Source organism: Oceanobacillus sp. FSL W7-1293, assembly GCF_037969815.1.
Lineage (GTDB): Bacteria > Bacillota > Bacilli > Bacillales > Amphibacillaceae > Oceanobacillus > Oceanobacillus oncorhynchi.
This window is the reverse complement of the sequence record NZ_CP150212.1, coordinates 2,353,504-2,468,846: the sequence shown is the minus strand read 5'-3', so window position 1 is coordinate 2,468,846 and position 115,343 is coordinate 2,353,504. Positions and strand designations below refer to the sequence as shown.

112 protein-coding genes, 4 pseudogenes and 4 riboswitches (1 of these 120 running past the window's edge) are annotated in these 115,343 nt (G+C 38.3%); of the genes and pseudogenes, 30 read left to right on the top strand and 86 right to left on the bottom strand.

Translation table 11 applies throughout. The features are described from left to right. Nucleotides 1-333 precede the first annotated feature (333 nt). The 8 genes from MKY65_RS12110 to MKY65_RS12075 all read right to left on the bottom strand — a co-directional run bounded on the left by MKY65_RS12110 (nt 334) and on the right by MKY65_RS12075 (nt 5,627). Nucleotides 334-732, bottom strand: coding sequence for a hypothetical protein (locus MKY65_RS12110; RefSeq protein ID WP_339177152.1), 399 nt, complete (start codon nt 730-732; stop codon nt 334-336). A 167-nt stretch (nt 733-899) separates the two neighbouring features. Beyond that, nucleotides 900-3,026 (bottom strand): heavy metal translocating P-type ATPase, encoded by a 2,127-nt coding sequence (locus tag MKY65_RS12105; protein ID WP_339177149.1) that lies wholly within the window; start codon nt 3,024-3,026, stop codon nt 900-902. Then, nucleotides 3,019-3,387, bottom strand: a complete 369-nt coding sequence (locus MKY65_RS12100; protein ID WP_339177147.1) for a metalloregulator ArsR/SmtB family transcription factor — start codon at nt 3,385-3,387, stop codon at nt 3,019-3,021. Before MKY65_RS12100 ends, MKY65_RS12105 begins: the two co-directional genes overlap by 8 nt. 249 nt (nt 3,388-3,636) lie before the next feature. Continuing rightward, nucleotides 3,637-3,804: a hypothetical protein gene (locus MKY65_RS12095; RefSeq protein WP_339177146.1), complete on the bottom strand. Its 168-nt coding sequence runs from the start codon at nt 3,802-3,804 to the stop codon at nt 3,637-3,639. 194 nt (nt 3,805-3,998) lie between these two features. Beyond that, on the bottom strand, nt 3,999-4,487 hold the full coding sequence (locus tag MKY65_RS12090) for a DMT family transporter (protein WP_339177145.1): 489 nt from the start codon (nt 4,485-4,487) through the stop codon (nt 3,999-4,001). 10 nt (nt 4,488-4,497) lie between these two features. After that, complete coding sequence (locus tag MKY65_RS12085) at nt 4,498-4,926, bottom strand: DMT family transporter (protein WP_339177143.1); 429 nt, start codon at nt 4,924-4,926, stop codon at nt 4,498-4,500. Nucleotides 4,927-5,069: 143 nt separating this feature from the next. After that, a complete protein-coding gene (locus tag MKY65_RS12080; RefSeq protein ID WP_339177141.1) occupies nt 5,070-5,387 on the bottom strand; it encodes a metalloregulator ArsR/SmtB family transcription factor in 318 nt (105 codons plus the stop codon). A gap of 75 nt (nt 5,388-5,462) precedes the next feature. After that, nucleotides 5,463-5,627, bottom strand: a complete 165-nt coding sequence (locus tag MKY65_RS12075) for a DUF2197 domain-containing protein (RefSeq protein ID WP_339177139.1) — start codon at nt 5,625-5,627, stop codon at nt 5,463-5,465. A gap of 228 nt (nt 5,628-5,855) precedes the next feature. Here MKY65_RS12075 and MKY65_RS12070 point away from each other — a divergent pair, with 228 nt between their 5' ends. Next, entirely contained in the window at nt 5,856-6,605 is a 750-nt protein-coding gene (locus MKY65_RS12070) for an MFS transporter (RefSeq protein ID WP_339185228.1), read from the top strand. Between the two features lie 201 nt (nt 6,606-6,806). On the opposite strand, the gene MKY65_RS12065 is transcribed toward MKY65_RS12070, so the two are convergent. Beyond that, nucleotides 6,807-7,835: a zinc-binding alcohol dehydrogenase family protein gene (locus MKY65_RS12065; RefSeq protein ID WP_339177136.1), complete on the bottom strand. Its 1,029-nt coding sequence runs from the start codon at nt 7,833-7,835 to the stop codon at nt 6,807-6,809. A 118-nt stretch (nt 7,836-7,953) separates the two neighbouring features. Between MKY65_RS12065 and MKY65_RS12060 the strand changes: the two genes are divergently transcribed. Further along, nucleotides 7,954-8,289: a helix-turn-helix domain-containing protein gene (locus tag MKY65_RS12060; RefSeq protein WP_339177133.1), complete on the top strand. Its 336-nt coding sequence runs from the start codon at nt 7,954-7,956 to the stop codon at nt 8,287-8,289. Nucleotides 8,290-8,324: 35 nt separating this feature from the next. Continuing rightward, a complete protein-coding gene (locus MKY65_RS12055) occupies nt 8,325-8,993 on the top strand; it encodes a DNA alkylation repair protein (RefSeq protein WP_339177132.1) in 669 nt (222 codons plus the stop codon). Nucleotides 8,994-9,193: 200 nt separating this feature from the next. Here MKY65_RS12055 and MKY65_RS12050 read toward each other — a convergent pair whose 3' ends face one another. Together MKY65_RS12050 and MKY65_RS12045 are read right to left on the bottom strand one after the other, a co-directional pair. Beyond that, on the bottom strand, nt 9,194-9,442 hold the full coding sequence (locus MKY65_RS12050; protein ID WP_339177130.1) for a hypothetical protein: 249 nt from the start codon (nt 9,440-9,442) through the stop codon (nt 9,194-9,196). Nucleotides 9,443-9,640: 198 nt separating this feature from the next. Continuing rightward, nucleotides 9,641-10,198: a cysteine hydrolase family protein gene (locus tag MKY65_RS12045; protein ID WP_339177129.1), complete on the bottom strand. Its 558-nt coding sequence runs from the start codon at nt 10,196-10,198 to the stop codon at nt 9,641-9,643. A 164-nt stretch (nt 10,199-10,362) separates the two neighbouring features. Here MKY65_RS12045 and MKY65_RS12040 point away from each other — a divergent pair, with 164 nt between their 5' ends. Beyond that, complete coding sequence (locus tag MKY65_RS12040) at nt 10,363-10,809, top strand: Lrp/AsnC family transcriptional regulator (protein WP_339177127.1); 447 nt, start codon at nt 10,363-10,365, stop codon at nt 10,807-10,809. Between the two features lie 548 nt (nt 10,810-11,357). Here the strand turns inward: MKY65_RS12040 and MKY65_RS12035 are convergent. Further along, nucleotides 11,358-12,794: a polysaccharide deacetylase family protein gene (locus tag MKY65_RS12035; protein ID WP_339177125.1), complete on the bottom strand. Its 1,437-nt coding sequence runs from the start codon at nt 12,792-12,794 to the stop codon at nt 11,358-11,360. Between the two features lie 365 nt (nt 12,795-13,159). Here MKY65_RS12035 and MKY65_RS12030 point away from each other — a divergent pair. Further along, nucleotides 13,160-13,455, top strand: a pseudogene (locus tag MKY65_RS12030) (transposase); the annotation flags it as partial. A 192-nt stretch (nt 13,456-13,647) separates the two neighbouring features. On the opposite strand, the gene MKY65_RS12025 reads toward MKY65_RS12030, so the two are convergent. The 8 genes from MKY65_RS12025 to MKY65_RS11990 form a co-directional block, all read right to left on the bottom strand. Continuing rightward, on the bottom strand, nt 13,648-14,160 hold the full coding sequence (locus MKY65_RS12025) for a DUF402 domain-containing protein (RefSeq protein WP_339177122.1): 513 nt from the start codon (nt 14,158-14,160) through the stop codon (nt 13,648-13,650). 319 nt (nt 14,161-14,479) lie between these two features. Beyond that, nucleotides 14,480-14,833 carry a bifunctional hydroxymethylpyrimidine kinase/phosphomethylpyrimidine kinase gene (locus tag MKY65_RS12020; RefSeq protein ID WP_339177120.1) on the bottom strand — a complete coding sequence of 118 codons (354 nt, stop codon included), beginning with the start codon at nt 14,831-14,833 and terminating at the stop codon, nt 14,480-14,482. Between the two features lie 141 nt (nt 14,834-14,974). Next, nucleotides 14,975-15,739: an SDR family oxidoreductase gene (locus MKY65_RS12015; protein WP_339177119.1), complete on the bottom strand. Its 765-nt coding sequence runs from the start codon at nt 15,737-15,739 to the stop codon at nt 14,975-14,977. A 6-nt stretch (nt 15,740-15,745) separates the two neighbouring features. Then, entirely contained in the window at nt 15,746-16,726 is a 981-nt protein-coding gene (locus MKY65_RS12010) for an ABC transporter substrate-binding protein (protein ID WP_339177118.1), read from the bottom strand. After that, on the bottom strand, nt 16,723-17,481 hold the full coding sequence (locus MKY65_RS12005) for an ABC transporter permease (RefSeq protein ID WP_339177117.1): 759 nt from the start codon (nt 17,479-17,481) through the stop codon (nt 16,723-16,725). The genes MKY65_RS12010 and MKY65_RS12005 overlap by 4 nt, the downstream gene beginning before the upstream one ends. Then, complete coding sequence (locus tag MKY65_RS12000; protein WP_339177115.1) at nt 17,474-18,223, bottom strand: ATP-binding cassette domain-containing protein; 750 nt, start codon at nt 18,221-18,223, stop codon at nt 17,474-17,476. The genes MKY65_RS12005 and MKY65_RS12000 overlap by 8 nt, the downstream gene beginning before the upstream one ends. Nucleotides 18,224-18,237: 14 nt before the next feature. Then, nucleotides 18,238-19,674, bottom strand: coding sequence for an acyl-CoA reductase (locus MKY65_RS11995; protein ID WP_339177113.1), 1,437 nt, complete (start codon nt 19,672-19,674; stop codon nt 18,238-18,240). Next, a complete protein-coding gene (locus MKY65_RS11990; RefSeq protein WP_339177112.1) occupies nt 19,661-20,719 on the bottom strand; it encodes a long-chain fatty acid--CoA ligase in 1,059 nt (352 codons plus the stop codon). Before MKY65_RS11990 ends, MKY65_RS11995 begins: the two co-directional genes overlap by 14 nt. 93 nt (nt 20,720-20,812) lie before the next feature. Beyond that, a riboswitch (TPP riboswitch) is annotated at nt 20,813-20,922 on the bottom strand. An 87-nt stretch (nt 20,923-21,009) separates the two neighbouring features. Then, nucleotides 21,010-21,110, bottom strand: a riboswitch (TPP riboswitch). Between the two features lie 540 nt (nt 21,111-21,650). On the opposite strand from MKY65_RS11990, the gene MKY65_RS11985 reads away from it, so the two are divergent. Then, nucleotides 21,651-21,959: a hypothetical protein gene (locus tag MKY65_RS11985; protein ID WP_339177111.1), complete on the top strand. Its 309-nt coding sequence runs from the start codon at nt 21,651-21,653 to the stop codon at nt 21,957-21,959. Between the two features lie 173 nt (nt 21,960-22,132). On the opposite strand, the gene MKY65_RS11980 is transcribed toward MKY65_RS11985, so the two are convergent. The 6 genes and pseudogenes from MKY65_RS11980 to MKY65_RS11955 all read right to left on the bottom strand — a co-directional run bounded on the left by MKY65_RS11980 (nt 22,133) and on the right by MKY65_RS11955 (nt 28,950). Then, nucleotides 22,133-23,332, bottom strand: a complete 1,200-nt coding sequence (locus MKY65_RS11980; RefSeq protein ID WP_339177110.1) for an alpha/beta hydrolase — start codon at nt 23,330-23,332, stop codon at nt 22,133-22,135. A gap of 648 nt (nt 23,333-23,980) precedes the next feature. Continuing rightward, nucleotides 23,981-24,283, bottom strand: a pseudogene (locus MKY65_RS11975) (PTS sugar transporter subunit IIA); the annotation flags it as partial. A gap of 358 nt (nt 24,284-24,641) precedes the next feature. After that, a complete protein-coding gene (locus MKY65_RS11970) occupies nt 24,642-25,997 on the bottom strand; it encodes a hypothetical protein (RefSeq protein WP_339177106.1) in 1,356 nt (451 codons plus the stop codon). A 93-nt stretch (nt 25,998-26,090) separates the two neighbouring features. After that, nucleotides 26,091-26,801, bottom strand: coding sequence for a GntR family transcriptional regulator (locus MKY65_RS11965; RefSeq protein WP_339177105.1), 711 nt, complete (start codon nt 26,799-26,801; stop codon nt 26,091-26,093). Nucleotides 26,802-26,874: 73 nt separating this feature from the next. Beyond that, a complete protein-coding gene (locus MKY65_RS11960) occupies nt 26,875-27,615 on the bottom strand; it encodes an SIS domain-containing protein (RefSeq protein ID WP_339177103.1) in 741 nt (246 codons plus the stop codon). 36 nt (nt 27,616-27,651) lie between these two features. Next, entirely contained in the window at nt 27,652-28,950 is a 1,299-nt protein-coding gene (locus MKY65_RS11955; RefSeq protein WP_339177101.1) for a neutral/alkaline non-lysosomal ceramidase N-terminal domain-containing protein, read from the bottom strand. Nucleotides 28,951-29,036: 86 nt separating this feature from the next. Between MKY65_RS11955 and MKY65_RS11950 the strand changes: the two are divergent. Continuing rightward, nucleotides 29,037-29,363: pseudogene (locus MKY65_RS11950) on the top strand (integrase core domain-containing protein); the annotation flags it as partial. 458 nt (nt 29,364-29,821) lie between these two features. Here MKY65_RS11950 and MKY65_RS11945 read toward each other — a convergent pair. The 11 genes from MKY65_RS11945 to MKY65_RS11895 all read right to left on the bottom strand — a co-directional run bounded on the left by MKY65_RS11945 (nt 29,822) and on the right by MKY65_RS11895 (nt 43,589). Further along, nucleotides 29,822-30,853 (bottom strand): NAD-dependent formate dehydrogenase, encoded by a 1,032-nt coding sequence (locus MKY65_RS11945; RefSeq protein ID WP_339177098.1) that lies wholly within the window; start codon nt 30,851-30,853, stop codon nt 29,822-29,824. A 364-nt stretch (nt 30,854-31,217) separates the two neighbouring features. Next, on the bottom strand, nt 31,218-31,580 hold the full coding sequence (locus MKY65_RS11940; RefSeq protein WP_339177095.1) for a DUF2294 domain-containing protein: 363 nt from the start codon (nt 31,578-31,580) through the stop codon (nt 31,218-31,220). Between the two features lie 326 nt (nt 31,581-31,906). Further along, entirely contained in the window at nt 31,907-34,522 is a 2,616-nt protein-coding gene (locus MKY65_RS11935) for a DEAD/DEAH box helicase family protein (protein WP_339177093.1), read from the bottom strand. Between the two features lie 393 nt (nt 34,523-34,915). Further along, nucleotides 34,916-35,398: a LysM peptidoglycan-binding domain-containing protein gene (locus MKY65_RS11930; RefSeq protein ID WP_339177091.1), complete on the bottom strand. Its 483-nt coding sequence runs from the start codon at nt 35,396-35,398 to the stop codon at nt 34,916-34,918. A gap of 757 nt (nt 35,399-36,155) precedes the next feature. After that, nucleotides 36,156-36,608, bottom strand: a complete 453-nt coding sequence (locus tag MKY65_RS11925; RefSeq protein ID WP_339177089.1) for a hypothetical protein — start codon at nt 36,606-36,608, stop codon at nt 36,156-36,158. 298 nt (nt 36,609-36,906) lie between these two features. Beyond that, complete coding sequence (gene tenA, locus MKY65_RS11920) at nt 36,907-37,593, bottom strand: thiaminase II (RefSeq protein WP_339177087.1); 687 nt, start codon at nt 37,591-37,593, stop codon at nt 36,907-36,909. Between the two features lie 91 nt (nt 37,594-37,684). After that, a riboswitch (TPP riboswitch) is annotated at nt 37,685-37,787 on the bottom strand. 146 nt (nt 37,788-37,933) lie between these two features. After that, nucleotides 37,934-38,977: an NAD(P)-dependent alcohol dehydrogenase gene (locus MKY65_RS11915; protein WP_339177084.1), complete on the bottom strand. Its 1,044-nt coding sequence runs from the start codon at nt 38,975-38,977 to the stop codon at nt 37,934-37,936. Nucleotides 38,978-39,297: 320 nt separating this feature from the next. Beyond that, complete coding sequence (locus MKY65_RS11910) at nt 39,298-40,344, bottom strand: NAD(P)/FAD-dependent oxidoreductase (protein WP_339177082.1); 1,047 nt, start codon at nt 40,342-40,344, stop codon at nt 39,298-39,300. Between the two features lie 503 nt (nt 40,345-40,847). Next, on the bottom strand, nt 40,848-41,051 hold the full coding sequence (locus MKY65_RS11905) for a twin-arginine translocase TatA/TatE family subunit (protein WP_042534043.1): 204 nt from the start codon (nt 41,049-41,051) through the stop codon (nt 40,848-40,850). A gap of 27 nt (nt 41,052-41,078) precedes the next feature. Continuing rightward, nucleotides 41,079-42,818, bottom strand: coding sequence for a GMC family oxidoreductase (locus tag MKY65_RS11900; RefSeq protein WP_193062145.1), 1,740 nt, complete (start codon nt 42,816-42,818; stop codon nt 41,079-41,081). A gap of 21 nt (nt 42,819-42,839) precedes the next feature. After that, nucleotides 42,840-43,589, bottom strand: coding sequence for a gluconate 2-dehydrogenase subunit 3 family protein (locus tag MKY65_RS11895; RefSeq protein WP_193062144.1), 750 nt, complete (start codon nt 43,587-43,589; stop codon nt 42,840-42,842). A gap of 1,232 nt (nt 43,590-44,821) precedes the next feature. Here MKY65_RS11895 and MKY65_RS11890 point away from each other — a divergent pair. Continuing rightward, nucleotides 44,822-46,213, top strand: coding sequence for a PLP-dependent aminotransferase family protein (locus MKY65_RS11890; protein WP_339185060.1), 1,392 nt, complete (start codon nt 44,822-44,824; stop codon nt 46,211-46,213). 108 nt (nt 46,214-46,321) lie between these two features. Here the strand turns inward: MKY65_RS11890 and MKY65_RS11885 are convergent, their stop codons facing one another. Beyond that, nucleotides 46,322-47,629 (bottom strand): MFS transporter, encoded by a 1,308-nt coding sequence (locus tag MKY65_RS11885; RefSeq protein ID WP_193062142.1) that lies wholly within the window; start codon nt 47,627-47,629, stop codon nt 46,322-46,324. Between the two features lie 521 nt (nt 47,630-48,150). Here MKY65_RS11885 and ahpC point away from each other — a divergent pair. Both ahpC and ahpF read left to right on the top strand, forming a co-directional pair. Continuing rightward, nucleotides 48,151-48,714, top strand: coding sequence for an alkyl hydroperoxide reductase subunit C (gene ahpC / locus MKY65_RS11880; RefSeq protein WP_042534036.1), 564 nt, complete (start codon nt 48,151-48,153; stop codon nt 48,712-48,714). Between the two features lie 190 nt (nt 48,715-48,904). Beyond that, nucleotides 48,905-50,434, top strand: a complete 1,530-nt coding sequence (gene ahpF / locus MKY65_RS11875) for an alkyl hydroperoxide reductase subunit F (RefSeq protein ID WP_332093682.1) — start codon at nt 48,905-48,907, stop codon at nt 50,432-50,434. A 59-nt stretch (nt 50,435-50,493) separates the two neighbouring features. Here the strand turns inward: ahpF and MKY65_RS11870 are convergent, their stop codons facing one another. The 4 genes from MKY65_RS11870 to MKY65_RS11855 form a co-directional block, all read right to left on the bottom strand. Continuing rightward, nucleotides 50,494-51,129, bottom strand: a complete 636-nt coding sequence (locus MKY65_RS11870; RefSeq protein WP_339185058.1) for an NAD(P)H-binding protein — start codon at nt 51,127-51,129, stop codon at nt 50,494-50,496. 121 nt (nt 51,130-51,250) lie between these two features. Then, complete coding sequence (locus MKY65_RS11865; protein ID WP_339185055.1) at nt 51,251-51,496, bottom strand: DUF6220 domain-containing protein; 246 nt, start codon at nt 51,494-51,496, stop codon at nt 51,251-51,253. Nucleotides 51,497-51,587: 91 nt separating this feature from the next. After that, a complete protein-coding gene (locus MKY65_RS11860; protein ID WP_339185054.1) occupies nt 51,588-52,178 on the bottom strand; it encodes a TetR/AcrR family transcriptional regulator in 591 nt (196 codons plus the stop codon). A gap of 1,011 nt (nt 52,179-53,189) precedes the next feature. After that, complete coding sequence (locus tag MKY65_RS11855; protein ID WP_339185052.1) at nt 53,190-53,669, bottom strand: PaaI family thioesterase; 480 nt, start codon at nt 53,667-53,669, stop codon at nt 53,190-53,192. 264 nt (nt 53,670-53,933) lie between these two features. Between MKY65_RS11855 and MKY65_RS11850 the strand changes: the two genes are divergently transcribed. Then, the gene (locus MKY65_RS11850; RefSeq protein ID WP_339185051.1) at nt 53,934-54,263 is read left to right on the top strand and encodes a PH domain-containing protein; all 330 of its coding nucleotides are present in this window, start codon (nt 53,934-53,936) and stop codon (nt 54,261-54,263) included. A gap of 57 nt (nt 54,264-54,320) precedes the next feature. Here MKY65_RS11850 and MKY65_RS11845 read toward each other — a convergent pair whose 3' ends face one another. After that, the gene (locus MKY65_RS11845; RefSeq protein ID WP_339185049.1) at nt 54,321-55,505 is read right to left on the bottom strand and encodes an MFS transporter; all 1,185 of its coding nucleotides are present in this window, start codon (nt 55,503-55,505) and stop codon (nt 54,321-54,323) included. 99 nt (nt 55,506-55,604) lie between these two features. On the opposite strand from MKY65_RS11845, the gene MKY65_RS11840 reads away from it, so the two are divergent. Further along, nucleotides 55,605-56,474, top strand: a complete 870-nt coding sequence (locus MKY65_RS11840; protein ID WP_339185047.1) for a LysR family transcriptional regulator — start codon at nt 55,605-55,607, stop codon at nt 56,472-56,474. A gap of 124 nt (nt 56,475-56,598) precedes the next feature. On the opposite strand, the gene MKY65_RS11835 is transcribed toward MKY65_RS11840, so the two are convergent. Continuing rightward, entirely contained in the window at nt 56,599-57,015 is a 417-nt protein-coding gene (locus MKY65_RS11835; protein WP_175297061.1) for an Lrp/AsnC family transcriptional regulator, read from the bottom strand. 116 nt (nt 57,016-57,131) lie between these two features. On the opposite strand from MKY65_RS11835, the gene MKY65_RS11830 reads away from it, so the two are divergent. Continuing rightward, nucleotides 57,132-58,184 carry an alkene reductase gene (locus MKY65_RS11830; RefSeq protein WP_339185045.1) on the top strand — a complete coding sequence of 351 codons (1,053 nt, stop codon included), beginning with the start codon at nt 57,132-57,134 and terminating at the stop codon, nt 58,182-58,184. A 159-nt stretch (nt 58,185-58,343) separates the two neighbouring features. On the opposite strand, the gene MKY65_RS11825 is transcribed toward MKY65_RS11830, so the two are convergent. From MKY65_RS11825 to MKY65_RS11805, 5 genes are all read right to left on the bottom strand, one after another. After that, entirely contained in the window at nt 58,344-59,135 is a 792-nt protein-coding gene (locus MKY65_RS11825; RefSeq protein ID WP_339185042.1) for a uroporphyrinogen-III synthase, read from the bottom strand. 101 nt (nt 59,136-59,236) lie between these two features. After that, nucleotides 59,237-59,641, bottom strand: a complete 405-nt coding sequence (locus MKY65_RS11820; RefSeq protein WP_339185040.1) for a hypothetical protein — start codon at nt 59,639-59,641, stop codon at nt 59,237-59,239. Nucleotides 59,642-59,643: 2 nt separating this feature from the next. After that, complete coding sequence (locus MKY65_RS11815; protein WP_339185226.1) at nt 59,644-60,930, bottom strand: Y-family DNA polymerase; 1,287 nt, start codon at nt 60,928-60,930, stop codon at nt 59,644-59,646. A gap of 289 nt (nt 60,931-61,219) precedes the next feature. Next, the gene (locus tag MKY65_RS11810; RefSeq protein ID WP_339185037.1) at nt 61,220-61,615 is read right to left on the bottom strand and encodes a nucleoside deaminase; all 396 of its coding nucleotides are present in this window, start codon (nt 61,613-61,615) and stop codon (nt 61,220-61,222) included. 36 nt (nt 61,616-61,651) lie between these two features. Continuing rightward, on the bottom strand, nt 61,652-62,242 hold the full coding sequence (locus MKY65_RS11805) for an ankyrin repeat domain-containing protein (RefSeq protein WP_339185035.1): 591 nt from the start codon (nt 62,240-62,242) through the stop codon (nt 61,652-61,654). Between the two features lie 233 nt (nt 62,243-62,475). On the opposite strand from MKY65_RS11805, the gene MKY65_RS11800 reads away from it, so the two are divergent. Then, a complete protein-coding gene (locus MKY65_RS11800) occupies nt 62,476-63,351 on the top strand; it encodes a LysR family transcriptional regulator (protein ID WP_339185033.1) in 876 nt (291 codons plus the stop codon). Nucleotides 63,352-63,638: 287 nt separating this feature from the next. On the opposite strand, the gene MKY65_RS11795 is transcribed toward MKY65_RS11800, so the two are convergent. Then, entirely contained in the window at nt 63,639-65,180 is a 1,542-nt protein-coding gene (locus MKY65_RS11795) for a multicopper oxidase (protein ID WP_339185031.1), read from the bottom strand. Nucleotides 65,181-65,650: 470 nt separating this feature from the next. On the opposite strand from MKY65_RS11795, the gene MKY65_RS11790 reads away from it, so the two are divergent. After that, nucleotides 65,651-66,421, top strand: coding sequence for a hypothetical protein (locus MKY65_RS11790; RefSeq protein WP_339185029.1), 771 nt, complete (start codon nt 65,651-65,653; stop codon nt 66,419-66,421). Between the two features lie 2 nt (nt 66,422-66,423). Continuing rightward, the gene (locus tag MKY65_RS11785; RefSeq protein ID WP_339185028.1) at nt 66,424-67,296 is read left to right on the top strand and encodes a DUF3307 domain-containing protein; all 873 of its coding nucleotides are present in this window, start codon (nt 66,424-66,426) and stop codon (nt 67,294-67,296) included. Between the two features lie 97 nt (nt 67,297-67,393). Here the strand turns inward: MKY65_RS11785 and MKY65_RS11780 are convergent, their stop codons facing one another. Then, nucleotides 67,394-68,332 (bottom strand): NADP-dependent oxidoreductase, encoded by a 939-nt coding sequence (locus MKY65_RS11780; RefSeq protein ID WP_339185026.1) that lies wholly within the window; start codon nt 68,330-68,332, stop codon nt 67,394-67,396. Between the two features lie 282 nt (nt 68,333-68,614). On the opposite strand from MKY65_RS11780, the gene MKY65_RS11775 reads away from it, so the two are divergent. Both MKY65_RS11775 and MKY65_RS11770 read left to right on the top strand, forming a co-directional pair. Further along, on the top strand, nt 68,615-68,995 hold the full coding sequence (locus tag MKY65_RS11775) for a hypothetical protein (RefSeq protein ID WP_339185025.1): 381 nt from the start codon (nt 68,615-68,617) through the stop codon (nt 68,993-68,995). Nucleotides 68,996-69,011: 16 nt separating this feature from the next. After that, nucleotides 69,012-69,626, top strand: a complete 615-nt coding sequence (locus MKY65_RS11770) for a PadR family transcriptional regulator (protein ID WP_339185024.1) — start codon at nt 69,012-69,014, stop codon at nt 69,624-69,626. Nucleotides 69,627-69,806: 180 nt separating this feature from the next. Here MKY65_RS11770 and MKY65_RS11765 read toward each other — a convergent pair. The 6 genes and pseudogenes from MKY65_RS11765 to MKY65_RS11740 all read right to left on the bottom strand — a co-directional run bounded on the left by MKY65_RS11765 (nt 69,807) and on the right by MKY65_RS11740 (nt 74,179). Next, nucleotides 69,807-71,208 (bottom strand): annotated as a pseudogene (locus MKY65_RS11765) (catalase). Nucleotides 71,209-71,461: 253 nt separating this feature from the next. Next, a complete protein-coding gene (locus tag MKY65_RS11760; RefSeq protein WP_339185224.1) occupies nt 71,462-71,866 on the bottom strand; it encodes a GNAT family N-acetyltransferase in 405 nt (134 codons plus the stop codon). A 49-nt stretch (nt 71,867-71,915) separates the two neighbouring features. Next, nucleotides 71,916-72,395, bottom strand: coding sequence for a metal-dependent hydrolase (locus tag MKY65_RS11755; protein ID WP_339185022.1), 480 nt, complete (start codon nt 72,393-72,395; stop codon nt 71,916-71,918). Nucleotides 72,396-72,536: 141 nt separating this feature from the next. Beyond that, nucleotides 72,537-72,890 carry an MmcQ/YjbR family DNA-binding protein gene (locus tag MKY65_RS11750; RefSeq protein ID WP_339185020.1) on the bottom strand — a complete coding sequence of 118 codons (354 nt, stop codon included), beginning with the start codon at nt 72,888-72,890 and terminating at the stop codon, nt 72,537-72,539. A gap of 126 nt (nt 72,891-73,016) precedes the next feature. Continuing rightward, the gene (locus MKY65_RS11745) at nt 73,017-73,262 is read right to left on the bottom strand and encodes a nitroreductase family protein (RefSeq protein ID WP_339185019.1); all 246 of its coding nucleotides are present in this window, start codon (nt 73,260-73,262) and stop codon (nt 73,017-73,019) included. Nucleotides 73,263-73,315: 53 nt separating this feature from the next. Continuing rightward, nucleotides 73,316-74,179: a LysR family transcriptional regulator gene (locus MKY65_RS11740; RefSeq protein ID WP_339185018.1), complete on the bottom strand. Its 864-nt coding sequence runs from the start codon at nt 74,177-74,179 to the stop codon at nt 73,316-73,318. 175 nt (nt 74,180-74,354) lie between these two features. On the opposite strand from MKY65_RS11740, the gene MKY65_RS11735 reads away from it, so the two are divergent. Beyond that, nucleotides 74,355-75,335 carry a zinc-binding dehydrogenase gene (locus MKY65_RS11735; RefSeq protein ID WP_339185016.1) on the top strand — a complete coding sequence of 327 codons (981 nt, stop codon included), beginning with the start codon at nt 74,355-74,357 and terminating at the stop codon, nt 75,333-75,335. Between the two features lie 143 nt (nt 75,336-75,478). Next, nucleotides 75,479-76,717, top strand: coding sequence for an aminopeptidase (locus tag MKY65_RS11730; RefSeq protein WP_339185014.1), 1,239 nt, complete (start codon nt 75,479-75,481; stop codon nt 76,715-76,717). A gap of 79 nt (nt 76,718-76,796) precedes the next feature. On the opposite strand, the gene MKY65_RS11725 is transcribed toward MKY65_RS11730, so the two are convergent. The 4 genes from MKY65_RS11725 to MKY65_RS11710 all read right to left on the bottom strand — a co-directional run bounded on the left by MKY65_RS11725 (nt 76,797) and on the right by MKY65_RS11710 (nt 80,820). Further along, on the bottom strand, nt 76,797-77,918 hold the full coding sequence (locus tag MKY65_RS11725; protein ID WP_339185012.1) for a DUF418 domain-containing protein: 1,122 nt from the start codon (nt 77,916-77,918) through the stop codon (nt 76,797-76,799). A gap of 65 nt (nt 77,919-77,983) precedes the next feature. Further along, a complete protein-coding gene (locus MKY65_RS11720) occupies nt 77,984-79,672 on the bottom strand; it encodes a gamma-glutamyltransferase (protein WP_339185010.1) in 1,689 nt (562 codons plus the stop codon). Between the two features lie 121 nt (nt 79,673-79,793). Next, complete coding sequence (locus tag MKY65_RS11715) at nt 79,794-80,591, bottom strand: hypothetical protein (protein ID WP_339185008.1); 798 nt, start codon at nt 80,589-80,591, stop codon at nt 79,794-79,796. A gap of 52 nt (nt 80,592-80,643) precedes the next feature. Continuing rightward, nucleotides 80,644-80,820: a hypothetical protein gene (locus MKY65_RS11710; RefSeq protein WP_339185007.1), complete on the bottom strand. Its 177-nt coding sequence runs from the start codon at nt 80,818-80,820 to the stop codon at nt 80,644-80,646. 1,020 nt (nt 80,821-81,840) lie between these two features. On the opposite strand from MKY65_RS11710, the gene MKY65_RS11705 reads away from it, so the two are divergent. Then, the gene (locus tag MKY65_RS11705; protein ID WP_339185006.1) at nt 81,841-82,515 is read left to right on the top strand and encodes a GNAT family N-acetyltransferase; all 675 of its coding nucleotides are present in this window, start codon (nt 81,841-81,843) and stop codon (nt 82,513-82,515) included. Nucleotides 82,516-82,740: 225 nt separating this feature from the next. Here the strand turns inward: MKY65_RS11705 and MKY65_RS11700 are convergent, their stop codons facing one another. Further along, complete coding sequence (locus MKY65_RS11700; protein ID WP_339185222.1) at nt 82,741-83,904, bottom strand: MFS transporter; 1,164 nt, start codon at nt 83,902-83,904, stop codon at nt 82,741-82,743. A 175-nt stretch (nt 83,905-84,079) separates the two neighbouring features. Next, entirely contained in the window at nt 84,080-84,229 is a 150-nt protein-coding gene (locus tag MKY65_RS11695; protein WP_339185005.1) for a hypothetical protein, read from the bottom strand. Nucleotides 84,230-84,343: 114 nt separating this feature from the next. Between MKY65_RS11695 and MKY65_RS11690 the strand changes: the two genes are divergently transcribed. After that, nucleotides 84,344-85,633 carry an N-acetylmuramoyl-L-alanine amidase gene (locus MKY65_RS11690; protein WP_339185003.1) on the top strand — a complete coding sequence of 430 codons (1,290 nt, stop codon included), beginning with the start codon at nt 84,344-84,346 and terminating at the stop codon, nt 85,631-85,633. Between the two features lie 195 nt (nt 85,634-85,828). On the opposite strand, the gene MKY65_RS11685 is transcribed toward MKY65_RS11690, so the two are convergent. After that, nucleotides 85,829-86,599: a TatD family hydrolase gene (locus MKY65_RS11685; protein ID WP_339185002.1), complete on the bottom strand. Its 771-nt coding sequence runs from the start codon at nt 86,597-86,599 to the stop codon at nt 85,829-85,831. A 22-nt stretch (nt 86,600-86,621) separates the two neighbouring features. Further along, nucleotides 86,622-87,572: a threo-3-hydroxy-L-aspartate ammonia-lyase gene (locus tag MKY65_RS11680; RefSeq protein ID WP_339185000.1), complete on the bottom strand. Its 951-nt coding sequence runs from the start codon at nt 87,570-87,572 to the stop codon at nt 86,622-86,624. A gap of 378 nt (nt 87,573-87,950) precedes the next feature. On the opposite strand from MKY65_RS11680, the gene MKY65_RS11675 reads away from it, so the two are divergent. Then, nucleotides 87,951-89,324 carry a transposase gene (locus MKY65_RS11675; protein ID WP_339181899.1) on the top strand — a complete coding sequence of 458 codons (1,374 nt, stop codon included), beginning with the start codon at nt 87,951-87,953 and terminating at the stop codon, nt 89,322-89,324. Nucleotides 89,325-89,465: 141 nt separating this feature from the next. Next, a complete protein-coding gene (locus tag MKY65_RS11670) occupies nt 89,466-89,933 on the top strand; it encodes a hypothetical protein (RefSeq protein ID WP_339184998.1) in 468 nt (155 codons plus the stop codon). A 16-nt stretch (nt 89,934-89,949) separates the two neighbouring features. Here MKY65_RS11670 and MKY65_RS11665 read toward each other — a convergent pair whose 3' ends face one another. Together MKY65_RS11665 and MKY65_RS11660 are read right to left on the bottom strand one after the other, a co-directional pair. Further along, nucleotides 89,950-90,867, bottom strand: a complete 918-nt coding sequence (locus MKY65_RS11665; protein ID WP_339184995.1) for a DNA-3-methyladenine glycosylase — start codon at nt 90,865-90,867, stop codon at nt 89,950-89,952. 168 nt (nt 90,868-91,035) lie between these two features. Further along, a complete protein-coding gene (locus MKY65_RS11660) occupies nt 91,036-92,010 on the bottom strand; it encodes a D-cysteine desulfhydrase family protein (RefSeq protein WP_339184993.1) in 975 nt (324 codons plus the stop codon). 244 nt (nt 92,011-92,254) lie between these two features. Here MKY65_RS11660 and MKY65_RS11655 point away from each other — a divergent pair, with 244 nt between their 5' ends. After that, nucleotides 92,255-92,461: a hypothetical protein gene (locus tag MKY65_RS11655; protein ID WP_339184991.1), complete on the top strand. Its 207-nt coding sequence runs from the start codon at nt 92,255-92,257 to the stop codon at nt 92,459-92,461. A gap of 515 nt (nt 92,462-92,976) precedes the next feature. Here the strand turns inward: MKY65_RS11655 and MKY65_RS11650 are convergent. The 5 genes from MKY65_RS11650 to MKY65_RS11630 all read right to left on the bottom strand — a co-directional run bounded on the left by MKY65_RS11650 (nt 92,977) and on the right by MKY65_RS11630 (nt 98,004). After that, entirely contained in the window at nt 92,977-93,426 is a 450-nt protein-coding gene (locus MKY65_RS11650) for a YfmQ family protein (RefSeq protein WP_339184988.1), read from the bottom strand. 179 nt (nt 93,427-93,605) lie between these two features. Next, nucleotides 93,606-95,045, bottom strand: a complete 1,440-nt coding sequence (locus MKY65_RS11645; RefSeq protein WP_339184986.1) for a PLP-dependent aminotransferase family protein — start codon at nt 95,043-95,045, stop codon at nt 93,606-93,608. 291 nt (nt 95,046-95,336) lie between these two features. After that, nucleotides 95,337-96,452, bottom strand: a complete 1,116-nt coding sequence (gene rpoD / locus MKY65_RS11640; RefSeq protein WP_339184984.1) for an RNA polymerase sigma factor RpoD — start codon at nt 96,450-96,452, stop codon at nt 95,337-95,339. Nucleotides 96,453-96,604: 152 nt separating this feature from the next. Next, nucleotides 96,605-97,309, bottom strand: coding sequence for a hypothetical protein (locus MKY65_RS11635; protein ID WP_339184982.1), 705 nt, complete (start codon nt 97,307-97,309; stop codon nt 96,605-96,607). Between the two features lie 482 nt (nt 97,310-97,791). Continuing rightward, on the bottom strand, nt 97,792-98,004 hold the full coding sequence (locus tag MKY65_RS11630; protein WP_339184980.1) for a hypothetical protein: 213 nt from the start codon (nt 98,002-98,004) through the stop codon (nt 97,792-97,794). A gap of 244 nt (nt 98,005-98,248) precedes the next feature. Between MKY65_RS11630 and MKY65_RS11625 the strand changes: the two genes are divergently transcribed. Beyond that, nucleotides 98,249-98,866 carry a TetR/AcrR family transcriptional regulator gene (locus tag MKY65_RS11625; RefSeq protein WP_339184978.1) on the top strand — a complete coding sequence of 206 codons (618 nt, stop codon included), beginning with the start codon at nt 98,249-98,251 and terminating at the stop codon, nt 98,864-98,866. A 76-nt stretch (nt 98,867-98,942) separates the two neighbouring features. Then, complete coding sequence (locus MKY65_RS11620) at nt 98,943-99,938, top strand: DMT family transporter (protein WP_339184976.1); 996 nt, start codon at nt 98,943-98,945, stop codon at nt 99,936-99,938. Between the two features lie 169 nt (nt 99,939-100,107). On the opposite strand, the gene MKY65_RS11615 is transcribed toward MKY65_RS11620, so the two are convergent. The 7 genes from MKY65_RS11615 to MKY65_RS11585 form a co-directional block, all read right to left on the bottom strand. After that, nucleotides 100,108-100,407, bottom strand: a complete 300-nt coding sequence (locus MKY65_RS11615) for a hypothetical protein (RefSeq protein WP_339184975.1) — start codon at nt 100,405-100,407, stop codon at nt 100,108-100,110. Nucleotides 100,408-100,421: 14 nt separating this feature from the next. Then, nucleotides 100,422-101,618 (bottom strand): MFS transporter, encoded by a 1,197-nt coding sequence (locus MKY65_RS11610; protein WP_339184973.1) that lies wholly within the window; start codon nt 101,616-101,618, stop codon nt 100,422-100,424. 521 nt (nt 101,619-102,139) lie between these two features. Further along, nucleotides 102,140-103,276 carry a tetratricopeptide repeat protein gene (locus tag MKY65_RS11605; RefSeq protein WP_339184971.1) on the bottom strand — a complete coding sequence of 379 codons (1,137 nt, stop codon included), beginning with the start codon at nt 103,274-103,276 and terminating at the stop codon, nt 102,140-102,142. Nucleotides 103,277-103,462: 186 nt separating this feature from the next. Then, nucleotides 103,463-104,020 carry an isochorismatase family protein gene (locus MKY65_RS11600; RefSeq protein WP_339184969.1) on the bottom strand — a complete coding sequence of 186 codons (558 nt, stop codon included), beginning with the start codon at nt 104,018-104,020 and terminating at the stop codon, nt 103,463-103,465. A 220-nt stretch (nt 104,021-104,240) separates the two neighbouring features. After that, complete coding sequence (locus tag MKY65_RS11595) at nt 104,241-104,735, bottom strand: GNAT family N-acetyltransferase (protein WP_339184967.1); 495 nt, start codon at nt 104,733-104,735, stop codon at nt 104,241-104,243. A 17-nt stretch (nt 104,736-104,752) separates the two neighbouring features. After that, nucleotides 104,753-105,133 carry a VOC family protein gene (locus tag MKY65_RS11590; RefSeq protein WP_339184966.1) on the bottom strand — a complete coding sequence of 127 codons (381 nt, stop codon included), beginning with the start codon at nt 105,131-105,133 and terminating at the stop codon, nt 104,753-104,755. 17 nt (nt 105,134-105,150) lie between these two features. Continuing rightward, nucleotides 105,151-106,284, bottom strand: coding sequence for a metalloregulator ArsR/SmtB family transcription factor (locus MKY65_RS11585; protein ID WP_339184964.1), 1,134 nt, complete (start codon nt 106,282-106,284; stop codon nt 105,151-105,153). A gap of 264 nt (nt 106,285-106,548) precedes the next feature. Here MKY65_RS11585 and MKY65_RS11580 point away from each other — a divergent pair, with 264 nt between their 5' ends. Both MKY65_RS11580 and MKY65_RS11575 read left to right on the top strand, forming a co-directional pair. Beyond that, nucleotides 106,549-108,003 (top strand): DASS family sodium-coupled anion symporter, encoded by a 1,455-nt coding sequence (locus MKY65_RS11580; protein WP_339184962.1) that lies wholly within the window; start codon nt 106,549-106,551, stop codon nt 108,001-108,003. A gap of 175 nt (nt 108,004-108,178) precedes the next feature. Next, a complete protein-coding gene (locus tag MKY65_RS11575) occupies nt 108,179-108,937 on the top strand; it encodes a sulfite exporter TauE/SafE family protein (RefSeq protein ID WP_339184961.1) in 759 nt (252 codons plus the stop codon). A 112-nt stretch (nt 108,938-109,049) separates the two neighbouring features. On the opposite strand, the gene queE is transcribed toward MKY65_RS11575, so the two are convergent. The 7 genes from queE to MKY65_RS11540 all read right to left on the bottom strand — a co-directional run bounded on the left by queE (nt 109,050) and on the right by MKY65_RS11540 (nt 114,187). Then, a complete protein-coding gene (queE, locus tag MKY65_RS11570) occupies nt 109,050-109,778 on the bottom strand; it encodes a 7-carboxy-7-deazaguanine synthase QueE (protein ID WP_339184959.1) in 729 nt (242 codons plus the stop codon). After that, entirely contained in the window at nt 109,771-110,238 is a 468-nt protein-coding gene (gene queD, locus MKY65_RS11565; protein WP_339184957.1) for a 6-carboxytetrahydropterin synthase QueD, read from the bottom strand. The genes queE and queD overlap by 8 nt, the downstream gene beginning before the upstream one ends. After that, the gene (gene queC / locus MKY65_RS11560; RefSeq protein WP_339184955.1) at nt 110,238-110,906 is read right to left on the bottom strand and encodes a 7-cyano-7-deazaguanine synthase QueC; all 669 of its coding nucleotides are present in this window, start codon (nt 110,904-110,906) and stop codon (nt 110,238-110,240) included. Before queC ends, queD begins: the two co-directional genes overlap by 1 nt. A gap of 82 nt (nt 110,907-110,988) precedes the next feature. Beyond that, nucleotides 110,989-111,034, bottom strand: a riboswitch (PreQ1 riboswitch). Between the two features lie 249 nt (nt 111,035-111,283). Then, the gene (locus MKY65_RS11555; protein WP_339184953.1) at nt 111,284-111,757 is read right to left on the bottom strand and encodes a thioesterase family protein; all 474 of its coding nucleotides are present in this window, start codon (nt 111,755-111,757) and stop codon (nt 111,284-111,286) included. Further along, the gene (locus MKY65_RS11550; RefSeq protein WP_339184951.1) at nt 111,744-112,712 is read right to left on the bottom strand and encodes a 3-hydroxyacyl-CoA dehydrogenase NAD-binding domain-containing protein; all 969 of its coding nucleotides are present in this window, start codon (nt 112,710-112,712) and stop codon (nt 111,744-111,746) included. The genes MKY65_RS11555 and MKY65_RS11550 overlap by 14 nt, the downstream gene beginning before the upstream one ends. 10 nt (nt 112,713-112,722) lie before the next feature. Then, complete coding sequence (locus tag MKY65_RS11545; protein ID WP_042533939.1) at nt 112,723-113,607, bottom strand: 3-keto-5-aminohexanoate cleavage protein; 885 nt, start codon at nt 113,605-113,607, stop codon at nt 112,723-112,725. Further along, the gene (locus MKY65_RS11540) at nt 113,597-114,187 is read right to left on the bottom strand and encodes a GbsR/MarR family transcriptional regulator (protein WP_339184948.1); all 591 of its coding nucleotides are present in this window, start codon (nt 114,185-114,187) and stop codon (nt 113,597-113,599) included. Before MKY65_RS11540 ends, MKY65_RS11545 begins: the two co-directional genes overlap by 11 nt. A gap of 258 nt (nt 114,188-114,445) precedes the next feature. Here MKY65_RS11540 and MKY65_RS11535 point away from each other — a divergent pair, with 258 nt between their 5' ends. Next, nucleotides 114,446-115,343: the 5' portion of a betaine/proline/choline family ABC transporter ATP-binding protein gene (locus MKY65_RS11535; protein ID WP_339184946.1), read on the top strand. 251 nt of this gene lie beyond the right edge of the window; 898 of the gene's 1,149 nt are visible here — the first part of the coding sequence; its start codon is at nt 114,446-114,448; the stop codon falls past the right edge of the window.

The window sequence follows — 115,343 nt, the reverse complement described above, 5'->3', positions numbered from 1 at the left end:
AGCTTGTTTTGGTCCGTCTGTCCCCTATTTGTTCATGTTGACATTCTTTTAAAATAAAGAACAGTATTTCTTCAAAGTAATAATTCAAAAAATAAATCCAACTGAAAAATAATCGCCAGTTGGATTGAATAGAGTTATTTATATATTATAGATCTAATTGAATAATTCACTTACTATCTGGTTTTTATTTTAAATCATTTTTGAGAATTGTCCCATATGGTTTTTATATGCTTATTTTAACTTCTATCTTTCACTCACTTGTTTTAAGCACACTAAAACTTTTCAACTTCATAAAGCAATAGCTATCACACCAATAGCATGTTCATTCCATACCTATTGCTTCATCCACATCGGTTCTAACATATTTCCATCAATATCAGACACCTCTAAGCCATACATTTGTTCTTCCGGCATGCCCATGTCGACATGATAAGCATCGCCGCCATTTGCTTTCGCTAATCGACCAAATTCTTTGACTGCTTCAGCACTTTCTAAACTAAAGCAGATTAGGGCAGCATTTTCTTTTTGAGTATCGGCAATCTTTTTACCTTTGAGAAACTGTTGATAAAAAGCATGCTCTAAAAGCATAATATAAAAGTTTTCATCCCATACCATACTGCTTGCATGGGTATCAGAGAAGTCATCGTTCTTCGTAAATCCTAGTTTTTCGTAAAAAGCAGTGGCATCAGCAACATTCTTGACTGGAAAGTTAACAAAAATCATTGTACTCATGAAAAACGCCTCCTTTTCATCAGTTTACTACAAACGGATTATAAAAGCTTCTTCTCGATTGCTTAAATTTCTTTCTCTAAGTACCATAAATGTAAAGAAACGCTATCTGTCAGGAAGTACCGTCCAAATAACGTTTTACATATCAATAGATATATTTAACTTAAAGCTCATTTTTCTTTTATCCTCAATAATCGTAAACTGTTTAATGTCACAAGTAATGTTGCCCCCATATCTGCAAATATAGCTATCCATAATGTTAACCAGCCGGGTACAACTAACCATAATGCGAGAGCTTTAATTCCCAGAGAAAAAGTAATGTTCTGCTTGATAATTGTCAAGGCTTTCCGGCTTAATTGAATGGTGTATGGCAGCTTATTTAAATCATCAGACATCAGAGCAACATCCGCTGTTTCTAACGCCGTGTCGGTTCCTGCTCCGCCCATCGCAATCCCCACTGTGGAAGCTGCAAGGGCTGGAGCGTCATTTATACCATCCCCTACCATGGCTACATGTTGATGTTTTCCTTGAAGTTCTTTGATAAAAGTCAACTTATCTTCTGGCAGTAAATCAGCTTTGACATCTGCAACACCAATTTGTTGACCAATTGCATTCGCGGTTTGTCGATTATCACCTGTTAGCATAACCGTGTCGACTCCAAGATGATTCAATTTGCTGATAACTGTTTTAGATGATGCTCTTATTTCATCTGCGACAGCAATGAATGCAAGGATTTCTGTTTCTGTTCCTAGAATCATGACTGTTTTACCAGCTGTCTGTAATTGACTAAGTTTTTCTTTTTGATTGCTTTTTATTTGACCATGCAGTTCTCGAAAAAGACTTAGACTCCCTACGTAATATATTTTATTATTTATCTTTGCTTTGACACCCTTTCCTGTAATGGATTGAAATTCATCCATAAAAACATCATTGAAAAGTAATCCTTTTTCTTCTGCTAATCTTATAATAGCGGAAGAAAGAGGGTGTTGTGATCCCTTTTCGATTGCTGCTGTGATGGTCATTAATTCATCTTCGTTTCCACTATACGTTACAATATCTGTAACAGCAGGAATCCCTTTTGTTATGGTTCCTGTTTTATCAAAAGCAATGGATTTAAGATTTCCAGTCTCCTCTAAATAGATACCGCCCTTGATTAACACGCCATTTTTGGCAGCGTTCCCTATGGCAGTCACTACGGCAACTGGAGTAGAAACAACGAGCGCGCAGGGACAGCCAACTACGAGAACAGCTAATCCTTGATAAACCCATGAACTCCAATCTCCACCAATGAATAATGGCGGGATAACAGCAATGAACATAGCTAAAATAACAATAGCTGGAGTATAATATTTAGCAAATTTATCAACAAATGCTTGAGAAGGTGCCCGTTCTGCCTGCGCTTCTTCTACAAGATGAATGATCTTTGAAAGTGTAGTATCTTCCGCTCGTTTGGTTACGCTGACTTCAAGCAAACCTTCTTCATTTAATGTTCCAGCAAAAACTTCATCATTAACTGTTTTTATAACAGGAATACTTTCCCCTGTAATAGCAGCCTGATTTAATGTAGATGTTCCTTTCAAAACCGTACCATCCATTGCTAATTTCTGTCCGGGCTTTACAATCATTAAATCTCCAATTTGAATATCATCTACATGGATACTTACTTCTTGGTTTCCTCGACGGATTAATGCTTGTTTAGGTGCAATGTCCATTAAGGATTCAATTGATTGGCGTGCTTTATCCATGGAGTAACGTTCTAAAGCTTCACTAATAGCAAAAAGGATAACAACCGTCGCTCCTTCTAACCACTCGCCGATGATGGCTGCACCGATAATCGCAATAGTCATAAGCGTATTCATATCGAATTGTAATCTACTTAGATTTCTAAGCCCTTTAATAAATAGTGTGTAACCACCAATTAAAATAGACGTTGCATACCCAATAGTCGGAAGAAAATGTTCTTCTCCTAATTGCTTTCCTAAAAACCAGCTAACCAAAAGTAACAATGCTGAAATATAGACCTTTATATTTTCTTTCTGTTTCCAAAAAGGTTCATGAGCAACTTTTTGATCTTTTTCATCTCGCACCTTTAAATTTTCAAAGGATCCAGCTTTTTCAAGCTCTTCAATAGTGATTTTCCCCTTTACATAAACTTTTGACGCTCCAAAATTTACTTCAGCCTCTTCCACACCATGTAATTTCTTGACGTTATTTTCAAAAGTTTTTGCACACCCTGCACAACTGAATCCTTGGACACGATAAGCTTTCATTTCTTCTTTTGTGAGTAATTCAGACATTTGCTTTCTCCTCTTTTAGATGAACTAATGTAATGAAAATTAATTGTTTCATATGGTCATCATCCAATGAGTAAAAAGCAAGTTTCCCTTCTTTCCGGTACTTCACAATATTTTGTTTATGAAGTGTTCGCAGGTGGTGAGAAGCTGTTGCTACAGAGGAACCAATGATATTCGCAATGTCACATACACACAACTCATTATCAATACATAATGCATAAGAAATTTTTGTTCTGTTTTCATCTGCAAGTACTTTAAACAATTGAGAAACACGAGAAAAATCTTCTTTTTGTAATTCGCCTTGAATTCGGTTAACTTTCTCCGCATCATAACAATAAACTTCACACATATCTTTTTTTACCAATTTTACCATCCTCGTTTTCATTCAAGTATTGATTTGAATATATAATATACTATTTCTAAACTTCATTCAAGTGAATATTTGAATAATGGGCAGTTAGCGTCTATATATCTGCTGTCAATTTATTTAGACAGCTATGTGGCTCATGGAATAAACTTACCCAACTTAAAAATGGTTCCAACCATCAAAAAAGATGATCAGAACCATTTTAAAGTTAACTTTGGCTAGTTATGTTCAAGCCTTAGTAAAAGTTTATCTGCTCTTATTATTAAAATGGTGAATTCCCCGATTGTTTTCTAATTGATCCTCAACCACTCCGCTTTGATAACTTTCGTTCAATTGATTTTGCACAGCTTGAACGCCTTTGTTATCTTCAAATAATTGGTTTTTCTTATTCTTATTTTTATTCTTTTTACTCATTGCTGCCACCTCCTTATCTTTTAGTATGTACAAAACATAGTAATAGCATGGCGATAATTACTTCCAAATAGTGGTTGTAGAACGATTTTGAATAACTGCTCCTAATCTTCATCTTGAAGAATTAAATGGAGAAATCGGTATTTTTATCTAAAGAATCTTCACTCCCAATAAAGATAACTCTGCCGTCATTGCGTTCAATCATTTGCTTTAAGTACCGATATCTGACCTCTCTCTTTACGCTCTTTTATATTCGCCTGATAAATCAACCGAAGCGCTATAAACATTAATAGAAGTGCCAACAATCGTTGCCAGTCAAGTGGTACCAGCATGCCGCCGAACCAGCCGAAATGGTCAATCAGCATTCCCATTGACAGCTGCCCAATAATTGCAGCTAGATTTGTTGCGATAACACCAATTTTCGGCACAGCAAGTATTGTTAAAAATAAATAACCTACGCCGAACCAAACAGCTGCCAGCTGCCATTTGGGTGCTTCTAAAAAGGATAAGAAATTTCCGGTTCCGAAAAATAAAACAACGATAAACAGCATCATCCCACCAGTAATAAAGGTTAGAAAAGCACTTTCCAATGTGCCTGCTTTACTGCTGAAAGAACCATTTACGGATGATTGTGCACTTAACAGGACACCGCCAATGAGTGAAGCAATTAAAATAAAAATCGACATTCTTAACCTCCTAGTAAATAAGAAATAATGAAGTAATCATAAGTATTGCTGCAATAATTTTTTCTGGTCTCACTTTTATTTTTGGACTGCCCAGCCAGCCTTTATGTTCGATAACCATACTCATAACCAATTGCCCGACAACAACACTGCTCATAGCCAGGCCTACACCTATCAGCGGAATGCCAATAACTAGAATGGTCAAATATATAATTCCTAACAAACCTCCTGTCAGTTGCCATTTCGGTGCTTTCACTGTGTAAGCTAATGATCCTTTTCCCCAAAAGAGTAAAGCAACGCCAAGAATAATCGTTCCCACAGCAAAGTTATAAAGACTGCTTTCTAATTTTCCAATCGATTCTCCAAGTACTGCATATATTGCTCCTTCCACGCTTAATGTGACTCCTGCTAATAGTGCCACACCATAAAATAAAATCTTCAAAAAATTCAACTCCCACAAATATCTATTTTATATTTCGAGAAATAACGAAATAAAAGGTAAAAAATAAAACACCTGACCTCGAAAAAGAGCATCATTTATATATTTCGAGAAATAACGAATTTATAATAGAGGTAAAAAAAGATCTACAGATCTTTTTTTATAAGAGAAACTATTTCCTCTATTTTTTCTTCATTTCGACGATAGTAAGTCCATTGCCCATGGCGCTCAGATTCCAAAAGACCTGCCTGCTGCATCATCTTTAAATAATGCGATACAGTGGATGGTGACATTTGTGCTTTCTCTTGGATGTCACCTACACAGACGCCCCCTTTTTCACTGATATTTTTGGAAAGGTGTGCAGTCGACTTTTCAAAGTGGTCCATTGGATCTTTTAACCATCGCAACATATCGAGTCTTTTTTCATTTCCCAACACTTTAAAAATCTCACTTAAATTTGTCATAGACTTATCTTATTCGAAGATTCTCGAAATGTCAAACAGATTAAATCGTACTAATAATAAATAATCCAAAACATCCTATCTAAAAAAGTTTTTTATTGCTTCCATACGTATTTTATGATCACAATCTTCACAACAAAAATACTTTGTCTTTTTTTCCTTAACTAGTTTATATTTTGGACTTCCTTCGTATACCTTGAATACCTTTTTACAATTATAACAAAGCGCCTCATAACAAAACATATTAGCCTCCTCAGATGATAATGAATTTCAGGCCATTTCAATGTAAATATAAATATAACTCTACGTTTACCTTATCATATAATAAAAATCTTCACTTTATTTTTTCGCTAAAACAACTAAAAAACCCAACTGCAAATGAACAGCTGGTTTAGATAAATGAAATACTTTATTTTGATAAGGATAATCTTATTCGCTTATTGAGCTGTAACAGAAGGAACTTTTCCTCGTATAAAGCCTATTCTTTCGACGGTTTTAGGTGTTCCGCTTGGTACATTTATTGGTCATGCTTGGGGATGGCAGACAACTTTTTGGATAGTAACCTGTCTTGGTATAGTAGCAGTAATCATATTGGTTATACATATTCCAAGTCAAATCAAATTTCAGTATCAATCTTTGAAATCGGAATTGGAAGCTTTTAAAAATCCGCAAATTATTCTCGTTCTATTGATAACTATCTTCGGATATGGCGGTATTTTTGCTTCCATACGTATATTGCACCACAGCTTGAAACGTTTGCCGGTTTTTCAGCTGAAGCATATTACCACACTTCTATTTATATTTGGAATAGGTTCCTTCTTAGGCACAGTAACAGCAGGAAAACTTGCTAATCGATGGTTGATGCCGACGCTTAGTATTACACTCGTGCTGTTAACTGCCATTTTAGTATTGTTCACCTGGACTGTTCATAATCAGATACTTGCTTCAATAACTGTTTTTGTCTTTGGGTTTACAGCTTTTGCGACCGTACCGTTATTGCAGACGAAAATTGTACAGTCTGCCAAAGAAGCTCCTACCTTGGCAGCAGCAGTCAATATCTCCGCTTTTAACTTAGCCAACGCCATCGGTGCTTATCTGGGCGGAGAAACTATACGAGCTGGCTTTGGGATGGATTCTGTTAATCTTGCAGGTGCTGCGATTACAGGCATAGGAGTAATCTTTTCCTTTATTTTATTGATTTACGTGAAAAAAGGCTTTTAGAAAAAAGTTAAAAAAAGGGTAATTTATTATTTTTCAGTTATTAGTATAATTCTAAAACCAATTAAAATCATTGTTTTAGTATAAAAAAAGGGAGTGCTACTTTTATAAAAACAAGCACTCCCTTTTTTAAATAGAAAGTCATTGTATACCGGTATTGCTAAACTTTATATTCAATAGTAGTAAATATTACATTGAGTTTTATTAAAAATCTTTCAAAACAACTTTTCCAATTGCTTGTCCTGTTTCCAACCAGGTATGAGCTTCCTTTAAATTTTCCGCATTAATCGGCGATAATTGTTTATTAACAGTCGCGTGAATTACATTGTTATCCACCAGTTCAGCCACATGGTTTAATAGATGATGCTGGCAGATCATATCTTTTGTCTGGTACATTGATTTCGTAAACATCGTTTCCCAAGCAAATGTGACACTCTTGTTTTTGAGTAGTGTTAAGTTAAGAGTCTCGTCTGTCTCCACAATGGAGCAAATCTTGCCTTGAGCTGAAATACTTTCCGCCATGTTTTCCCAATGTTTTTCTGTAGAGTGCAGGCATAGAATATAGTTTAGCTTGTTTATACCTAGATCTTCTAATTGTGGTACAAAATCCTCATAGTGGTTGATAATAAAATCTGCGCCCTTCTCTTTTGTCCATTCAGCTGTTTCCGGTCTGGAAGCAGTACTGATTACCGTTAAGCCGGCAATTTTAGCCAGTTGGACAGATATTGATCCAACACCCCCACCTGCACCAATAATTAAAATGGATTTTCCTTTATTATCTTCATTGTCCTGACTGATTGCTAAGCGTTCAAAAAGCGCTTCATAAGCTGTGATAGAAGTTAACGGTAAGGAAGCGGCTTCTGCAAAATCCAAAGAGTTCGGCTTTTTACCTGCAATTCTTTCATCCACGAGATGAAACTGACTATTTCCCCCTGGCCTGGTCAAATCCCCCGCATAATAAACTTTATCACCTGGTTGAAATAGTTTACAATCCTCTCCAACTTCTTCTACTATACCGGAAACATCCCATCCTAAGATTCTTGGTTGTTCTTCAACTTTGTCTTTTGGTGAGCGGACTTTATAATCAACCGGATTCACAGCGATAGCTTTTACCTGAACAAGTACATCTCTTCCTGTTGGTTTAGGTTTTTCCACTTCTAAATCTAAAAGACTTTCTTCATGATCAATGGGTAAATAACGATAAAGACCAATTGCTTTCATTGTTCGATTCATTCTATTCCCTCCTTCTGTATCTTTCTAGACCGATTCTAACATTATGAAATTGCTTTTCAATCGTGTAATATATGTGACATAGTAACCGTTTTGTAACCAGCAGAGAGGGGATATTGAAATGGAACGAAAAATCCATGATTGTATGGATGGCTGCCCGGTAGAAAGTACATTACAGATTATATCTGGGAAATGGAAATGTGTGATTTTATATCGCTTAATCAAGCATAAGGTCTGCCGTTTTAGTGAATTGCAACGCTATATGCCAGGCTGTTCACGAAGAATGCTGGCTCTTCAGTTAAATGAACTGGAAGCAGACAATATTATTTCCAAGAAAGTCTATCCGGTGATTCCGCCGAAAACAGAGTACAGTTTAACGGAATTAGGAGAAACATTAATACCTTTGATAACAGAAATGAATAAGTGGGGAGAAATGTATAATCAGATTCATAAATAAATTCACGAAAATAAATAATCAGGGAGATGTACAAAATGGATGAAAAAATAACTGCAGAAATAAAACACTTTTTAAAAGCAGAAGACATTCTAGCTCAAATTAATAGTAAAACGAAACTGGGAGATTTACGAAAAATCGCAAAGGAGATAAAAAAAGATCATGAACTAGCTCTGGAGCTTTGGTCGACCCAAGAGTTTTTACCCAGACTATTAGCAATCTTAATTATGGATAAAAAGCTTCTTTCACAAGATGTGCTTAATAAGCTTGATAAGGATATGCAGATTCACACTTTTGATGAGCGAAATAACTTAATGGACTGGTTAATGGCTAATCAGCTTACCAAGGACAAAAAGAGAATTGCATTGATCCAGTCATGGGAAAATAGCCCCCGTGCTCTCCAAAGGCGAACTTTTTGGTATTATCAAGCGCGCTTGAGATGGACCGGACAAGCACCGCCTGATAATACTGCAGAGTTGCTATCTGCATTAGAAGCTAATATTACGCAGGAAGAACCGGAAGTTCAATGGGCTATGAATTTCACAGCAGGCTGGATAGGCATTTATGATGAAAAGAATCGTTCACGCTGTATTAAACTTGGTGAGAAAACGGGTCTTTACAAGGGTGAAATAGTAGCAAAAGGATGTACCCCTAGCTATTTGCCGGAGTTTATTACGATTGAAGTTAACAAACGGAATAATAAATAACTGCCTCTGAAAAATTTATTTAGGTGAGACTGGAAAATAAAGAAAACAACTCTTTATAGCAGCTGGTTAGTGAAATATGCAAGAAAGGTGTAAGAGATTATTCCACTATCACTTATTGAGCTACAGGGGGCTTACCTTTAATAAGTACTACCTTCCAGCTGCCATAGTACGGAAATAGTATTTAATAGAATGGATACACGTTATTTGATGCGTATATTATTTTCTATTTTTTCTATCTGAAGCTTAGGGCAATTGATGACAGACAATAACTCATCTAAAGTAGTTATTTCAAAAGGACAAACAATGCCTTCCACTTCTTTTTCCAGTGTCAATTTTGTCAAAGCTGCTGTCATCATGGCTGTTGTTGTATGATAATCTGAAAAAGTAGATAAATGCCCTCTAGGATATTTTCCCATCGCATACTTTGTTACTTTTTTTACGTTTAACAACGCAACACCCCTTATCTCTGCATTTGAAAATTAGTATATATCTATTTATAGGATAAGAGCTATCGCTGTGCCTAACAATCACCTTACAGCGTAGTAAGGTTTTGTGCTTAGATTACATCCAGGTATTCTAAACGAATTAGAACACCTGCTGTACGTGTAATCGGATATTATTTTTGATTAGAGATATTGTTGCCAACTCTATGCTAATACTGATTGAATAAACTGCTGTGTAGTTAACACATTAGCAAATTCATCATGAATCGTAGCCAACGACAAATGATGGATTGTATCAGCATCTATGAACTCACCATGATGATCTTTCATTCCAAACGCAGCAGTGGCATCTGAAAGCAGATACGTTTTATATCCTAAGTTCCCGCTCATTCTTGTCGTTGTAGATACGCAATGCGGTGTGGTTAACCCAACAATTGCTATTGTTTCAATATGACACGCTTGCAAGTATTCGTCTAAATCTGTTCCAATAAAAGCACTGTTCACTCTTTTCGTTATTACTTTTTCTTGTTCAAAAGGAGCGACCATTTGTTTAATAGGAAATCCCTCTCCTTTATAATAAAATACAGACTCGGGATTATCGGAAGTATGCTGAATATGAATAATCTCCCATTGATGTTCATGACATCGTTCTAGTACCTTCTCTATATTTTCTTCTGCATCAAGATTATTCCGCTCTCCCCACTTTTTGTCATCAAACGCCTTTTGAACATCTATTATGATTAAAGCTTTATTTCGTTCCATAACGTCACCCCTTCATTCTTTTTATGGCTTTCTCCTTCTAATATCTTATTTTATATAATAATAAAAAGCTTTTACATAGTCTCAAAAAGGAAATTAGAGTATTTATCTTTTCATAATTAGGAATTTAAGTTATTCTGTTTTATAAAAAAAGGTTGGGATATTTTATGGATCAAATTGATAGAAACATTTTGAGGATATTACAGGAGAATGCGAAAATGTCAATGAAGGAGTTAGCAAAAGCCGTTCATTTAACCTCCCCATCTGTCATTGAAAGAGTACGAAGATTAGAAGAACAGCAAATTATCGAAGGTTATCATGCGCAGGTCTCTTTGAAAAAGCTACATCGTCCCATTACTGCACTTGTCATGTTTAAATCAACTGATTGTAAAGCGTTATCGAACTTTTGTAATAATCATCCGGATGTGCTTGAGTGTTATCGAGTTGCCGGAGAAGTGAGTTATATTGCCAAATTAGCCACACAATCTGTGGAGAGCTTAGAACAATTTATTGATGATACCATGGAATATGGAACGCCATCAACGAATATTGTACTGTCTTCACATGAAAAGAAAGTTATTGATCCGTTTGATAGGAAAGAAGAATTAAAATAAATGAGAAGGGTGTATACACCCCTTCCTCACTTATCTTTTGTCACTGGTTTGTAGCTTCCAGGAATAAGGCCAGCTGCAATAGCTAATCGATTCCAACCATTGATCGTAAGGTTTATAAATGTTAATTGCAGCGATTAACGTATAAAACAAGCATAATAGCCCTAGTAGAGTCTCTTTACGAAAATTTTACTCCTTTTAGGGCTATTTGTCGTGGCGTCATATTATTTCCCGCTTACAAAGATACTCGACAAAGATCGAATAAGTTCCCGTTTACTGTGTACCCGCAGTGGATTTTCATCGCTTAGATAGTCGCATGACTAGCGCTCCCCAAAAAAAGAGTTGCCTTTATGGCAACTCCTCAACAAGTTCATTAGATTATTTAACAGTCGTATCTGATTAAAAAAATATACTAAACTATATTCCAGTAGTTTCTTTACTTTTATAACAAATCCCGAAAGTTCCGGTATGAAAAAGAAACTAACAGACTATAAATCATACAGAATGAAGAAAAAAGTAATTTGCTCTTTTACTGTTTACACCGCCTTCTTCTATTTACCGTAATGCGGACCGACATCTTTTTCATCCCACAACTCAAGAAGCTGTGAAACAGTTACCATCTGATAGCCTTGTTCCTCTAGTGAGGTCAATAGCTGCGGCAATGCATCCGCTGTTGAAGGATGAATATCGTGCATTAACACAATTGATCCTGGCGAAACATTAGACATTACTTCTTCATTTACTGCTGCCGCATTACGACTTTTCCAATCCAGTGAATCGACTGACCACATAATAAGAGAATTGTCCATGCCTGATGCTGCCTGCTCTACATCACTGTTTGAAGCACCATAAGGCGGACGTAATAAATTTATAGTCCTGCCGGTAGCTTTTTCAATAATATCATTAGATTGTTGCATCTCTACTATAATTTGATTTAATTCTAAGGCAGTTAAATCATAGTGATTCATAGTATGACTTCCTATTTCATGCCCTGCTTCCATCACTTTTTTGGACAGCTCTGGATAATATTCTACCTGGGTTCCAAGCATGAAAAACGTCGCTTTAGCATCATGTTTTTTCAATGTATCCAGAATTCTAGGTGTCACTTCTGGATGTGGACCATCATCGAAGGTTAAAGCAACATATTTCCCATCCGGATCAAGCTGCGGATAGTCCTCTGTAGACTTTTTTTCTTTTTCGGTCTCTTCTTCGGTAAGTTCGATATTTAACTTTTTCGCAAATGTTTCGTTCAAGTAAGGCTTGATTTCCTTGATTGGAATTTCCACTTTTATAGAACCTGCCGCACCCGCAGCAATTTCATACTCATCAAAATAAAATATCACATTGTCCGGAGTGACTGACCACTTCCAGTTGTTTGAATCATTTAATGCCTTCTCTGCCTCTTCATCCAATATATAGGGCTTGATTTCTTCATTACTGTGCAGTTTGTTCATAATCAGTTCTTGAATATCCTGTATGGAAGATTTATTTAGCTGAAAGACATCATCAATCTGCAGCAATTTATTTTCATTCAAATCCATGACGAATGACTTTATTTTTGTTATGCCATTTGCTCCACCTGTTATCTGATATGCTTGGAATTCAATCGTATAGAGTTTATCAGCTATTTTTTCTGTGTCTACTTGAATATTTAAATGCGCACGAAAATCATTTTCCTCAAGCATGTTTTTCGATTCTTCTATGCCTGATGTGAATGCTTCTTCCTGTTCGTCTATCCATTCATTCATGAGTTTATTAATCTGTTCATTATCTGTATACGGTTTACTCACTGATGATGTATAAAGGTCTGTTTCTCTTGTTTTTGTTTCGATGTTCAAGCCTGGATAAACACTGGAATCTACAATTTTTTCATTTGGTTCAAGTGATTCTCCAAAAACCTTAACAAAGACTTTATCTATTCCAAAAACAATTCCAGCAAGTAACAAGAAAATAACAATCCAACCAGGTAATTTTATACGTCTAATCATGTTGTACACTCATTTCCTTTAAGTATTAGTTTAATAGAATGCTATGTTATCATTAAAAAAATTTCCTATCTAATTTTAAACAAAAAAACACTTTCTGTGCAAGGCTTTTGGTTTATTTTAAATTTGTATTCTATTACTTTGGTAGGTAAGAACTACACTAAATAAATGAAAAAAGAACCCATTTCTGATAAAGGTAAACTCCGAAGAAATAACTAATATAAAGGGTTCTTATCATGGCTGCTTTACCGCAAATCACACTTGATTTCAATCGCAAAGCGAATTATCCTCCGAGACCGGTGAAATAATTTTTTAAGAATTTGATGGAAAAAGTGCTCCTGCTTCCCAAAAGAAGCGGCAAATTGATTTTTGGTTTGGATTGCATGAGTAACCACTCTTTTCAGGCAAATAAAGCTCGGATGATGCTGAGTTTATTGGCATATAATCTGACTAATTGGCTGCGCACTCTTTGTTTCTCGGAAGGACAAAGACAGAACCAGACGATCCGAACATGTATTATCAAAGTTGCCAGTAAATTAGTGAAATCAAGGCGTTCTTTCTATTTCAACTGGCTTCAAGTTTTGTCTATGCATCTTTCTTCTGCAAAGTGTTACGAAATGTTTCAAGTGCTTCAATTAGAGTGAATGGAAAAGGAAACACCTAGAAATTTTTAAACCTTTGAAAAACCAAGGGAGAAGTCTGCCCAAAAATAGTTATTTTTCTTATGAATACCATATACTTTCATCTTCTTATAATATTTCAGCTTTTGAAAAAATTATTTTGAAAGAAAATAAAAAACAACTTGTCGATAATAAAACATATAACTGCAATAAAAATACAAGTTCTTTTTGATTTATTAGCACCTTTTATTCCATTTTTTAAGGATTTCTTCAGATTCAGTGATAATATAATTTGTTATGGGTGTTAAAGAATACAATAATTTTTTTAATACTACATTTACATTGCCGCCCTCAAATATATCTAAGGCTTCTGGCAGTTCATCTTCATCTAGAACAGAATATTTGCCGCTTGGCGTTATAACAATATCTATAATTAAATCATTAAATGTTACAGCCTTTTGATTAATTTCGGTGTGCTTGACTATATTAATATATAAGCCAATTATTTGGTTATTCCCATCCCTGAATACATAAACATTATAGGGTTTATCACACCAATAAAAAGCCAAGGTATAACTACCTTTTGGCACTTTAAGTATAGAGTTGTCTACTGGCATTTCAAAAGAACGCTTAACTTTGTGATATAAGACTGCTTCTTTATTGTTTAGAACCTTCACTGGAAGGCATTGATATTCCACAATAGAAGAATCATATCTAATTTTCTTTTCTATTATTAATTTATTTTTCATATTGTAAAGCACACCTCTTAACCTAAAAGGTAATCATTTTTTACTTGTATAAATCCGTTGTGAGTTTAAAAAGGAGTATTATTCCAAATAATCAATGTAAAAGTTACCCATTTGTTTATTTTTCCTATAGTCCATATTTGTATAAATTATAAAAATAATTCGTTGGACCATGCCCATTTCCTAATGGTAAGGCATGTCTGATTGCAGCTGTTACATATTCTTTTGCACCTTAACAGATTCTTCGAGAGATTCACCTAGTGCTAAATGAGAAGCAACAGCAGAAGAATAGGTGCGCCTGTACTATGTGTATTTTTAGTATCTATTCTTTCCTTGAAAATTCATGATATAAGTTTCCGTCATAGAGAATACCAGTCGCATTATCCATTCTGTGTCCTCCTTTAATAAGAGTTAAAACGCCTGTTAATTGGTAAATTTGCTTTGCAGTATTTTTCAGATTGTTAAGCGATTTGATTTCCAATTTAGCGATTTTCTCAGCTTCAGGAATATTTGGAGTGATTACTTGATACGAAATGACTCTTGCTTTATTTTCAGCAATTACAGAAGTAATCACGGACATCCCAAATACACCGTGTGCGGAAAAAGTTTTCATACCCGCCTGAATACCTGCACTACCAGTACAAACTGATCCTGCAATGGTTAATGCTTTTTTCAAAAATCATCTCTCCTAAAAAAATAAAATGACATACTTCGATTAGAAGCGTGCCATTTTTAGCAACTGCAAATGACTTGCTCCCTATGCTGGTCTTACTAAATACCATATACAGCCACCAGTACGATTTTTCCAACCTTTCTCTTATTTCATCACCAGCCCACCATCTACATAAATTGTTTGCCCTGTTACAAACCTGCTCCAATCAGAAGCAAGAAATAAAACCGGCCCCACAATATCATCTGGCTCTGCAATCCTCCCAAGTGGGGTTGCATCTGACAGTTTATCTTTTAATACTTCTTTAGAATGCTTTGTTGCTTCTGTCGGGTACACCAATCCTGGAGCAACCGCATTCATGCGTATTCCCACTGTACCGAGATCCTTTGCCATGCTTCTTGTATAGCCGATAATTGCTGCTTTTGCAGTCGTATAATCCTGATAAGGAACAATTGGATGAGCAACGAGATTAGATGTAATATTGATAATACTTCCCGTTCCAAACTGCCGCATTGATGGTAAAACCCCCTGTACAAGTAAATGCGCTGCTTTCAAACTGCCATCAAGCTGTGATTTATAATCCTGCCATTCCATTTCCCATGCTTTTTTTCGATTTTCTGGATCAAAAATATACGGAGCAAAAACATTATTTACGAGAATATCAATTCGTCCAAAAGAGAGCATGGTTTCCTCCACAATCATATGAGCACCTTCTTCTGTCGCAGCATCTGCACCGACAGCAATAGCTTGTCCCCCAACTTTTTCACATGCCTTTACTACTTCTTTGGCAGCTTCTTCACTATGACGATAATTCACAATCACGGAAGCTCCTGAAGCCGCAAATCCTTTCGCAATTGCTGCGCCGATTCCTCTGCTTGACCCGCTCACAATTACTACCTTTTGGTTTAACATAGGACATCACTGCTCCTTTATATTTTCAATATAGTCTTCCATCTCCAGTTGTTCAGAAATCAAACCAAGTTCATAATAGGCATCTGCTCCCTTTTGGATGATATCCATATTCATCTCACCAAGCTCGCCATTCTCATCAAGACTGGCAGCATTCCGCAGTTCAATAATTCCTTTGTTTAAATCTTGTTCTCTTCCATCAATTGCATAATCACTTGCTAATTGTGCAGCTTCATCCGCCTCCTCTATCATCCATGCAGCACTTTCCTCGTATGCTTCCACAAAAGCCTGTAGGGTTTCTTTATTTTCCTCAAAGGTCGAACGTGTAACAACAAAAAAATCACTTGGAATGTTTAAATAATCGCGAACTTCGAAAATATCTGCATTCGTCAGACCTTCTCTTTCAGCTGGAACCAGTGCGGTGTCTGTAGCAGCAGTTGCATCCACTTCTTTCTGCAATAATGGAGCAAAATTCGCAATTCCCGTTTCAATCAGATCAACATCTTCTTCTGATAAACCTGCTTCATGCAGCAGAACAAGCAGGTTGTGATATGTACCACTTGCGCGACTGTAAATACCAATGCGCTTTCCTTTCAAATCGTCTATCGAAGAAATAGACGAGGCATCATTTGTCACCACATTAAAGACATTTTGGGGATATACCGTGTAAATAATAACAAGATCTTCTCCCTGCGCTAATGCACTATAAACAGCCCCAGGATCTGTAAATGCAATATCCGCATGACCAGAGAGCATGGTTTTTAATGCATCCTGTCCACCGTTCCCAGGAATAAGGGTCAGGTCTATCCCTTCCTTTTCAAAAAATCCCTTTTCTTCCTCGACAAGTAAATTGGTCTGTTCCACAATGGGCTGACTCCAGTTAGCAAGCGTAATAGATGTCCGTTCTTCCGCCGAGCCTTGATTGGAATCGTTACAGGCTGTCAGGAAGCCTGCTAAAATAATTAAGATACCTAGTTTGATAATTTTCAATGCTTTTCTTCTCCTTTTTTTAAATGTAGCAGCTTCCACTCTAATAAATTGACCAAGCCGTATAACAGGAAGCCAATCAAAGCCAAAATAATGAGTACAGCAAACATTAACGTCGTATCCATCATGCTTTGCGATGCAGTAATCAGCGCTCCCAAGCCTTGATTCGCACCAATAAATTCCCCTACAATAGCTCCTACAAGTGCTAAAATCACAGCCACGCGTAACCCTTGAAGGATAGATGGAAGGCCTCCAGGAATCTTCAAATGCCATAATATTTGTAAACGACTGGCATGCATCAGTTTAAATAGAGCGAGCTGCTCGTTATTCACTTGTCGCATTGCACTCGCTGTCGCCTCTAATAATGGAAAGAAGCAAACTAATGCTGTAATAACTACTTTAGAAGTTATACCATAGCCAAACCACAGCATAAATAAAGGCGCAAGTGCAATTTTAGGTATTGCCTGAGAAATGACAATATACGGAGAAAATACATTTCGTAAAAAGGCATTCTCACCGATAATAATGCCAGCCCCAATACCAAGCGCTGTACCAATCAGTAAGCCGATGAAAATTTCAGTTAATGTTGTCATTATATGTGGATAAAAATAACCGTTTGTGAATCCTCTCATCAGCACTGTAAAAACATCTGCCGGCTGAGGTAAAATCAAATCTGATACCCTGCGAGCACTATATTCCCATACAACAAACAATAACAATCCAACCATAATAGATGTTATTGCAGCTTTTTTACGCATGAGCTGTCTCCTCTAAAGATTGCCGGATCTCCAGACAATAATCACGAAATAATGGCGTATCCCGGCGATGAGAATTCACCTTACTCCAGTCCGGTGCCTGTTGACGATAAATAAATGCTCCTTTTTCCATCACACCGATTTGATCAGCTAAAAACGCAGCTTCCGATACATCATGTGTTACAAAGAGCATGGCAATATTTTTACTTTGATTTAAATAAAGCAACTCGTTTTGCAGCTCTTCTTTCGTCATCAGATCCAACGCAGCAAAAGGCTCGTCACAAAAAAGAAGTGTCGGCTTTGTAATCAATGCCCGGGCAATCGCAACCCGGCTTTTCTGGCCGCCAGAAAGCGTAGAAGGATACCGGTCAAAAAGGTGCTGAATTTGAAGCATTTTTAGAAGGGCTTTGGCATAAGCAATATCTTCTTCTGTTATTTTTCGTTTCAACTGGATTGGTAATAATATATTATCGATGACTTTTTTCCATTGCAGTAGTGTGGCATCCTGGAAAACAAAACCAATATCCGAAAGAGGTTCTTCCACTGGAACATCCTGATGCAGGACTTTTCCACTCGTCGGCCGCTTCAACCCTGCTGCCAATTGCAGTAATGTTGTTTTTCCACTGCCGCTTCTGCCAAGCCAGCAGTGAATCTCGCCACTACGCAGCTTCCAATTCACTTTTTGCACAGAGAATGTGTCCTTTTCGTACTGGTAAGAAACATTTCTTAATTCTAATTCCATCATATTACTGCTCCTCTCTAATCTGTATAGCTATTAAATGCATCAGCCCCCGACACGGCAGAAGGATCTATATCAACCAACTGAACAAGCTCTCTCATTAATGATCTGCCATCCTGATGCCACCCTGCATGCAGTTTTGTCATCTTGCCAATGCTGGTAATTCTAGTTATTCCCAATGCACCCATCCTTGTTGAAATTTTAAATAATTCTTCCACAGGCGCGGCAATCCCCATTGTCTGTACAACGGTCCTTTTATCTTGAACAAACCTTTCCATATCCTTCCAACTGTCAATAGCAATTACATGAACTACGCGTGATAACGGAGAAGGCTCTAAGAATGCTTCTTTTCCATAAGCTACAATCCATGAACCTTTGGAAGAAGAAAACAATTGCCATGATTCTTGCCACTCTTTCTTATTCCTCCATTCTGCTCTTTCCCCGGCCTCTTCTATGGACAATTTTCTAAGAGGATGTCGTTCTTCATATACTTGTAATTTCCTTGCAAGCAACGCTGCCCACTGTTTTGGTGACGTTTTTCCACCCTTCTCCACAAAAAAAGTATGCGGGGAAAAACACCCCTGCTGATCATAACGAATAACATCTAAAGCCGCTTGCTTGGCAAGTGCTTCATCCTTTTGGCGATCCAGCACTTGATGATGCAATAAACCAAAGCTTAATTTATTCCCAAACGAAATAAAACGGGAAGGTGGAGTGACTTGCTGCTGCAGCATAGTTATGGTTTTATTTGTTCCATAACCTACAACAACATCCGCTTTTGTAAATAATACAGGTTCACGCTCACGATCCCCTCCTTGCCACGATACAATTGCCATCGCATTGGCCAATCTCGGCTCCACTTCTGCTAAAATTTCACAAAATAAACCAATGAAAAAAGGTTCCGTGCTGGAAACTTTTCCAATAACATTCCCTTTCACCAATAAGCTTGCAATCAGGCTCCAAAGCGGCAACCCCGGTACATTCCCCGCCCATACATGCGCGGTTAATTGCGGGCCAATTGCTTTTGTATACCCGCCATGCTGAAAAGGCTCAAACCTGTCCAATATAGATAGCGAGTGAAAATTAACAGCCAGCCAACGATGCAGCTCATGCTCACGAAAGGTTTGTAATGATTGAGTCAGACTCAAACGGATAATTTCTGCATCATATCCTGTAATAATAGGCAACAGCTTTTCTGCCTTTATACGAGCCGGGTGATTCCGATCTAACAACAAGTGGATTGCCTTTGAGACAGCCTGTATGATTTCGGTCGTATCCATGGTTTGAACAGCAGATGTTTTCATAATGCTTCCAAGCTGTTGTATCTGTTCTGGAGCAGGATAAGGCATATGTATATGCACTTTCTCTTCTCCCTTTTTAAAGGAAAGCACACGCTCCTCTATCTTCATCTTCTTTGCTTCAGGCGGCAGATAGCCGCCATACTCAACCGTTGACATGGTTATGTTCCTCCAGCCATTGCTTCGCAGATAATGAACATCCTTTAGGCTCCGCGCTTGCCTGCCGTCCCAGTAATTCAAACCCTGTTTCATGCTCCACCGCCAGGTCACTAGTCTGCACTGCCGGCACTGAATTGATATTCGCCAGATCAACATGAATAAGCAAACCCGCTTCGCCTTTTGGCATTTCTTCCCCGCTTACAGGGTCAACTACTTTAAAACGAATCCAGTGCGGATTTTTCTTTATATGCTTTTGTCCTTTACCAATCGCTGTATAATACTGTGTAGATAATTCTGTCATGCCATACATGTTCACCATATTCTCACGCTTCACATGAAAAATTTGTTCTAACTTTTCATAAAACTCCTCTTCTTCTAAGGATCTGGAAATATTCTTAAATCCACCCGTGTCAAATATAAGACTATCCTTATGTAAAGGCAGCGTTTGATCTATCTCCTCCAACGCATCAAATAAATGAACAAAGCTGTAGCTTGCACCGAGGACAATCACTGACGTATCCTTATATTCTTTCGTCCATTGAATGAATGACTGTACCTCCAATCCGCTACGTGTTACAAAATGCCTTGAATCCTTCGTCCCCTGATACTCCCGCAACATGGTCAAGTAATGGGCAAGCGATGAATTTGGCATCTCCTCTTCATCCGGGAATAGAATAGCTATTGGACGCTGCTCCTCACTAACAAACTGTTGAAAGCTGTTTCGTGCAGAAAAATCGTAAATATCTAAATTCTCATGATAATGCTTTCCTTGTTTCCTGCTAGTTGTCCCGCTGGTCATAAAAATACGCTCACAATCCTCCTCCGGAACCGTGCTTAAGAAAGTATTTTTAAAAGCTTCCGTAGATACAGCAGGAATATCCTTCCACGTACGGACTTGTCTGCTACCTATTCCATTTCGTCTACAAAATTGCTGATATGCTTCATTCTCTCTATACAAATATCCAAATAGTTGCACAGCAAGCTCATTAAACGTATATTTACTTTCTTCTGGTCTTTCGATAAACATCTGGATATCTTGTTTCAACACATTCTCCTCCATTAAACTAATTTTGATAACAAAAACAAAAACACCCTAGGCATTACGAGCCCAGGGTGCATACAATACTTCTTAAATAGAATGTAAATCTCGTATGTTCCCTACGCTGGCATCAACCAGATCAGGTTCAAAGGGTCTATATCTTACGGATCCTATCTCAACCAGCAACACTGGTCCCCCTACACTTTTATTAAATTTTTATAGCTATTATAATTAAAGCATTTCATAATTCACTCAACGAATTCAGAAGAATGGAAAGTGTATACAGCTTATTATTACTAAGCAAGCCATCACTTCCCTAGGCTAGAATTAACTAGATCAGATTCCAAGGGTAGAGTTCCCTCTCTTAGCAATAAAAATTGCTCCCCAAGTGAAAATTAAGATATTATATTTTCAATTAAAACATACCTGGTTTTGTCATTCAAGTTGTTTTTCCTTTCGAACTCATCATATGCCCTAATCTTCACTCCCACGCTGAGCATTGCTACCTATTTATTTTAACTTTTTCTTCGTTAATTATTTTTTTATTACGAAGCTGTATTACCTTACTCATAGTTAACACTCTGATTACAGCACTGTCATTGCTACTTTTGAAAAAAGCAAACTATCATTTAAGCAAATGAGTGATAGAAAATGAATCGGCTCAAAAACAGATTGGATTCCTATAAAAATAAATAACTAGCTAAGAAATCCAGCAATTTTATTATGTGATTTGTGAAAAAAACCTTTATACAAGTTCACCTATTTTATTGATGAAGCATGTTTTATCACCGGAGATGAGGGATACAAATGAAAATTATTTTTATAAAGGTAGTGACAAATTCAAAAAAATCAGTACATATGCGAAAATAAAATACCAGCTTCTTATCATGATGATGTTATTACAGCTGGCTTAGAAAGGAAACGAGATGCTCTTTTAATGACAAATAATAAATGGGATGAACTATATAATGATCAGGAATATAGATATGGAAAGGAGCCGAATGTCTTTGTTCAATCTATGCTGCCTGATCATCCTCCATCAGATGTACTGAGCCTGTCGGAAGGAGAAGGACGTAATGCAGTCTACGCAGCTGAATTGGGACATCGTGTTACTGCCTGGGATTATTCATCCGTAGCTTTAGATAAATTACGGCAGCTTGCTGATGAAAGAAACGTGAACCAACTTTTCCGATTGCCTGTTCTGTTTCCAGCCAAGAATGAGCTTCTTGCAAGTTTTCCGTGTTAATCGGGGATAACTTTTTCTCTGCTTTTATTCATGCTACAAAAATCAAGCACTAAATCATAATGGTTTAAGTGGTGTATTCAAATACACTACTGATGGTGAATAAGATATCTCTATTCATTTCAAGATTTAATATATATTTAAATTTGTAAGATCTTCTCCTGACACAATAAATCCTAGTTGTATTCACTTAAAAATTCTTCTATTTTTTGTCTGGTTGTTTGATTAGCTATACTTTCCCAGTTAGTGTCATAACTATGATCAGAAAACGGAAAATAGTAAGCTTGGTTGTCTATATTATTTTCTTCGAGTTTTTCATGCAGTATTTCTATTTGCTCTTCAGGTATTACTTTATCTTTTAGACCGACAAATGAAATCGTGGGTGCAGAAGATTCATTTACATACTGAATAGGAGACATTTGACGATAACGATGTTTGATTTCTTTTGTTTTGGGTTGACTATCCATGAGTTGTTCAAGCAGTGGCTGAATAAATTCTTTACTATTAGTATCATCATAGAGTTGTAATAAATCCGATGGCCCATATAGATTAATAATAGAATTTATTTCCACGGTGGAATCGGAATCCGTTTCTCTGGGAACAAGGCTGTTTTCCTTTAAATCCGTATACCCAGTTAACAATGCTAAATGACCCCCGGCAGAAGATCCTATTAAATTAATTCTGTTTATATCTAAATGATATTCATCCGCATGTTCAACAATCCAGTTTAACGCAGCATGTGTATCTGAAATTTGTTTTTGCCACATGTCGGGTCCATTTTGACTGTATTCCACATTAAATACAACATATCCTTTCAAATTAAACCATTTACTCCATGAGGTAACCTCACTTTTATCCCCGCTGCTCCATCCTCCGCCATGAATATTTACGATAACAGGACGATTTTCATCATTCACTTTTGTATCCCATACATCCAGTAATAAATCTTCATCTTCCGCAGTTTTATAAACAATATCTTCTTCTAAATTGGAATACGTATCTGTGCCAGAAAAAGAAAATGTATAGTTATCCATCAAGGCTGTTTCTGCGTCAATACGATCTGCATAGTATTGGTTTTGAATCCCGGATAGGAGCGCGATTCCTAAAAAAGAAATACAGATGAATGCCCAAATCATTTTTAAAAATAATGCCGATTCTTTCCAAATAAGAAGGAGTAAAATAATTAAAGCTGCTACAGCTAAAATGAATAATGCTACAGGAAATGTGAGCAGGTAAAATGAAATTTGGCCTGAATAGGCATCATATCCACTAGCCAAAAATGAGCGCCAAAGCAACACACACACGCCTGTTAGCGCTAGTAAACTAGCAATAATACCAATTTTGTTGAAAATAGATTTAAATTTTGTAAATGTCATTTCGTTTCTCTCTTTCATTAGTTTATCTGGATAGCGATACCCCGAAAAGAGATTTTTGAAACTAAAGCCAGTTCGTCACACTACTTTAAATACGCTAATGTTCACTTGATTTATAACTTTCCTTAATTGTTCGCCGTTATTATTTTTATCTATAACATTTTACTCTTATTATTTTTATTTACCACTGAACCATTATTTGGAGTGCACTGGAAGAAAGATTGATATCACATCTTCTGTAGACATAATCAGTATTTTATTCTGAGTGTATTTGTTACCATTTTCCCCTTTTTTCTGGTAAGATTCTCTTCCTCTTTGCATTCATATGACAGGAGAGCATGTTTTACAGATAAAACAAAAAAGATCAAAAACGCTTCATGTTATTTAATCTGGATAAAGAAAGCATTATGTAGTTAGATTGGGGTGTAGAAATTCTAAAATAGTATATTTTTACACTCCCTTTTTTAAACGAACGTACCTCTTACTAAATCATAGAGGGTTTTATCCCTCCTCTTAAAATAACTAACAAAGTTTTTGTTTATTCTCTATCCCCTTTTAAAAAACTCATCATTTCTTTTAAATCAGCGATGGAAACATTCGCATTACGTAAGCAGGAAATCACTTCTATCCAAGATAAATCTTCGTCATTGTAGATTCGATAACCATTGCTAAGTTCAACCCAGCAACGATAGCCCATGTATCTTCATGTCCCTCCATCAAGCTGCTTGCCTGATTGAAAGGCGTGCCGCCCCAAAGATCGACTAAGAATAATACTTCATCCTGATTGTCGAAAGAAGCAATCGCCTCTTCCATTTTTGCTCTTACGTCATCCGGTCCTTCACTCGGCATCAACGTAACAGCCTTGACATTCTCTTGCTCTCCAAAGATCATCGCTCCAGACTGCAAGATACCTGTCGCAAATTCACCATGGCTGGCAATGATAATTCCTACCATCTTTTTAACCTCCTTTTTTTGATTGTTAAGGATTAAACTAATATGAGCCGATTCTTAATAATGCTTTTTTAACATCTAAAGCGCTTTCGTAAAAAAAAGAGAGAAGAGTAGTTTAATGAAGTTAAGGATACGAAATGCCCTTATTCTTCATTCACTACCATTCACTCCTCCCTAATTGAATTAGTAATATCAAAAATATTAAATGATTATTCTACTAGCTTTCAATGAGTAATCTTTTAATAGTACCAAACAAAGGTGCTAGAAAATCTAAATAACCGGTATTAAGCTAATTAAACATTTCAAATTAATTACTTCTTTATTCTATACTTTATATAACCACTTTATATTTAATTCTCTCCTACCATCCGTATTTTTTATATCCCCATTCTTTTTCAATATGCTCTTCTTTTTTTATGACGAGTGTTTCGTGAGGTATATCTTTTTCCACATTTAAACCAGGGTATAGTGCACATTCACTTCCTACTTTTACACCTGGGAAGAATATATTATTAATACCTGTCCTAGTATAGTCACCAATAAAAATCGCATTAGAATAGGTATCTGAATAAGTTCTTCCATTTATTTTGTGTATTTGAGGAGTGTCATTAAATCTTACAATTCCACATACACAGGCTGCAGCAATATCTACATATTGACCAATCACACCATACATTTCACTATAATGAATAGCAGAAATACCTTTCATTGTAACACCCTCAACTTCCGCATTATGTCCTATCCTATTCTCACAACCAATTACAGTATTTGGTTCAAGTTTTGCATAATCTTTAACATACGAGTTATTTCCTATTAAAACAGGGCCATTTATAATAGCTCCAGTATCAACATTTACATTATCTCCAATAATGACATTGCCATTAATGGTTACATTCTTACCTATAATTGAATTATTACCTATCTGAATATTACCGTTTATAGTTGATTCTTCAGAAACAGATGAATTGTCCCCAATAGAATATCCATTTATTTCCTTAGTAAATGAATTAAGATAATATGCATTCACATTTAATATATCCCATGGGAATTGTAAACTGTGCACTTTATCCTGAGCAAATACCGGTTGAATCTTGTTTCCCTCTTTTAAATAATCATTCAATCCATTTTCAATAAATAACTGGTTAGGAATCATAGCCCCTGTCACACGTTGACTGAATCCGTAATTAGCGTACGAAATTGTTTCTAATGCATGCTTATCTAACTTAAATACTCCTGCAACTTCAGAATTAACATAGTGCTCTCGAGCATGGGCTAAAAATTGATTTACTTGATTATTCTCTACAAAAGCACCAATCATATCAATACTTTTTTGTTTTTTTTCTATTAGTAGAGCACTGGTATCTTCTTCTGATTCCTTAAGATATGCCAAATCGTCTAGACTTATAAGGCAATTCCCCTTTTGAATAATAACTCCTTCCTTGAATTGTTCTAAATTGTTTCGTAAAAAAACATCTAAATTTAGGGTTGGATCAATACAATTTATTTCCCGATACTTTCGTAATAAATTTCTAGTTTGGTCTGGTTTATAACTAAGAAATACATAGATATCCGATTCCAATATACCGACTTTTAATAATCTATCTATTTGCCAAAAAATCATTTCTTTATTCAATATTGGAAGGCTATTAATTTGATAATGTTTATCAAAAGGAAACATTTTTGGCTCTATTTCACCACATAATATAAAAGCTTTCATTGTTTTCCTCCTCATCTTATCTATATTGTTTTTTATTAATCTAAATAAAACTCCAAGATAAGAGTGTCTAGAGAATGTTAACCTCTGTCGGGTTTACTTATATATAGTATGCATCAAATAGTAATTTTTTGTTTGATACAGTGCAAACCCTAAATTAAAAGGCTTTCCATTCTCCATACAAGCAATAATTTTTGTATCAATTAACGGTGCTCCTTCTTCAACATCCAAAAATTCAGCAACTTTTGAATTAGCTAAGGTAGCACTAATTCGTTGATCTATAAATTCATAGGATACTCCTTGCTCATTTAAATACTCATAAATAGAGTTTTCGCAAATTTCCACATTTAAATCTTTAACAATTGATGCATCAAAATATTCTACCTCATAAATAACTGCCACTTTATCAGCATATCTAATTCGTTCAACTAACCAAAGTTCTTCTCCAGCAGCGATTTTCATATCTTCAGCTTGTACAGCATTCGCTTTTACTTTTTCCAATTTAAGTAATTTTGTAGAAGGTTCCATCCCTCTATTTTTCACTTCTGAAGTAAATCCAATACCAGCTTTGAATCCAAAAAATTTAGGTATGGGATTAACAAAAGTTCCTATCCCCTTTTTTTTGGATAGTATTTTTTCATTAACAAGTTCTTCAATTCCTCGTCTAACTGTTATTCTTGACACTGAAAGGTTATTAGATAATTCTAATTCTGATTCAATAATTTGATGTGGTTGATAAATACCCGCCTTAATTTGACTTAGTATATAATTTTTAACAATCTCATATTTAGGTGCGTTATTAGTCATAATAAATATCCTCTCTATCTGTTATAATCTGTTGTTATTATACCATCAGAAAGTATATTAATCATTTTGTAAATCATTTCCAATAACCGTAGTATTGGTTAAAGAGTCTATCATTGTACTCATCAGCACCATCTAAATTTGAACTCTTAAATACAGGTATTTCTAACTCTGCTTCTTTTAGGCGTGAAATTACACCAATAATAACCGATTGCGCGATTCCAATTCCTGTAAAATCAGATGTAGGCCCTAAATCTGCTTCTACTCCTTCTATTCGATAAGCTGCATCTCCTTTTGGAGCATGATTATCAATAGTGACATCTGCAATTTCATAGATATTTTTCCCTGACTCATGCCGGGAAGAAACTGATTGGGAATGCTCCATAGACGTCAAAGCAATCACATTTGCTCCTAGCTTTTTAGCTTCAATACACATTTCAACTGGTATATTATTTCTTCCTGAATTAGAAACGACCATAATTGAATCCCCAGCTTCAACTTTATAAAGAGATAACATATTCTTGGCATATCCATCTAATCGTTCCATATAAGTGCTTTTATTTGGCATTTGATGCAACATTACTTCAGGTGGGAGAATACCTTTCACATAAGCTAGTCCTCCTGCCCTAATATAAATTTCCTCTGCTACCATATGGGAGTGACCTGATCCAAAAATATAAAAACGACCGCCATCTTTACAACTATCAAAAATTAACTCTGTAGCCTTATCAATTGATTTTTCTTCATTTTGCACAACTTGTTCCCATGTATTACTCAAATAATTCAAGAACTTTTTAACTTCTGTTTTAGTAGTCATTTCATCTCCACCTTTTCTTGTTATTGTTTTATATTATCACAACATGTTATAACAAGTAAAGGATTTAATGTATTCTTCGATTTTATTAATTAATTTCTCCGCCTCGCCTACTTTAAAGAAACTACTTTGAGCCTCGTACATATCAGTTTTATATAAATCCTTTTCTGCAAAGTAAAATAAATAATCATTTGTAAGACTAAAAATTAAAGCTTGATATTTGCTTCTCAATTTCTCTGTTAAATTAGAAGTTATTTCTCCGGGTATAAAGACAATTAATTGACTATCTAATAGGCCTATCCAAAAAGGAACTTTAATTGAAGAAATATCATTTAAGGTATCTTTCATTTTAATAGTGGCACGCTTTCCTTCAATTTCTACTTCAATTAATCTGCTTTCTTCTACACTATTTTCCTCTTTTAACTTCCATTTTAATTCCTCTATAGAAATTTGTTCCTCTCTCTTAGAAATATTACTTACATCTTTAGTTTTTAATCTTATTGATTTTTCGACAAAAGAAAATCGTTCTAATGTTTCTTTTTCTTTTAAATACTCTTTCTCTCTTAAAAACTGGCCATATAGTGAATTACTAAAAAATCTAGATTGGCTGAAACTTTGTTTTTCTCTTGTAAACCGTGTACTAATATTTGCACTGCTTCCATTAATAAAACTTACTAAATCAAAAGACTCGTTCATTTTTTCATAAAAACCAGAAAGAAAATCTGCTGAAATTAAATAATTACTAGAAGACAAAACAGTAGGGTGACATGAATAATTAACTATAGCTGTTTTACTTGTATCAGTAATAATTTCAAATACGGTCATTATTTGATCTATCTTTTTCGAAGGTTGATGTCTATCCGTAGCAACTTTATGAATATTCGTTTTACTGATACTGTAATTAAAAGTTTTCGTTTTATATTTACTCAATACTATTGATTCAGTTATTAATAAAATAAGATGCTCTTCCATGTAGCTATCATAGTCTCCAAAAATCCCTGTTAAACCACTCTTTATTTTTTTATTTGTATTAATCATTCCACTGGGGCCCGAATGGGTATGTGTTGCAAAAAGAAACAAATCGAATTTATAAGAATCAGTTAAGACATTTTCTTTAATTATTTTTTTAACTTTATAGCGTAATGTACTGTCAATACCTATCACATCAAGTGATATGAAAAATAAGTAATGATGATTGGATTCATCAAAAAATGTATGAGTTTTAACAAATAATGGATCGTGTTCTCCTTTACACTCTCTAACAGGATAATAACCGCTTAACCCCTTAACTTTAATATAATTAATTTTCTTTTCTGAAAAACCATATCGAATTACCATTAATATTCCTCCTTAATAACCGAACGTTACCTATTATAATATGTTATAAACACATGTGATTCAATGGTTAAAGAATTAATCAAACCCAACAACCACAAGACGGTTTAGTCTTTCATTCGGATTTAAGTTCCCAATATACCAGTGATGAATTTGCGAGAATTGTGAAGTCTTATCATATGACGCATTCCTTTAGCCATAAGGGCTGTCCATACGACAATGCCTGCATTGAATCGTTTCATGCGATTTTAAAAAAAGAAGAAGTCAATCACGTCAGATATATCAATTTTTATTCAGCTAAAGTAGCGTTATTCCAATATATTGAAGGTTGGTATAGCCGCAAAAGAATACATGGAAGCATTCATTATCAAACACCGCAAAAGCTAGAAAATAAGATAAAGGCAAGTTCAGCATAACGTAACACATGATCCAGTGCACGGCTTTACATGGAGTGGCGGGCATGATAGGCCTCTCGTGGAAAGCCAGTAACGTTTTAAATAAGCTGGTTTCCTGGCTTAGCAATCATGCCCGCAGAGGCTTCATCTCAATCCCATAGCGTTTTCAGGGAATCAGAATGAGAAAGCAGGTTCTGACTTAACTATGTTGTGTCCGAAATATTAACATAAATCCATATTTTTATATCATATAAAAAGAATCACTTTTCTTTTTTTACCGAGGTTTATAGCTGCCTAAAAAATAGCAGGCAAAATCACTGATAAGCAACTTTGCCTGCTATTTTTTCTAATTTTTTTAGAAATATATTTTCTTGCTATTAATCTGAGTTAGTTAACAATTTCTTTTTAGATTATCTCTGTAAAACTGAAGAGTTTAGCTTCTTTCCTAAAATGAGAGACATACATTTACGCTAATGCGCTTATTTATTTTTACTTGTCTGATAACTTTGATGGGAAACTCTATTTTTGTCTACAATAATATATTCGTCTCTTATTGGTGTATTTTCCATTAAATTCGTTAACATCTCTATAACACCTTTTTGAATTCTTTCTTGTGCCTCTACGGTCATACCAGAATAGTGAACTGTTAATCCTGTTTGTTTAAGAGAACGCCATGGATGATCTACTGGAGCTGGTTGTGGATACCAAACATCGCCGCCATATCTGATACGTCCATCATTGACCGCATGAACAATTGCATTTTTATCTACAATTGCACCGCGAGCGCAGTTAACAAGTACAGCATTTTCTTTCATTTGACTTATTATTTCCTGATCGAATTTGTTCTCCTTATCTGCAGTTAATGGTGATTGAATAATCACTACATCAGAGCTTTTAATTAGTTCATCAAAGGTAACATATTCGATTCCAATTCTTTCTTCTACATCTTTTTTTCTATATGGATCATTATATTGTAGCTTTACATTAAATGCTTTTAACCGTTCTGCTGTTAATTGGCCAATTCGACCAAAACCAAAAATTCCAATTTTTTTATTTAATAACTCATTGGCACTAGAACCTACTCTTGGTAAATCCCATTCACCTTCTTCCACTTGCCTGTGCCCCTCTTCATAATTTCTTAAGAGTAGCAATGTTTCCATCACATTCTGCTCCGCAACACTTTCGTTATTACTGCCAGTTACCTCGGCTACAGTAATCCCTTTTTCTGCTGCTGCTTCTATATCGACATGGTCAGAACCAATTCCCGCGGTAATTGCCAGTTTAAGATTTTTTGCTTTTTCGACACGATCTTTTGTAATATACGCCGGTAAAAAAGGAGAAGATATAACAACATCCATATCTTCAATATGCTGATCGATTTCTTTATCATCAGTTATCAATACTAACTCATCTTCTGTTCCTTTCAGGAAATCCTCTAAGCCTAATGATGTCTCTTTAGTTAGAAGTTGTGAATAACCTGTTGACGCTGGAAATAATGCAACGATTTTCATTATAATCCTACTCCTTTTCATTATAAATTTTTTTACTTCTCTCTTCATGGTATTTTATTTAAGCTCCCCATATAGCACCCCCTTTATATAGAAAAAACCACCATCTTGTAAAATCGAAAGTGATTTCGCAAGATAGTGGTTAGTAATTAGCACATAAGGTACCATAGACCAATCCGCCATTTATTTCTATATTAAATTCGAGTTATTTATCAACAACAAGTAATTTTGTTCTCAAGCATTAATCGGATACAAACCAAAACAATTTATTTATTTGATAACATAGCTAGATATCAATATCATGACAGTAGTTAGTAATTAGCACATATGTACCATTGACTAAGCCACCTAAAAAAGTCTATTAATTTTACAGTCTATCTATTGGTTTGTCAAATACAAATATTGAAATAGCTTCGTCATCTTCTACATTAATATCTGCAAATAGTTTTAAAAATTTCGCACCAACTAATTCTTCTAAATCTAAAGGCCGTACTTTTTGATACAATTGCTTAACCATTTGTGTCCTGGCTTGCCATATCATTGTATGACCTTCCTCAGTTTGAGCGATAAACTTTTCTACAGGACTAAGGCTCCCATTCATATAAGCAATGGCCCAGGTACCATTAAATGATACTTTAATTTTCTCAGGGCCTTTTCCAATATGCTGTTTGCGATAGGACCGAACTAAGTTGGCAAACTGTTGTTCGACTTTATGAATAGTTGTGGACATATATAAATCCTCTTTCATAAATATTATTAATCTAATCTTAAAAATTATTATAGCACTTTTTTTATATTAATCAAATTAAACCAATCAAATTAAGCCGAAACACTAGATTAAAAAATACCTTTTCATCCGTATATTCTTATTTTTAATATGCTGTATATTTTTGCAAAACAACATTACTTCCTGCCCGCTTCATCTGAAGACTGCTCAGCAAACTATAATTAGAACCTTTTTTTAGTTTTATCCAATTTTGTTAAAAAATGAGTCTATTAATAAGCATAAGATCCATCAGTATCTACAAAAATAACAAAGGCATATTAAAGCCTTCGCTACTTCCATACGGATACTTGCTCCGATTTAGATACAAACTGCGCAGACATGGCCTTTGCCCTTGCTTGAAGCAATACTTGCCTTCCCTTCGGAGTTCTCGTATATACCAGTTCCGCTTTACCTAAGTGCTTTTCCCAACAAGTCAGGAAAAGTTCTGCCACTTCCTTATTTTGTGCGAGTATCGCAGGAACAGCATGGTAATCGATACGATTCCACCATAATGTCCGCTGTTTTCGGACAATCATATATCTGGGACTCTCGACAGGGTCCAGCACCTCACGCAAGGCCTCCACATATATTTTCTGTTCATAGATGGAGGCATTCTCTAACCAGCAAGTAATGACGCCATTCTCTTCTTCTGTCTGGATGAGGGAAACAGCTGGCTTTGTCTCTATCCAGCTTGACTCAAATAAGGCCTGGTATACTGTAGTTCCAACTTCACTCATGCTTTTCTCGATACTAATATTACGAAATAAGATTTTGAGTAATCTCCAAATGAATGGGGAAGCAATGATAAGAGCAATAGCTATAATAATAACAACCGCCCATAAAAAAGCACGAAAATCATCTTCCAGAATGCGGAAATTCGTTATTTCACCAAGTACATTATCTACAAAGAAAAAAATGATAGAAAGTATCGCGAGAATCAAGGCCTTGAGGGTATTCGTAAATAAAAATGGACGCGGCACCTGCTGTTTTTGGGTAGACATCTCTTCCTTTAAAGTCCCATCTATTTCAACTGCCGACATCCAGCGCTGGAAAAGCTGCTCCCTCTTCTTCGCCAAATCACACATCTGCTGGTTGGACTGTTTTTTATCGATGCTGTAAAAGGGTGGTTCAGCCAATGATAGTCGACTAATCCCTGTTTGAATCACATTCTTCTGATGCCCCAAACCAATTAAGGCCTTAAAACGTCTTTCCAATGCAAAGTAGTCCTCCCCGCCATCTGGATTGGTAGCGTCTAAACAAACAAGATGCCATATATTGGCTGTTTTTTGCGGGTTGTTTTTCTCTATACGTATCGCTCTCCCGCGCATCTGATTGGACAACATAAAAGAACCAACATAAGAAGCAAGAACTAATGAATTAATAAACGGTGCATCCCAGCCTTCTCCAAGTAACGCAGCTGTACCAATTAATACAGTGATTTCGCCACGTTCAAATAATTGCGTTATTATTTGAACCATTCTATGCCGTGCGCTGGTATTGATAGTGATTTCTACATAACCTGCATCATAGGACAGTTCAGTTGCTATTATAGAGACATCCCATTGTTCGGCAAAATCTTCACAGGCGGCCAATGCCTTTTTGGGAATAATAACAATCGATCCAGTTAAAACCCCGAGCGAAACATCCAATTCTTGACGGCGCAATTGTTCAAAAACAGGCACAGCTCCCAAACGCCGGAGATCCTGCTCATCCTCTGCTTTCTTAGGCAAATCGTCTCGTCTAATATAATCTGTAAGAATAACCTGGCGCAGCTCTGTTCCTAATTCCTGTGCCTCAAAGCCCGTGACCCGCTGGATACTGTTTAATTTCGACGGGCTCTGCACCAATAAACGATTAATTCGATCATTTGCTGTTAAGACCACCCTGCGCTTTTCAACAGCTCCGAGACGTTGAAGATAAGACTGTATTTCTTTTAGTACAGGCTGCTCTTTATCCATATGCTTATCTTGATATAACAGGTGAGTCAGCATGAGTTCCAGCCATTCCAAGCTCCACTCCGGAATTTGTTTTTTCTTCAAGCCCATTATCGGAAGCGGCTTTATCCAGGCCGTACTTTCCACTTCCTTTAAGAAAATAAGCATACTGGAAAAATAGGCCGCCTCCGACAGGATTTCTTCTGCATATGTATCCGGATCCGTAATCCATGGATGTGCTTCCACTTTAACAATAAGTGCCGTGTTATGACGTATGGATTGTTGAAACGCTAGGATCTGGCTTCGAAATTGATTAATTTCCTCCTGCTCCTCATGAGGGGGGTTGGATATCCAGACATAATCTTGAAACGGAGCTAGCTCTGCTTCTCGTACCAGCTCTGCTATGCTTATTTCAGCATCAATCTCGCCGCACAGCTCCAAATAGCGGTTCCATTCCTGGATGGATACATCATATGGCGGAGTAGCTGTCAAAGCCACAATAGCTGGATTAGTAAGTTTTTCTCTAAAAGAAACAGAAGAACGCCACCATGCAGTGCGTAAATGATGCGCCTCGTCCAGTACCAATGTCTTTACATGGGAAGCAAGCTTTTCCTGTACCTCTTCCTCCTGATCAGTCATCCATTGATGAAACCCTTGATAGGTTGCAACTGTGACCAAAGCCTTTTCCTTTAGATCTGTTGTAATCCATTCCGGCTGATCACCGCCCTGATAAAATAATTCTACAAAACGGGTCACCCATTGGTCGCGGATGGCGATGGTCGGTGCCAGTATTAAAGCGGGCTGATTAAAACGCAGCATCATCTCCAGCCCGATAACTGTTTTTCCTGAACCAGGAGGGGCTACTAAATGTAAATGACGTTTGTTCAGATAGATGCCCATATCATCTATAATAGCTTGTTGATAAGATCTCCATGAATATTTTAATTGTATACGTTCAGGAAAGCTGTCCATATCTGTCTCCCCATTTCCTTGCTCTCTATTCTATATTATCATCATGATCAGTGAAAGGAGATACGCTTATAATTGGCATTTCCATCGTTTATCCCACTGTCACATCTTTTTATTCACATTATACGATTCAAGTGGAGAATCTGTCTATTGCTGCAATATTGAGTAATCATTTACTATTCTTTGTTCGTATCTATTTTGGTATTTTTGCTTATTTAATGACTAGTTATACGAATGTTAATACGTGTTTTCATAGCTTAATATAATAACTTATAACATATTCTTATATACGAAAAAGCAACCAGCCTAAATGAGATTCATAGGCGGTTGCTTTCTTTGCGTTAAATCGCGATAAGGTTTTTAACATAAAGTAAATCTGTCATCTAGTTCCTAAGCTTAATAGGTCCACACTTTAGCTGGAAGTTCTTGTACTCCAAATTTCAGTGCATCGTCTAAATCTTCCTTATAAATATCCAGGTGGCCATTTGTAATAGCACTCCCCCGGTCTTCGCACACGTAAGTTTCATCCAACTCTGGGATATGTATTTTCGTGCCAAAAGGAAGAGACTGCGGACATGCAATTGTCCTTCCTTCTTCTACTTCTTCACCAGATGCTGTGATACCATAGGCAGGATCACCAGGTTCTTTACCAGTAGATTCAGGACCAGCTGTATAAGCGGTAACCGTAAAAGAAGCTCCATTTTCATCTGGTATTGTTATTGTTTGACCGGCTTCAATATAAGCGGAGTCCGATATAGATGGATTTGCCGCAATGACAGCATTAACGTCTACCTGATAGTTTTGTGCGATTCGATACACATTGTCTCCTGGTTGTACTTCATGATACTGCTCCGCAGATGCGGTCCCTGCAAAGAACACGAATCCAACCAAAGCAAGAAAAATTGAAAAAATATACTTGATAATAACACCTTCCTCTCCAATATGATAGTAACTATCTTCCCCTCTTCTTAGCTTATAAACTTAAATTCTATCTATTTAATCTAATTGTAATAAAAATGAAAAAATTGAAATATATTTTATTCCATTGATTATTTTCCCAGGGATGAGAATGCAGCTAAATCATTTGCGTAAACGTTTAATCAGTTAATTACTTTTTCATACCACAATAGTACCTTTTCTGTTTGTAATGCAAAGGTAAATAGTTCAATAAAGTAAACGGAGTTAAAAAGAAAGCGATAAATAATTCACAAATACTCGAATTATTTATCGCAGGAAATTATCATTATCAAATGCTTTTAAGCGTGATTCATGATCGTATTGTAATCAGTTTGATAAGTCTGACCCTCAGTTTTAACTTCTTGTTTTAATTTCAAGATAAGGAAATGATATGGCATCCAATAATTTTGTACCGTTTTTTCTTATCAATCAGTTATATTCTATGTATGAGTGTAGTAATTAACCTTTCATTTACAAAAGAGAAGGAATCTCTATCAAGTCTCTATATGTTGGTTTGAGGGGGTAACACAATGAGTCATCTGATACATTCACAGAACAATTTTGATAGAGAAACCTTATTCCTTATCGATAATGATAATCATTATCACTTGAATTGTCAATACATAATTGCAATATTATTTATTTGAAGAAACAGATTCATTCATTATAAAACAATATCCTACTGGTTAATTACGATTAAATCAAATGATGATGGCGGACATAGAACGGAGAAATAATAATCCTCTGCAGAGTCCCACTGCTTATGCCAGGCCTCATCCGCATACCCCTCTCTTACATTACTCCTATAACGGCAAACCGCTGGTAACACATCCACTAGAACCTTAAAATCAACAACATCAGAGAGTTCTGACAGCGAGCTATAAATTTCATCAAGAATAATGACCTTTGAAGGCGCGTCCGTTACGGAAGATGGTGTCAGACCGGTTCCCGTAGAAAAAGAGAAAAGATGATATTGAACGCTCTCCCCTGCTATAAGCGGTAACGTAGATTTTCCTGCGCCACTCCCTCCGTCCAGCGACACCACTAAAGGATTGGTTCGTCCTTTCAGGCGTATATTTATAGCAGATACTATTTGGAGGGTAGCTTCCTTTGTTAATTGATTATTTTTCACGATTATCCCTCCTCTGGATTAGACGCAAGTTTAAATTCACTATCTACAAGTATTCATTTCTTTGGAATAAATGCTTTTTAAACTAAATTTTCTACTTCGACATGTTTGCAGCTTGCCATTACGCACATTGTAACATAAGAAATTTTGATTACATTGTGTTTTCAACAAAATTGCGCAGTTGGTATAATAAATAACCTTTCCCTTCCAGCAAAAAAAGAACCCTCAATAAATGAGAGCTCTTTAACCTTGAACGAATAAACTGGACTCATTAAAAAATTTGAAGCCGTTCTGTTCCTTCTTATCGGCTGCTCACTTTTTTACTTTCCGAAAGCCAGCCTTCAAAAGTGTAGGACATTTCCCAAAAATGAAGTTCATATTCTTTTGCAATAATAAATTGTTCTTTTACCTTTTCTTTTTCCTGGTCATTCATATCTTCAACTAAAGTGTTTAGTAAATTAATCATTTCGCTTGTTGAATCTTGAAACCAGTCACTTGCATACATTTTAATCCAGTTACGATAAATTTCCGGCTCCGGTGCTGCATGTTCATTTACTTTTCCGATATCCGCATATAACCAGTAGCATGGCAGTATGGCAGCGACAGTATGTGCTAGATTTCCAGACATGGTTGCTCGATATAAATGCGAAGTATAGGCATAGGCAGTTGGCGCTGGTTTGAAATTATCTATATCTGCTTGAGTAATATTTAAAATCTCAGCGTGTTCCTTATGCACGGTCAGTTCGGCTTCTGCTGTAAAGCGTGCTTTATCAGCTAAAAGAGCAGTCAGTTTAAAATCCTCAGCCTGGGATGCTGCAATCGCGTGGATCTTTCCGTAATGTTTTAAATAGTAAATATCTTGTAATATATAATACTTAAATGTTTCCAGCGGTAAATCTCCCTTCACAATTCCTTGCACAAATGGGTGATTTAAACTCTGCTCCCAGCTTTCTTTTGTTGCAGCACGTAATTCATCCGTAAATTTCATAAAAAAAACCTCCTCTAATCTTTTTTCTAAAGACTCGTAGAAGGAAGTATCTGCATACAAAAACATACACACGTAAAAACAACGCATGGTTTGTCTGCTTATTCTACTTCCCTCCGCTGGCCTTAACCAGATCAGGTTCTAAGGGTGCTAAATATACATTTATCTCAGCCGTCACGGCGCCCCTAGCAGAAAATTTAAATGTATTCGATTGTCTATTATGGTAGCAGAACAAATTTTTAAGTCAAGTCTTTTTAGTTTATAAAAAAATCAGCAAAGAAATAATCAAATCTATTAAAAAATAGGTTTCCAAAAAGCTAAAAAAACTAGTGTGTTTCACTCGTTAACATGGATAAATCATTATCTTAATGCTAGTATCCTTCTGATTTACAGCGGTTTCTACAGCTTCTTTGATATCATCCAAACGATATTTATGGGTAATTACATCTTCGAGACCAAGGTCCTGACTGCCAATTGCCTGAATTGCTGTCGGATAACTGTTTGCATAGCGAAAAACACCGTGAATGTCGTATTCTGAATCGACGATATGGGTAATATCTACAGGTATTTCTGAGGACGCAGGTAATCCGACTAATACAACCCTTCCTCCCCGTTTCGTAATTGTCAGTGCATCCTGTACTGCCCGGTTATTACCAGAAGTTTCAACAGCGATATCCAAACCGCTGCCAGCTGTTGCCTTTTCTATCTCCTCATGAATATTATCTTGTGTTGGATCAAATACCTTTGTCGCGCCAAATTTCTTCGCTAATTCTCTGCGATATGGTACCACGTCAGAGCAATAGATTTCGTTCACTCCGAATATTTTCGCAGCCTTGATCGCTAACAGTCCAATAGGTCCTAAACCGGTAATCAACATTTTATCATTGGGATGAACTTTTCCGCGCTGCATCGCATGAATGCCTACAGAAAGCGGTTCAATTAAAGCCCCTTCTTCATAGCTCATTTGATCCGGTATCTTAAAGGCAAAATCACTGCGAATCGTGATATATTCAGACCATGCTCCGTCAACTGGCGGGGTTGCCATAAATTGTACCTCAGGGCAGAGATTATATCGGCCTGATTTACAATATTCACAAGTTCCGCATACAACACCCGGTTCGACAGCTACACGATCGCCTGCTGCCAGATTCTCGACCTGACTGCCAGCTTTAACAATATCACCTGCTAATTCATGCCCTAAAATGAGTGGTTCTTCTACGACATAACGTCCGATTTTGCCATGTTCGTAGTAGTGTACATCAGAGCCGCATATGCCAATACACTGAACTTTGATTAATACTTCATTTTCCTTTGGTTCTGGTATATTAATTTCCTTAACCTCAATATCCAATGGCTTATTCAGAACTGCTGCCTTCATCTTTTTCATTCCACTACACCTCTTTGATATGTATTGTTTTGCCAAGCGTATAAATACGTCATCCTATACTATTTTGGAAAAATAGAGAGCTATAATTTTTTAAGAATATATTCTTCATTGTAACATGCGTGTTGATATACGATAAATAAACGTGCGGTCTTTCTCTTTTTATGGAATACAATGTGCTAATAAGCTCTTACCCTATTCTCTTAGAACAGCTTCTCAATGTAAGGCATTCCATTTCCTCCAAAATTAAAACACTATCTTTGTTCGAGATAGTGTTAATAAGAAGATAGCAGGTATCATTTAAATTCAATTTTTCTTGCTTATTATTTAGTATACAAGTGAGAAAGCAGCTTTCTGTTTTTCTCATCAAATTTTGAGTTGTGAGAAGAGACATAAATCTCATTATAGGCATCCGGCTTCATATACAGCTTTGCTTGATTCACTGTATTCGCTGCATCATTGTACGCGCCGGCAATTAAGTGCACCTTTCCATCGAATGAAAGAATATCACCGGCAGCATATAAACCAGCTATGTTCGTTTCAGCTTTTCCGGATCCTTTTACGAAAAAGTCCTGTTCAAGTTCTACTTTCAACGGACTTTCTTTAATAAATTTCAGCTCTCTGTCAAATCCATGATTAATGATTAAATCGTCCACTTCAAAACGAACTTTTTCCCCGGTTTTTTGGTTTTTCGTCAAGATTTCTTTGACATGATGACCTTCTTCGTCTGCAAGCAATTTTTCTATTTTTGTATTTTTATAGATATGGACAGAGGAGGCTTCCAGATGAGCGATATGCGCTTCCATCGCTTTGAATTCCTCCCCTCGATAAACCAATGATACCTGTTCCGCAATGGGCTCTAATTCGGTAGCCCAGTCAATGGCCGTATCTCCTCCGCCGGAAACAATCACTTTCTTATCTTTAAACCTGTCAAGGCTCTGTACTGTGTAATGAAGATTGCTTACCTCGAAACGGTCCGCTCCCTCTATATCCAATTTAATTGGTTCCAGAATACCTCCGCCAGTTGCCAAAATAACCGTTCGGCTAACGTATTTATGTCCTGTATGGGTTGTCACCACAAAACAATCTTCCATATTCTTTTCAAGTTTTTCCACTTTTTCATTTAAAATAACTTCCGGGTTAAATGTACGTGCCTGCGCTTCCATTTGCTCTATCAATTGAGCGCCGGTAATCGGTGTTAGTCCTCCTATATCCCAAATCATTTTTTCAGGATAGATATGAACCTTCCCTCCGAGGTTTGGTTTAAATTCGATAATGCGGGCAGATAGATCGCGCATCCCGCAATAAAAGGCCGCATACAATCCAGCCGGGCCACCGCCTATAATGGTTACATCTTTGCATTCTGTCATCGTCTAACAACCTTCCATAAGTTAAATTTTCTGTATTCTTTTTTTAATATTCGTGAGGATTCACACCAGATCGATAAAAAACACACGCTAAAATATTGGATAATATCTAGAATGATGCGCAAATTGGGAGATGAAAAATGTCTTCAATTACTTCAATTCGCGAACGCCTTAGTTGGACCTGGGACTGCGTTTACTCGTCCCATCAAAACCGCTAGATAAAGAAATCCTACTATTTAATGATAATGATAATCATTATCATTATAAATGTCAATGTGTCTTTTTTTATTTCTATCTTTTCGTTCCTGATTAAGCTACTTAAAAAACCGGTAAAAGTCATCTCATACACAGCAAAAAAGTCTTGTACCTAAAGGATTCTGCCGGTGCAGCTCTCTTTTTTAGTACAAGACTTCAAATTTCTTTCTATGAAAACAGCTATACTAATAAACCTCAAACTCATATTCATCGGATACGCTTATTGCATTGCAGAATATTAACATAAGATTTCAACCTTCTCTGTTGACTTTCGGTATTTCCTTTGTTTCACTCGCTTCTTCATCACTTATGATGCCTTCTGCTGATTTTTTAAATGAAGTCAGTGTTTTCCCTAAGGCAGAACCAATTTCAGGCAGTTTTTGGGGACCAAAAATGATCAAAGCCAGAATAATAATCAGAATCAAGCCTGGGATACCGATATTGGAAAGCCCCATCCTGTTCCCTCCTCTTTTATTCTATCATTAAACATGCTGGCTGTTTTTACTCACTTGGACCAATTGGCCTCCCTCATCGAGAAATTTAATAATCCCTTCCGCAGCCCGATATGCCAGTGCCCCTACCGTGCCAGTCGGGTTGTAGCCGCCATTATGGGCGAAAGCAGAAGCACCGACAACAAATAGATTATCGACCTCCCACATTTGTGAATAGTTATTTACTGCAGAGGTTTCTGGGTCAGCACCCATAATGACACCGCCCGTATTATGGGTTGTCTGGTATGGGACGATATCATAATGTTCGCTGATTTCTCTGACGTCCACGTGATCGGCACCCATTTCTTTTAGAATCTCTCCGGCTTTTTCCGAAAGATAGCGATGTAAGTTCCGGTCCTGCTCTGTAAAATCGTACGTTAACTTCAATAAAGGATTACCATATGCATCTTTATAGTTTTCATCCAAGCTTAAATAATTGTTGCGATGCGGCATGGAAGCTCCTTGTGCACCAACAGAAAGAGATCGATTAAAATAATGCAGTGACTGCTCTTTAAAATCCTTACCCCATGATGGCGTGCCCTTAGGAACTGGATTGCTTTCAATTGGCCGGCGTCCTGTTTGTGTAATTGATAAGGAACCGCCATGAATGAAATCTAAAGCTTTATGATCGAAATTATCTCCATTGTAATCATCTACGGTAGCCCCAAGCGAGCCTGCTCCCATAAAAGTGTTAAACTTCTCGTTTTCAAAGAAGCCCGTTGCGCCACCCCCGATTTGATAGCAATAATTCTTCCCGATGACGCCTTTTCCAGTTTCCGGATTATAAGGCTTGCCAATTTCTGATTGAAGCAGTAAACGCGTATTGTTTAATACATAGCTTGTCAAAATGACCACATCTGCAGGTTGTTCAAACTCCTCTCCCGTTTGCACATCGACATAACGGACACCGGTTGCCTTCCCATCATTATGAAGTACCTCGACCACGTTGGAGTCAGGCCGCAATTCAAAGTTTCCTGTTTTTTTTGCAGTAGGGAGAACGGTGATATTCGGGCTTGACTTTGCTCCGTACTCACAACCAAATCTCTCACAGAAACCGCAATACTGACAAGCATTGATTGTTTCCCCATCCGGATTTTCATATGCCTCCGATAAATTTGCGGACGCCATCTGGATAGGATGAAGATTTAAATTCTTAGCAGCTTTTTTAAAGCGATCCAAGATGGGAGTGCTTTTCATTGGGCCTGTCGGATAATCGTTCTTCCGAGGAGCTCCCATTGGATTCTCTTCTCCGCTGATGCCAGTAGTTTGTTCAAATTTATAAAAATAAGGCTCTAGCTCATCATAAGTGATGCCCCAGTCCTGTAATGTATAATCGTCGCTCAGCTTGTCCTTTCCATATTTTTTATCTGTTTCCGATTTGATTTCCAAGTCATATGGCAAAAAACGCCACGTATGTCCATTCCAATGATCACCAGCACCGCCGACACCTTCTCCTAGAAGAAATGAACCTAATTGTCTCATGGGCAGTGCATGTTCATCCCGTTTATTCCGAAATGTGATGGTTTCTTTCGAGGTATCCTGCATCAGCCCATAACGGACAGCGTAACGGTATTCATCATGAACCATATGAAAATCTTCTGTTCCTCTGTCACCGCCTCGTTCCAGACCAACGACTTTATATCCTTCCTTTGTCAACTCTGCGGCAATAATACCGCCTGTCCAGCCAACCCCAACAGTGACAACATCTACCTTGTCCAATTTCTTTGCCATATCAACAGCCTCCTCATCGTATTACAAATGATCGTTTAATGCTTTTGGTTCCATCTCTATAAAGCTTTCATCCTCAATTTTATCGGTATAACTCATTTGACTGCCTGGATATTCCTTCATTTTCCAACCGCGCATTTTATCATTCCCGCCATATAAAGGATCAGCATAAGCACCTGCGAGTGTTGATGCACGCAGCATTTTGAAAAACTCAGAGGACGCAACCCCTTTTAATTTTACTTCGTCATTTTCAAATTTTTGCAATATTTTATCCTGCTGTTCTCCTTCCAAATCTATAAAAGACTCCTTATAATCATTTTGGCTTTCCTGCTCTAATGCACGAATTCCCTGCATAAAGATTTCATGACGTTTTAATGCAGACTGATAGCCTTGAAAAGGGGTTCCCTTACGAAAGGGACCTTGCATATATTCTTTATCATTATTTCCATATGCTCCTGCTAACTGATGATCAATAAAATAGGGAACTCCAAGAGCTAACGCGCCAGGTCCATTATCATCTTCTGGAAATATACGCTCCGTCGCTGCACCAAGCGTATTAAAATCAGCATGTCTTGTGAAATACATTAATGCCTGGTTGAAATTCTCCTCTTCTTTTACAGTAGGTGCAGCTGGCTGTTTCGTTCCACTCCCACCAAAGCTTGCTCCAAACACAGATCCTATCAAACCGCCGCCGATAAGACCTCCTGCTACATACCCGGAATTCTTTACAAATTTTCTGCGTGACATCTTAGAACCTTTTGACTCTTCAGCCATTTTACTCCCGCCTTTCTAAAACAATTAAAATGTTACAACTAGAATGTAAAAAAACTCATTTTGAGTGAGTTATCAAGATGGGAAAGGAATGATTCTGCTTTGGATACGTTCTAAAACTTCCTGCTTTGCGTACCCTTTCTTTATTTCAAGTTTATTTTTCTATGTTCTCTCTATACGTTTTGATACTTTCACTAGTTTTTAGTTCGTTATTACATCTATATGTTTTCTCTGATGGTCATATACCTTGTAAGTCAAAAAATACGAAGATTGGTTTGTTGTTATTTCTAATATTCTATGGCAATCAGGTCATCTCTAAACAGTCAATTCAATTAAATATATAGATAACTTCTTTTACTCCATTTGGTTTCTTAAAAGGAACAATGTTTAATTAAAGTGCCTGCTTCTCAAAAAAGAAACTTTGGATTTACGATGATTTTAGTAACCAAATGAATACAGACTTATCGTTTGAACTACGCAATATAGATTTATTTTCCGGAAAATACTTCAGCTGCGATGAAGCGCTGATAAAGCGATTTATAGAAGGTGTTCGTATAAAATGAAAACATTAGTATTCGTTTTTCACCCCAATTTGGCTAAATCTCGTGGAAAGCGGTATTTAATTGAAGAAATAGAGAAGCAGCCTAACGTTACTGTCCACGATGTTTATAGAGCTTATTCCAAGGAATAAATCGATGTTCAAGAGGAACAAAAGCTGGTAGAAAATCATGATCGTATTATTTTTCAATTTCCTTTCTATTGATACAGCGTCCCTCCATTGGAAGCAGCTGTTAACTTTGTCGGTGCACATTATTTACCGCCATTTGCGCTGAATGGTGTCGGTCATCAAGGAGGAACAACTTGCTGAAATCACAAAAGAGTATGTAGATTATGCGTTGAACCCGGAGCTGCTTACCCCCTGCTATAAAAAGACACAGCGGAGCAGCCGTTTGCTCGATAATGACAAACAAACTAAAAACCAAACCTTATTTTATTGGAAGGTTTGGTTTTTAGTTTGTCAGGATCGGCAATTTGCTCTGCAATTGCAATTGCAATTGCTTCCTAAGGCATTAACTCATCATGAGGTTTAGTAAATTCAAAAAAAGAATTGCAGATGGGAAGAATATGCTTATACAATATAAAGCAAGGATGTTATTCAGTATTTTAAGAAATCATTGAAATTGTAAGAAACTGTCGAAATAAACAGCGTAAAATTGTATAAGAGGGGGAAGAACATGTCTATTAATTCTTTTGAAAACTATCCGATGTCTTGGAAACCGTTGCTCAATAAAAACAAAAAGCCAGTTTATCAAACTCTCGCCCAGCAATTGGAGGACGATATACTAAATGGAAATTTATTGCCAGGAACAAAGCTTCCCCCTCAGCGAGAGTTGGCTGATTATTTAGATTTAAATTTAAGTACCATTTCAAAAGCTTTTAAAATGTGCGGGTTAAAAGGCTTGTTAAGTTCATCTGTCGGCAGCGGAACTTTTGTAGCTTACGATGCGCTATCCAATGCCTATTTACTAGAGGATACAAAGCCAAAGCATTTAATCGAAATGGGCGCTACATTGCCTGATAATGATTCTTATAAACTACTTCAGCTCCAATTAAAAAGCATGGCACGGGAAACAGACTATGAAAAATGGTTTGGTTATGGCCGTGCCGGAGACAGTCTTTGGCAAAAAGACGCTGCCGTAAAATTTATCAAAAGAGGCGGCTATGAAACGACTGTTGACCATATCTTATTTGCAAATGGAGGACAAAATGCCATTACGGCTATATTAGCCAGTCTCTATAAATCCGGCGACCGTATTGGCGCTGATTCCCATACTTATCCTGGATTAAAAACGGTTGCCGCAATGTTTGGTATACACATCATACCGATCAAAGCAGAGAATCATATCATGAGCCCCTCTGCTTTTGAAGATGCCTGTAAAAACGAGCATATCAAAGGGATATATGTAGTTCCCGACTACCACAATCCAACAGCTTGCTGTATGCCTGTCGAAAATCGAAAAGAAATCGCAGCAATTGCTAAAAAGTATAACCAGATTATTATAGAAGACGCGACATATAACCTTCATCATAAAAAAGCATATCCGGCAATTGCCGCTTTTGCGCCTGAACAGACCATTTATGTTGCCAGTTTATCAAAGTCCATAGCACCAGGGCTGCGATTAGCTTATGTGGCGGCGCCGAAACAATATAAGGAGCTCATTTCAAAAGCACTGTATAATTTAAATATATCCGTCTCTCCCTTATTAGCAGAACTGGCAGCACGGACCATTGTATCCAACCAGTTTGAAGATTTAATTGAAGGACATCTTCATGAAGCGATTCGCAGGAATGAAGTTTTTGACCGTTATTTGGCTGATTGCACATGCTTGGGGGCTGATATAGGCATCTTCCGCTGGGTGCTGCTGCCAGGCAAAATAACAGGTGCGCAATTTGAATTGCTTGCCGCACAGCAAGGTGTACAGGTCTACGCAGCAGAACGCTTTGTAGTTGGTAACAGTTCTCCAGAAAGAGCTGTAAGAGTTGCCGTTTGTGCCCCGGAAACAACTGAAGAGCTCGAGCATGGCCTGATTATTCTTAAACGATTACTAGACAGCATCCTTTCATAGGATTGAAAGCATCTAAAATGCCTGAACTTTTGAGATGAAAGGATTCAGGCATTTAGATAAATATATGTGTTATTTCATTCTTATATCAAAAGATGTATACGCATCACTCTATGAAGCTCTTTTCTGTTTATTAATATCTGCCCAAATAATGATAGGTATAAGCAGTAATGAAAGAATCGCACCACCAATGGAAAGGAATGCATAACTGGAATTTGCTACAATCATTCCAGATATTCCGCCCCCTAACGCTCCGGACAAAGCAATCCAGACATCTACGGTTCCCTGCGTCTTCGCCCGGCTGTCTAATGAAGTAGAGTCTACCAGGATTGCGGTTCCACTAATCAAACCAAAATTCCAACCAAGACCAAGTAACACGAGCGCTGTAATAAGTACTGTCATCGAATCCGCAGGTCCCAACGCAGCTAAAACACCAGAAGCAAGCAGCGTAACCGCAGAAGCAACAGCCATCGCAGCCCGGCCGACTTTATCGACTAAGCTCCCGGTTATTAAAGAAGGAAAATACATTGCGCCAACATGAAAACCAATCACTAGGCCGACAGCCTGCAAGTCATGCCCATGATGCCCCATATGTATCGGCGTCATAGTCATAATGGCAATCATAACAAACTGCGTTAAAACCATTACTGCAGCTCCTGCCCAAATACCTTTCCTGTTTTTGGGTAGCCCACCCATGTTTTTTTCTGTCTTTGAATGGCTGTTGCTTTTCTCGGAATTAGAGATGGCTTTCGCTACAAGCAGCGGATCAGGACGCAGATAAAATAAAAGTACCAATCCTGCTAGTATATAAGCTGCTGCTGCTAATATAAATGGGCCTGCCAAAGCAGGTACTCCCAGAAATATCGCAACATCTCCCATAAATTCCACCAGATTCGGTCCGGCAACAGCGCCTAATGTAGTAGAAACCATGGCCATACTTACAGCTTTAGCCCGTTGCGTTGAACCTGCCAAGTCTGTTCCTGCATAACGCGCTTGCAGATTGGTGGCTGTTCCTGCCCCGTAGATAAACAGCGCAATAAATAAAAGGACAATGCTGTTCATTAATGCAGCCATAACGACACCAATGGCCCCAATCCCTCCAGTTAAAAAACCTGCTGAAAGTCCAAAACGACGTCCGTAGCGTTGAGAAAGCCGTCCTACAAGTAACGCTGTCCCTGCAGATCCTAAGGTAAATAATGCTGTAGGAATCCCTGTTATGCTATCTGTTCCCAGCATATCCTGTGCGAGGAGCGCCCCTACGGTAATTCCCGCTGCAAGACCTGCGCCTCCAAATATTTGAGACATAATGACAACCATTAATGTTTTCTTATACAGTTGTTTTTGTTTTTCTGGAGAGTCAATATATGCTTGCAGCCAAGCTGAACTATCTCCAAGTTTTATTTCATTATCTTCCGCCATTTTATCCCGCCTTCATACTAATACAGTTCTTTTTTAGTAACAATCATAATATTTAGATAGCTTATCACGAATGAAAAAACCATACAACACAATAATTGTATGGCAAACAATATTATAAAATTATTGTATGGCGGCCAAATAGATGAAGCATTTCTATTCTATGACGCCCTTCTATGATTTCTTTTGAAACGCCGCCCCTGCTTTTATCTGTTTCTGGAATTGTTCTTTGCAGTTCTGTGAAGAAAAACACAAATTGCCCCTTTTTCATTTGCCGAATCCGTTCGCAAATGTTATACTCTATTCTCAATTAGTTATTCAATTTTAGAATAAAAGAACAATATAAGACAGCTTATTTCGTTCACAATTTGTTAATAATTCAAGTGAAATAATGCACTTTTTCACTTGGGTTCCTTGACAAATTATCTCTAATTTAGAATAATTATTATTAGATTATAATTATTGTTTTTATTGATAAAAATCAATAATTATAAGATTACTATTTTGCAAGGAGGACATACATTATGTCACTAATAGGTAAAGAAGTACAACCATTTCAAGCAACTGCATTTCATCAAGGTGAATTTGTAGATGTATCCGAAGAAAATTTCAAAGGTCAATGGAGCGTTGTTTGTTTCTATCCAGCAGACTTCTCTTTTGTTTGCCCGACCGAATTAGAGGACTTACAAAATCAATATGCTGAATTAAAAAATCTTGGTACAGAGGTTTATTCTGTTTCTACAGATACACATTTTGTGCATAAAGCATGGCATGAAGCATCAGATGCTATCAACAAAATTGAATATACGATGATTGGTGACCCTTCTCAGCAAATTTCCCGTAACTTTGAAGTATTAAGAGAAGATGCAGGACTGGCTGACCGCGGTACATTTATTATTGATCCAGACGGCGTTATCCAAGCTGTAGAAATTAACGCTGATGGTATTGGCCGTGACGCCAGCACATTAATCAATAAAATCAAAGCGGCACAATATGTACGTGAAAATCCAGATGAAGTTTGCCCTGCTAAATGGGAAGAAGATGGAGAAACATTAAAACCAAGCCTAGATTTAGTTGGAAAAATCTAAGAAAGCACGGTTAGCCGGTTAACGGCTGTAATTTAAATTTAAACGGGGTTCGGCGTTACGTGCGTCGAACTTCCTTTGTGTTATACAGCCTATCGATACAGATTTCTCCATCAGGGGAAATTCCGAGACAGCTATGAACAAAGAGATTCATTTTAGTTTTTCCGATTTTAATAGAGAAAAGAGGTTTACTATGCTCGATCAAGAAATCAAATCACAACTTAAAGAATATTTGCAGCTATTGGAAAATGACATTGTACTCAAAGTAAGCTTTGGCGCTGACGATGTTTCCAAAGAAGCAGAGGAACTGGTCAATGAAATTGCCGGAATGTCTGATAAAATCACAATCGAACAAGGTGAATTCCCGCGCACTCCGACCTTTAGCGTAAATCGTCCTGGAGAAGATTCAGGCATTGCTTTTGCCGGTGTTCCACTTGGGCATGAATTCACCTCTCTTGTTCTTGCATTATTGCAAGTGAGCGGCCGTCCGCCGAAAGCAGATGTGAAACTCCTGGAACAAATCAAGCAATTGCAGGGACCGCTCCATTTTGAATCGTATGTCAGCCTTTCCTGCCATAATTGTCCTGACGTAGTCCAGGCCTTGAATTTAATGAGCGTGGTTCACCCTGCAATTACGCATACCATGATTGAAGGATCTGCATTTAAAGAAGAAGCAGACGATAATGGCGTGATGGCCGTCCCATCTGTCTTCTTAAATGGAGAATCCTTTGTTAACGGACGCCAAACTCTAAAAAGCATCCTTGAAAAATTAGGCACTACGACTGTGGATGTATCCGGCCTGAACGATAAAGAAGCATTTGATGTGCTTGTTGTCGGCGGCGGTCCTGCTGGCGCCAGCGCAGCTATCTATGCAGCACGAAAAGGAATTCGTACCGGTGTCGTAGCGGAACGCTTTGGCGGACAGGTTCAAGATACCATGGGCATCGAGAACTTCATCACTACCAAATATACAGAAGGTCCGAAATTGGCAGCAAGCCTGGAAGAGCATGTTCGCGATTATGAAGTTGATATCATGGACTCGATGCGTGCTAAATCACTGGAGAAAAAAGACTTATTTGAATTAGAACTGGAAAATGGTGCAACACTGAAAAGTAAAACAGTTGTGCTTTCCACCGGTGCACGCTGGAGAAATATTGGCGTCCCCGGGGAAGCAGAATTCAAAAATAAAGGGGTTGCTTATTGCCCGCACTGTGACGGCCCAATTTTTGAAGGAAAAGATGTAGCGGTTATCGGCGGCGGTAATTCCGGGATTGAAGCAGCCATTGATTTAGCCGGAATCGTTAAGCATGTCACAGTTCTTGAATTCCTTCCCGAACTGAAAGCAGATAAGGTTTTACAAGAGCGTGTATATAGCTTGCCAAACGTAACAGTTATCACAAATGCTCGTACTTCTGAAATCTATGGTGATCAAAAAGTGCAAGGGCTTCGCTATGTTGACCGTGAAACGGAAGAAGAACACAGCATCGAACTTGCTGGTGTCTTTGTACAAATTGGCCTTGTGCCAAATACGGAATGGCTGGAAGACACGGTGGAACGCAGCAAATTTGGAGAAATCATTGTAGATAAACGCGGTTCTACCAATATTCCCGGCCTATTCGCTGCAGGAGACTGCACAGACAGCGCATATAAACAAATCATTATTTCAATGGGATCTGGAGCCACTGCGGCTTTAGGTGCATTTGATCACTTAATTCGTAATTAAGGCGGAAAGACTAGCGGGAAAATCCTGCTAGTCTTTTTATCTATGAATCAATTTAACTTTTATTTGGCGCAAACATAGGCAACGCTGCCGATAGAATCTGGATTTTCCAACTGATCTATCATCGATGTAGCCAAGTCGGCCCCAGTTATACGTCCCTTCCCTTTTGGTACAGGCTTATCGAGACTTATTCGGTAAGTCTCTTTTGCTTTCCCATTGGTTAGATAAGGCGGCCGAATAATCGTCCAGTCGATGGTGCTTTGATAAATTCTGTTTTCCATAAGCTGTATATCACTATAAATATTATGAAATATTTTCCATAATATTTTAACGAGAATACGCTCTTTAAACGAAGATTCTTTCTTTGATTTAAGTGTTTCAGCAGATAAACAAACCAGCCGATTAACCCCTGTCTTCTCCATTTCCCTGATGATATTTTCCATCCCTTCTGAATAGATTGTTGTCGGCTGTCGATGATCTCCGCCAAGCACGGATAGAACAGCGTTCTTTCCAGTCAGCTTTTCTTCTATAGCAGATAAATTTAATATATCTCCTTTGACAACCTCTAGCCGTTCCCCGGATAAACCTAATTTCTCAGGCTTCCGTACAATCGCTGTGACTTCATGCCCTTCCAGAAGTAATTGCTTTACTAATGGAATCCCTGTTTCGCCACTAGCCCCAAATACAACAACTTTCATATTAAACGCTCTCCAATACATAATGTTAGTTATTGGTAACTAATATTTATTATAAAATTTATACCCTATTTCCCTGCACTGCGCATCTGTTTGATAATAAGCAGAATCAGCCAAAATAGAATCAAAGGGCAACTGGATGTAACGCTCCTATTATAGGAATGTGAACACTTACATATTGAAACGGTACAATAAGAAGAAATAAACCAGCCACCTCCCAGCGAATCTTTTGGGAAAGCTTCCCCAGGAAAGCCAGTATCAGCATGAGAATGGGAATAAGTTGAAAGCCAATAACAAAGATTCTATGATATTCCCAATATGCATAATTATTGAAAACCGCCGTACCGGCGAGAAGCGTCTGAACAACCACACAGATAACATGTATCCATGCTAAAACGAGGAAGCTTTGCCTTGAAATAATACACACGGTTATCGGACTCAGCCACGGTTAAACACCTCCTTTACGGATGAATTCCATAACAGAATGTTTTAACAGTGTTTTTAATAAACGCCTCCTTTTCCAGATTAATAAATTTGTCTCCCCACAACGCAGTAGAAATAAAGTAACTGAATAAAGTCGCTAAAAAGGTAGATGCCTGTGTATAAGAATCGGATTGGAGCATTTTCCCCTCTTCCTGCATGGTATTAAAATACGCAGTAATATACGCTTTTAATTGTTCGATGTTATCCGATATTAAATCAACTAATTCAGGCATGGATGCTCTTTCTTGAACAGCAATTAAACAAAAAGATTCGTTACGTTCCATAAGATCAAGATATAAGTTTGCTATCTGCAGCAAATCCTTTTTCAAGTCCCGAGCAATCGCTTTATCAAGTGTTTGCTTGAAGCCGGGAACAACTGTGTTTCTTTCAATCGCTGCTTCTAGGACTCCTTTTTTTGTTTCAAAATGACGAAAAACCGTCATTTCACTTACCTTTGCCGCCTCCGCGATTTCCTTAATAGTTACTAGTTGAAATCCTTTTTCCTTCATTAACTGAAGGGCGGATTGCAGGATTCGGTCTGATGTAGTTAATTTGTTCTTTGGCATCATGCTACCTCCATTTTATAAATGTTAGTTATCGATAACTAACATTTTGGTTATCTATAAGGTACCTTTTCATTAGAGGTACGTCAAGAACTTTATTAAGACCTAGAGTAAATAACTGGCTTATGGACTGGCTAAATAATTTTTCTTAAGCTGCTAAGCAAGCTTATTAAGTTCCATTAGTTAAAAATTTTTCCAAATCACTATTGCTGCTGCTTGAATGCGGGTTAATATCATAAATATTTTTTGTAATAAATACTCCCTCGCAAGGTAGTTAATAATTAAAATGTTCTGCTCGATACTTCACCATTTCCTCGCTCACTTTAATATTTGTTGCAGTTTCGGTTAATTGAATCAAAGCAATTCCATGAAATTTTGCATATTTCATTGCTCCACTCTGGAATTTTGAAGTAGATATTAATATGCCTTTTTGAGCACCTAAAGATTGGATTTTTTCATGTAATACTTGAACCTTTTCTCTTGTTATAGCTGATTTATAATGTTTACAAACTCAATATATCCATCTACCTGGTAGTTACCATCATACGTTTCCATCAATGTATTATGTTTAATTACGAGATTTCAAGGTTTTGGGTCTGTTCAGCCAGCAATTCTAATGAATACTTTTCAAACTCTTCAGCAGTTAAATTCATATATGCTTTTTTCTTTGATGTATACAATTTGTCGCCCTCCAAAATCATCAATTATCAATTTATTATAGTATTTTAATTAAAGATTAAAAATTTAGCAATTCTTATGTATTTATTGTTTTTTAATTTTATCGATAACATTTTTAAAATGGTTAAAAACTATTTACGAGGGTTTATACTTGTTAAGTGATAAAGAACAATCAAATTTATCAGAGAATCTAACTAATTTTAAATAGCCTACAAATACTGCTCCATAAAAAATACCAACTCACTCATAAAAACGAGTAACTTGGTATTCTTAGGGTTTTATCACTCCTTGCGTTTTAACTTAACACACTTTATGACATCCGTAAGGGAGCAAGAATTTCTATTTTAAAAACGTACTCGGCATAACAACAAGAACGACTTCCCCACTGGCGCAGAGAGCATAATTTGCAAAGATTTCTGTATGAACCTTCCATCTTTTTGGATGAATTTCTTCCACTGTTCCAATGGCCTTTAGCGGCGTATCCTGTGGAGTTGGCTTAAGAAATTCCACATGGAGGCTTGCCGTGACAAATCTGGGCGGTACCGAACCATCACCAATTTCATTTCCGTTTTTTCGGTGCAAAGCAAGTGCAGCCGATCCTGACCCATGACAGTCCATTAACGAAGCTATCAACCCGCCGTAAACAAAACCCGGGATTCCCATGTACTTTGAATCAGGTGTAAAAATGGTAATTGTCTTATCTCCCTGCCATCCAGTTCGCAGGTGATGACCATCTTTATTTAATCGACCGCATCCGTAGCACCAGGAAAAATCATCGGGATAAATATCTTGTATTGCTTTTTCTATCTTTTCTTCCATTCTGCATCCCCCTCATTAAAACAGATGTAATAAAAGCTAGTGATTTGTTGTGTTGTATTACCAATATATATAAGTTGTTTCCGATATGCAATAATATTCTGATAAATGAACCAAAATAGCTTGCACTTCCTTCTGAATTGCAATAGGTATTAACAGGCTGCTACTTTACAACAAAAAGAAAGAACCCATTTTGAAAATAATCAAACAGATTCTTTTTATATAAACAATGATTAAGTGCCTCCACTCATTGATAAAGAGGCATCCATGGCCACCGTCATAATAATGACTGCTATCTTTATTATTTTAGCAGGAGCTTTGTTATGGATGTCTTTTCCGATCAAGTATATTTTTTATGACAATTATCTGTTAGTGAAAGGCGGACCATTCAAGAGTAAAATCGCTTATCAAAGCATAAGGAAAATTTCGCCGACAAAAGATATCTTTACTGGTTATCGCATTCTATCTGCCAGGAATGGATTTGAATTATTTTACGATTCAGCCATACTTGGCAGTGTAAAGATTTCACCAAAGAATAGAAGAGAGTTTATCACGGAATTAAAAAAACAATCTCCTCATGGAACTATTCAGGAATAAACCTTTATTCAAGGGAAAGAACCTCAACTTGTCAGAGAATCGTTGGGGTTCTTTTATCTATTCATTCATTTCATAAGTACCGTGCCCGTTTTTGTTTAAGTAGAAAGAACACCGGATGAAAATAAACGCGATGATTACAAATAAACCGGCAATCCAGCTTAAATGGACGATATTTATATACTGAATAATAAGACCGCCCAGGGCAGAACCTAACATCATTCCCACATTCATTAATGCAGTATTAAAACTCAGTACTGTTTCAGATGATTGCGGCTTTAAAGATACTAAATAAAATTGCTTTGCCGGCGTGGTTGTCCATGTTGCTATTCCCCAAACTGCCAACGTGATAAATACGCCTGTCATGGTATATTGTGTCAATGCCAAAACAAACAAAGCAATAATGTGGATACATAAGCTAAGTGATATGGTTCGATCAGGCCCCCATTTATCTACCGCGTATCCTCCAAAACGGGAGCCGATAAAAGCAAAAGCTCCTAAAACAAATAATGCGATACTTGTCATCTCTATGGAAAAACCAGCCGTGTTACTTAACAATGGAGCAATATAGGCAAAGACCATAGTATACCCTAAAATCCAAAAAATGGTCGTCAATAACCCTGTAAGCACTCGTTTATCTTTGATAATCAGCAATTGCTGTTTAAACGGCAGCGGCTGGTTTCCTTCAATAGCCGGCAATAATTTATACAGTCCTGCTAATAACAATACCGTACCAAGTGCAATAATCAAGAAAATATACCGCCAATCTACATATCCTGCTAAAAATGTTCCTAAGGGTACCCCAAGTACTAAGGAGATAGTAAAACCCGTAAGCACTGTTGCCATGGCGCTTCCCTTTTTTTCAGGTGCTGCAATTTGAGCAGCATAATTGGTAGCTACTACAATAAATAATCCTCCGCTCATTGCCTGGATAACTCTGGACAGCATAAGAACGATAAAATGATAGCTGAAAAACGCAACCAGATTTCCTAGAATAACCATAACGATGGCGTATAAAAGGACCTTCTTACGGTCAAATTTGGAGGTTAAGATAACCAATACCAAAGCGCCGACAGCATAAGATAAAGAATAAATCGTAATCAATTGTCCGGCAGTTGAAATAGAAATATCCAAATCAAAAGAAATCAGTTCCAATATTCCTGAAACCACAAACTCCCCTGTTCCTGTTACAAAAGCTCCTAAGGCCAAAAGAATAATTGTAAATTGGTTTATATTGTTTTTCATTTTGTATCCTCTCCCTTATTTAGACATTGAATTTATTGTAAATCCCGTGTTAACATAAGTAAAATTGATATTTTTAATAAGGGAGATGAGCAATTACTCATGAGCATTGTTCGTTTTGAAATTATTGCGACCGTATTTGAATTGGGAAGCTTTACCGCTGCCGCTGAAAAATTAAATATGACACAATCGGCAGTAAGTCATGCAGTTGCCAGTTTGGAATCTGAATGGGATGTTTCTTTATTCATTCGTGACCGCAGAAAAGGAATAACCCTGACGGAAGTAGGACAAAAAGTGCTCCCTCATATCCGGGAAGTATTGAAGAGAATGGAAAGTATTCACCAAGAAATCGCTCTGGCAACTAACTTAGAGACTGGTATCATTCGCATCGGTACATTTGCAAGTGCTTCTTCTTGCTTATTGCCAAAGCTGCTTGCCAAATTCCAGAAAAAACATCCGAAAATAGAATTTAAATTTTACGAAGGCACCTACGAAGAAATTACAGAGTGGTTGAGCTCTGGAGTGATTGATATTGGATTTGTTGTAAAAGGAGAAGCTAATCCAAATTTCGATTTTGTCCCTCTTATCAAAGATGATATGGTGGTTGCCTATCATCCGGCACATCGATTTCAATCCGAGGATACAGTGGATACGGCTGAATTAGCGAAAGAATCTTTTATTATGCCCACGGGGATGTATCAATCCCATGTAGAAGCATTGTTTGAAGAAGCACAAATAAAACCTTCTATTCGTTTTGAAGTGCATGACTGTACAACGATTGCGAATATGGTGCAGGAAGGCCTGGGGGTCACGGTTGGTCCTGAGCTGTTTTTAAAGTCGCAGCAAAACATAAAGGTCAGTAATTTAACCATTCAAAACAGTCGTGAAGTGGCGCTTGCCTGCCAATCTATTGCGGAGGCATCACCGGCTGTAAAGGAATTTCTTCATATTGCAAAAGGGGTTTCTTACTGAGCTGAAGGTAAAACATGAGGGGTGACAAAATTAACCTGTAAATGCAGAAGCTGACATTACTTAAAATATTTAAAACCTGATGATTTTATTTGAAATCGCCAGGTTTTTTGATGCCTTTCTATTTTTAGTCATTACTAACAGGATGATTTCCCAGAACAGATAGTATATTTGAAAAAGCAAAATGTGTGGTATCCTTAGAGATTTGCTCCAGCTCCTCCATTTCTTCACAAACAACTTCTGCCATGTAATTATACTCTCCGCCAATTCTCCATAAATCTATTATATTACTATTCTCCTTACAGTAATTCATTAACTTTTCACAGCTTTTGGTCTTAAATAAAACGAAGCCATGGATTCCTTTATTGAGCTCTTTATTATTTACCTCAACCGTATAACGCTTTATTACATAATCTTCTAATCTTTCTATCCTTGTTTTCACAGCAGGAGATGACATATTTATTTGCTTGCCGATTTCTGTATAGGTAAGTCTGGCATTTCTTTTTAATAAATCTAGTATTTGATGATCGATATGATCCAACATCCTTTTCACCAGCTTTCCAATTACTTTAAAATTTAAAGTTTTCCATAGCATATACTTTAATCATTCCATTGTAAACAATTCAGTATCGAATTAAAATTCGATATGAGGTGATAAATATGACGTGTTCTATCTTCTCCGAGTATAAAATTGGGAACTTAACATTAGATAATAGAATTGTAATGGCGCCAATGACAAGAGGATTTGCTGATAACGAAACAGGTGAAGTGAATTACTTGATTGCAGACTACTATGGAAAACGGGCAAGGTACGGGGCAGGATTAATCATTACGGAAGGTGTCGCCATCAACAAACTGGCCAAAGGAACCTATGGGATACCAGGGATATATACGCCTCGTCAAATATTAAGCTGGAAAAAAGTCACGCGGGAAGTTCATCAGTATAAAACAAAAATCTTTGCTCAGCTCTGGCATGTTGGCAGAGTAAGTCATCAGGAAATTCTAAAAGGGCATGCTCCTGTTGCGCCCTCTCCTATCCGTGCCAGCGGACATGTGCATCGTTTGAGGAAACCTTTCCAAGCTCCCAGAGCTTTAAATAATATGGAAATTTATCAAATAATAGCTGATTACAAAGATGCAGCAAAAAATGCGATGGAAGCCGGATTTGACGGAGTTGAGATACATGCTGCACATGGTTACCTGATCGATCAATTTATCAATGAGAAAACGAATGACCGTCAGGATGAGTTTGGAGGTTCCTTACAAAATAGGCTGCGATTTTTAGATTTAATTATTAAAGAAGTAAAGAAGGTTGTTCCTAAAAATAGAATCAGCATTCGAATTTCTGAAAAGAAAGATGATGATAAGGATTATGTATGGGAGCATCCAGAAGAAATGGTATGCGCTATAACAGGGATTCTTTCCAAGCATCAACTAAAAATTGTCCATCCATCGGTAGAAAACTACGGTGATATGCTTCAACATAATCAAAAATCGCTTCATGAATTATTCAGGCAATACTGGGATAAAACGCTTATTGCTGTTGGAAATATTGCACCTGAAAAAGGGGCATCCATTATTGGAGAGAATCAGGCAGACTTAGTAGCATTCGGAAAATTATTTATAGCTAATCCAGATCTGGTCGTTCGTCTGAAAGCGAATCAGGAGATTTTTCCGTATCAGACAAAAAATCTGCATACATGTTTAATTTAAGCAGTATATCAAGTAAGATAAGCACTCCTTTATCTCGTTTCTAGTTAAAAGGAGTGCTTTAAAATAACAGTACTTAAAGAAGCGCAACAGCCTATGTAAAACGAATGGTTTTCGAAATAGAATGACATTAAAATATTCGAAGCTTTTTTCACTATTATTCTATGAGAACTGTTTATTTAGTTCTACAACCATCGCTCCCATTTTAGGCTTCCTCGGCTGAAATACTTTCTCAATGCCATTCTTCTCTAATTCAGCCGCAGTCACCTTTCCTATCGCTGCTGCTAAAACTCCTTGATTAAAGGCTTCCGCCAATTTCTCCTTATCCTCCTTCATAAATAAATTTCGCACCTGTGTTTTACTGGTAAAAACAACAACATCTACATTTTGAGAGGTAATGGTTTCTTTTAGTATCGATAAAATCTGTTGGTCTGGTTCTTTATAAGAATAGGGTTTAGATAAATAAACAGCATACCCAAGCTGTTCCAGACTTCTTTTTAAATACACGTCATCCTCATTATATGTCTGCAAATAAATTTGTTTTTCTTCGCCCTGTTTGACAGGAGGTAAAGATGCAAACAAATTTTCCATTGTTCCATCTGCAGAAAGAATGCTTGGTATCAGGTGATGCTGTTTCATCCACTTTGTCGTTTTACTGCCGCGAATGGCAAGGGTTGAGCTTTTTAGTTTATCTATGAAGCTAGTATGGATATGGAGTCTCTTTGCGGATTGCTCTAACGTTTCTGCTCCTATCCCAGTAGTTAGTATGACAAAGTCAAATGTGTTTTCTACAAGCTTTTTTACATCCTGCTGACAAATCGAATCATTCAGCTGATACTCTCCTTGAATCGGTAATTGAATTGTGTTTCCGCCATGTTTACTGATTAGTGTATCAATTGCTTTTGCCTGACGAGATGCAGCAACAGCAACTTGTTTCCCTTTAAGTCCGTCCATATATTTCTCCTTTTCCTATAGATTTAGTATTCATTCTTTTATTTATTATATTACAAATATTCCAGTGGTTCAGCAAATGATTTCAAAAAATAACTTCTTAATCATTTTCTTTTATCATACCAGTCAAGTGTGTTCATAAACTCCACATTTCTTATTTCCTCTATGGAACAATTCGTCACCCGTCCATCTTTTAAAAATAGATGAATCTGACCTTCTCCATATCCAGATACTTTACATTCCAAGTCTTTATAATAATTCCCGTTTCGCATCACATTCGCTTGAATCAAAACAGGAGAATTCGTTGCAAAAGCTTGGTTCAGTACTTTTGCGATGGCTTCCTCGGTCATCTCTTCTTTTGCTTTCACTTCGATTAGCTGATCATTCATTTCTTCTTTTTTGAGTGCTTCTGAATGGTCGCTTAACATCATTCCTAACCATTTCATAATTCCTCTGTCTTTATACCCGAACTGTTCAGGCGTAACTCGCGTAATCAATATTTTTTCCATATTCACTCTTCCTTTCCAGAACGATGACCGCCAAGCAATTTTGCGCGGTATCTCGCCATTCCGTTTTTAAGCAGACTAGAAGCATGCAGCAGGGAAGTATAACCATGTTTTCTTCTCACAAAATCAATCGTTTTATCCAGCTCTTCGTTTTCTATTGTTTCTTCTGCTGATTCAAATAAATTTAGTTGCAATGATTGCTTTATTTGAAGTTTTCCAAAAGTAACATTAATCACTCTTACGGGCATATTATCTTTATAATATTTATGAAAAATAAACAGCATGTGCGCTTTTAATTTTTTGGATGAATCCGTTGCTTCAATCTTTATCTGATGGCTAAACCCGCCTAGTACTGTATCTCTCGAATATCCAATGGTCAGCTTGACAACACCTGTCATGAGACGGTGCTTCCTTAACCTTGCCACATTCTCATCCGTCATTTCCCGAATAACCGTTTCAATATCGTGTTTAACCGAATAATCTCTGTTTAGTATCTGATTTCTGCTGAAGGAGGTACTTTCAGGTGTGTACGTGTCCGATAACACGGTTCGATCTATTCCATGTGCATGAAAATAGAGCTGTTGACCAATCACACCGAACTTTTCTTTTAATTTGCCAATATCATATTGAGCCAAATCATACATATTTCGAATCCCTATCCGATTTAGATTGGCCTCCGTTTTTTGTCCTATCCCCCAAAAATCAATTAAGGCTTCTATCTTCCATAATTTATATGGAACGTCTTCATAACGCCATTCCCCAATAAAGCCTCGTTGTTCGTCATGCTTTGCCTGATGATCGAGTGCCAATTTTGCTAAAAGCGGATTATCCCCTATTCCCACAGTTAACACTAATCCCAATTCTCTCCATACATCACGCTGGATTTTCCTCGCTATGTCATGCGTACTGCCAAAAAGTTTATGTGATTTCGTTACGTCGAGGAACGATTCGTCAATAGAATAAACAAGTAAATCCTCTTTCGCTACATAACGCTTAAAAATACGTAATATCTCCATATTCTTTTGTAAATACACTGCCATACGAGGCTCCACGATGTCTATATTTGCTTTCCGCGGGATTTCATAAATCCTTGTTCCTGTTTTCACGCCATACTCTTTTTTTACTAAAGGAGAGGCAGCTAACACCAAACCGCCTTGATTATCCGGCTTGGATACAACTGCAATCCGGGATTTTAAAGGATGCTGCTTACGTTCGGCAGCTTCTACGCTTGCGAAAAAAGATTTGACATCTATACACATAATGTCCCGCCGAGGTTCCTTCGAATAATCCATCATGATAATGTTTTTCATCATACTCTCTCCTAATACGAATGGGTGTTTGCATATCTATTATACGAACGTATATTCCTATGGTCAACATAATTCCGTTTAAATAGTCGTGTTAATATATGGAAAGCTGAGATGAATTGAAAAACCCTTCGCGAAATGTTAATCGCAAAGGGCCTTCCGTAGTGAATTATCCTGTTATTCAATTTCAATTTTGCGGTCATCTTTGTTCCAGTTAAGGCTAATATCATCTTTTTTACACCTCAAGGTTCTGCTTCAAAGCTGAATTATTTAGTCATTCCTTTAAATGAATCATGTGAATATCCCTTTCATCATGTGATAAGGAAAGCTGATTGTATATATAGTCTTGATCAGGGTTGCTGGGGTTAGAAAAATACACGGTATCTATTTGCGTATAATAAATCGTACTTAAACACATTGGACATGGCTCTGTACTTGCATATATCTCACACCCTTTAAGATTCGTTGTATTTAACGTTTGACAGGCTTCGCGAACAGCTTGAATTTCCGCATGCGTAGTCGGATCGTTCGTTGCTGTTACTTCATTCATACCAGACCCAATTACTTTTCCATCTTTGACAACCACTGCTCCAAATGGGGCTCCCTGATGCTTTTGTTCATTTTCATTTGCTAATTTGACTGCTTGTTTCATCCATTCTTTGTTCGACATGTTGGTCCCCTCCTTTATGATGTTTCGTTTTACCAATTATGCTTCAGATTCCTTCAAAATACGTTCAATTTCTTTAAAATCAAGGCGCTCTGCATGCTCTAAAGGAGTAATGCCATCTTTATCACCAATATGGATGTCAGCACCATGGTCTATTAATAGCTTTACTATCTTCTGATGATTTTCCCCGCCGTTTCCTAAAATAACCGCTTCCAATAATGCAGTCCATTGTAAATTGTTTATATGGTTTACGTCTGTGCCAGAATTCATTAAAAGCTCCTCTACCACATCAACATGCCCGCGCTCTGAAGCAGGAATAAGCGCCGTTCCGCCAAACCGGTTTGTTAATGATGTATCTGCTCCTGCTCCAACAGCAATCTTCACGATTTCAAGGAATCCTTCAGCTCCAGCATATAGAAGCACATTATCCTGGTTGCTATTGCGGATATTTATATCTGCTCCTTGTTCGATAAGCGCCTTGACAGTATCTGTATGATATTTTTGCGTCGCAGCCATTACTGCGGTTACACTGTGTTCATCTGTTGCATCAATATCTGCTCCAGCTTCTATTAATTTTAAAACCGTTTCTGTATTTCCTTTTGCTGCTGCTGAAATTAACTTTTGTTCCAAATTGATTTCCTCCTTCTTTTCTTTCTGTGTTGAAAAATCTTCGGCAGCTGCACTGCGATAAAAATATTTTCAGCTTTATCATAACCCTTACCCCGTTATAAATATGTTATCATGGAGGTAGTTATATGAAAAATATTAATTTAATTACATTTACTTATTTTTTTCATATATAAAACGAAACTTCATTATAGGGAGTGTTTTGGAGACGCGATAAAGTAGAAAGGATGTTTACGATGGATATTAGGCAGCTGCGCTATTTTATTGCTATTGTAGAAGAAAGGAAAATTTCTGCCGCCGCTAAAAGACTTCATATGTCCCAACCGCCCTTAAGTCAACAATTAAAAGCTATGGAAGAGGAACTCGGTGCCACATTAGTCGAAAGAAGCGGTAAATTTTTAGAAATGACAGAAGCAGGGAAAGCTCTGTATACAAATGCGCTGCAAATAACTCAATGGATGGAAGAAACCGAAACAGAGGTAAAAGAGGTTGGCAAAGGGGTAAATGGGAAACTCACTATTGGTGTCAACACATTTTCCGTTAGCGAATTGCCACATACACTTGAACAATTTCAAAAGGAATTCCCAAAAATCACATATAAAATCCAACAAAATGAATCCTCCCATCTTTGCCAATTAGTCAGGGACAGAATTGTCGAACTGGCAATTATCCGGATGCCGTTAGATTTGGACGATTTTTCTGTTCTCCATCTCTATAACGATCCTTTTTATTTCATTACGTCTGAGGAGCAGACATCATTTGATAAAGAAGTATCACTTGCTGAAATCCAGCATTATCCTCTCCTGTTTCCAAGTACAGAGGGATTAGGTGTGCACTATTTGATTTTAGAGGCATTTTCTCGATTTAAACTGCACCCTAATAAGATTGGGGAGTGCTCTGACATTAGCCTTTTAATGGACCTAGTTGCGTCTGGCTTCGCCGCATCTATTGTTCCGGAAACTCTACTGAAACGATATCGCGGGTATCCTGTAAATGCTTATCGGATATCAAGTGCGATAGAGTTAAATGGACCAGTCGGGTTGATATGGCTCAAAGATCACAGTTTGTCCAAATCTGCTCAAAATTTTATAGAGTTGCTCCAAAAAGGATAAATTCCCCACTTCCGCAGCATTTTATATAGGTTTGGTTCATACTTTTCTGTTTGATTTTGTTTAGCAGCCTTTTATATCCCCTATGGAATATATCTAAGTTTTATACACAGCTTTATTTTAAATTTTGCATATAGTTCTATAAAAACACCTTCTAAAAGCCGTTAATTTTATATGGCTTTTAGAAGGTGTTTTTAGTTTTTATACTGGAGATGATTATATAGATAATTCATGCTCTTTCTATTACACGTTCTGCTCCGCTTTAACTCAAGTCCTTTTCATAGATATAATTAAAACTTTTCTTCATCATCTACCACCATATAAGGCCGCATCATATCATAATCCTCATGCTCTAAAATATGACAGTGCCACACAAACTCTCCGCTATATGGAGCGAATTTAGCGATGACTCTGGTAATGGTTGCAGCACGAACCTCGATGGTATCTTTCCAGCCGCGGTGATTTGCTGCGGGGGCCTCAGGCGGTCCGGTAAATATGATTTTGCCATCTTGATTATATTGCTCCAGATCGAAAGGCTGATGCTCCAGCACTTGAAATTGAACAAGATGAATGTGAATTGGATGAGAGAAGTTGGTTGTGTTTGTAAAAGCCCAAATCTCTGTTGTCCCTAGCTGCGGATTTTCCGTGATTGGATCATGCCAGTGCTTGTTGTTGAGAAGTAATAAAGGTCGATCAAATTCATCAGCAGATCCAACTAATTTTAAATATCGAATACCAGAAATATCATTTTGCTTTAATGAAGGAATAACAGATAAAGTTTGTGTCAAATGGCTTCTATCTTTATTTTTCAATGACTTTGTAACACGGAACTGCATGATATCTCCAGTGTCATCGTTTGGATCAGCGTCTGGTCCTAAGTCATTTTTTAATAGAATGGACTGACCAGCTGCTTTTGAAAAATCAATAATGACATCGATTCGTTCTGCCGGCTGAAAACCGATTTTTTCGATTTCAACGGGATGCCTGAGCAGCCCGCCGTCCGAACCGATTTGTTGAAAGTTTATATTAGAATCAAGATGTAACTGGTAGGACCTTGTATTGGAAGCATTTAAAATCCGGAACCGATATTTTCTTGGTTCCACCTCTAAGAACGGCCATGCCTTTCCATTAACGATTATTGTATCTCCATTGTATGCAGGCAGAATAGACGGATTTGGCAGGTTTTTTGCTGCATCATCAGGCTGTGATGGGTAAAATAAGGAACCATCTGCGTTCAAGCTTCGGTCTGTAATCATAAGCGGAATTTCATAGTCCCCAGCAGGCAGGTTCAATGATTTCTCGTGCTCATCCCGAAGAATATACATCCCTGCCAGCCCTGCATATACATTCAGCCGCGTAATTCCCATAGCGTGATCATGATACCAAAGCAGGCTTCCGCGCTGATGATTCGGATACGTAAATGTTTCTCTTGAAAAAACAGGTCCGGTTTCTTGGAAGTTATTTGTGTACCATGCTTCCGGATGTCCATCGCTGTCAGCTTTTGTTTCGATGCCGTGTAAATGTACAACAGTACGTACGGTGGGGAGCTGTTCAAGACCATGAATCGATACATCAACTGGAAGCAGATGCTTATTCGGCAATTGGTTAAGCCATGCCACGTGAACCGGTTCATCCCGATTTGCCTCAATCATCGGGCCGGGAAACTGACCGTTATACCCCCATAAAGTGGTTGCTGGTAAATCACGATGCAGCTTACGCTTGAATTGCTTCATCGTGATTTCATAGTGAACCCCGTCCCCTGTTTTTTTATCAGGCTTTAAAGGCTGTAGATTAGGAAGCGGATCCACAAATTTTTCTAGCTTACGGCGCATTCGTATTCACCCCATTTCTTTATAATGCGTGTTCAAAAAGTACGATAAATAGGACCAAGAAATTCAAGGCGATGAGATTTTTACGAACGGAGCGTATGTTTTGAATACGTGAGTATTGGAAAAATCCTGTCAACGCAGAAATTCGCTGTGGCATTTTTATTGGACTTTTTAAACATCCTTTCGTAATAGTAAATGTGACTAGAAGCAAAAAAGTGCAAAACTGATGTACACGTATACTAAAGTAATTAGGGTGATACAAAATGCGTCATTTATGAAAAAATGACTTGGATAAGCTTTACATGATTTGTTTATTGTTTGATGTGTCATGGTATGCTTTTTTATATTTCAAATTATATTAGACTAAATCATCTAACTTCCACAAAGTTTGACTATTTCATCTAACTTTTGATATATTCGATGATATAACCAAACTATTCTCTGAGATGAATAAGAAAGGAGCTGTTTTATTCATGTCAACGGAAGTTTCCATCTTCATTATGGATATAAGTAATTCGTCAAAAGAAAATATCGGGAAGGCATTAAGTGATTACCTGGGACAATTAAAAGAAAGTATTTCTCTATGGACCAAAAATACAGCTGGAACACAAATCAGTCACCGCGCCGGAGATGAATTGGTACTTGTGAGCAACGGCTATGCAACAGCATATACTCTTGCTTTTTATATCAGCCGCATCTGGAAATTTACTGATCATCCGCCTTATTTTGGCCTGTCATTCGGAACGGTTAAAGAGGATGTAAGGGATATAAATATAGAGACATGGATTCATCCATTGATGAAACAAGCAAGGAACGCTAATAATCATCTGAAAAAACAGCCGGATAGATTGCTGTTTCGTTTTGCGTTGCCTGCTTCATCAAATGAACAAGACTTCACGGTTTTTAGCAAGCAGTTCGAAATCTTGATTAATACGAATTTAATGCTGAAGCAGGGACAAATCAACAAACAAACTGACATACAATCTCTCGTCTGTTCATTATATCTCATACTCGGTCAACAAAAAAAGGTAAGCGAACACCTTAAAAGAACAACAGCTACCATATCCCACCATATGAAACAGGGCAAAACGCAAATCATCTTGCATGCTTTTGATAATATTGTAAAGGTGCTAGATTCATTAGAAGCGCAAGATAACCATCGTCTAACAGATAAGCTGCAAACAAATATTAACCATCATATCATCACACATCTATCTGATTATTTCCCTGAGGAGAGGAGATAATCATGACAGTATTATTGCTTCTTCTCACACATTTGATTGCTGATTTTTGGCTGCAATCTGACCAGATGGTGAAACATAAAATCCAGCATTTAAAAAAACACATCCTTCACCACCTGCTGACAACAGGTATTGTACTTGCGGTAATATGGGGCTATCAATATGAGTTTCAGCATGTCATTTCCTATTTTATTTCACCTTTAGCTTTTATTATAATCACACACCTTTTGATTGATTTATTAAAAATAAAATTTGTAGATTCCCTTCCCAAAAGCCCGACGGATAATATGAAGAAACTCGGATATTTTCTAGCAGATCAAGTCTTACACGTTATGATGATACTCCTGACCTGTATCCTTTTCTTTCATATGACAATTGCAGAGATGACAGCGAGTCTTTTAAACTTGAATGGGACAAGCAGTTTAACTCTGCTCAACACAGCATTATTTTTTGTCATCATTTATATTTTGGCGACAAGTGTCAGCGGGCATATTGTAAAATTTATCATTGGTTCGTTACCATCCGAATTTGCCAATTTTGAAGGTGAACTGACGTTGAAAAACCAAATAGCTGCCGGAAAGAAAAAAATCCAACCTAGCACAGACAATCGTTTTACAGAGGAATATCACTTTTTCGCTTACTCTACCCCGCTTCGTTCGCGCGGCAAGCTTATCGGCTATCTGGAAAGATTGCTGGTGGTACTATTAACAGCAGCAGGCGCATATCAGTCGATTGCATTTATCATTGCCGCCAAGTCGATTGCCCGATTTAAGCAGTTAGACGACCGGAACTGGGCGGAATATTTCTTGTTAGGTACACTGTCTTCTATTTTTCTAGGTTTGGTGCTTGGACTTGTTGTACAAGGAGTTCTTATGTAAGCGATAAGGACTTTTACTAGATTGGTCCCTTTCCTTCAGCAAAAAATCAGGCTGCTGAATATTGCTCAGCAGCCTGATTTTTTGTAAATCACCGTACTTACTTAATTTGAATCACAATCTTTCCTTTCGCATGATGGGTTTCGCTCAATCGATGCGCTTCCTTCAATCCGTTCTCGGTAAGCGGGAAAGTATGTCCAATATACGGTTTTAATTTCCCATCTTCCATCAGCTTCCCTAATTCAGACAGTTCTCCTCCATCTGGCTCAAGCCATAAGAATCCTGCCTTGACTCCTTTTGGTTTGGCTAACTTTTCATCTGGCTGTCCTGCAATGGAAACGAGCCGTCCGCCTTCCTTTAATACATGGAAACTTTTATTCAGGATTTCACCGCCCAGCGTATCCACGACAATATCATAATCTTGAAGAACATCTTCAAAGTCTTCCTCTTTATAATTAATGAATTGATCGACACCTAATTCTTTTAAAAACCTCTCATTTTTACCGCTGGCAGTCGAAGCTACATAGGCACCGAAGCTTTTAGCAATCTGAATGGCCATGCTGCCAACACCGCCGGAACCGGCATGAATCAACACTTTATCGCCTTTTATTATTTCAGAGAAGTTCACAAGACATTGCCAGGCAGTAAGACCTGCAAGCGGAACTGCTGCCGCTTCTTCAAAACTGATATTTTTGGGTTTCAAAGCCAGCAGTTCTTCATCTACCGCTGTATAAGCAGCATACGTGCCATTTGGTGTAAGAGCCGGTCTAGCAAATACCTCGTCACCCACTTGAAAAGAGGTTACATTTTTACCGACTTGTTTGATGACCCCTGCCACGTCCCATCCTAAAATAATTGGAAATTCAAAAGGCAGTCCTTCCTGCAGGTAACCTTCACGCAGCTTCCAGTCAATCGGATTAATAGACGTAGCGTGCATTTCTACTAATACCTGATTATCTTTTATTTCTGGAATTGAAATATCGTCTTTTTCCTTTAGCTGATTTGCATCGCCGTATTGTTCGATAATAATTGCTTTCATGACCAAAACCTCCAGCGCTTATTTTCTATTGCATTTTAATATTATCAAACAAATTTCTTTTTAACAATTAACACAAATTCGCTTGTTCACCTTATACAGGTTCTGCGCAGTATGCGTTTCCTATCTCAAAAATAAGAGGATTAATTTTCTTTTGACGCTATTCCGCCAGTAATTCATTTCCTCGTAATTTAAAATATGCTGACAAAGACTATAATCAATGTTACTATTAGTAATATAACTAATAGTAACTTTGTCTTTAAAACTGAATAAGGAGGAACTGTGATGCTTTCTTTTTCATTCCTAGGTGCGTTTATTTTTGGATTCATTGCACTTTTTACGCTGCTGGTAACTTTAGGGTTGCCATTTGGAGAATTTACCTTAGGGGGAAAATACAGGGTTTTACCTATAAAGATGAGAGTAATAAGTGGAATCTCGCTGATTATCCAAATGATTGCAATTATAACGATACTTGACGTTAGTGGGATAATTGCTGTAGATTTCCCATTTCCTATCGAAAAAGGATTATGTGTATTCTTTGGATTTTATTTATTACTGAATACAGGGATGAACTTTATATCTACCAGCAAAAAGGAAAAGTATGTCATGACCCCTTTATCTTTCTTGTCATCTATGTGTTTTTTTATCACAGCATTTTTTTACTAAAGGAGAATGTATTACGATGGATACTATTATTTTAGGATTTCTGATGATTCGGGGTTCAACGATTTATGAATTAAGGCAATCTATCAAACAAACCCTGTCTACTGTCAGCAGCGACAGCACAGGCAGTATTCAAGCAGGAATCAAAAAATTAGTGAAAAAGGGATGGATTACTTTTGAAGAGCACGTGGAGGGCGGTGTAAATAAAAAAACATATTTTATTACAGAAGCTGGAGAAAAACATTTTAGAGAAAATATATCAACTCCTATGTTATACAAGGAAAAAAATATGGAATTAAGTAAATTTTTCTTTCAAGGCTTCACACATCATTCAGAGCACGAAGCGTTTATCAGCAGTTATCTGGAAGAATTAGAAAAAGAATTACATCGCTTGGAAGCTATTAAAATAACGATTGGTCAAAGAAATAATTTCAGCCGCGACTATATAAATAATTTAAAAGAATCTGGCGGTGCAACAGAATTTATGACGGAAGAGGGAGTAAAATCAATTGCCTATTTCCAATATGCAACGTTGGATTTAGGTATAGAGAAAATTAAATTTGAAATCGACTGGTTTAGGAATTTTCAATCAAAATTAAAGGCAGAAAGGATGGAGAATAACAGGGAACAATAAAGCTGCATGGAGATAATTATTGTTCAAATAGAGAGCGTCCTTTCCCTGCTCTTCTTAAGAAATGTAGAATAATTTCTTTTCAGAAAGAAACGTTCATAAACCTTACACAGGATGAAACCCCAAAGAAAAAAACATCAAATTACTCACTGTATCGTAATTTGATGTTTTTCTTATTTTACCTTACATATTATAAAGGTAACTCGGACGCTCCCAAAAGCGCTGCTTCGCCATCGCATCGATAAATTTCTGCCCAGATTGAGAATCGATATTCATAATCACTCCAGGCTGTCCTTCGATACCCATTTCCTTCAGTAAATGAGCACTCTCTTCTCTGGCGCCTATCGGCTTAAAATGATTATACATATTCATGATAAACGTACGGGCTTGATAATGAAAATAATCATCTACTCCAGTTCCCCCAACAAGATATACTCCTTCATAGCTTAATGGAGATCCTGTAAGGAAGCTTTGGTCTACCTGATACGTTATGCCGTCGCTGCCGCTTACCTCACCAAGCTGATTGGTGACAATAACCGGGTGCATGCCTGCCTTTTTCCATTGCTGAAGCAGTGCATCCACTTCCTTACCAGGAAAGCCCTCTGCAAGAAAGACAGCCACTTTCAGTGTATCTGTCACAAAGTTTGTGTTCATCAAGCTTATCGCTGGTGATGATTTCGTAGCAGTGGATTCTTCTACATCCAGCACGGTGACGCCGACATTTTTTGCCACCGCTTCTGCAAGCTCTTTGCTGACCCTTGCTAAGCGGTCCACCATCTGCTGACGTGCAGCAACAACCAGACATCTTCCCAGCTCAAAGCTATATTCGCCAATAATATGCTCCCGCTCTACCGGTGTCATAATGTTCCAGAAAATCCTTGCCTGGGTATAGTGATCTTTAAAAGAATCCGCTGTTTTACGCTGTTTCAACCCTTCTACAGTCGAAGGATAGGTAACGAATCCTCCCTTATCCGGCGGAACCTCTGACAGTGTATTTTCCGCCAATAAGTTCTTATGATAAGAAACTTTGCCTCGGTCAATTACATGACGCGAGTTCCCATCCCGCTGGTTATTAGAAAAAGGACAAACCGGCTTGTTGATAGGCAGCTGCTGGTAATTGGCTCCAATTCGTGCTTGCTGGGTGTCCTTATACGAAAACAAGCGGCCCTGCAGCATCGGGTCATTGGAGTAATCAATACCCCTAACAATATTCCCTGGATGAAACGCACTCTGCTCCGTTTCTGAAAAGGCATTATCCACTGTTTTGTTCAGCGTTATCTTACCCATCTTTTGAAGTGGCACTTCCTCTTCCGGCCAAAACTTTGTCGGGTCTAAAATATTGAAATCAAACATAAACTCCTGGTCTTCCCGAATAATCTGTACAGCAAGCTCATAAGGCGCCATAGCCCCGTGCATGAACAACTCTTTCCGGTATTCTTTCCCGGTCAAAGTGGGCCAGTTTTTCTCTGGCAAGAAAATCTTCAATCAAGGTAGGGCCGCGATCTTCAGCAGTCAATGAATTCTCATCAGCTACAATCTTCTTCCCCTTATTCGAAATCATCTCTTGATTATAGGTATCCCTTATATAGGATTCTAGCTGCTGTTCTTTTTTATTTTTTTGCGTTCACTCATACAGATTCATCTCCTAACAATGGTAATAGCATTTAGCAAAAAATGAAGAGTATTCATTGAAGGTTTTCTTTCTGTATATGGCTGAACTAGCTTCGACACAAGATTGATCATAATTAGGCAAGCGGACTTTCAGTATCCTGATTGTTTTTTTTCAATGAAAGAAGCCGCCTTTACTGCACAGGCGGCTTCTTTCATTTATTGGAGGACTACAGAAATTTCTCCATGATAACGTAGGACTTCCCATTTTTCATAAAACTTCTATCTGTTTCTTGGAGACCAAACTTCTGATAAAAATGGCTCTTATTCTTTCTGGCATTACACCAAATTCTTTTCACATCGTGTATCTTCGCTTCCTCGAATACGGATTCTAACAACCTGCTTCCAAACCCTTTTCCTTGTTCTGATCTCAGCGTCGCAAATTTTCTAAATTGAGCTTCCTCTTTGTCTATAAACAGCGAAACAACGGAAATCAGTATATTATCTTTAAAAAGTCCCAAATGAATACCCGAAACATCATCCTTTAACTTTATGTAGTTGAAATCTTCATTCGGCCACATGACTTTATGCCTTAGCTCCCATACTTGTTCTTTTTGTATTTTTGTAATCTGAATTTCCATGATAACCTCCTTGCCTGCTGTGAAGCTTGTCAAAAACACATGCTTAGAAAAGCGCCAGTATATTGTTGGCGTAAAATAGCGTAACTACAGTCAACGCCAGTAAAACAATTCCTTCCGCTTTTCCGCCAGTTGTTGCAGCGAATGGAAAACGAATCGTAATCTTTGCAGGATACAGCAGCTTGATTCCCTGCTTTGTCGCAGCATCTAATATAAAATGCGTAACCATACCAACTAAAATCCCCATGGTGATCGACGGATTACTGATGAACTTAGATAAAATAAACGCCACCAGCGCTAAGAATAATAAACTATGTGTAAAGGTTCGATGACCAAAGAGGGTATTGACTACTTTAGAAACCGCTGGAAACCTCCGCCCGATTTTGCTGCCGCTATGGCAAATATCCGGAAGCAAGCCCCCTGCTGCGCCTGCTGCAATGAACCATTCGGGCTGATATGCATGTGTGATGGCGACGATGGCTGTCGTCGCTGTGATTCCAGCCATAATATGTGTTTTTCCTGTCATGCTCTTTTTTCTCCTTCATTTGTAAATTGCGTTATCTTATCATAACACTATCCCAAGAAAAAGAACATACGTTTCTTTCAATTAATTTCCTTTTATTCAAAAAAGCAGCAAACATTATTTTCTGCTGCAATCATGATTTTTCTACATGGTTAAACGATAACTGGCATCTAAAAGTTCAAATATCTCCTCTTCTGAAACAGAACCATCCAGCAGAATGCTGATCCAATGTTCTTTGTTCATATGGTAAGCTGGCAGTATCCGGTTTTCTTTTCTTAAAATCGATGCCAATTCCGAATCGCATTTGACATTTAAAACGTCTGCAGTCCCTTCTCCTTCTATATTTAATTTCTCTTTGTCCACATCCATCAGCAACCCAAACCATTTGCTGTTTTCCTTATGCCGAAGCACAGCGTAATTAGAAAATTTGGCCCAAGGATAATCTGGCTCTGTATCGTATTTTCCTTTTGCATAATGTATAACTGCTTCTCTGCTCACTAAAATCACCTTCATCTGATAAATTAAATGGAAAAATTGCTTTTCTTCATTTTATCAGCAGATACAGGTTTGTTAAATAGGATGCTGCACACCGAAGTTTAAAAATACCATGATATCCCGCTACCTCTAATATATACGAACAATTTTTCCTAAAGCCAGACGGTAGTGACTATGCCCCTCATCAGCTCCGTATCCTGCTGCAACTACAGAAAGAATATTCCCCTCTATCTCCAATAATGCTTTTACCTTTTCCAGATCAAAACCCAGCATCGGAACGCTGGATATACCGTAAGCGGTGAGCGCTAACAGCAAATACCCAAGCGCAATATACCCTTGCGATTGCAGTACTTCAGGTGCTGTTATTCCTGACATATGCACACTTCCTTTTTATGAATTTTTTCAAACATGGCCTGTCTTTTTACGTTCTAATATAACTCAGATATTCTTTCTTTAGATAACAAAGCTCTATCAAGCAACGATAAAAGCCTGTCTCTTTTCGTCTCGCTTTTAGCACAGATTGCAATCGTACGTTCCAGACCTTTAACAGGGACAAGATGGACGTTTAAATGCTCGATACTTTTAACCAGCAATGCTGGCACAATGGTTATTCCTTCTCCAGCTAATACATATCCGTAAAGAAAATCCCCAAAAGAAACCTCCCTCGCAATCGCTGGAATCTCACCAGCCTGTTTTGCAAAAGCTAAAATCCTGCTTCGGGAGTCGCAGGGACTGGTGTGCAAAATAAACGGAAACTTCATCATCTCCTGCCATTCGAGTATCTCTGGTTTTTCTTTGATATACTGCTTCGGAATAACAGCATAATAATTCTCTGAAAACAATTCCACTGTTATTACCTCTTTTGTTTGAAAAGAAGCGTCGATAAAAGCTACATCAATTTGTTCATTCATTACGGAGTGAACAAGTGCCTCCGAATAATTCTGAATAAAGACAGAATGATCGGCATCCATAACATCCGGAAGAAAAGCAGTTGAAATACTCGGTAAACAGCCAATCGTCAGTTTATTAGATTGCTGCATTCTATTCAGCTTCTCTTTCGTTCTTCTCATTTCCTGCAGCAAAGATAATGCCTGATGATAGAAATATTGCCCGGCCTTTGTCAGCTCAATACCCTTCGAGCTTCTAGTAAGCAATTTAGTATTTAAATCTGTTTCTAAGCTTCTTACCTGTTTACTTAATGCAGGTTGAGAAATATGTAATCGGCTTGCCGCCTTAGTAATACTTTTTTCCTCAACAATCGCAATATATGCTTCTAACCAAGTCTGATTCATTCTTTCCCCCCATAACAATTGGTTATGAATTACATTATCAATCCGTATTTCCGTCGTTCTTATATTTACTATACAATAAATGTAAAACAAAAGCTTTTTATTCATTTTGTATTAATATAAAATGAGTATTCATTCCTTACGTTATTATAACGTTTTGGAATAGGAAGGAGAAAAAATGAGAGCAATCATTTATCAGAATCAAAAAGGATTATCTTATCAGGAAATACAAAATAAAAGACCAGAAGCAGGAGAAGTCAAAATCAAGTTAAAATCGGCAGGGTTAAACCGGCGTGATCTTTTTGTTATGGACCAGCATCATTCTCAGAAAGTTTTTTATACCCCGGGGTCGGATGGTGCCGGAATCATTACAGAACTGGGAGAAGGAGTTGTTGATTTTAAGTTATATGATAAGGTTATTATTAATCCAAGCTTGGATTGGGAAATGGCCAAGAATGTACCAGCGGCTCCACATATTTTAGGCGGTCCATCCAATGGCACCTTTTCCGAATATAGTATCATTCCTTCCCAAAATATCGTTAAAAAACCGGCTTATCTTTCTTGGATTCAAGCTGGTGTATTATCTCTTTCCGCTCTCACAGCGTACCGGGCGCTGTTTACCAAAGGAAAGCTGCAAACAGGACACCATCTTCTTATCCCCGGAATCGGAAGCGGTGTAGCAACCTATGCCCTCTTCTTTGCAAAAGCAATCGGAGCAAAGGTGAGCGTCACTTCAAGAGACGAAGAGAAGCTGCGTAAAACTGGAGATCTCGGAGCGGATTATCTTTTAAAAACAGACAGTGATTGGACAGCTAAAATGAAAGAGGGAAAATTCGATATCATATTAGATAGTATTGGGCCGGCACTCTTCCCGAAATACATTGATGTCCTAAAGCCAGATGGAAATTTGGTTAATTTTGGAGCGAGCTCCGGAGACAGTATTGACCTTTCTTTACGATCCCTCTTTTACCCGCAATTTAATATCTTAGGAACTTCTATGGGAAGTAAGGAAGAATTCGAACAGATGATACAATTTATAACGCATCACAAAATAAAACCGGTGCTGGATAGCGTTTATCCGCTTATTGAATTCGAGCAAGCATTGGAGAGAATGAAATCCGGGAATCAATTTGGCAGTATAGGCTTGGAAATGGAATAAAAGAAGCTGAGCTTTTCATTTTTGCGTTATCGTTATGAAGAAAAATCGTTCGGTGTGAATCAATGCCTATCTCCTCTTTTGTGATTCATAAATGATTGTGCTACTATAAAATCGTATATCAACTTCACAAGGAGGCTCTATGTATGACTTTGGAAAATTTTGATGAATACCTACAAAAATATGCTGAATTAATCGTTTCTACCGGTGTTAACGTTCAAGAAGGACATTCTGTCGTTCTAACGATTGATGTTGAACAGGCTCCATTAGCACGTAAAATCACAAAAGCGGCTTATGAAAAAGGCGCAAAACGCGTTATTGTCAAATGGGGAGACGATAAAATCTCAAGACTTGGGTTTGAGCATCAATCAACTGAAACCTTAACAGATATTCAAGATTATCGCATTGAAGAAATGAATTATATCATTGAACAAGGTGCCAGTCGTATCAATGTTGTTTCCGATGACCCTGACGCCTTAAAAGGATTAGATGGTGAAAAAATCGCTGCAACGCAAAAAGCATCCGGTGAAGCATTTCAACCATTATCGCAAGCAACGCAGTCGAATAAAATCTCATGGGTCGTGGCAGCTGCAGCCGGACCGGAATGGGCAGCGAAAGTCTTTCCGGATTTAGATTCAGCGGAAGAACAAACCGATGCATTATGGGATGCAATTTTCAAAGCGATTCATTTGTATGATGACGATGCGATCCGCACATGGGAGGAAAAAGATAAAACCCTGGAAACGAAAGCGGAATCATTGAATAAGGAACAATTTACAGCATTGCACTACACTGCGCCGGGTACAGATTTAACGGTCGGCCTGCCGAAAAACCACCGCTGGGAAGGTGCTGGAAGCTTTAACTCCCGCGGAGAGCGCTTTATAGCCAATATGCCGACAGAAGAAGTATTTACTGCCCCAGATGCTAACCGGGTCCACGGCGTTGTGGTATCAACCAAACCATTAAGTTATGCCGGCTCTGTCATCGAAGGGATGGAATTCCATTTTGAAAATGGGAAAGTAACCAAAGTGACTGCTGAAAAAGGCGAAGAAGTTATTCAAAAATTAGTCCAGCAAGACGAAGGTGCTTCCCGTTTAGGAGAAGTTGCTTTAGTTCCGGACGCGTCCCCTATTTCTCAATCCGGATTGACCTTTTTCAATACGTTATTTGATGAGAATGCTTCAAATCACTTAGCGCTGGGTTCTGCATACGCGTTCAACTTAGAAGGCGGAACAGACATGTCGGAGGAAGAATTAAAAGAAGCTGGTCTGAATCGTTCAGCAACACATGTTGACTTCATGATTGGTTCGGATCAAATGGATATTGATGGCATTAAAGAAGATGGCAGCCGTGTTCCGATCTTCCGAAAAGGTGCTTGGGCTTAATTTGCTCATTAGTAATAGTCAGTAAAAAATTCCAACTACAAGCTAGTTGGATTTTTTTACATTGGTATATAAAATGTACCTATTCTGCTTTTCTTTTGATAGAAACCATTTTCCCATAAGTCCCTATCCTCCAAAGCCATTCAAACGGTCCATAGGAAAACTCTTTCAACCAAAGATGACTGAAAATCATTTGTGCCGCGAATAAAATGACTCCAATCCCAAGAGCGAACGCATAGCTTGGTTCCTCCCAAATCCCTAAATTGATAAAAACCGTTCGTCCGCTCGCTTGAAACAAGCTCACGAAAACAAGAGATTGCAGGATGTAATTCGTAAACGCCATCTTACCGACAGATGTAAACGGGACAAGCAACTTCGACACGCTTGTCTTGCTAGTTCCTAAAAGGACAATGAATAAAATCATGCCGATTGTCACCAAAAATGGGTAGAAGCTTTCCAATGGATGTAACGCAATTCTATCATAAAGGCTTGCTTTCCCCGCTAACCCAATCACAAGAAAAAGTACTGACAATAAGCTCATGATTTTTCTTCGCTTTTCGATTATTGTAAGCAGCCCCTTCCGATACGCATACATACCAAACAGGAAAAAGCTGATGTGTGCGACCATCGAAGAAAATTCAATAATAAGATATTCTGTTCCTGTCGGTGGTTCTTTTGAGTCAGGCAATAGACCTTTCAAACCGTCTTCCAGGGACAAATGATAGGATGAGAAATAACTGATTACATCCGCTCCAATAGTATAGCCGATCCAGAAAAGGAAAGCAGTAATAACCAATCCGGCTGCTGACCAATTCATAAACAGCAGAAGGAAAAATCCCGCCATCCCATACATGAGCAAAATATCTCCCGACCAAATTGCAAAACCGTGCACAGCACCGACGAAGGCAAGCAAAAATAACCGTCTGAATAATACCGGATAAGGGTTGATTTCCTTCGTTTTTAGGCGATTATAAAGTAACATAAGACTCAGGCCAAACATGAATGCAAACAGCGGCCGGGTACTGTCTGTTAATATAATCTCCTCTAAACTTCTTAGTACTTCATTAACCGGAGACAAATTCTCCGTATCGACGGAAGACAGCCCCGGGACGTTGGCTAAAAAGATTCCAAGTAAAGCAACGCCCCGCATTTGGTCTAAAATAGCAATTCTTTGATGTTGATTTTTTTGCTTCATTGATGTCATAGGATCCTCTTTAACTCCTTACATTAAAATGCCCAAGTACATTTTTTAGAATACTAGATTCTTGCTTAATCCCGTGGTTCTACACGCCAATCAGCCTCTCGCCGAGGATCAGCCGCGCCAGAGATGTCATCATTCTCCCGATCGATCATCAAAGCCTGAACAGACCCGAAATACAGCGGAGTCGGAGCTTCACGAATCTCGTTATACCCAATATCAAGCAACGCTTCCCTCACATCTGCTTCCGGTGCGGATTCCATCACAAGCGCATTATCCGTCAGGTGGAAACGATCCGCTTCAACAACAGCTTCCAGATTCGAGTCTTCTTGAACCCAGTCAGCAATCACCTGCGTAAGCATAATTGGAATACGTTCGCCTCCTGGACTGCCAATCCCTAAAACAGGTCCCTCCTCATCTGCAACAATCATTGGAGATGACCAGGTAACGGAACGCCGTCCAGGCTCAGGTTCATTTTGCTTCGTTTGACCAATATCAAACCGAGACATTTGATTGTTCAAAAAGAAACCTTCTGTGTAAGTGCCGGAGCCAAAGAAATTGGTCAGTGTATTCGTCATGGAAACAACAGTGCCGTTGTCATCAATCACTGTAATATGTGTCGTATTAGGGTCCGAATCACCATAACTCCGCTCTTCGTCCTCAGAAAGCAAGCTGTCACCGGAGATTTCTTCTGCTAAAGCAGCATTCTTTTTACGGTCAACGAAAGAATCAACCGGAACATCCACAAACGAAGGATCACCGAAATCCGTATCAACAAATTGCTGGGCGATTCGCCACGACATCGCAATATCATGCACAAATGGCGTGCTATTCCGTTCTTCTTCTAATGTTCCCCGCTCTTCAATGATTTGCAGCATTTGAATGACACTGACACCAGGAAGTGGCGGCGGAGAACCAGTCACCTTATATCCGGCAAACTCTCCAGTTACCGGATCATGCCGTCCGACACGGAAGTCAGCAAGTGAGTCTCTGTCCAGGCCTTGAATCGCTGCTAACGCTTCTCCAGTATCCCCTTCATAAAAGGAAGCTCCTTCACTATCACGAATATCACGCAATGCTTCTGCCAACGCCGGCTGTTCTAAAGTGGCGCCCGCCTCAATAGCTCTACCCTCAGGATAGAAATGCTCCAGCTGCTCAACCGGCAGACGGTCCTGAGCAGATTGAAGCTGCTGTGCTAACGTTGCAGATACCTCCGAACTTTCTGCCAAATCAATTGCCGGGTCAATCACTGTCTCCCAGTCAGCAGTCCCATAGTCATCATGTAATTCCTTTGTCCCGGCTACAAATCCAGGCACACCAATATCTGATGAAGGAACACCGCCTTCAGGGACAACTTCACGATAATCATATGCCTCAGGGTCTTGACCCTGCTCTTGAACGAGTGTTACCCCGCCGCCGCCAACTCCTGAAGCAAAGGGCTCTACAACAGAAATGGCATACGCCGCTGCAACGGCCGCATCCACGGCATTACCTCCATTTTCCAAAACAGTCATTCCAGCTTCTACAGCATCTGGATGCCCTGCGCCGACACCATAAGCCTCTGGCACATCCGGCCCAGACTCCGCCTCTTCTTCATTGTCTGGCGGGCTCATCCTTTCACTTTCATTTTCAGGCGGGTTCGGTTCAGGCTCCTGATCAGTCTCTTCTTCTGAGGCACAACCGCTGAGGATCAGCAATACTGTTGCGGTAACAGTAAAAATTAAGCTGCTCTGGCGCTGGTTACGCCTTTTTACTTGCATGAATGCAACTCCTTTCATAATGTCATTACACCTTTTTATTAAATATCATTCATTACATATTCGACATATCATTTATCTCCTGCACCAATATTGGTATAAAATCCATAATCACGATTGTGTTTTAATCTGGAGAAACAACCATTGTGAATCCATGAATTCTTTCTGCCGTTAAATAATCGGGCCATTCTAGCGGGGCTTTTTCCCAAGTTTGCCCTGCATCATAAGAAAGGTAAAAGCCGAGATTATTAACAGCGTAAAAAATACCTGACTGGAATGGATGAGAAGTTAACGCAAAAACAGAGGAACCTTCTGCATCCGGCAAGCCTTTGTATACAGGCGACCAAGAACCGCCATCTTCACGCCGTACTAAAATCGTTCTTGCATGGGATGGATCGTATGCTTCATAAGGACTCCTGGACGCAGCAGCCACCATTGTATCTGCATCCCCTGAATCTACAGCAATATGAACCAAATAGTTATAAGGATCCAAACCCTCATTGAACGTCTGCCAAGTGTTTCCGGCATCAAAGCTTTCAGCATAACCGCCGCCCGCAGCTTCGTATATCCGTCCTGGAGCTTGCAGATGTGTCGTTAAAGCATGACAATCATGTTGGGAATTCGGTTTTCGATCTTCCCAACTTCCCCCTTTATCTTCACTTTTCATCACGCCGCCAAGTTCAATGCCGACAAATATGCGGTTTTCCTCATGAATATCTGGTTCAATCCAACGTACTTGATGCGTGTACGGCCGAGGCGGGAAACTCCAGGAAGATTTTGACGGTAAATCCAGTAAAGCCGGACAATCAACCCAGGTTTCACCTCCGTCTTCTGAACGAAACAGCCCGCTCGGTTCTGTGCCTGCCCAAACGACATGATATCCATTTTTAACCTCTATTGGACTGACTGCAACACTCATCACCCGGTTATGTGATATCCCTGCCCCTGCGGGTACTCATGTTTTGCCGCTGTCATTACTTATCCCATAAACCCTCTTTAAAGGTTCCTCCATACAGCCGCTCGCTCCGGCTGGGGTCTGCTGCAAGGCACACAAATGAAACCGGTGCCGTTTTTTCTTCCATTCTCCATTCCTGTTCTTCTTTTGTAATTTCATACACAGAACTTCCAGCTGAGAAATACAAAATCTCCATGCTGTTCACCACCTTGAATTATTTTGAATCTTATAAAACAATCCGGGTTTCTGTATTAATAGAAATGTTCAGAAAACTACTCATTTCATCTGACTTACTTGTAAACAGAAACTCCCTTTTCTACGACAAGAAAAGCAAAGAAAAATCTTTTATAGTTTGCTTTATTCACCATAAAACAAACTTGCAAACGTCCAAATCTAACTTTTTATCACGGAGAAGCGCCTACAATACTTCACCTTCAAATAGAGAGTGAAAAAAATTTATTTAGACGGGAGTTAACGGGCGCTACCTTCCTAAATTACTCAACTAATCATTCAATTTATCGCTAGGTTAGCATAAATCATTCTACAGATAAAAAGATTTTGTCAAAAATTTTTAAACTATCATTTTTTAATCAAAATATGATGAGTCTTATCACCATACAGAAAAGGCCTTACCATGGATAAGACCTTTCCTGAGACAATGTCGTATGTTATTTCTGGAGCTGCGGATACTTCGATATATAGAAAGTTTCCTTTATTTATTCAGGGTTAGCCTTCTTTAAAAAAGCTTTCTGGCAATGTGCTAAATATGCTCCAAAGATTGATAATTGCACCAACTAATGAAACAATACTGATGCCCACAGCCTGGAAGCTGAATACGCCTGTCGGTACAAGGATGATAAATCCCAAGAAAAAAATAGATTGATAAATCGCTGAGATAAGCCTCCAAAATTTATGGTAAAAAAAAGATAATAACACAGGAGGAATGAACAAAATAATCATTATGATAATACTTGCTTGGATAACTTGCGGATCATTTAACGACAGTGTATTAACATCCCTTTTGAAAATAAGCAGTGACAAACAATGTTACGATTGATACAATCAGCATGAAAACTAATAAAACGAATCTTTTCAAACAGCATCCTCTCTTTTTATTTTGAGGTGAGAGTTTTACGGATGGTTCTCCGTGATAATATTCTGTTAAAAAATCATATTGTTAGCAAAGCAAATGGTTAGGAAAGGGAGGAACACTTTATTGGTATCTGATATAGCATTAATGGAACATCATGTAAATGTGTTATTTAAAAAGGATGGTAATAATCGAATGACCTTTGTGAATGAGCCGCCAAACGAGGTTGCACCTCGTATTTTCATTGGCAGGACTCAGCTTGGTAATGTAGTAAGGTACTCAAATACACTTGGGGAGAACATAATAAAGAAGTTGGAACGAAGCATTCATGCTGATTTTGCTATAGACTTGGCAGAAATAATCAACATTTTAAACACAGATCGGCAAATCAATAATTTTTGGACTGGACCTGCTTTCGTATTTGCTAATGTAAGCAGGAAAACAACGAAAGCAATACGAATTACCGACTTCAATAAAGGTTGCCTGAAGCAAAATTTTCCGTATATCTACGAAGAGCTTAAATATAAACAGCCTTGCTTCGCTATTATTGAAGATGAAGCAGCTGTATCAGTTTGTTGCAGCGCGAGACAAACTAATGAAGCGGCTGAAGCAAGCTTAGCTACATTTGAAAAGTATCGCGGAAGAGCATACGCGATAGACGTTTCCATTGCTTGGGCTGCAGAAATTCAAAGTCAAGGATTACTTGCATTGTATAGTACCTCTTGGAATAACTTTGCATCCCAATCTGTAGCAAAAAAATTACATTTAATACAATATGGAACGGACATTCATATGAAATAAGACAATAATCCCGAACACAAGGCATTCTTAAACTAATGGACACAATTACTGAAAATATGATGTATTCTTTTATCATGTACGAGAAATAAACTGGGGTGAAGATTAACGCAGTATCAAAAAATATAAACACTCTAAAGCTCTCATTTAACACTCTAAGCAGCAAAAAATCCTGCACGGAGCAGGATTTTTATCAAACGTTCTTATTAATTATCAAAGAGCAGATAGTTACACAAACTTATTCCTGCCAGCACCTAATCCTGCAATCATCATTAAAAAGCAAACAACGATGATAGCAATAATCGGCGCAGACCATGCCTGTGTAATATCAAACAGAAGACCGATAAATAATGGTCCAACGGCGGCAAAAATATAACCGACGGATTGTGCCATTCCAGACAGCGCTCCCGCCTGGCGTCCATTACGTGCACGCATGCCAAGCATGGCAAGTGACAGGCTGATGGCTCCTCCAAAAGTAACTCCAATCAGTGTTACCCAGACGAAAATCAGCGGAAGCGGTCCCCCGATTAGCAGACCGATAAAACCAATTGCTGCACCGCTGCTAATTCCCAGCACGATCCCCTGCTGGTTAGAAAACTTTTCTGCCAGCACGGGCGCCAGAAAAGTGGATGGCAGTCCGACAAACTGCACATAAGCTATCAGCCAGCCGGCAGCGGATACGGAAAATCCAAAGCTCTGCATGATTTCTGGCAGCCATGATACCATTACATAAAATATAAATGATTGCAGACCCATAAATAACGTAACCTGCCAAGCCAATGGAGATTTCCACAAGTTGCTGTCACTAAAAGCCTTGCTGCTTAATTCCACTTGTTCTTCTTGAGGCCCAGGATTCTGCTTGATAACAAAAATCCAAACAATGATTCCGACGAGAGCCAGCACAGCCCAAGATAATAAAGCTAATTCCCATCCTAAACCTGCTCCCTTTGCAAGCGGAACAGAAAGTCCGGAAGCGGTGGCCGCGAATATTGCCATTGATGTGGAATAGACACTCGTCATTTGGCCAACTTTATGCGGGAATTTTTCCTTGATGACTGCCGGCAGCAGCACATTCATCACTGCGATACCAACCCCTATAATGGCAGTCCCGATAAATAAGGTAGGTGTATATGGAATAGATCTGATTCCAATTCCAGCGAACAGCAGGATCAGACCAAACAAGACCGCTCCTTCATTCCCCAGCTTCCGGCCAAGCTTCGGGGCTAGCGGCGATACAATAGCAAACGCGATAAGCGGTAAACTGGCAATCGTCCCCGCACTCCAATTTTCCAGCCCAATTTGATCACGAATTGTCCCTAACAACGGTCCAACGGAGGTAATTGCCGGCCTCAGGTTAAAGCCAATAATCATAATAGCAATCAAATATAGCATTCTCTTATTGGAGGATGCTTCCTCAGCCAGGCCGTTACTTGCTTTTGCTCTATTTTTCTCCATCTAATACCTTCTTTTCTATTTTTCATCCCCTTCATAGAAAAGGAGATGAAGTAATTTTGCATAATATATATATGTTATGGCAATGTACAACCTATTGTCAAGATACCCATGTTTAATAGACTGCAATCAACGCATCTGCTCCGCGTATTCGAAAACTGCTTTCAAAGCTTAAAAACGCCACCAATCTGATAACCCTGCTCAGCGTTAAGCCCCATGTGTTAACACTGATAAAATGCAATTTCATCCAAAAAACAATTTCCATATTAACCTGTACTCGCAAACTTCCAATCTAATAATTTTGAATAAAATGTATACCTATGAAATTTATTGGAGAGCCTGTCAATATAACAAACTATTAATTGGAGGTATTTCCAATATGAAGTACAACCTAATGATAGGCATTGCTTTTCTTATTTGCCTATTCATTTTTCTACCAACAGTACATGCAGATAATGGAACATTGTACAAAGTTGATGCTGAAGCAATAGAATTAAAGAATGCGCCTGCTGAGGATGCAGTCATTCTAAGTGAATTAAAAAAAGACTATAAGGTTACTATTTTTGAAGAATCCAATGGCTGGGGAAAAACATTTTATAACGGCGAACAAGCTTGGATCGCGTTACATCATCTTTCAGCAGTGGATGACATACAGACAGAACCAGAAAACGAACAATCAGATACGGAAGAGAAGCAAGTCGAAACAGCAGCTGCTGCAGAAACAAATACAGAAAGTGCTGTCTCATCAGTAGAAAACGGGCAACTGTACCGAATTCAAGCACCAGCAGTAAATGTACGCAATGCACCTGATAAAAACGCTGCTGTCGTTACGCAGCTGAATCATGATGAGAAGGTTACTATTTTTGAAGATTCATACGGCTGGGGCAAAACATATTATAACGATGAAGAAGTATGGATCGCTTTATATTTGCTTGATAAAGATAACGAATCAAATGGAAATAGCGATGTATCAGAAGAAAATGAAACCATAGAAACACTGGAGACAGCGGAAGATACCGAAAATGATGCGTCGGAAGCAATTGCTGAGCAAAAAAATGATGAAAGCGAAAAGGAAGATGCCGAAACGAAAGACGAGAAACAAGAAGTTCAAGCGGAACAAAGCTCTGAAATCCCGCTTGCCGGCCGTCACTTTGTGATTGATCCGGGTCACGGTGGAAAAGACCCTGGCGCAGTGGGATCTGAAGCATATGAAAAAACATTAGCATTAACCACAGCAAAAAAATTAGGAGAACAATTACGTCATCAAGGAGCTTCTGTTACGTTTACCAGAGAAGATGATACGTATCTCTCATTGGGAGAACGGGTCAACATAAGTAATTCTGCCAATCCAGATGCATTTATCAGCCTGCACTATAATGCGTCAGAAGACCAGGTTGCGCATGGAGTGGAAACCTTTTACAAAAATGAAAGTGAAAGCCAGATGCTTGCTGAGTCTGTACAAACGTCATTGATGAGTCATGTCCATCTCGATAATCGTGGAACCAAACAAGCAGATTTCCAAGTACTAAGAGAGAATCAGCAAACTGCGATTTTAATTGAGCTTGGTTTTATCAGCAATTCAGAGGAACAGCAGACAATTCAAACGGATAATTATCAAAATCAGGCAGCAGAAGGCATTATTGCCGGATTAGAAGACTATTTTAGCTAGAATCAACGGATGATAAGGTAAAAGTGTGTCTAGGTAACGCTTTTACCTTCGATTACGTTTTTTGGACTTCCTTTTAGATTACAATTTGTAATGAGCTGCTTAGGGGAAATATTACGAATCTTTCATTTTACGTTTAGAACTTTTTAGTTTTACGTCTTTTCACAAAACCTGAATGGATATTAATCCCTTTGCAATTTATTTATTAAACCGTTCTAAACGATAAAACTGATACGTATTATCCGTCAGCTGTTGTCGAACTTTATCAAAAGGCAGCTGTTTTACCTCAGCTATTTTCTTCATCACATCGATAATCATATTTGGATGTGTCATCTGATTTTGAAAAGGCCCTTTAAACGGCCATGGCCCATCTGTTTCTGCCATAATAAGTTCTAACGGATATTGTTTTATTAAAAACTGAATCTCCTCTTCATACCAGCAATCAGGCGTGATAGAAATCATATATCGATTATCTATCATACGGTTAATCGTATCTTTATCCCCTTTAAACCAATGGAAATGAGCTCGGTTTATTTGATATTTTTCAAGCAAGTCACAAACAACAGAAGCATCTTCATAAACAGCATGTAATACAATTGGTAAATCATACTTTTTTGCAGCTTGTATAAACCTCTCCAATATCGCATGATAGGCTGCCGTATCCAGTGAATTATCGTTACGTTTTGTATAATAAGGGAGCCCAACTTCTCCAATAGCCACTATCTTTTCAAATTTTTGTTCCATCACTTGGAAGATACGATTGATTTCTTGATCAGATGGCAATGCTTGTTCCGGATGCCAGCCGAAAGCGGGGTAAACAAATGGATATTTCTGCGCCAATTGCCACACCTTTTGACAGCTCTCAAAATCACTTGTAACAGCTATCACTCCATCTATTTTAAGTGTATGAACCAACTGCTGCTGCTCGTCCGGCTGATACCAATCCAGATGAATATGTGCATCAATCATCAAGGGCACCTCTCAATCTTTTTCACACTGTAATATCCTTAAATAATTCACCAGCTTTTCTAACATCGACATTTCCGCCGCTTAATACAACACCTGCTCTTTTCCCTTTAACAGATAGTTTTTGATATGCTGCTAAAGCAACTGCTCCGGATGGTTCGACTACAATTTTTAAACGCGTCCAAAGAAAATACATAGCTGCTTTTATTTCTTCTTCAGACACCGTGATAAAATCATCCACATATTCCTGAATCAAAGGAAACGTAATGTTGCCTAACGTCGGAGTGTTTAAACCGTCAGCTATCGAGTTTGGAGCTTCAATGGTCTGCAATTCTCCTGCCTTAAATGATTTCGTCGCATCATTGGATACAACAGGCTCCACTCCAATCACCTTGCATTGAGGCGACAGCTGTTTTGCAGCAATGGCACATCCGCTTATCAACCCGCCGCCTCCACAGGGAACGAGCAGATAATCAAGCTCCCCGACTTCTTCAATCAATTCTTTTGCAACGGTACCTTGTCCGGCTACAATTGGCTCCGCATCGAAAGGAGGAATTAATGTATAGCCAAATTCATCTATTAAATCCTGCGCTTTTTCCTCTCGGGATTCCGTCTTGCGGTTATATCTTATAATCGTCGCATCATAGTCTTTCACAGCTGCTGCTTTCACTTGCGGCGCATCATCTGGCATGATTACTGTCGCAGGGATACCAAGTATTTTGCAGGTTAAAGCCGTAGCCATCGCATGATTTCCGGATGAATAAGCGATTACTCCTTTATTTTGGGACGCTTCCGGCAGAGAGCTTATCGCATTATAAGCACCTCGAAATTTAAACGCTCCCATTCGCTGGAAATTTTCACACTTGAGAAACATTTGATTTCCGGTTAATTCATTCAATAATGTTGACGTATGGACTGGAGTTTTATGTGCAATTCCTTTTAGGTGATTTGCTGCTTCTACTATTTTTTCATACATTTTGAATTCTCTCCCTCACTTTTTATATCAAGACAGGTTGCTATTTTAATAATAATTTTTAGTAATACCTATATCTTCCTTTCGACAAATCGAACTAAATTTCCTGCTAAAAGTCTTTCTCAATTGATATAAAGAACAATCAAGTCACAGTTGTATATTTAAATCGACTTTTTAAATGATATACTTAACTTTTTATATAGTCTTCATTTTAAATGAAATTTGCATCGCTTGTGCCATTTGAATATAATTGAGTGAATTTCATAATTCAAAGCCCTTGTGTCCCAAGCTTTTTGAAACATAAAAAAAGAAGTACCTCCCCAAATCTTGTATAATGGTAGTTACCCAGAAAACCATAAAAAGACTGGAGGAGTACTTCTTATGACCATTATACGACAACCGAGTCTATTTGGCATCCAAGAATTATATGACATGGAACCTACCCAAAAATATGAAGCGATTATTTCAGCGATTGATCTGGATCGTATTTATCATGCGATTAATAAGAAATCCCGGCTTGGAGCGCCTGTTGAGCTAAATTATGCAGGGATGATTATTTCCTTTTTTATTCGCTACATCGAGCGTATCCCAACCATCAAAGACTTAATCAAGCGTCTAAATGATGACTTTATCTTTAAAATGAACTGCGGATTTCTTGTTTCCGATTCTACACCATCAGAAGCTGCTTATTCCCGCTTGGTAACGAAATTGAGTGAATCAGATATTTTAGAAAAATCCTTCGAAAGCGTAACGCTGGCAGCCGTCACCGAAGGGTTTATTGTCGATGAAGTCATTGCCATTGATGCAACCCATTTTGAAGCACGAGATAAGGCACCTGCCAAAAAAGAAGAAAAATCAGAAACTACGCCAAAAAAGCGCGGACGCAAATCCAAAGAAGAACGCGAACAGTACCTTAAAGACCAAGCGGAAAAGGAAGCAAACCTGCCATTGTATGAAAAGAAAATCGAAGCACAGTTAGACGTTCCGTTAGACATCTTGCGTGCAGAAGTGCCAATAGCCCCCAAATGGGGTGTGAAAAAGAATGCAGATGGTAAAAATGAATACTGGTTTGGCTATAAAGCCCACCTCGCAGTTGGTGCATCCAGCCAATATATTCTGCAATCTTTGTTTTCATCTGGCAGCTTAAATGATGGGAAAGCCGCTATTGCCCTATTGAAGGGAATGGATCAACGACTTCCGCTTACGTCTGCTTCTTACCAGACATTGGATGCGGGTTATGATTTTGAACCGATTTATGAACAGATTCATCGCATGTGTCAACAGTCTGTCATTGCCTATAATAAGCGCAATGAAGGCGAAATGATCGGGTTTGATAAGGATTTTGCCCCAACCTGTTTGCGAGAACATTCCTATAAATATGACAGCTTTGATCCGAAATACGAAACATTGAAATATACCAGACCAAAGGAATGCAGCGACTGTCCCCTTGCGAATGAAGGTATCTGTCAAAAAGTGTATAAAATCAAGATAACTACCGATTTAAGAAGGTATACCGCACCAGCACGAGGATCAAAAGCTTGGAAAAATATTTTCAAACAACGGACAGCAGTAGAACGTGTTAATGCTTATCTGAAAGAGTTCTATCAGCTAAACAATGTTCGTTATCGCACTGGAAAGCGTGCAAAAGTTCATTTTGACATGGTCGCTTTGATTTATAATGCTTCCAAATTAGCTGCTGATCGCATCCAAGCAGAGCTTATTCAGCAACAACAAGCGCATAATTTTTGTTTTTAAAAATACACTTTCGAAAATTCGGTTCGTCTTTGTATTTTTAAAAAGAGCAATTATGAAATTCATTCAATTATATAAACTAATCTTTTTTACATATTGGAAATATCTAATCATTTCTTATCCGGACATACAAGGAGGTCAACCATGATGATAAGTCCCCAAGCTGCTGATAAACTTAACGCCAATATAGAAGATTTAAAAAATAGCTTAGAAGAAAAAGTTTCCAAAAAGCTTGATTTGGATAACTGTCATCAAATGATTCAAAGATTGGTTGAGCTTTCTTCCAGCTGTGAAGCATGTAACCAATATTTTGTTAATTTAGAAAGTCATATAGCCCAGCTTTTAGATAAGTCAGATCAGCTGACAAAAAATGATTTTAATAACCATCACCAAATATTAAATAACATCCGTACACACCTCATGAAAAAACACAAACTAGTTGCGAAAGACTATTATCTCAGTATCTATATGTCCTGTGGTCTCAGCTTAGGACTAGTTTTTGGACTCTTATTCGATAACCTTGCATTAGGTTTGCCAATTGGCTTAGCTGTTGGTGTAGCGATTGGAGCAGGTTTAGACGCAGATGTTAAGAAAAAAGGAAGAACCATCTAGCATTCCAATCAACCGTTCAATACAACATTCTCCACAGATAAAACGTAGCATACGCTTCCCAGGTTGACCATGCTGCTGATAATTCTCTAATCTCATCTTTTGTCGGCTTTCGTTCCATTCCCTTTACAAATTGGATGGCATTGATTAATCCCACATCATCAATAGGAAAAGCGTCCGGATACCGAAGACAGCGCATCAATACATAATTCGCTGTCCAAGGACCGATTCCGCGAATACGAATCAATTCTTTTTCCGCTTGTTTCAAATCATCTAAATGTAGTAAGTTTTCTTTTGATATATCCCCATTTTCCATCAACTTTGCTACATCGATAATATATTCCCTTTTCCTTTTTGTCATTTTAATATCAGTCATATCTTCCGCAGTTAATTTAGAGATTTTTTCATACGAAGGGAAAACCCAATACCTTTTTCCATTATAATCCGAATATTCTCCAAATTTTTCAACAAATTGACGTTTTAATGTGTACGCAAACTTCAGGTTAATCTGCTGGCCTAATATCCCCCAGCATAAGGCCTCAAATAAATCATTTAAACCCATAATCCGAAGTCCGTAAAACCTTTCAATGGCTGGTTGCAGTAACAAATCCCGGCGTCCCATTTCATAAAAAGGCAGCAGGTCGGTGTCAAAGTCAAACCATTCACAAATATAATTTACGATGGTCTCTTTATCTTCAAATGATTCCGGTTTTGTACCGGCTAAACACTCTACAGCCAGATAGTCACTTCCTGCTTCACTTATCTGTATCAATGTACGCAGATGATTTATTTCAATCACACTAGTAATCGTATTCTCCTCTATTTCATACATGCATTCATTTGGATCCCGTAGGAAATAATCTACATTCACTTTAAAATTAAACGGCTCCGGTGCTTTTATGAAAATGCAGTTTTTACTTTCTTTCCAGTTTCTCACTTTCTTCGTCCCCCCTATCTTCAAGATCTGTTTTATATTTTGCTTGCGAATTCAGCATCCTACTATGATTGCACAACAAGCAGCACTTATGCCAAAAGGCAAAGAGACACTGTTTTCACACTGCCCCTTTGCCTTTTAGTTAATGCTTGCATTATCATTTAACAAAAATTATGCTCCATCATTCTTTCTTAAAATATCCTTCACTCTTTCTCTCATCTCTTTCGTATAGCCTTGCTGTCCGCCGGTATGAATAAAAAGGATATTTTCTTGGTCAGCATAGTTCCCATTTTTAATTTCAGTCACTAACCCTTTAAAAGCCTTCCCTGTATAAACAGGATCAAGGATAACCCCCTCATTTTTAGCAATATCCAAATAAAATGCCAATTCTTCATCTGTTGCCTGACCATAGCCAAGCCCAATATAGTTATCGTTAATGGAAATAGAATCAAACGGGTGGCTGGTGTCTTCCAAATCATTTACAATTTCCATCACATCTTCTTTGAATACTTCTGCTATCTGGTCTACAGAATAGCCAATGATTTTCTTTTTGGCATCTGCTCCCTCATTAGCGTACCATAATCCGGCATACGTCCCGCCAGAGCCGATTGCCAGATTAATAGAATCAAATCGGATGCCCATCTCAACTTCCTGTTTCATAATTTCATTATAACAATTAATATAGCCGTAAGAACCGATCGCATTTGATGCACCTACCGGAATAATCAATACCTTTTTCCCTTGTGCTTCCAATTCCTTCTTTTTCTCCTCCATCGCATCTTCTCGGGATGCATCCGGCGGAATAATATTTACATTCGCTCCTAACATATCATCCAAAAATAGATTCCCTTCATATTCTTTCACTTCGCCTCTAAGCACCAGGTGACATTCTAAATCCATCATGGCACAAATCGCAGCTGTCGCTCTGGCGTGGTTTGATTGACAGGCTCCAGTGGTAATAATTGTGTCATATCCATTATCCAATGCATAGGCAATGAGATATTCCAGCTTTCTTATTTTGTTTCCCGAGACCTCCACTCCTGTAAAATCATCTCGTTTGATATAGATATTTTTCCCAAGTTCATTGCTGAGTTTTTCCAGTTTTTTAATGGGTGTATCCAAATTAGCAATATTTAATTTACGCATGATAGTTCCTCTCGCTTTCATCCAGTTTATACCTTTATGATAGCGAACAAGAACGAATATAAGCAAATAATAAATGAAAGGAATTTGTTATTTTAGTGTAAAGAATCGATGAAGAGGGTAAATTTTCTATAAGTCTGTACTCTTTTCCTGTCAGCATCAGTGGATAGAGACTGCAATTAGAAGAAAAGTTGAAAATAAGCATTTATACTTGTTTAAAAAATAATGTAAGGGAGGTGTCACAACGTTGAGAAGGCCTTTGGGAGTTATAATAATAAGTTATTTATTTGGCTTTAGTTCGATGCTTTTATTATTTTCTGCTATTTTTTATGATGCGGATACCGATTCCATTCGTAGTATAGCGAAACGTTTCGCACTACCGAATATACCTGAGCAATTAATGAAAGCAATGGTAGCTTTATTTTCATTAGTAATGGTCTATGGTTATATCTAATTGAAAAAATGGAGCTTTTGGACAATGGTAGCTTATTTAGTCTATTTGGGAATGATTAGTTCTCTGCTCGTAAACAATCAAACTCACCTGCCATATATAGTTAATATGCTTCCTTCCCTGGCTATGTTAGCTTTTACAATCTATGTAAGAAAAGCATTTTTTAATCAATTGAATTTCCAACATTAGAATAATTGAAAATGCCCTTTAAATAACAATAGAACTTCCTATTTCCTAAGAAGTTCTATTGTTACGCCTATTCCATTTGAGCCCAGTCTTAAATGAATACCCATATAAGAACAGAGACCAAAATAATCGCGGGCAGTCCAAGAAAATAAATATAAGTAAGACTTGAAAAACTCTTCTTTCGTTCGTAAGTATCGTCCAGCTTTTTAGTGACAAAAAGTGTTCCGATCAATGCAAGAACACATACGATAATCACCAGTATGATAAGGGTATTCAACATCTCCCTTTCCCCACCTTTATAAAATAGTCAACGCAGCCGCATAACAATAACCTTATGCATTATGCAGCTGATTATTTGTTATAGCAGCCTGTTGCAGATAATCTGAATCCAACGTATAGGAAGCAGTCTTTTTCTTCCATTGTTTCACGACATCTACATGATTTTCATATCCGAAAACATGAAAGGTCATTTCTTTATTTTTCTTTTTAAAATGAATAATATATGGGGGCATCTTTGTTTCAGGATGGAGAAACAAGGCTTCCTTCCCTGGAAAGATATGATTCTTATATAAAAATTGAGCTTCATTGAAAGAATCTATAAATCTCCTTTTTTCATCTCCATCAAGCTGTACTCCATCGAAGGTTATCGTACTGTTTGCTGCATCAATTTTAGGATGCAGCTCAAATTTATTTAAAACCCATCCCACCAAAGCGCTTGGCGGGCTGGTTAAAAATTTCAATATAATTCCTGCCAGCGTGATTAATATAAATGTCCATGTCATTTTCGAATTCCATCTCCCTGATAAACTATCACTTTCTAATTTTGATATAAGATTACACAGCTTGCTGATTTTACCCTAACCTAGTTTTATTGTACTGGATATCCCAAAAATGATACCATCCAATTCGCATAAAAAGCCCCCATCCACTTCACGAGTAGACAGAAGGTTTTTTAGCTTTTTTATTTTCCGCGCAGATGTTGAAGAGCTTTCGAAAATCTGGATATTCCTTCCCAAATATCTGCGGGCGTACTCCTGCCATACGTAAAACGAACAAACCCTTTACTCTCACCAAAAATAGAGCCGGGAACAAAAGCAACTCCTCTCTTCAGTGATTCATCCAGCAATTGAAATTCATCCACCGGCTTTTTCAGCTTGCACCATAAATGAATCCCGCCATCTGGTTCCAGGAATTCTGCCTGTTCTCCTAAAAAATGAATCAGTGCTTTGGATAATTGCTTTCTGCGTGCTTCCAGCTGCTGTCTGATCTTATGAATATGTTCATCGAATTGCGGGGAGCCGATAAACTCATTTGCAACCCATTGCGGAAAAATACTATGTCCAAAATCAATCTGCTGTTTTGCATCAGCTAAGCGTTGAATAACTTTTTTCGGTCCAACAATCCAGCCGATTCGTAATCCAGATGCAACGATTTTGGATAAAGAACTGATATATAATACATTTCCGTTATCGTCCATTCGTTTTAAAGAAGCTGATACGTTTCCATCAAATGCCGTAATGCTGTACGGGTCATCCTCTACAACAGGAATGCCATACTCCGAGGAAATATCTAATATTCTTTTCCTCCTGCTTAAAGGCATTTGCACTCCGGTGGGATTTTGAAAATCCGGATTGATAAAAACCATTCGAATACGATGTTTTTTATGCAGTTCGACGATATCATCCGGATCAATCCCATTTTTACTGCTCTTTAAAAGAAAGGGACGTAAACCTGCTGATTTAAATAATGGCAATGAGTAAGCATACGATGGATCTTCTATTGCGACAGCATCACCAGGCTTCAGTAAACATTGCACAATAAGGTGAAGCGCTTGCTGCGCACCAGAGGTAATCAGGATTGATTCTGCATCAATAGAGATTCCTTTATACGCATACAAATGATTAGAAATCGTTTCTCTTAAACGGACATTGCCCTGAGGGTGATCATATCCCAGATGCTCTGTAAAAGGCTTCTCTTTAAAAATGGAATGAAATTGTTCTGCCGGAAATAGATCCGCCGCCAGTTCTCCGCTTGCCATATTAATCATTTCATTATTTTGTGTCTCCGTCCGTATTTTTTGAACTAACGGCAAATTAGGAAGAAATGAGCCATCCTCCACATACCTTCCCCAGTTGGGAATTCTTTTATCGGAGATTCCCCAGATATCCGTACTAATATGCGTACCGCTTCCTTTCCTTCTTTCAACAATTCCTATGGATTGCAGCTCATCATAAGCGGCAACGACCGTGCTGCGATTAACTTGCAGCTCTTTTGCCAAATGGCGTTCTGAAGGAAGCGGCATATCCGGAGAAAAATCACCCGTAGAGATTCCGTTTTCGATATATGCTGCGATTTGTTTGTATAGTGGTGTTTTTACTGAACGGTCAAGTGTGAAGTGCATATGGATTCCTCAATTGTGTTGTAGATTTTAACGTGCAGTGAATAACCCTGCCAATACTCTTTATTCGCGCACTAAAATGAATATATTCTAGACTTTTAGCTTCATTCTGCTAATCAAAGATATCTTCTACTATCATAGCGAACAATGACCTAAATAAGCAACTCACAGATGAAATGATTGGGATTTTATTCTTTCCAGCAAAAAAGCCCGAATCACAATGAAGTTATCGGGCTTAAATACATGAAGGTAGATTGTATTAATTATCCTTTAAATATACCGCTTCCGCCTACGCTAATCAAGAAAATCTTTTAAACGTTTACTGTGTCTTGGAAGCCTTAATTTCCGCAATGCTTTTGTTTCAAGCTGACGGACACGCTCTCTGGTCACGCCAAATACTTTTCCCAGTTCTTCCAGCGTTCGTGACTTCCCGTCATCCAATCCAAAGCGGAGACGAAGAATACTTTCTTCCCGGAGAGGAAGGGTATCCAACACCTCCTCTAATTCCTTTTTTAACAGTCCATGCGCTGCATAGTCAGCGGGAGAAACCGCCTCTTCATCCTCGATAAAATCTCCTAAATACGATGTGTCTTCGTCTCCAATCGGTGTTTCCAGAGATACCGGTTCTTGAATGATTTTTAGGATATCCCGCACTTTATCGGCACTTAACTCCATTTCCTCGCCAATTTCTGCAGGTACCGGCTCGCGGCCCAAATCCATAAGCAATGAACGCTGGACACGGCTTAATTTATTGATTGTTTCCACCATATGCACCGGTATCCGAATAGTGCGCCCATGATCCGCAATGGATCGGGTAATCGCCTGCCTGATCCACCACGTTGCATAGGTGCTGAATTTAAAGCCTTTTCGATAATCGAATTTTTCTACAGCTTTGAATAACCCAATATTCCCTTCCTGAATCAAATCTAAGAAAAGCATACCCCGGCCTGCATAGCGTTTTGCGATGCTGACTACGAGACGCAGGTTTGCCTCAATTAATCTCCCCTTCGCTTCCATGTCTCCTTCTTCCATACGAGCGGCAAGCGTCATTTCTTCTTCACGGGACAGTAAATCCACATTGCCAATTTCTCTTAAATACATCCGAACGGAATCGGTTATTTTTATCCCTAAAGGAAAGCTGTGATGATTCAGACCTGCCTCTTCTTCCTTTGCAGTTTCCTGTGTTTTAGCGTCCTCTTCCATCTCCCCGGCCAGTTCAATACCTTGTTCTGTCAGATATTCATATATTTCATCGATTTGTTCGAATCCTAAATCAAAATCAGCTAACACATTAGCTGCTTCCTCATAAGCAAGCACACCATGTTTCTTCCCCATTTTTAGCAGGTTTTCTTTTGCCTGCTCTATAGTCAGTTCTGATTTTTCCTTGCTCAAAGCATTTTGCAGGACCATGCTTTCCCCTCCCTCCAAGTCATACCATCTGGTTTCTGTATTTTTATTAGGCGTCTATTTTTTATACGTAAAGTGTTTTCTTATCGAAAGCTCCGAACAATCATGCATAGAAGTATATCGCATCCTTCTATGAACTAGTTCGAATTTGTCAATTACCCGTGAAGCAACGTATTTGTGTTATCTCTTTCCTCTCCTAACTTTTCACTTGCATGGCCATAGCGAATATAAACATACCTTACCTTTCCATTACGGATATAAGCAAAAACGCCATTGTGTTCATCTGTACTCTTCTCCTGGAAAAAGAGTCCAGAGATATCTGTTTCTCTAAAAGGCTTATCACGGAGGAAATAAGATGTTTGATTATCTTTTTTCTTCACTAAATATCCTTGTCTTCCATTTCTGTACACTTCTTTTTCAAAGGGGTTATACTCGCTGTGATTAATCACAACCAGAATAATATCCGGTAATTTTTTTAGAATATAATTGTATTTATCCCAGTAGAAAACTCTTTTCCAAAGCGGATTTCTCAACGTATCCGTTGGCCGTTCCCCTGCCATAATAATTTCCTTCACATGATTATTTTTAGCAGTGTCAACAACTTCTTGTGCAGTTTTCCATTCATTTTTTGTCCGTTTCACTGTAAATTTTTCTGCGCCCAGCCGTTTACTTAATTTTTTGCTTTCTGCTAAATTCAACAAGTGAAACATCGTATATTTACTTTCCATAGAACAAAAAAATAAAACTTCAAAAGTATATCCATATTTTTTTGCCAATAAGGCTCCTCTTAGCAAAACTTTTCGGCTGTAATTCTTTTCCTCTAAGCATACCAGTACATGATGTTTTGATTTTAATGTCATTTTGCCTCCTTGTGCTGCCTATTCACAAGCGATAGCAGTACGTAAAAAACTGCTCTGCCTTGAAAATAGGAACCATTTTTTTGGAGGGTTAAGGATATACGTCTTTGCCTTTGTTAACAGCTGCTCTAGACGAAGAAAATTTACGTTTTTTTGCGCTCTTCTCACCCAAAGATAAACACGTATATCCTTAACCCCGGCTGATTATGATAATAGGGTTCCGTATCTGAGTCGGTCATTTTCCTCACCTCCTTTTCTTTTTTCTTGCTGCATTATTGCATAAAACTGAATGATTGTTCTAAAATAACACAAAAAATAAATCTCATTTTGACCAAATATGAAAAATTATTACTGTTACCTAAAGAGCCTTAACCTGCTGCTTTGTTGTATTATGTTTTCTCATCCTAGTTTATGCTGAGCTTCTTCCTAAGTTGCAAGCTTTTAATGCTGATTTTTACAAACGAAATGCTTCATTGACTATGATGTTACAGGCCTTGTTCCGAATCCAATAGCCAGCATAAAATTTCAGCTTTATTGGAATCAAGCAGGATAGATCCTCTTTTATTTTGGTTGTCATGAAATACGATTTCATACATCCCGTCTGCATGTTGAACCAGAAAAAAGGAATCACTAAATGTCGTACGCATTTTGTATTTAAACCCTATTCCCTGTAGCTTTGCTTTATAAATGATATACATAATCGCCTCCTAACCATTTAACTGAACGTTCGTTCTAAAATATTATCATAGAGTTTTTGGGCAGTCAACAGATAATCATTCTGTTGAAAATGTCTTGTTATGGTGTCTTATATATGATAGATTTAGAACAATTGGTCAGTAATTATTTGTAAGTAAGGGAAACACCAATATAACAAGATATTCCGCTTTATAAACGCTTCAATTGTACTCAAATTAGAAATCAAAATAAACAGGAGTGAACTTTTTGAATAAGAAACAAACGAAAAGTATGATGACAAAGAAAAAGATTGCTGAAGCTGCAAAGCATCTATTCATTCAAAAGGGCTACGCTGCCACATCTATCGAGAACATTTCCGAGGCAACAGGTGTCAGCAAAGGAAATATTTATTATCATTTTGACAATAAAGAAGGCCTCTTTATTTATGTGCTGGACGAGTGGGAAAAAGAATGGATGGAACAGTGGGAGGAACAAAAAAAGCAGTATCCCTCTGCAATTGAACAGCTGCATGGAATTGCAAAGCATTTTGTTATCAATGATTATAACCATCCTCTTACGGATGTAGCGGACGAATTTTTCAGTCATGAGAAGTCCAATACATTAGTACAAAATCAACTTTATAAAACAATTAACACCAGGATATCCTATAGTCAAAATTTATTGTCAGAAGGGATAGCATCTGGAGAGTTCAAATCAGACAATGCACTGTTGTTAGCAAAGATTTTTGACACCTTATTATACGGGTTAAATAATACTTGCCGGAATTTGAACATGAAAGAAACACTGGATCTATATGCTAAAGCTATCGATACCTTTCTGTATGGTATCGCTTCTCCTGAGACAGATCACCATAAGAACAGTTAGCTTCCTGTCGATAGCAAAAATAGAAATCATTTCTTCAAATATTAAAATCAGACTGCTGATTAGGAGGAAACTAGCGTTGAGCAATAATCATTCCACTTTTCTAGGCGTTTTATTTTGCATGCTTGCCGGGGCAACCTGGGCTTTAGCTTTTCTCATTCCGAATATGCTTTCCAACTTCTCATCATTGGAAATTACTTTAGGACGTTATTTGATGTATGGTTTATACTCGCTTCTTTTCTTTATGGCATTTAAAAAACGTACAGACCACATCCCATTACGAATCTGGGCAAGAGCACTGCTTTATGCTTTTATTGGAAATGTAGGATACTTCTTTTTTCTAGTTTTGGGGATTCAATATGCAGGAATTACTGTCACCACTCTTATTATCGGGACACTTCCTATCCTTATCAGTGTTATCGGGAATTTATGGAATAGAGAGTTTCCTTTTAAAATCATGGTATTTCCCGCATGCTCGATATTGCTTGGAATCTTCCTGCTGTATGGCAGTGAGCAGAGAGATAGCAGCAGCGTCGCCACGTCCAGCAGTAACTTTTTATTGGGTTTCTTATTCTGCTTTATCGCACTGACTTTATGGACTTGGTATGGCGTGTCTAATGCTAACTTTCTTAAAAAGGAATCTCAGGTTTCTGCCAACCTATTTTCTACTATGGTCGGTATGCAGACGTTAACATTAGTATTACTTGTTTTGGTTATCAGCTGGCTGACAAATCAGCAGATAGTGAGTAACCTGCTGGCAAAAAATCATTTAATGTCCTATTTGATTGGTATTATCGTGTTGGGTATCGTTGCTTCGTGGGTGGCAACATGGGCATGGAATCAAACTTCCATCCGTCTGACGGTCTCTATGGCAGGGATGATGATTGTTTTCGAGTCTTTATTTGGACTACTTTATTCTTTTATTTATCAATTGTCATTTCCCTCCATATGGGAATCGATTAGTATTTTCTTTATTATCGCCGGTGTATCTTTCGGGATATGGAGAATCAATAAAGAAAAGATTTCGGAACATAAGCTATACAGTGAAACACATTCTTTTGAAGATACCCTTTGAGAATAAATACGTACCCAGCTGAAGAACAGCCGGGTACGTATTTATTCGTTATGCACTGGGTTTATACTTATATAAAACAACCCATCGAACAAAAAAACTGTTGAAAGTTTCATGCTCAATAGGTCAGCAATAATGGATTAGCTATTATTAATATTACTTGAGGCGAAAATTATTTGCCTAATTTTTCGTGAACGTGTATTGCTAATGCGATGTCTAACACACCTGATCCAACACTTTCATTTAACGTAATCTCTTCATCATTTTCACGTGCTGGAATTTTACCAGCTAAAGCTTCACCAACAGTACCTGTGACAACCTCTTTTGAGACTTCACCTTTTCCCAAAGGTATTAATATGTCACCTGCTGCCTCCCAGAGGCCTTCCAAATGTTCCGTAACAATCTTGCTTGAACGTTGAACTGTAGCAGCATCAATCTGCATGAATGATGTAAATGAACCAATCGCATTCACATGTGTTCATTAGTTTAAGCTCCCCCCTCAACCCTATTCTTTCTTAAAATTAACAGCAATCGCTCCGACGCAAACCACATAATTACAATAAACCCACCAATAAACAAGGGGAATAAAGCTATACTGGTATAAGATACTGTCAATCCAAATAATGGCGGTATCAGCGTTGTTCCTGTATAAGCGGTGGCCATTTGGAATCCCATAATCTTTTGTGAATGAAAAGTACCAAAACGGGCAGGCGTTTCATGCAACATACATGGGAAAACCGGTGCCAGACCTAATCCAATCAATAATAGACCAACCAAAGCGAAAAACAATGGTAATGGTAATAGTAAAAACACCGTTCCTATCAAAGCAATTATTTGCCCTGCCCGTATTAATTGGTTATTACTTACTTTTAAAGTGATAAAACCAGTAATAAACCGTCCGATTGTAATACCGCCCCAATAAAATGCGATCCATTTGGCAGCAACAGAAGGAGAAATATCTTTCACATTCACCAGATAACTACTTCCCCATAGACCCACTGTCGCTTCGACCGAACAATAGAAAAAGAAAGCAATCAGCGCCCACTTAACTCCTTTTTTATTCCGCAAAAAATTTGCTTCTGTTTTTTCTATTTGCTGATTAAGAGGTTGCTCTGTCACTAGTTGTTGATGCTGTTTAGCAACTTTTCTCCATAGAGGTAAAGAGAAAAACAAAATCAACACCAGACTAAATTGAATCAAAGAGATAGTTAGATAGCCTGCTCTCCATGAATTATGTTCTCCTATAAAATAGGCTATAATAATTGGTCCCGTTGTTGCTCCAACACCCCAAAAGCTGTGAAGCCAGCTCATATGCTGTGCTTTATAATGCCGAGCCACATAATCATTCAGGCCGGTATCAATAGCCCCGGCTCCCAGCCCAAGCGGGATAGCACAAACTACTAGCCAGATAAGTGATGGAGCAAAGTAAAATCCAAGTAATGCTATAGCAGTCATTGCTGCACTTACAGCAGACACTTTTCCCGTTCCAAAACGCTTTAAAAAGACACCACTTACTAAGCTGGATAAAATTGTTCCCGCAGCAATTATCATAAATAAGTAGCCTGCTGTATCAATCGGTAATTCAAGATTTATCCGCATGGTTGGCCACGCGGCTCCTAATAATGAATCAGGCAGTCCTAGACTAATAAAAGCTAAATAGATAATAATTAATAAGAATATCATAGCTTCGTCCCTTTTCCCTTCTGCAACTCATAATTCGTTTAAATGATGCAGTCAAAATTATATAAAGCCCGATTTTTTAGGATCTATAAGAATAAATTGGAGTTTCCCTTATTCTACTAAACCGTCTTGTTTATCTCATTCTACTAAAACTATCCTAATCCCACTCAACTGTTTCTTATATTAAAAAAATTTCCTGCTCTTCGCAGTCTCAAGATCCTTTTGAATCTGTAAAATTTGACATTCTATCCACTTAAACTTCTTAAGGCTTAATCAATATAATGTTTTGAATAAGTAAAGATCGAATTTAGAAGTGCCAACCTTATCATGATTTGCAAGGATATTCACCTACTCATAAAACGATACCAGTTATATCCTTATTTTACGATGAAGCTGTCTGCTCCGCAATGTTTACAAATATAACGAACCTTCATGCAGCGTGAGTTTCACGGGGGGGTTCCGTGATAAACAAAAAAGCAAAAAATGATTGGTTTACAACTATCAATCATCTTTTGCTTTTTTAACTATAACTCGTTATATGAGTCCTCATAGGATTCAGCAAGCTCTATAAATCTCTCATTATCTAAAACATCTTCAAACAAAGGATCTGTCACAGCATAATCAATTAAGCTGGGGTCCTCTTCCATTGCCTCTTCCAAATGATCCAAGCCTTCTTCTATCTCGCCACGCTCAATATCAATGAAAGCCAGGCCGTAATAAGCAATTCCTTTATCTAACGGATGCTCCTCAAGCATTTCTTCATAGAGCTCTTCTGCTTCATCCAGCTGCCCATTTTTTGTTAAAAGGATACCTTTATAATCCAGGTTATAAATGATATGCATTTCATCATCTACTTCTAATACAGCATCGGCATATTCTAATGCTTCGTCGTAATCTTCTATGAGTTCATAAGCATATACAAGCATATCCAGTGCATCGACATCTTCCGGATGCTGTTTTAAATACTCTTCTAAGTAAACAATGCTTTCTTCTGTTTCCTCTATATACAGCAAACTGGCACCCATACCATATAAAGCGAAATCTGCCTTCGGTTCAATTTCTAACGCTTCTTCAAAATAAGTTATTGCTTCTTCATCTTTATCAAGAAAAGAAAGGGCATTTCCCATCGCAACATATTGTTCCGGTGCATTCGGATTTAAATCAATCGCTTCCTGTGCAGCATCCATAGCCTCTTCATATTCGCCCAGGTCTATTAACGCGTATGCAAGATTGCTGTATGCAGCTTCCATCTTGTCATCCAGTTCAATTGATTTTTCTAACGCTTCTCTCGCTTCTTCCGGTCTTCCAAGTTCAATGAGAATAAAACCCTTATCATTATAAAGGAAAGGTTCGTCAGCATGATCATCCAGAGATTCCTCGATTAACTCTAAAGCTTCTTCATAATCTCCATTTGCGTATAGAGGCTGCAGCTTCATTGATAATGAATATGTACTGGTACTTGAACCAGAGGATAATTGATCCGCTTCCGCTTCCTCTTCCTCCGATTCGTTTTCTTCCTCCTCATCTGCTTGCTCTGAATCCGTGTTTTCCTCGGAAGATTCAGATGAAGAAGTTTCTGATGCAGTGGATTCCTCGGACGTACTGCATCCGGCAATAAATAAAAATAATGACATAAAAATAATAATTCGCTGTTTATTCATTTTATCCTCCTTTATTTGACAAATTATTCTTTAAAATGACATTATTATTATAGTACAAATGGAACGCAAATGGAAGACATATCCAAGACTGTTTTCACAAATCGTTTTACTAACAGACCCCCGTATCGTAAGCTTCGTGAAATAATTTTCAAAGCGGCACAGGTGTATGCCGCTTTTTATATCCTATTATCTATACGAATCATGCGCAGGGTGAAATAAATCTTCCTCTGCGTTTCTTACAATGGAAAAATAATCTACATTATAATGTCCATGAAGTGTATCGTTATGGTGCTTCACAATTTGTTCTGGAGTCAGCAAAGCATTCCCCAGATTAGAATGGCCATCTCCAACTAACGTGACATCAAAACCATGAATGGTTGCTGTTCTCACAGCGTTGGCTACGCAATGCTGCGTTTCACAGCCCATCACGACAATATGCTTTACTTGATGTGATTTTAAATATTCCAGAAGACCTGTTCCATAAAAAGCATTGGTAGCAGATTTATCAAAGGTTTTTGATTCTGCAGGCATATGGATCTCTCTGTGAATTTCAAATCCGCTTCCTTTTCCTTCACTGACATCTATATCCCTAATAAATATAATCGGTACAGCAGCTTTTCCCGCTTTTTCAATTACTAGATTAATATTAGCGATGAGCTGTGACTTCTGAAAAACTGCGTTTCTTTCATGATTTCCATCGATTAATTCCTGTTGTGCATCAATAACTAATAATACCTGATTCACTTTAAGTCCCCTTCCAATTTAGGAAAACACGATGTAACGGTCTGGTTAGGCGTTCTCCCTTTTTTACTTATTCCATTCTCTTTATTATTGTTCGTCATTTGAACGCCTCCTCTAACTAAATTCCTTATGATAACCTTTGTAATCCAAGGTGATGTTTATTTTACCATAATAAACAGACGGTATTTTCAAAAAATTAATTTAAGCTAATACTGGGTTGAAATTATAAGCTTCTCGAATACTGCAGATTAACAAACGGTTCGCCTGTATCTGTCACGCCACTTTTCTTTTCCTGCTGCCGAAACCCTCTTGCTTCATAGAAAGGAATCCCTCTTTGATTTCCATCCTGTACAGACACCCATTGCTCTGTAGCTCCTGCTTTCCTATGTTCTTCTGTAAGTATATTTAATAATTGTCTTCCTATTCCTCTGTATCGATATTTTTCATCTACATACAATACAAAAACTTGGCTGACCCTGCTCTCCGTTATTGCACCGCCAATAACGCCTGTCACCTTTGAATCAACGATAGCAACATGGGTATAAGAGCCTTGTTCTATATCCGCCTTTACTCGTTCGTGGTTATACCATTCCTCTGCATGCTTGTTTCGGTACTTCTCACTTAACTTACCTTCTACAGTTTGTTTCCAGCCAAAGGAGCAAATAGCAGCAATGGATTTGACATGCTCTGTGGCTGCTGTTTCAATAACTATATCCATTTTGTTTCCTCCCTTCTTTAACCCCGATATATGGTTTCTACTATCCAAATTCGATATCCATCCGGATCAGCAATAACCGCTTCCTTCACACCCCAGGGACGCTCAATCGGGTCTTGTACAATTTCGATTTTTCTATTTCTTAGCGATGAAACAGCTGAGCTGACATCTTTGACCAGAAATTCTATGACCATTCCCTTTTCTACCGGTTCGGGATCATCAATAATATGCAATAATATCGTTGTTTTATGCTCTGAAGCTCCTGCAGAAAAGAAGGCCATACTTTGGTCTGTAAAACCTTGTTCTAAATGTAATGCGTTCTTATAAAATGCAATGGATCTGTCTAAATCCTTTACTGGGACAATAATTGTATTCAACTTTTCGATTTGAAATTCTGTCACCTTTATTCTCCTCTTTTTTACAAGTTGGAAAATGAATGGAGGCCTTCCGCTACTTTTTTCAGTTCATCTCTGTTTAGTGAAAAATACTTTGTATTTCCTTCCTGACGCACTGTAACAAGATTAGATTGCTGCAGCTGATTTAAATGACGGGAAACCGTGCTTTGCTTCAGATTCAGCCGTTGGATAACCTGTTGGGCGAACATCTCTTTATTCTCAGCTAATAAGTCAATGATTTGCAGTCTCGTCCTATCACCCAGTCCCTCAAAAGCAGTATAATAATCTGCCAGCTTTTCTTTACTTCCATCCGTTTCTGTTTGCGGATCAAACATCAGATAGACATGTTTATCGAGTTGAATGAAAGAAAGCAGTCTTTCCATATTACAAACAGGAATGAATGTTAAACGTTCCGCTCTATTTATGTTTTCCAACCCAGTAGTATCCGGATATAAACCTGTTATTTCAAAAATTGCTTCTCCATTTGTACGATAGTTTTTTCTCAGCAAAGGTTCGTGCTGCCTAACCCATTTTTTCAGCAGCTCCTGCTTATTTTCCCACTCCTTTCTCAACCCGGTATCCCCAAAAGCCCTTATCATTCTGATAATACGTTCTTTAATAAAAGATAGACTATCATAAACCTCTGCGATTTTGCCCGCCTCTTCCATAGGGACAGACCAGCTGAGTAATACTGCTTTCACGGCTTTCTTACGATTATCAGGATCATGTAAACGTTTTTCCTCCAAGTGAACTTCTTGCATTACCTCTTCCACAACCGGCATACGAAGCAGGTATTTGTAGTAATAGCCCATTGTCTCTCTAATTCCATAAATAAGAAGTTCCTGCATGGCAGACTCATCAAGCTGTTCCCACCAGTCAATAAATGCATCCCAATCCATGGTTAAATCAGCGGTCTTTTGAATATAGAAATCTCTTAAAATCACTCCATGCGCAAAAACAGTTCTTAATAATTTCAAATCCTTTTTAGCGGCTTCCGATAAGCTATTCGAAAAATCCTTTATCCATTTATTCTGTACGGAGGAACTGTTTAAATCGTAATCCGTCAGCTGAATATTTGTAAAAATATAAACGCCTAAGGAATGGATTGCATCTAGCTCTGTTTTCGGTAAAGCTGGTACAAATAAATTTCTCTCCACTTTGTCACCTTTTTCTGTATCCTATATTTGTATATTGAATATATTAATATACTGTATACTATTCGTCAATCAGCTTTCGATTATATGATTGGATAACAGTTACTTAAAATCCAGCTCTATTAAGCCCCTGTTTATAAAAAATCAAATGTATTTTTTGAACGAATTGTGAATTAATACACAAATTCATTTAATTGTAACATGTGAAAATAATCACAAATATGAGTTTTTATATTAGAATTAAAGTAAATAAAGGGAGGGATTTTCATGAAAAAGAAAGATGCTATTGCACTTATTGCAGCTTTTTTAGTTCTTATTATTATTTTAATTCTGCCTAATCCTGATTCATTGCCTCTAGTTGGACAACGAGCGCTTGCTGTCTTAGCATTTGCGGTTGTTTTATGGGTTACGGAAGCGGTTTCTTATCCTGTCAGTGCGGTGATGATAGTCAGTCTGCTGGCTGTTCTTATCGGTATCTCCCCTACTGTCGAAGATCCTGGTACGATATATGGAACCAGTCAGGGGTTAAGCATGGCCGTAGAAGGATTCAGTTCTTCTGCTGTACTGCTTGTTGGAGGGGCACTTGTTTTGGCTACTGCTATGGAAATTACAGGACTTCATAAACGCATCGCATTGTATATTATGTCAAAGGTTGGAACAAAGCCTGGGGCACTTGTGATTGGAACCATTATAGTCAGCTTTGTGCTTGCATTGTTTGTACCAAGTGCTACCGCGCGTGCAGGTACGCTTGTCCCTATTCTATTAGGAATTGTAGCTGCATTTGGATTGGCAAAGCAAAGTAAGCTTGCAGCATTATTAATGATTACCGCCGTACAATCTATTTCCATATGGAACGTCGGAATAAAAACAGCAGCCGCGCAGAACATGGTTGCTTTGGGATTTATGGAATCTGCTTTTGGTATAGATGTGACATGGGGAGAGTGGTTTCTCTATGCTGCTCCTTGGGCATTTATCATGTCTATCGTACTTTATATTGTTATGATTAACCTGATTAAACCAAATATGTCGGAAATAAAAGAAGGAATAAGCATAACGAACCAGCTGAAGGAGCTCGGGAAAATCAGCGGAAAAGAATGGCGTTTAATCATTATTGCCGGATTGCTATTATTATTCTGGTCAACTGAAGGCATTTTGCATCCTTTAGATTCTACTACGGTTACCATTGTTGCTGTTGCTGTCATGCTGACACCTGTTTTCGGTATCTTTTCCTGGAAAGAAGTGCAAAGAAAAGTACCTTGGGGCACATTGATTGTATTTGCAACAGGAATTTCATTAGGGATTGTTCTGTTAGCAACAGAGGGAGCGACCTGGCTTTCTTCTAATTCCTTTGAAATACTCGGGGTGTCTTCCCTGCCTCTGGTTGCGATGATCGCCGTGCTCGCGCTATTCAATATTTTGATTCACTTAGGTTTTGCCAGCGCCACCAGTCTCGCATCTGCTTTTATCCCAATCGTCATCGCTTTGGTCGGATCAATGGAGCCGGCAGCCTTTAATGGTCCAGGTCTTGTCCTAATTATGCAATTTGTAATCAGTTTTGGCTTCCTATTGCCGGTCAGTGCTCCGCAAAATATGCTGGCATACGGCACAGGAACGTTTACTTTAAAACAATTTATCAAATCCGGTGTGCCGCTTACTGTGATTGGGTATTTGCTTATCATCCTGTTTAGTGCTACTTATTGGCAATGGGTTGGTTTGTTGTAACTGTTGGAAAAGCGATATAAAAGCTTAATTATCTATGCTTTCATATCGCTTTCATTTTTTACACGTCAGCTTGAATAGCCTTCCAGCCTATATCTCAAGCTCCTTTTCTCCAAAATTTCTCGCCCGCTATGCTATAATGACTTATGTAGTAAAGAAAAAGAAAGGGATTTTTGTTTTGATTGTTTTATGTACAATGCTGGTGATTGGATTATTACTTGGCTTTGTCGGAGCTGGCGGTTCCGGTTTTATTATTGCTATGTTGAGTGAAGTCTTTGGTATTCCTATCCACACAGCACTTGGAACTTCTCTGGCAGCAATGGTATTCACATCGTTATCAGGCACACTCAGCCACCTGCGGGAAAGAAATACCATGGTAAAAATCGGGCTGGCAACTGGGCTATTTGGCGCAGTTGGAGCTTTTTTTGGTTCCAGGCTGGCAAGCTTTATCCCGGAAAGTGAATTAAAATTTTTTACTGCCGGAATGCTCATTTTATCAGCCATATTGCTGTGGATTCGTGTAACAGCAGGGTTTGGCAAGTTGGCCACACAAAAATTTGCTGAGAAAAATCAATCCTCCAGAAGCAGGTTTTGGATGACAGCTGCTGGAATCGGCATCATTACCGGCTTACTATCAGGTGCATTCGGGATTGGCTCAACGCCGTTTATCCAAATCGGGTTGCTTGTGTTCTTCGGTTTATCGATTCAGCTATCTGCAGGCACCACGATGCTTGTTATTATACCTATCGCACTGGTAGGCGGTATCGGTTATTATTCTGTCGGTTTTCTCGATTTAAAATTATTTGCAGAAGTAGTTATCGGAACAATTATAGGATCTTATATCGGCGCGAAGTTCACCACTCGGCTGAATCCAATAATATTAAAAATTGCAATGGTTGCTGTGCCATTAATCGGCGGGATTATTTTATTGATTTAGATTCCTATCCATTTGGAGAAAAGCCAGAAAATGAAAGAAACGATTACCCTATCAAAAAGGCGATAGCTCTTACTGCCTTTTTAATAGGATAATAGCCTTTTACTCTTTCTTACTATACTCCCCGCTTATTTCCCCAGACTAATGCATGTACCTGCGGAAGGACGCGGACACGGTTCAGCACACTTGATGCCACAACCTGATCAATTAGCCATTCATATTTATTTAATAAATGCCGGGATAATTGCTGCGGTTCGATTTCCTCTAAATCATCATTTCCTACCTGCAGGAAAAAAGCCAGTTTCGGATAGCGCTGATGTACTTTTTCCGCATAACGAAGGTCCTCTTTATCAAAAATTACTACCTTTAAGCTGGTATGCGCTAATCTGTCATTGGCTTCCAATTGATGGATAATATCATCCATATTCTCCCAGTTTGTTTTCATCTTAGAGCTTGGCGGTTTAGGAGAAATGGTCAGATCATCAATTTTTACAAACCAATCCTGGTAGCGGCTTCCCTGTGTTTCCAACGCAACCTCAATATCCTTTTCCTGGAGCAAATCAATTAAATTATCAATAGCAGATAACAAAGCTGGATTCCCGCCTGAAATCGTCACATGGTCAAAATGATTTCCGCCTATTTCTTTCAGCCGCTGCCAAATTTCTTCACTCGTCATCTGAACAATATCTTCTTTAGCGCTTCCGTCCCATGTAAATGCGGAATCGCACCAGGCACATCGGTAATCGCATCCAGCTGTCCGGACGAACATGGTTTTCCTCCCTACTACCATTCCTTCTCCTTGAATTGTAGGGCCGAATATTTCTAAGACCGGAATTTCACGCATGATTCATCCACTCCCGTCTTGCTTCCGCATAGCTTGTCGGTGTTTCAAATAATCGAACAAACTCCACCTGGCATTGGTTAGGGAGTTCCTGGATTGCTGCTTCCATTTGTTCGAAAATCCAGACGACCATATTTTCAGCAGTTGTGTTCATTTTTGGCAATGTTTCATTTAAATAACGGTGATCTAAAAATGTTTCAATCTTGTTCTTCCAAATCTCTTTTATATCACCAAAATCAATTACTAATCCTACCTCATCTACAAAACCGCTGATACCGAATACAACCTGATACGTATGACCATGCAGATTCTTACACTTTCCCTCATAGCAATGGAGATGATGCGCTGCATCAAAGGAAAACTCCTTGCTTACCATCACGCGTTTTTGGTGATAGGCCAATTCTTCTCTATGAATATCTTTATCCAGCTTTTGCAGCTCTTCGACAATACGAAACCCGAACATTACTGATTCATCTCCTGTCTTCCCGCTAGATATTGGTCTAACCCACGCTGGCGTAATTGACATGCAGGACATTCTCCGCATCCTGCTCCTCTAACCCCGTTATAGCAGGTCAACGTCCGCTCTCTGACATAATCAAAGGCTTGCAGTTCATCCGCTAATTCCCATGTTTCTGCCTTATCCAGCCACATTAATGGCGTATGAATCACAAAGTCTTCATCCATAGATAGATTTAAGGTGACATTTAATGACTTGGTAAAGATATCTCGGCAATCCGGATACCCGCTGAAATCTGTTTCACAAACCCCTGTAATAATATGCTTGGCATCAATTTGTTTGGCTAGAATGGTTGCAAAAGAAAGGAACAGTAAATTTCTTCCCGGGACAAATGTATTGGGTATGCCGCCATCCTCTGCATTTTCTACTTCAATGTCCTCCCTGGTGAGCGCATTGGGCGCTAATTGATTCAGTAAAGACATGTCTAAAATATGATGTCTTAACCCTTGATCTTCAGCGATTTCTTTTGCCACTTCAATTTCTAAGCTATGACGCTGATTGTAGTCGAAGGTGACTAACTCTACATGCTCAAACTTTTCTAATGCCCAAAATAAACAGGTGGTGCTATCCTGACCACCGCTGAAAACCACAACTGCACGTTTATTTTTTTCCATAAAAAAATCCCCTTTCCAATTTGAAAAAGAGAATTCTAAACACCCGAAAAATGTAAAAAACCATACCTAAGGCGCGGTATGGGTATCCTTAGTTTTTTATAGAGGGTGTTAGCTAGAACCTCTTCTACTTCGTTCGTAGATTTTATTCAATTTCTTTTTACAATTGGCAGTATAACATATATTTCCTGATGATGTTAGCATGTCTTCCTTTTTTTCAAACATTATAATACATTTCAGCAATTAGGTTGGTTTTTAAGTGTTTGTTCTGCCTTCTAACATAACAAATGCTCCCTTTATTAGCTTCTCTATCCACTATAAAGGGAGCATCATTACAGTTTACGATACGGTAATTCTGTTTTCAGCTGCCAATATACATTTCACTTTTTCTCACGAATACCCATGAGTGTGTTTGCTCCTGCTGGCCAATTTTCTTTTGGCAGTCTTGGAAATTGATTAATCCGTACATCAACAGATTCCGGAAACGGCGCAGGACGTCCAGATGACTGATCTATCCCCATTACCATCTGTTCACTGGTTGCCACAGTATCATTTTCTTTGTTTTTCATTTCAAACCAAAGATGCACGCGCTTTACATCCCGGTTCAACACAGTAACTTTCGTATGAAGCTCCTCATTGTCATGCGCTTCTTTTACATATTTAATATGTGCTTCCAGCGTAAAAATGGTATAAGCATTTGCTTTTCGACCTTCTTCATCCAGGCCGATAGCATCTATGAAAGCATCGAGGCTATAACTGAAAATCAATGCGTAGTATGCATCGTTCAGATGTCCATTATAATCTACCCACTCAGGTAACACGTTACCCTTCCATATTTGCTTACTTTCTGTCATAAGGGAGCAACCTTTCTGCCGGCCAGAAGCCTTCTTCCTCTAAAAGTCCCATTAATTTAATCAAGAAACGGTCGCGGCGGTGTTCAAGGTCATCGATAGAAATCTCTCCGCTCTGTTCAGCAGTCCCTGAAATCACTTTTTCGCTTAATTCTTCCGTCAGTTCAGGTGCCACTAAACGGGTCCAAGGCAGCTTCAATGCAGGGCCGAATTGTTCAAGCATGTGCCGCATCCCGTCCTTACCGCCTGCTAAATGAAGCGTTAGAAATGGTCCCATCAGTGCCCAGCGAAGACCAGGGCCGTAGACAATCGCTTTATCTACTTCTTCCGTAGTCGCTACGCCATCATTGACGATATGAAGCCCTTCACGCCAAATTGCTTCCATAAGCCGGTCGCCAATGTGGCCGTCAATTTCACCTTTCATCACTAGCGGCTTCATATGCATGCTTTCATAAAGCTCCTCTGCCTTTTCCATATAACTGCGCTCTGTCTGCTTTCCTCCTGCGATTTCCACCAATGGAATTAAGTAAACGGGATTAAATGGATGGGCAACAATGATCCGTTCTGGATGATGCACACAATCTTCCTGCAGGACAGAAGGCATGTATCCAGAAGTACTTGAAGCGATAATCGCTGTCGGTTTAGCAGCAGCATCCACCTGGGCTAATACCTTTTTTTTCAAGGCTTCCTGCTCTGGAACATTTTCCTGTATCAAATCGGCTTCTTTTACAGCTTCCTCCAGCTCGTTGTAGAAGGTCAGATTCTCTTTTGCAGCTTCGTTGTTTACCCCGTATTCTTCTAATGTTGCCCAAATAGCATCTATCATTTTTTCTGTTTTTTCTTTTGCATCAGGAGCCGGATCAAAAGCATTGACCTTATGACCATTTGCTAAAAAGCGCGCAATCCAGCCATTGCCAATCACGCCGGTTCCTAAAACTGCCATTGTTTTTTGCGCCATATTTCACCTCTTAGGAATTAAATTTTTTAAGATTTAAATGTTCTCTTGCCTCTGCAGCCGTCATCGGCTCCAGCTTTACACTGTTTAAAATGCTGACAGCTTGATCAACCAGCTGTTCGTTTGTACCAAGTACACCTTTTTCTAAATATAAGTTATCTTCTAAACCGACCCGGACATTCCCGCCGAGTAAAGCAGCCTGTGCCACAATCGGCAGCTGCATACGGCCAATACCAAAGGCTGACCAATGTGCTCCATCGACCACTCTTCTTTTCATGTATTCGATTGTTTCTGCATCCGCATCAGCGCCCCATGGAATACCAAGACAAAACTGATACATTGGTGTTCCTTCCACTAACCCTTCAGAAATTAGTTGGTTAGCAAGACGGATATGTCCTGTATCAAATACTTCCATTTCGGGTTTTACGCCGCTTTCTTTAATCAGCTTTGCGTGCTCCCGAAGCCAGTCTTCCGGTCCTAAATAAACCTGATTGCCAAAGTTTAAACTGCCGCAATCTAAGGTGGTGAGTTCCGGAAGCAATTCCCCGACCGGTTCATGACGCTCTTTTGGTGTCTGAATATCAGTTCCTTCTCCTCCACAAGTTGGATTTTCTAGATTTGGAACAAAGTCGCCGCCCCCGCCGGCCGTAATATTAATAATCACATCTGTATCGGATTCACGGATTCGTTCCACGGTTTCTCTAAAAAGCGCCACATCATGACTGAGTTTCCCTGTCTTGGGGTCACGAACATGGATATGCGCAATCGCAGCACCTGCTTTTGCTGATTCAATAGCAGATTCCGCAATTTCTTTTGGTGTAATTGGAACATGTCTGCTTTTCTCTGTTGTATCACCTGCACCAGTCAGTGCCGCAGTAATGATTCGTTTATTCTTCATTTTGTGCTTCCTCCTTTTTGTTCGGGGTGACAATAGGAACATGATTAAAAATCTCGCCACTTTCAAAAAACGCAACAAGATTATTTATCCAATTATAATAGGCATTCCATTCATCCAGCTCCTGCTGTAATCTCTCCATTCGAACTTTTACTTCTTCTGAGGAATCCTCTGTCAAGAAAGTTTCTAAATGACGAATTTGTTCTCTAAGACGGCGCTCTAAACTCGTATTACGTTTTACAACCTCTGACCAGTTACTTGTAAATAAGGATATAAATGTTTGTGCATAGTCGCGTTCTACATTGTAATGATCTTTACGGCTGCCCTTAACGTATTCTTTTTCAGCGATATTAAATGAAATCATCTGTCGCATGACCTGACTCATTCTAGTTTTACTCATTCCAGTTTCATCCGCCAGCGAATCTAATGTCATCGCCTCGCGATTCATATAGATAATGCCTAGCAAACGGCCGACTGTTGAGGATACGCCGAATGTTTCCATATTATCTGCGATTCGATCTGTGAGCAGTTCTTCGCAGGATTTGATTTCTTGAAGCAATTGATTATTTGAAAATGATTCCATCGCCAAGCCCCCCTTTAACTCGTATATGTGTCACTGTAACATGGATTAAATAAAAATGGAAAAAACAAGTTTAATAGCAATCCAGAGTAAAATTGAGCAATTCTAAGAAAAAACCATCTGTATACTTTGTAAAGTTTAAATTGCACAGATTTTACGGTTTAAATGGTTTTTTTGGGATTTTCATTTTCACCTGCCTGTTTATTATACTAAGTAAGTCTAAAATTTAGTTTTACGGAATAAGCAATGGAGGTGCTTGTAGTGCTTGAATTTAAAGAAGTAACCAAAAAATTCGAAGGGAATGATACTCCTTCCGTTCATAAACTGAACCTAGAAGTAGAACGAGGAGAATTTGTTGTTTTTATCGGTCCAAGCGGGTGCGGGAAAACAACTACGATGAAAATGATCAACCGGTTAATTGAACCTTCCGGGGGAGAAATTCTAGTAGACGGCGTAAATGTTCTTAAGCAGGATGCTGTCCAATTACGGCGATCCATTGGATACGTTATACAGCAAATCGGATTAATGCCCCATATGACTGTAGGAGAAAATATCTCTCTTGTGGGATCGCTTTTAAAATGGAATAAGGAGAAACAGAAAGAACGGGCAAAAGAACTTATTTCACTGGTTGACCTGCCAGAGGATTATTTAGATCGTTACCCGCATGAGTTAAGCGGAGGACAGCAGCAGCGAATCGGGGTACTGAGAGCGTTAGCTACGAATCCCCCATTGATTTTAATGGACGAACCATTTGGGGCGCTTGACCCAATCACTCGTGACAGCTTACAAGAGGAGTTTAAAAAACTTCAAAAGGAAATGGATAAAACGATTGTTTTTGTTACCCATGATATGGATGAAGCGATAAAACTTGCTGATAAGATCGTGATTATGAACCAAGGAGAAATCGTTCAAGTCGGCACACCAGATGATATTCTTCGCCATCCAGCCAACGAGTTTGTGGAAGACTTTATCGGAAAAGACCGTTTATTAGAAAGCCGCCCGGAAGTAACACGCGTTGAACAAATTATGAATCCAAACCCGATTACGATTGAAGAAGAAAGCAGTTTAAAAGAAGCTATTCAAAAAATGCATGCCAATCGTGTTGACTCCTTGTTAGTAGTTGATGGATCTGGAATTTTAAAAGGCTACATTGACATTG

Bases quoted from the DNA above. Each gene is read 5' to 3' on its own strand.
- MKY65_RS12110 (WP_339177152.1), bottom strand. From the start codon at position 732: ATGAGTACAATGATTTTTGTTAACTTTCCAGTCAAGAATGTTGCTGAT.
- MKY65_RS12105 (WP_339177149.1), bottom strand. From the start codon at position 3,026: ATGTCTGAATTACTCACAAAAGAAGAAATGAAAGCTTATCGTGTCCAA.
- MKY65_RS12095 (WP_339177146.1), bottom strand. From the start codon at position 3,804: ATGAGTAAAAAGAATAAAAATAAGAATAAGAAAAACCAATTATTTGAA.
- MKY65_RS12090 (WP_339177145.1), bottom strand. From the start codon at position 4,487: ATGTCGATTTTTATTTTAATTGCTTCACTCATTGGCGGTGTCCTGTTA.
- MKY65_RS12080 (WP_339177141.1), bottom strand. From the start codon at position 5,387: ATGACAAATTTAAGTGAGATTTTTAAAGTGTTGGGAAATGAAAAAAGA.
- MKY65_RS12075 (WP_339177139.1), bottom strand. From the start codon at position 5,627: ATGTTTTGTTATGAGGCGCTTTGTTATAATTGTAAAAAGGTATTCAAG.
- MKY65_RS12065 (WP_339177136.1), bottom strand. From the start codon at position 7,835: ATGAATCGAACAATGAAAGCAATTGGTCTTTATCGTTATTTACCCATT.
- MKY65_RS12060 (WP_339177133.1), top strand. From the start codon at position 7,954: ATGGAACGAAAAATCCATGATTGTATGGATGGCTGCCCGGTAGAAAGT.
- MKY65_RS12055 (WP_339177132.1), top strand. From the start codon at position 8,325: ATGGATGAAAAAATAACTGCAGAAATAAAACACTTTTTAAAAGCAGAA.
- MKY65_RS12045 (WP_339177129.1), bottom strand. From the start codon at position 10,198: ATGGAACGAAATAAAGCTTTAATCATAATAGATGTTCAAAAGGCGTTT.
- MKY65_RS12040 (WP_339177127.1), top strand. From the start codon at position 10,363: ATGGATCAAATTGATAGAAACATTTTGAGGATATTACAGGAGAATGCG.
- MKY65_RS12035 (WP_339177125.1), bottom strand. From the start codon at position 12,794: ATGATTAGACGTATAAAATTACCTGGTTGGATTGTTATTTTCTTGTTA.
- MKY65_RS12025 (WP_339177122.1), bottom strand. From the start codon at position 14,160: ATGAAAAATAAATTAATAATAGAAAAGAAAATTAGATATGATTCTTCT.
- MKY65_RS12015 (WP_339177119.1), bottom strand. From the start codon at position 15,739: ATGTTAAACCAAAAGGTAGTAATTGTGAGCGGGTCAAGCAGAGGAATC.
- MKY65_RS12005 (WP_339177117.1), bottom strand. From the start codon at position 17,481: ATGCGTAAAAAAGCTGCAATAACATCTATTATGGTTGGATTGTTATTG.
- MKY65_RS12000 (WP_339177115.1), bottom strand. From the start codon at position 18,223: ATGATGGAATTAGAATTAAGAAATGTTTCTTACCAGTACGAAAAGGAC.
- MKY65_RS11995 (WP_339177113.1), bottom strand. From the start codon at position 19,674: ATGTCAACGGTTGAGTATGGCGGCTATCTGCCGCCTGAAGCAAAGAAG.
- MKY65_RS11985 (WP_339177111.1), top strand. From the start codon at position 21,651: ATGACAAATAATAAATGGGATGAACTATATAATGATCAGGAATATAGA.
- MKY65_RS11980 (WP_339177110.1), bottom strand. From the start codon at position 23,332: ATGACATTTACAAAATTTAAATCTATTTTCAACAAAATTGGTATTATT.
- MKY65_RS11970 (WP_339177106.1), bottom strand. From the start codon at position 25,997: ATGAAAGCTTTTATATTATGTGGTGAAATAGAGCCAAAAATGTTTCCT.
- MKY65_RS11965 (WP_339177105.1), bottom strand. From the start codon at position 26,801: ATGACTAATAACGCACCTAAATATGAGATTGTTAAAAATTATATACTA.
- MKY65_RS11960 (WP_339177103.1), bottom strand. From the start codon at position 27,615: ATGACTACTAAAACAGAAGTTAAAAAGTTCTTGAATTATTTGAGTAAT.
- MKY65_RS11955 (WP_339177101.1), bottom strand. From the start codon at position 28,950: ATGGTAATTCGATATGGTTTTTCAGAAAAGAAAATTAATTATATTAAA.
- MKY65_RS11945 (WP_339177098.1), bottom strand. From the start codon at position 30,853: ATGAAAATCGTTGCATTATTTCCAGCGTCAACAGGTTATTCACAACTT.
- MKY65_RS11940 (WP_339177095.1), bottom strand. From the start codon at position 31,580: ATGTCCACAACTATTCATAAAGTCGAACAACAGTTTGCCAACTTAGTT.
- MKY65_RS11935 (WP_339177093.1), bottom strand. From the start codon at position 34,522: ATGGACAGCTTTCCTGAACGTATACAATTAAAATATTCATGGAGATCT.
- tenA (WP_339177087.1), bottom strand. From the start codon at position 37,593: ATGAAATTTACGGATGAATTACGTGCTGCAACAAAAGAAAGCTGGGAG.
- MKY65_RS11915 (WP_339177084.1), bottom strand. From the start codon at position 38,977: ATGAAAAAGATGAAGGCAGCAGTTCTGAATAAGCCATTGGATATTGAG.
- MKY65_RS11910 (WP_339177082.1), bottom strand. From the start codon at position 40,344: ATGACAGAATGCAAAGATGTAACCATTATAGGCGGTGGCCCGGCTGGA.
- MKY65_RS11905 (WP_042534043.1), bottom strand. From the start codon at position 41,051: ATGGGGCTTTCCAATATCGGTATCCCAGGCTTGATTCTGATTATTATT.
- MKY65_RS11900 (WP_193062145.1), bottom strand. From the start codon at position 42,818: ATGGCAAAGAAATTGGACAAGGTAGATGTTGTCACTGTTGGGGTTGGC.
- MKY65_RS11895 (WP_193062144.1), bottom strand. From the start codon at position 43,589: ATGGCTGAAGAGTCAAAAGGTTCTAAGATGTCACGCAGAAAATTTGTA.
- MKY65_RS11890 (WP_339185060.1), top strand. From the start codon at position 44,822: ATGTCTATTAATTCTTTTGAAAACTATCCGATGTCTTGGAAACCGTTG.
- MKY65_RS11885 (WP_193062142.1), bottom strand. From the start codon at position 47,629: ATGGCGGAAGATAATGAAATAAAACTTGGAGATAGTTCAGCTTGGCTG.
- ahpC (WP_042534036.1), top strand. From the start codon at position 48,151: ATGTCACTAATAGGTAAAGAAGTACAACCATTTCAAGCAACTGCATTT.
- ahpF (WP_332093682.1), top strand. From the start codon at position 48,905: ATGCTCGATCAAGAAATCAAATCACAACTTAAAGAATATTTGCAGCTA.
- MKY65_RS11870 (WP_339185058.1), bottom strand. From the start codon at position 51,129: ATGAAAGTTGTTGTATTTGGGGCTAGTGGCGAAACAGGGATTCCATTA.
- MKY65_RS11860 (WP_339185054.1), bottom strand. From the start codon at position 52,178: ATGATGCCAAAGAACAAATTAACTACATCAGACCGAATCCTGCAATCC.
- MKY65_RS11855 (WP_339185052.1), bottom strand. From the start codon at position 53,669: ATGGAAGAAAAGATAGAAAAAGCAATACAAGATATTTATCCCGATGAT.
- MKY65_RS11850 (WP_339185051.1), top strand. From the start codon at position 53,934: ATGGCCACCGTCATAATAATGACTGCTATCTTTATTATTTTAGCAGGA.
- MKY65_RS11845 (WP_339185049.1), bottom strand. From the start codon at position 55,505: ATGAAAAACAATATAAACCAATTTACAATTATTCTTTTGGCCTTAGGA.
- MKY65_RS11840 (WP_339185047.1), top strand. From the start codon at position 55,605: ATGAGCATTGTTCGTTTTGAAATTATTGCGACCGTATTTGAATTGGGA.
- MKY65_RS11835 (WP_175297061.1), bottom strand. From the start codon at position 57,015: ATGTTGGATCATATCGATCATCAAATACTAGATTTATTAAAAAGAAAT.
- MKY65_RS11830 (WP_339185045.1), top strand. From the start codon at position 57,132: ATGACGTGTTCTATCTTCTCCGAGTATAAAATTGGGAACTTAACATTA.
- MKY65_RS11825 (WP_339185042.1), bottom strand. From the start codon at position 59,135: ATGGACGGACTTAAAGGGAAACAAGTTGCTGTTGCTGCATCTCGTCAG.
- MKY65_RS11820 (WP_339185040.1), bottom strand. From the start codon at position 59,641: ATGGAAAAAATATTGATTACGCGAGTTACGCCTGAACAGTTCGGGTAT.
- MKY65_RS11815 (WP_339185226.1), bottom strand. From the start codon at position 60,930: ATGGATTATTCGAAGGAACCTCGGCGGGACATTATGTGTATAGATGTC.
- MKY65_RS11810 (WP_339185037.1), bottom strand. From the start codon at position 61,615: ATGTCGAACAAAGAATGGATGAAACAAGCAGTCAAATTAGCAAATGAA.
- MKY65_RS11800 (WP_339185033.1), top strand. From the start codon at position 62,476: ATGGATATTAGGCAGCTGCGCTATTTTATTGCTATTGTAGAAGAAAGG.
- MKY65_RS11795 (WP_339185031.1), bottom strand. From the start codon at position 65,180: ATGCGCCGTAAGCTAGAAAAATTTGTGGATCCGCTTCCTAATCTACAG.
- MKY65_RS11790 (WP_339185029.1), top strand. From the start codon at position 65,651: ATGTCAACGGAAGTTTCCATCTTCATTATGGATATAAGTAATTCGTCA.
- MKY65_RS11785 (WP_339185028.1), top strand. From the start codon at position 66,424: ATGACAGTATTATTGCTTCTTCTCACACATTTGATTGCTGATTTTTGG.
- MKY65_RS11780 (WP_339185026.1), bottom strand. From the start codon at position 68,332: ATGAAAGCAATTATTATCGAACAATACGGCGATGCAAATCAGCTAAAG.
- MKY65_RS11775 (WP_339185025.1), top strand. From the start codon at position 68,615: ATGCTTTCTTTTTCATTCCTAGGTGCGTTTATTTTTGGATTCATTGCA.
- MKY65_RS11770 (WP_339185024.1), top strand. From the start codon at position 69,012: ATGGATACTATTATTTTAGGATTTCTGATGATTCGGGGTTCAACGATT.
- MKY65_RS11755 (WP_339185022.1), bottom strand. From the start codon at position 72,395: ATGACAGGAAAAACACATATTATGGCTGGAATCACAGCGACGACAGCC.
- MKY65_RS11745 (WP_339185019.1), bottom strand. From the start codon at position 73,262: ATGTCAGGAATAACAGCACCTGAAGTACTGCAATCGCAAGGGTATATT.
- MKY65_RS11740 (WP_339185018.1), bottom strand. From the start codon at position 74,179: ATGAATCAGACTTGGTTAGAAGCATATATTGCGATTGTTGAGGAAAAA.
- MKY65_RS11735 (WP_339185016.1), top strand. From the start codon at position 74,355: ATGAGAGCAATCATTTATCAGAATCAAAAAGGATTATCTTATCAGGAA.
- MKY65_RS11730 (WP_339185014.1), top strand. From the start codon at position 75,479: ATGACTTTGGAAAATTTTGATGAATACCTACAAAAATATGCTGAATTA.
- MKY65_RS11725 (WP_339185012.1), bottom strand. From the start codon at position 77,918: ATGACATCAATGAAGCAAAAAAATCAACATCAAAGAATTGCTATTTTA.
- MKY65_RS11720 (WP_339185010.1), bottom strand. From the start codon at position 79,672: ATGCAAGTAAAAAGGCGTAACCAGCGCCAGAGCAGCTTAATTTTTACT.
- MKY65_RS11710 (WP_339185007.1), bottom strand. From the start codon at position 80,820: ATGGAGATTTTGTATTTCTCAGCTGGAAGTTCTGTGTATGAAATTACA.
- MKY65_RS11700 (WP_339185222.1), bottom strand. From the start codon at position 83,904: ATGCTATATTTGATTGCTATTATGATTATTGGCTTTAACCTGAGGCCG.
- MKY65_RS11695 (WP_339185005.1), bottom strand. From the start codon at position 84,229: ATGGAAATTGTTTTTTGGATGAAATTGCATTTTATCAGTGTTAACACA.
- MKY65_RS11690 (WP_339185003.1), top strand. From the start codon at position 84,344: ATGAAGTACAACCTAATGATAGGCATTGCTTTTCTTATTTGCCTATTC.
- MKY65_RS11685 (WP_339185002.1), bottom strand. From the start codon at position 86,599: ATGATTGATGCACATATTCATCTGGATTGGTATCAGCCGGACGAGCAG.
- MKY65_RS11680 (WP_339185000.1), bottom strand. From the start codon at position 87,572: ATGTATGAAAAAATAGTAGAAGCAGCAAATCACCTAAAAGGAATTGCA.
- MKY65_RS11675 (WP_339181899.1), top strand. From the start codon at position 87,951: ATGACCATTATACGACAACCGAGTCTATTTGGCATCCAAGAATTATAT.
- MKY65_RS11670 (WP_339184998.1), top strand. From the start codon at position 89,466: ATGATGATAAGTCCCCAAGCTGCTGATAAACTTAACGCCAATATAGAA.
- MKY65_RS11660 (WP_339184993.1), bottom strand. From the start codon at position 92,010: ATGCGTAAATTAAATATTGCTAATTTGGATACACCCATTAAAAAACTG.
- MKY65_RS11650 (WP_339184988.1), bottom strand. From the start codon at position 93,426: ATGACATGGACATTTATATTAATCACGCTGGCAGGAATTATATTGAAA.
- MKY65_RS11645 (WP_339184986.1), bottom strand. From the start codon at position 95,045: ATGCACTTCACACTTGACCGTTCAGTAAAAACACCACTATACAAACAA.
- rpoD (WP_339184984.1), bottom strand. From the start codon at position 96,452: ATGGTCCTGCAAAATGCTTTGAGCAAGGAAAAATCAGAACTGACTATA.
- MKY65_RS11635 (WP_339184982.1), bottom strand. From the start codon at position 97,309: ATGACATTAAAATCAAAACATCATGTACTGGTATGCTTAGAGGAAAAG.
- MKY65_RS11630 (WP_339184980.1), bottom strand. From the start codon at position 98,004: ATGTATATCATTTATAAAGCAAAGCTACAGGGAATAGGGTTTAAATAC.
- MKY65_RS11610 (WP_339184973.1), bottom strand. From the start codon at position 101,618: ATGATATTCTTATTAATTATTATCTATTTAGCTTTTATTAGTCTAGGA.
- MKY65_RS11605 (WP_339184971.1), bottom strand. From the start codon at position 103,276: ATGAATAAACAGCGAATTATTATTTTTATGTCATTATTTTTATTTATT.
- MKY65_RS11595 (WP_339184967.1), bottom strand. From the start codon at position 104,735: ATGGATATAGTTATTGAAACAGCAGCCACAGAGCATGTCAAATCCATT.
- MKY65_RS11580 (WP_339184962.1), top strand. From the start codon at position 106,549: ATGAAAAAGAAAGATGCTATTGCACTTATTGCAGCTTTTTTAGTTCTT.
- queE (WP_339184959.1), bottom strand. From the start codon at position 109,778: ATGCGTGAAATTCCGGTCTTAGAAATATTCGGCCCTACAATTCAAGGA.
- queD (WP_339184957.1), bottom strand. From the start codon at position 110,238: ATGTTCGGGTTTCGTATTGTCGAAGAGCTGCAAAAGCTGGATAAAGAT.
- queC (WP_339184955.1), bottom strand. From the start codon at position 110,906: ATGGAAAAAAATAAACGTGCAGTTGTGGTTTTCAGCGGTGGTCAGGAT.
- MKY65_RS11555 (WP_339184953.1), bottom strand. From the start codon at position 111,757: ATGACAGAAAGTAAGCAAATATGGAAGGGTAACGTGTTACCTGAGTGG.
- MKY65_RS11550 (WP_339184951.1), bottom strand. From the start codon at position 112,712: ATGGCGCAAAAAACAATGGCAGTTTTAGGAACCGGCGTGATTGGCAAT.
- MKY65_RS11545 (WP_042533939.1), bottom strand. From the start codon at position 113,607: ATGAAGAATAAACGAATCATTACTGCGGCACTGACTGGTGCAGGTGAT.
- MKY65_RS11540 (WP_339184948.1), bottom strand. From the start codon at position 114,187: ATGGAATCATTTTCAAATAATCAATTGCTTCAAGAAATCAAATCCTGC.